Annotated in this window: 96 protein-coding genes, 5 pseudogenes and 3 riboswitches (1 of these 104 cut by a window edge); of the genes and pseudogenes, 57 read left to right on the forward strand and 44 right to left on the reverse strand. The window is 73.8% G+C overall.

Features of this window, described 5'->3' with window-relative positions:
* On the reverse strand, positions 1-708 hold the full coding sequence (locus B086_RS0104715) for an NUDIX domain-containing protein (RefSeq protein ID WP_018565253.1): 708 nt from the start codon (positions 706-708) through the stop codon (positions 1-3).
* 49 nt (positions 709-757) lie between these two features.
* Here B086_RS0104715 and B086_RS0104720 point away from each other — a divergent pair, with 49 nt between their 5' ends.
* The 5 genes from B086_RS0104720 (at position 758) to B086_RS0104740 (ending at position 7,939) form a co-directional block, all read left to right on the forward strand.
* Complete coding sequence (locus B086_RS0104720) at positions 758-1,516, forward strand: DeoR/GlpR family DNA-binding transcription regulator (protein ID WP_018565254.1); 759 nt, start codon at positions 758-760, stop codon at positions 1,514-1,516.
* Positions 1,517-1,555: 39 nt separating this feature from the next.
* Positions 1,556-1,870 (forward strand): DUF6368 family protein, encoded by a 315-nt coding sequence (locus tag B086_RS0104725; protein WP_158679292.1) that lies wholly within the window; start codon positions 1,556-1,558, stop codon positions 1,868-1,870.
* Between the two features lie 214 nt (positions 1,871-2,084).
* Positions 2,085-3,119: a helix-turn-helix domain-containing protein gene (locus B086_RS39140; protein WP_018565256.1), complete on the forward strand. Its 1,035-nt coding sequence runs from the start codon at positions 2,085-2,087 to the stop codon at positions 3,117-3,119.
* Positions 3,120-3,210: 91 nt separating this feature from the next.
* A complete protein-coding gene (locus B086_RS0104735; RefSeq protein ID WP_018565257.1) occupies positions 3,211-6,231 on the forward strand; it encodes a hypothetical protein in 3,021 nt (1,006 codons plus the stop codon).
* A 106-nt stretch (positions 6,232-6,337) separates the two neighbouring features.
* A complete protein-coding gene (locus tag B086_RS0104740; RefSeq protein WP_018565258.1) occupies positions 6,338-7,939 on the forward strand; it encodes a DUF5722 domain-containing protein in 1,602 nt (533 codons plus the stop codon).
* A 79-nt stretch (positions 7,940-8,018) separates the two neighbouring features.
* Here B086_RS0104740 and B086_RS0104745 read toward each other — a convergent pair whose 3' ends face one another.
* The 4 genes from B086_RS0104745 to B086_RS0104760 form a co-directional block, all read right to left on the reverse strand.
* A complete protein-coding gene (locus B086_RS0104745; protein ID WP_018565259.1) occupies positions 8,019-8,825 on the reverse strand; it encodes an SDR family oxidoreductase in 807 nt (268 codons plus the stop codon).
* Between the two features lie 70 nt (positions 8,826-8,895).
* Complete coding sequence (locus tag B086_RS0104750) at positions 8,896-9,651, reverse strand: SDR family NAD(P)-dependent oxidoreductase (protein ID WP_018565260.1); 756 nt, start codon at positions 9,649-9,651, stop codon at positions 8,896-8,898.
* A gap of 32 nt (positions 9,652-9,683) precedes the next feature.
* Positions 9,684-10,481 carry an SDR family NAD(P)-dependent oxidoreductase gene (locus B086_RS0104755; protein WP_018565261.1) on the reverse strand — a complete coding sequence of 266 codons (798 nt, stop codon included), beginning with the start codon at positions 10,479-10,481 and terminating at the stop codon, positions 9,684-9,686.
* 38 nt (positions 10,482-10,519) lie between these two features.
* The gene (locus tag B086_RS0104760) at positions 10,520-11,965 is read right to left on the reverse strand and encodes an MFS transporter (RefSeq protein ID WP_018565262.1); all 1,446 of its coding nucleotides are present in this window, start codon (positions 11,963-11,965) and stop codon (positions 10,520-10,522) included.
* 306 nt (positions 11,966-12,271) lie between these two features.
* On the opposite strand from B086_RS0104760, the gene B086_RS0104765 reads away from it, so the two are divergent.
* Positions 12,272-12,781, forward strand: coding sequence for a MarR family winged helix-turn-helix transcriptional regulator (locus B086_RS0104765; RefSeq protein ID WP_018565263.1), 510 nt, complete (start codon positions 12,272-12,274; stop codon positions 12,779-12,781).
* Positions 12,782-12,987: 206 nt separating this feature from the next.
* Here B086_RS0104765 and B086_RS39145 read toward each other — a convergent pair whose 3' ends face one another.
* A complete protein-coding gene (locus tag B086_RS39145; RefSeq protein ID WP_018565264.1) occupies positions 12,988-13,296 on the reverse strand; it encodes a hypothetical protein in 309 nt (102 codons plus the stop codon).
* 327 nt (positions 13,297-13,623) lie between these two features.
* Between B086_RS39145 and B086_RS0104775 the strand changes: the two genes are divergently transcribed.
* The 4 genes from B086_RS0104775 (at position 13,624) to B086_RS0104790 (ending at position 17,251) form a co-directional block, all read left to right on the forward strand.
* Entirely contained in the window at positions 13,624-14,715 is a 1,092-nt protein-coding gene (locus B086_RS0104775; protein ID WP_026252105.1) for a hypothetical protein, read from the forward strand.
* Between the two features lie 114 nt (positions 14,716-14,829).
* Positions 14,830-15,354: a hypothetical protein gene (locus B086_RS0104780; protein WP_018565265.1), complete on the forward strand. Its 525-nt coding sequence runs from the start codon at positions 14,830-14,832 to the stop codon at positions 15,352-15,354.
* Positions 15,355-15,482: 128 nt separating this feature from the next.
* Positions 15,483-16,589 (forward strand): sensor histidine kinase, encoded by a 1,107-nt coding sequence (locus B086_RS0104785; RefSeq protein WP_018565266.1) that lies wholly within the window; start codon positions 15,483-15,485, stop codon positions 16,587-16,589.
* Entirely contained in the window at positions 16,586-17,251 is a 666-nt protein-coding gene (locus B086_RS0104790) for a response regulator transcription factor (protein ID WP_026252107.1), read from the forward strand. Before B086_RS0104785 ends, B086_RS0104790 begins: the two co-directional genes overlap by 4 nt.
* A 48-nt stretch (positions 17,252-17,299) precedes the next feature.
* Here the strand turns inward: B086_RS0104790 and B086_RS0104795 are convergent, their stop codons facing one another.
* Entirely contained in the window at positions 17,300-18,202 is a 903-nt protein-coding gene (locus tag B086_RS0104795; protein WP_018565268.1) for an NADP-dependent oxidoreductase, read from the reverse strand.
* Positions 18,203-18,316: 114 nt separating this feature from the next.
* Here B086_RS0104795 and B086_RS39150 point away from each other — a divergent pair, with 114 nt between their 5' ends.
* From B086_RS39150 to B086_RS0104820, 5 genes are all read left to right on the forward strand, one after another.
* The gene (locus B086_RS39150) at positions 18,317-18,997 is read left to right on the forward strand and encodes a TetR/AcrR family transcriptional regulator (RefSeq protein ID WP_018565269.1); all 681 of its coding nucleotides are present in this window, start codon (positions 18,317-18,319) and stop codon (positions 18,995-18,997) included.
* Between the two features lie 99 nt (positions 18,998-19,096).
* Positions 19,097-20,401 carry an MFS transporter gene (locus B086_RS0104805; RefSeq protein WP_018565270.1) on the forward strand — a complete coding sequence of 435 codons (1,305 nt, stop codon included), beginning with the start codon at positions 19,097-19,099 and terminating at the stop codon, positions 20,399-20,401.
* Between the two features lie 172 nt (positions 20,402-20,573).
* On the forward strand, positions 20,574-21,164 hold the full coding sequence (locus tag B086_RS0104810) for a hypothetical protein (protein WP_234029245.1): 591 nt from the start codon (positions 20,574-20,576) through the stop codon (positions 21,162-21,164).
* A gap of 229 nt (positions 21,165-21,393) precedes the next feature.
* Positions 21,394-23,205: an FG-GAP repeat domain-containing protein gene (locus B086_RS0104815; protein ID WP_026252108.1), complete on the forward strand. Its 1,812-nt coding sequence runs from the start codon at positions 21,394-21,396 to the stop codon at positions 23,203-23,205.
* Between the two features lie 89 nt (positions 23,206-23,294).
* A complete protein-coding gene (locus B086_RS0104820; protein ID WP_018565272.1) occupies positions 23,295-23,879 on the forward strand; it encodes a hypothetical protein in 585 nt (194 codons plus the stop codon).
* 89 nt (positions 23,880-23,968) lie between these two features.
* On the opposite strand, the gene B086_RS0104825 is transcribed toward B086_RS0104820, so the two are convergent.
* Together B086_RS0104825 and B086_RS0104835 are read right to left on the reverse strand one after the other, a co-directional pair.
* Positions 23,969-25,183 (reverse strand): hypothetical protein, encoded by a 1,215-nt coding sequence (locus tag B086_RS0104825; RefSeq protein ID WP_037872817.1) that lies wholly within the window; start codon positions 25,181-25,183, stop codon positions 23,969-23,971.
* 238 nt (positions 25,184-25,421) lie between these two features.
* Positions 25,422-26,117 carry an alpha/beta hydrolase gene (locus tag B086_RS0104835; RefSeq protein WP_018565275.1) on the reverse strand — a complete coding sequence of 232 codons (696 nt, stop codon included), beginning with the start codon at positions 26,115-26,117 and terminating at the stop codon, positions 25,422-25,424.
* A gap of 274 nt (positions 26,118-26,391) precedes the next feature.
* Between B086_RS0104835 and B086_RS0104840 the strand changes: the two genes are divergently transcribed.
* The 3 genes from B086_RS0104840 to B086_RS0104850 all read left to right on the forward strand — a co-directional run bounded on the left by B086_RS0104840 (position 26,392) and on the right by B086_RS0104850 (position 32,164).
* Positions 26,392-28,563, forward strand: a complete 2,172-nt coding sequence (locus tag B086_RS0104840) for a discoidin domain-containing protein (RefSeq protein WP_018565276.1) — start codon at positions 26,392-26,394, stop codon at positions 28,561-28,563.
* A 177-nt stretch (positions 28,564-28,740) separates the two neighbouring features.
* Positions 28,741-30,921: a discoidin domain-containing protein gene (locus B086_RS0104845; RefSeq protein ID WP_234029247.1), complete on the forward strand. Its 2,181-nt coding sequence runs from the start codon at positions 28,741-28,743 to the stop codon at positions 30,919-30,921.
* Positions 30,922-31,066: 145 nt separating this feature from the next.
* Positions 31,067-32,164, forward strand: a complete 1,098-nt coding sequence (locus B086_RS0104850; protein ID WP_026252110.1) for a DUF1996 domain-containing protein — start codon at positions 31,067-31,069, stop codon at positions 32,162-32,164.
* A gap of 37 nt (positions 32,165-32,201) precedes the next feature.
* Here B086_RS0104850 and B086_RS0104855 read toward each other — a convergent pair whose 3' ends face one another.
* Complete coding sequence (locus B086_RS0104855; RefSeq protein ID WP_018565279.1) at positions 32,202-33,242, reverse strand: LacI family DNA-binding transcriptional regulator; 1,041 nt, start codon at positions 33,240-33,242, stop codon at positions 32,202-32,204.
* Positions 33,243-33,475: 233 nt separating this feature from the next.
* Between B086_RS0104855 and B086_RS0104860 the strand changes: the two genes are divergently transcribed.
* Positions 33,476-35,374: an arabinofuranosidase catalytic domain-containing protein gene (locus B086_RS0104860; protein ID WP_051115762.1), complete on the forward strand. Its 1,899-nt coding sequence runs from the start codon at positions 33,476-33,478 to the stop codon at positions 35,372-35,374.
* Positions 35,375-35,436: 62 nt separating this feature from the next.
* Here the strand turns inward: B086_RS0104860 and B086_RS0104865 are convergent, their stop codons facing one another.
* Entirely contained in the window at positions 35,437-36,300 is an 864-nt protein-coding gene (locus B086_RS0104865; protein WP_018565281.1) for a hypothetical protein, read from the reverse strand.
* A gap of 136 nt (positions 36,301-36,436) precedes the next feature.
* The gene (locus B086_RS0104870) at positions 36,437-37,045 is read right to left on the reverse strand and encodes a TetR/AcrR family transcriptional regulator (protein ID WP_018565282.1); all 609 of its coding nucleotides are present in this window, start codon (positions 37,043-37,045) and stop codon (positions 36,437-36,439) included.
* 72 nt (positions 37,046-37,117) lie between these two features.
* Here B086_RS0104870 and B086_RS0104875 point away from each other — a divergent pair, with 72 nt between their 5' ends.
* The gene (locus B086_RS0104875; RefSeq protein WP_018565283.1) at positions 37,118-37,939 is read left to right on the forward strand and encodes a class I SAM-dependent methyltransferase; all 822 of its coding nucleotides are present in this window, start codon (positions 37,118-37,120) and stop codon (positions 37,937-37,939) included.
* A gap of 73 nt (positions 37,940-38,012) precedes the next feature.
* Here B086_RS0104875 and B086_RS0104880 read toward each other — a convergent pair whose 3' ends face one another.
* Entirely contained in the window at positions 38,013-38,972 is a 960-nt protein-coding gene (locus tag B086_RS0104880; protein WP_018565284.1) for a LysR family transcriptional regulator, read from the reverse strand.
* A 232-nt stretch (positions 38,973-39,204) separates the two neighbouring features.
* Between B086_RS0104880 and B086_RS0104885 the strand changes: the two genes are divergently transcribed.
* Positions 39,205-40,218, forward strand: coding sequence for an ArsR/SmtB family transcription factor (locus B086_RS0104885; protein ID WP_018565285.1), 1,014 nt, complete (start codon positions 39,205-39,207; stop codon positions 40,216-40,218).
* A 138-nt stretch (positions 40,219-40,356) separates the two neighbouring features.
* Here the strand turns inward: B086_RS0104885 and B086_RS0104890 are convergent, their stop codons facing one another.
* Positions 40,357-41,274: a hypothetical protein gene (locus B086_RS0104890; RefSeq protein ID WP_026252113.1), complete on the reverse strand. Its 918-nt coding sequence runs from the start codon at positions 41,272-41,274 to the stop codon at positions 40,357-40,359.
* Between the two features lie 87 nt (positions 41,275-41,361).
* Positions 41,362-42,252, reverse strand: coding sequence for a 3-hydroxyacyl-CoA dehydrogenase NAD-binding domain-containing protein (locus B086_RS0104895; RefSeq protein WP_018565287.1), 891 nt, complete (start codon positions 42,250-42,252; stop codon positions 41,362-41,364).
* Between the two features lie 201 nt (positions 42,253-42,453).
* Here B086_RS0104895 and B086_RS0104900 point away from each other — a divergent pair, with 201 nt between their 5' ends.
* The 3 genes from B086_RS0104900 to B086_RS0104910 all read left to right on the forward strand — a co-directional run bounded on the left by B086_RS0104900 (position 42,454) and on the right by B086_RS0104910 (position 45,266).
* Entirely contained in the window at positions 42,454-43,407 is a 954-nt protein-coding gene (locus B086_RS0104900; protein ID WP_234029248.1) for a LysR substrate-binding domain-containing protein, read from the forward strand.
* Positions 43,408-43,435: 28 nt separating this feature from the next.
* A complete protein-coding gene (locus B086_RS0104905) occupies positions 43,436-44,494 on the forward strand; it encodes a YihY/virulence factor BrkB family protein (RefSeq protein ID WP_018565289.1) in 1,059 nt (352 codons plus the stop codon).
* A gap of 85 nt (positions 44,495-44,579) precedes the next feature.
* Positions 44,580-45,266, forward strand: a complete 687-nt coding sequence (locus B086_RS0104910; protein WP_018565290.1) for a DUF899 domain-containing protein — start codon at positions 44,580-44,582, stop codon at positions 45,264-45,266.
* 109 nt (positions 45,267-45,375) lie between these two features.
* Here B086_RS0104910 and B086_RS0104915 read toward each other — a convergent pair whose 3' ends face one another.
* On the reverse strand, positions 45,376-46,350 hold the full coding sequence (locus B086_RS0104915; RefSeq protein ID WP_018565291.1) for a zinc-binding dehydrogenase: 975 nt from the start codon (positions 46,348-46,350) through the stop codon (positions 45,376-45,378).
* A gap of 125 nt (positions 46,351-46,475) precedes the next feature.
* Between B086_RS0104915 and B086_RS0104920 the strand changes: the two genes are divergently transcribed.
* The 6 genes from B086_RS0104920 (at position 46,476) to B086_RS0104945 (ending at position 52,650) form a co-directional block, all read left to right on the forward strand.
* Positions 46,476-47,141, forward strand: coding sequence for a TetR/AcrR family transcriptional regulator (locus tag B086_RS0104920; protein WP_018565292.1), 666 nt, complete (start codon positions 46,476-46,478; stop codon positions 47,139-47,141).
* Between the two features lie 260 nt (positions 47,142-47,401).
* On the forward strand, positions 47,402-48,088 hold the full coding sequence (locus tag B086_RS0104925) for a response regulator (protein ID WP_018565293.1): 687 nt from the start codon (positions 47,402-47,404) through the stop codon (positions 48,086-48,088).
* 9 nt (positions 48,089-48,097) lie between these two features.
* On the forward strand, positions 48,098-49,846 hold the full coding sequence (locus B086_RS0104930; protein WP_018565294.1) for a GAF domain-containing sensor histidine kinase: 1,749 nt from the start codon (positions 48,098-48,100) through the stop codon (positions 49,844-49,846).
* Positions 49,847-50,023: 177 nt separating this feature from the next.
* Positions 50,024-50,902 carry a universal stress protein gene (locus B086_RS0104935; protein ID WP_018565295.1) on the forward strand — a complete coding sequence of 293 codons (879 nt, stop codon included), beginning with the start codon at positions 50,024-50,026 and terminating at the stop codon, positions 50,900-50,902.
* A 163-nt stretch (positions 50,903-51,065) separates the two neighbouring features.
* A complete protein-coding gene (locus tag B086_RS0104940; RefSeq protein WP_018565296.1) occupies positions 51,066-52,148 on the forward strand; it encodes a zinc-dependent alcohol dehydrogenase family protein in 1,083 nt (360 codons plus the stop codon).
* Between the two features lie 61 nt (positions 52,149-52,209).
* Entirely contained in the window at positions 52,210-52,650 is a 441-nt protein-coding gene (locus B086_RS0104945) for a pyridoxamine 5'-phosphate oxidase family protein (protein WP_018565297.1), read from the forward strand.
* Positions 52,651-52,694: 44 nt separating this feature from the next.
* Here B086_RS0104945 and B086_RS0104950 read toward each other — a convergent pair whose 3' ends face one another.
* Positions 52,695-53,354, reverse strand: a complete 660-nt coding sequence (locus B086_RS0104950; RefSeq protein WP_018565298.1) for a CBS domain-containing protein — start codon at positions 53,352-53,354, stop codon at positions 52,695-52,697.
* 43 nt (positions 53,355-53,397) lie between these two features.
* Positions 53,398-53,850 carry a Crp/Fnr family transcriptional regulator gene (locus B086_RS0104955; RefSeq protein ID WP_018565299.1) on the reverse strand — a complete coding sequence of 151 codons (453 nt, stop codon included), beginning with the start codon at positions 53,848-53,850 and terminating at the stop codon, positions 53,398-53,400.
* 222 nt (positions 53,851-54,072) lie between these two features.
* Here B086_RS0104955 and B086_RS0104960 point away from each other — a divergent pair, with 222 nt between their 5' ends.
* Entirely contained in the window at positions 54,073-54,963 is an 891-nt protein-coding gene (locus B086_RS0104960; RefSeq protein WP_037872864.1) for a universal stress protein, read from the forward strand.
* Between the two features lie 43 nt (positions 54,964-55,006).
* Here B086_RS0104960 and B086_RS0104965 read toward each other — a convergent pair whose 3' ends face one another.
* Genes B086_RS0104965 through B086_RS0104980 form a run of 4 tightly spaced genes read right to left on the reverse strand, consistent with a single transcriptional unit; the run spans position 55,007 to position 58,710 of the window.
* Complete coding sequence (locus B086_RS0104965; protein WP_018565301.1) at positions 55,007-56,272, reverse strand: ABC transporter permease; 1,266 nt, start codon at positions 56,270-56,272, stop codon at positions 55,007-55,009.
* The gene (locus tag B086_RS0104970) at positions 56,269-57,012 is read right to left on the reverse strand and encodes an ABC transporter ATP-binding protein (protein WP_018565302.1); all 744 of its coding nucleotides are present in this window, start codon (positions 57,010-57,012) and stop codon (positions 56,269-56,271) included. The genes B086_RS0104965 and B086_RS0104970 overlap by 4 nt, the downstream gene beginning before the upstream one ends.
* Positions 57,009-58,097, reverse strand: a complete 1,089-nt coding sequence (locus B086_RS44915; RefSeq protein ID WP_018565303.1) for a hypothetical protein — start codon at positions 58,095-58,097, stop codon at positions 57,009-57,011. Before B086_RS44915 ends, B086_RS0104970 begins: the two co-directional genes overlap by 4 nt.
* Complete coding sequence (locus tag B086_RS0104980; RefSeq protein ID WP_018565304.1) at positions 58,081-58,710, reverse strand: hypothetical protein; 630 nt, start codon at positions 58,708-58,710, stop codon at positions 58,081-58,083. Before B086_RS0104980 ends, B086_RS44915 begins: the two co-directional genes overlap by 17 nt.
* Positions 58,711-58,943: 233 nt before the next feature.
* Between B086_RS0104980 and B086_RS0104985 the strand changes: the two genes are divergently transcribed.
* Together B086_RS0104985 and B086_RS0104990 are read left to right on the forward strand one after the other, a co-directional pair.
* Complete coding sequence (locus B086_RS0104985) at positions 58,944-59,855, forward strand: M20/M25/M40 family metallo-hydrolase (protein WP_018565305.1); 912 nt, start codon at positions 58,944-58,946, stop codon at positions 59,853-59,855.
* Complete coding sequence (locus B086_RS0104990) at positions 59,852-61,279, forward strand: M1 family metallopeptidase (protein ID WP_018565306.1); 1,428 nt, start codon at positions 59,852-59,854, stop codon at positions 61,277-61,279. The genes B086_RS0104985 and B086_RS0104990 overlap by 4 nt, the downstream gene beginning before the upstream one ends.
* Here B086_RS0104990 and B086_RS0104995 read toward each other — a convergent pair whose 3' ends face one another.
* Both B086_RS0104995 and B086_RS0105000 read right to left on the reverse strand, forming a co-directional pair.
* The gene (locus B086_RS0104995) at positions 61,280-63,106 is read right to left on the reverse strand and encodes a sensor histidine kinase (RefSeq protein WP_018565307.1); all 1,827 of its coding nucleotides are present in this window, start codon (positions 63,104-63,106) and stop codon (positions 61,280-61,282) included.
* Positions 63,096-63,896, reverse strand: a complete 801-nt coding sequence (locus B086_RS0105000) for a response regulator transcription factor (protein ID WP_051115766.1) — start codon at positions 63,894-63,896, stop codon at positions 63,096-63,098. Before B086_RS0105000 ends, B086_RS0104995 begins: the two co-directional genes overlap by 11 nt.
* A gap of 163 nt (positions 63,897-64,059) precedes the next feature.
* On the opposite strand from B086_RS0105000, the gene B086_RS0105005 reads away from it, so the two are divergent.
* Positions 64,060-65,007 (forward strand): RNA polymerase sigma-70 factor, encoded by a 948-nt coding sequence (locus tag B086_RS0105005; RefSeq protein WP_018565309.1) that lies wholly within the window; start codon positions 64,060-64,062, stop codon positions 65,005-65,007.
* 20 nt (positions 65,008-65,027) lie between these two features.
* Here the strand turns inward: B086_RS0105005 and B086_RS0105010 are convergent, their stop codons facing one another.
* Both B086_RS0105010 and B086_RS0105015 read right to left on the reverse strand, forming a co-directional pair.
* Positions 65,028-66,206 (reverse strand): anhydro-N-acetylmuramic acid kinase, encoded by a 1,179-nt coding sequence (locus tag B086_RS0105010; RefSeq protein ID WP_018565310.1) that lies wholly within the window; start codon positions 66,204-66,206, stop codon positions 65,028-65,030.
* A gap of 261 nt (positions 66,207-66,467) precedes the next feature.
* Positions 66,468-68,039, reverse strand: a complete 1,572-nt coding sequence (locus tag B086_RS0105015; protein ID WP_018565311.1) for a sodium:solute symporter — start codon at positions 68,037-68,039, stop codon at positions 66,468-66,470.
* 502 nt (positions 68,040-68,541) lie between these two features.
* Between B086_RS0105015 and B086_RS0105020 the strand changes: the two genes are divergently transcribed.
* The 10 genes from B086_RS0105020 (at position 68,542) to B086_RS41835 (ending at position 81,038) form a co-directional block, all read left to right on the forward strand.
* A complete protein-coding gene (locus tag B086_RS0105020) occupies positions 68,542-69,729 on the forward strand; it encodes an ATP-binding protein (RefSeq protein WP_026252115.1) in 1,188 nt (395 codons plus the stop codon).
* The gene (locus B086_RS0105025; protein WP_018565313.1) at positions 69,726-70,127 is read left to right on the forward strand and encodes a roadblock/LC7 domain-containing protein; all 402 of its coding nucleotides are present in this window, start codon (positions 69,726-69,728) and stop codon (positions 70,125-70,127) included. The genes B086_RS0105020 and B086_RS0105025 overlap by 4 nt, the downstream gene beginning before the upstream one ends.
* Positions 70,124-70,498: a DUF742 domain-containing protein gene (locus B086_RS0105030; protein ID WP_018565314.1), complete on the forward strand. Its 375-nt coding sequence runs from the start codon at positions 70,124-70,126 to the stop codon at positions 70,496-70,498. The genes B086_RS0105025 and B086_RS0105030 overlap by 4 nt, the downstream gene beginning before the upstream one ends.
* Positions 70,473-71,087 carry a GTP-binding protein gene (locus tag B086_RS0105035; protein WP_026252116.1) on the forward strand — a complete coding sequence of 205 codons (615 nt, stop codon included), beginning with the start codon at positions 70,473-70,475 and terminating at the stop codon, positions 71,085-71,087. The genes B086_RS0105030 and B086_RS0105035 overlap by 26 nt, the downstream gene beginning before the upstream one ends.
* Before the next feature lie 97 nt (positions 71,088-71,184).
* Positions 71,185-72,495 carry a cytochrome P450 gene (locus tag B086_RS0105040; RefSeq protein ID WP_018565316.1) on the forward strand — a complete coding sequence of 437 codons (1,311 nt, stop codon included), beginning with the start codon at positions 71,185-71,187 and terminating at the stop codon, positions 72,493-72,495.
* A gap of 108 nt (positions 72,496-72,603) precedes the next feature.
* The gene (locus B086_RS0105045) at positions 72,604-73,866 is read left to right on the forward strand and encodes a cytochrome P450 (protein WP_037872821.1); all 1,263 of its coding nucleotides are present in this window, start codon (positions 72,604-72,606) and stop codon (positions 73,864-73,866) included.
* Entirely contained in the window at positions 73,863-74,684 is an 822-nt protein-coding gene (locus B086_RS0105050; RefSeq protein WP_018565318.1) for an enoyl-CoA hydratase/isomerase family protein, read from the forward strand. Before B086_RS0105045 ends, B086_RS0105050 begins: the two co-directional genes overlap by 4 nt.
* A 145-nt stretch (positions 74,685-74,829) precedes the next feature.
* Positions 74,830-76,980 (forward strand): eCIS core domain-containing protein, encoded by a 2,151-nt coding sequence (locus B086_RS45295; protein ID WP_420712530.1) that lies wholly within the window; start codon positions 74,830-74,832, stop codon positions 76,978-76,980.
* 148 nt (positions 76,981-77,128) lie between these two features.
* On the forward strand, positions 77,129-78,160 hold the full coding sequence (locus tag B086_RS0105060; protein ID WP_026252117.1) for a medium chain dehydrogenase/reductase family protein: 1,032 nt from the start codon (positions 77,129-77,131) through the stop codon (positions 78,158-78,160).
* Positions 78,161-78,263: 103 nt separating this feature from the next.
* The gene (locus B086_RS41835) at positions 78,264-81,038 is read left to right on the forward strand and encodes a protein kinase domain-containing protein (protein WP_018565320.1); all 2,775 of its coding nucleotides are present in this window, start codon (positions 78,264-78,266) and stop codon (positions 81,036-81,038) included.
* 129 nt (positions 81,039-81,167) lie between these two features.
* On the opposite strand, the gene B086_RS0105070 is transcribed toward B086_RS41835, so the two are convergent.
* Together B086_RS0105070 and B086_RS0105075 are read right to left on the reverse strand one after the other, a co-directional pair.
* The gene (locus B086_RS0105070) at positions 81,168-82,637 is read right to left on the reverse strand and encodes an APC family permease (protein WP_018565321.1); all 1,470 of its coding nucleotides are present in this window, start codon (positions 82,635-82,637) and stop codon (positions 81,168-81,170) included.
* Positions 82,630-84,321 carry an amidohydrolase gene (locus B086_RS0105075; protein ID WP_018565322.1) on the reverse strand — a complete coding sequence of 564 codons (1,692 nt, stop codon included), beginning with the start codon at positions 84,319-84,321 and terminating at the stop codon, positions 82,630-82,632. Before B086_RS0105075 ends, B086_RS0105070 begins: the two co-directional genes overlap by 8 nt.
* Before the next feature lie 156 nt (positions 84,322-84,477).
* Here B086_RS0105075 and B086_RS39165 point away from each other — a divergent pair, with 156 nt between their 5' ends.
* Positions 84,478-85,077: a TetR/AcrR family transcriptional regulator gene (locus B086_RS39165; RefSeq protein WP_018565323.1), complete on the forward strand. Its 600-nt coding sequence runs from the start codon at positions 84,478-84,480 to the stop codon at positions 85,075-85,077.
* A 48-nt stretch (positions 85,078-85,125) separates the two neighbouring features.
* Here the strand turns inward: B086_RS39165 and B086_RS39170 are convergent, their stop codons facing one another.
* A complete protein-coding gene (locus B086_RS39170) occupies positions 85,126-85,785 on the reverse strand; it encodes a TetR/AcrR family transcriptional regulator (RefSeq protein WP_018565324.1) in 660 nt (219 codons plus the stop codon).
* 46 nt (positions 85,786-85,831) lie between these two features.
* Here B086_RS39170 and B086_RS0105090 point away from each other — a divergent pair, with 46 nt between their 5' ends.
* Entirely contained in the window at positions 85,832-86,302 is a 471-nt protein-coding gene (locus B086_RS0105090; protein WP_018565325.1) for an SRPBCC family protein, read from the forward strand.
* A gap of 33 nt (positions 86,303-86,335) precedes the next feature.
* Here B086_RS0105090 and B086_RS0105095 read toward each other — a convergent pair whose 3' ends face one another.
* Positions 86,336-87,856: a SulP family inorganic anion transporter gene (locus tag B086_RS0105095; RefSeq protein ID WP_018565326.1), complete on the reverse strand. Its 1,521-nt coding sequence runs from the start codon at positions 87,854-87,856 to the stop codon at positions 86,336-86,338.
* Positions 87,857-87,966: 110 nt separating this feature from the next.
* Between B086_RS0105095 and B086_RS39175 the strand changes: the two are divergent.
* Positions 87,967-88,359, forward strand: a pseudogene (locus B086_RS39175) (MerR family transcriptional regulator); the annotation flags it as partial.
* A 102-nt stretch (positions 88,360-88,461) separates the two neighbouring features.
* Positions 88,462-88,746 (forward strand): annotated as a pseudogene (locus tag B086_RS42570) (VOC family protein); the annotation flags it as partial.
* Between the two features lie 9 nt (positions 88,747-88,755).
* Here the strand turns inward: B086_RS42570 and B086_RS0105105 are convergent.
* Both B086_RS0105105 and B086_RS0105110 read right to left on the reverse strand, forming a co-directional pair.
* The gene (locus B086_RS0105105) at positions 88,756-89,325 is read right to left on the reverse strand and encodes a DUF664 domain-containing protein (protein WP_018565328.1); all 570 of its coding nucleotides are present in this window, start codon (positions 89,323-89,325) and stop codon (positions 88,756-88,758) included.
* Positions 89,326-89,387: 62 nt separating this feature from the next.
* Positions 89,388-90,026 carry a TetR/AcrR family transcriptional regulator gene (locus tag B086_RS0105110; protein WP_018565329.1) on the reverse strand — a complete coding sequence of 213 codons (639 nt, stop codon included), beginning with the start codon at positions 90,024-90,026 and terminating at the stop codon, positions 89,388-89,390.
* A gap of 83 nt (positions 90,027-90,109) precedes the next feature.
* On the opposite strand from B086_RS0105110, the gene B086_RS0105115 reads away from it, so the two are divergent.
* Together B086_RS0105115 and B086_RS39180 are read left to right on the forward strand one after the other, a co-directional pair.
* Positions 90,110-91,051: an aldo/keto reductase gene (locus B086_RS0105115; RefSeq protein ID WP_018565330.1), complete on the forward strand. Its 942-nt coding sequence runs from the start codon at positions 90,110-90,112 to the stop codon at positions 91,049-91,051.
* Between the two features lie 31 nt (positions 91,052-91,082).
* A pseudogene (locus B086_RS39180) lies at positions 91,083-91,462 on the forward strand (transposase); the annotation flags it as partial.
* Positions 91,463-91,802: 340 nt separating this feature from the next.
* On the opposite strand, the gene B086_RS46180 reads toward B086_RS39180, so the two are convergent.
* Together B086_RS46180 and B086_RS46055 are read right to left on the reverse strand one after the other, a co-directional pair.
* Positions 91,803-92,132, reverse strand: a complete 330-nt coding sequence (locus B086_RS46180) for a hypothetical protein (protein WP_018565331.1) — start codon at positions 92,130-92,132, stop codon at positions 91,803-91,805.
* Positions 92,133-92,278: 146 nt separating this feature from the next.
* Positions 92,279-92,554, reverse strand: coding sequence for a recombinase family protein (locus tag B086_RS46055; protein WP_324604225.1), 276 nt, complete (start codon positions 92,552-92,554; stop codon positions 92,279-92,281).
* Positions 92,555-92,726: 172 nt separating this feature from the next.
* Here B086_RS46055 and B086_RS44510 point away from each other — a divergent pair, with 172 nt between their 5' ends.
* The 3 genes and pseudogenes from B086_RS44510 (at position 92,727) to B086_RS0105150 (ending at position 95,499) form a co-directional block, all read left to right on the forward strand.
* Positions 92,727-93,782: a Tox-REase-5 domain-containing protein gene (locus B086_RS44510; RefSeq protein ID WP_234029251.1), complete on the forward strand. Its 1,056-nt coding sequence runs from the start codon at positions 92,727-92,729 to the stop codon at positions 93,780-93,782.
* Between the two features lie 397 nt (positions 93,783-94,179).
* Positions 94,180-94,742, forward strand: a pseudogene (locus B086_RS39190) (transposase family protein); the annotation flags it as partial.
* 181 nt (positions 94,743-94,923) lie between these two features.
* Positions 94,924-95,499, forward strand: coding sequence for a GrpB family protein (locus tag B086_RS0105150; protein WP_037872823.1), 576 nt, complete (start codon positions 94,924-94,926; stop codon positions 95,497-95,499).
* Positions 95,500-95,886: 387 nt separating this feature from the next.
* Here B086_RS0105150 and B086_RS0105155 read toward each other — a convergent pair whose 3' ends face one another.
* Positions 95,887-96,723: an EamA family transporter gene (locus B086_RS0105155; protein WP_018565336.1), complete on the reverse strand. Its 837-nt coding sequence runs from the start codon at positions 96,721-96,723 to the stop codon at positions 95,887-95,889.
* Positions 96,724-96,859: 136 nt separating this feature from the next.
* Here B086_RS0105155 and B086_RS39195 point away from each other — a divergent pair, with 136 nt between their 5' ends.
* Positions 96,860-97,477, forward strand: coding sequence for a helix-turn-helix domain-containing protein (locus B086_RS39195; RefSeq protein ID WP_018565337.1), 618 nt, complete (start codon positions 96,860-96,862; stop codon positions 97,475-97,477).
* Positions 97,478-97,498: 21 nt separating this feature from the next.
* On the opposite strand, the gene B086_RS0105165 is transcribed toward B086_RS39195, so the two are convergent.
* Positions 97,499-98,677 carry an SGNH/GDSL hydrolase family protein gene (locus B086_RS0105165; RefSeq protein ID WP_018565338.1) on the reverse strand — a complete coding sequence of 393 codons (1,179 nt, stop codon included), beginning with the start codon at positions 98,675-98,677 and terminating at the stop codon, positions 97,499-97,501.
* Positions 98,678-98,891: 214 nt separating this feature from the next.
* A riboswitch (cobalamin riboswitch) is annotated at positions 98,892-99,137 on the forward strand.
* 152 nt (positions 99,138-99,289) lie between these two features.
* Here B086_RS0105165 and metE point away from each other — a divergent pair.
* Positions 99,290-101,602, forward strand: coding sequence for a 5-methyltetrahydropteroyltriglutamate--homocysteine S-methyltransferase (gene metE / locus B086_RS0105170; RefSeq protein WP_018565339.1), 2,313 nt, complete (start codon positions 99,290-99,292; stop codon positions 101,600-101,602).
* A gap of 176 nt (positions 101,603-101,778) precedes the next feature.
* On the opposite strand, the pseudogene B086_RS0105175 reads toward metE, so the two are convergent.
* The 5 genes and pseudogenes from B086_RS0105175 to B086_RS0105195 form a co-directional block, all read right to left on the reverse strand.
* Positions 101,779-102,576, reverse strand: a pseudogene (locus B086_RS0105175) (ECF transporter S component); the annotation flags it as partial.
* A complete protein-coding gene (locus B086_RS0105180) occupies positions 102,573-104,204 on the reverse strand; it encodes an ABC transporter ATP-binding protein (RefSeq protein ID WP_018565341.1) in 1,632 nt (543 codons plus the stop codon). The gene B086_RS0105180 and the pseudogene B086_RS0105175, both read right to left, overlap by 4 nt.
* The gene (locus tag B086_RS0105185) at positions 104,201-105,370 is read right to left on the reverse strand and encodes a CbiQ family ECF transporter T component (RefSeq protein ID WP_018565342.1); all 1,170 of its coding nucleotides are present in this window, start codon (positions 105,368-105,370) and stop codon (positions 104,201-104,203) included. Before B086_RS0105185 ends, B086_RS0105180 begins: the two co-directional genes overlap by 4 nt.
* Entirely contained in the window at positions 105,367-106,326 is a 960-nt protein-coding gene (locus B086_RS0105190; RefSeq protein WP_018565343.1) for a hypothetical protein, read from the reverse strand. The genes B086_RS0105185 and B086_RS0105190 overlap by 4 nt, the downstream gene beginning before the upstream one ends.
* Entirely contained in the window at positions 106,323-109,097 is a 2,775-nt protein-coding gene (locus B086_RS0105195) for a prenyltransferase/squalene oxidase repeat-containing protein (RefSeq protein WP_018565344.1), read from the reverse strand. The genes B086_RS0105190 and B086_RS0105195 overlap by 4 nt, the downstream gene beginning before the upstream one ends.
* Before the next feature lie 172 nt (positions 109,098-109,269).
* Positions 109,270-109,417: riboswitch (cobalamin riboswitch) on the reverse strand.
* Positions 109,418-109,502: 85 nt separating this feature from the next.
* A riboswitch (cobalamin riboswitch) is annotated at positions 109,503-109,578 on the forward strand.
* Positions 109,579-109,701: 123 nt separating this feature from the next.
* Between B086_RS0105195 and B086_RS0105200 the strand changes: the two genes are divergently transcribed.
* Positions 109,702-111,114, forward strand: a complete 1,413-nt coding sequence (locus B086_RS0105200; protein ID WP_018565345.1) for a hypothetical protein — start codon at positions 109,702-109,704, stop codon at positions 111,112-111,114.
* 79 nt (positions 111,115-111,193) lie between these two features.
* Here B086_RS0105200 and B086_RS0105205 read toward each other — a convergent pair whose 3' ends face one another.
* Positions 111,194-111,448: a hypothetical protein gene (locus B086_RS0105205; RefSeq protein ID WP_018565346.1), complete on the reverse strand. Its 255-nt coding sequence runs from the start codon at positions 111,446-111,448 to the stop codon at positions 111,194-111,196.
* 146 nt (positions 111,449-111,594) lie between these two features.
* Between B086_RS0105205 and B086_RS0105210 the strand changes: the two genes are divergently transcribed.
* On the forward strand, positions 111,595-112,380 hold the full coding sequence (locus B086_RS0105210; protein WP_026252121.1) for a hypothetical protein: 786 nt from the start codon (positions 111,595-111,597) through the stop codon (positions 112,378-112,380).
* On the opposite strand, the gene B086_RS39200 is transcribed toward B086_RS0105210, so the two are convergent.
* Positions 112,369-112,863 (reverse strand): MarR family winged helix-turn-helix transcriptional regulator, encoded by a 495-nt coding sequence (locus tag B086_RS39200; protein WP_018565348.1) that lies wholly within the window; start codon positions 112,861-112,863, stop codon positions 112,369-112,371. The genes B086_RS0105210 and B086_RS39200 overlap by 12 nt on opposite strands.
* Positions 112,863-114,037, reverse strand: partial view of an MFS transporter gene (locus tag B086_RS0105220; RefSeq protein ID WP_018565349.1) — the 3' portion only. 307 nt of this gene lie beyond the right edge of the window; 1,175 of the gene's 1,482 nt are visible here — the last part of the coding sequence; the start codon falls outside the window, past its right edge; it ends in the stop codon at positions 112,863-112,865. Before B086_RS0105220 ends, B086_RS39200 begins: the two co-directional genes overlap by 1 nt.

Here is a 114,037-nt window from a genome sequence, read left to right on the forward strand (position 1 = left end):
TCAGCCGGTGCCCGGTGCGGGGGCGAACGGCCCGTCCAGAGCCGCCCATTGCAGGAGCATGATGGTCTTGGCGTCGGCGATCCGCCCGTCGCGGGTCATGGCGAGCGCTTCGGTGAAGGGCAGTTCGAGGACTTCGATGTCCTCGCCCTCCGCCTCCACGCCGCCGCCCGTCCCGGTGCGGTCGGCCGGGGTGTAGGGAGCCGCGAAGAAGTGGAGGCGTTCGGTGACGGAGCCCGGACTCATGTAGGCGTCGAGGACATGGGTGAGCGGGCCGAGGGCGACGCCGAGTTCCTCGGCGGCCTCACGCCGTACGGCGGTGAGCGGATCGTCCGCGTCGAGCAGTCCCGCGGCCGCTTCGACGAGCACGCCGTCCGGATGGCCGTTGACGTAGGCCGGGTAGCGGAACTGGCGGACGAGCAGGACCCGGCCGCGTGCGGTGTCGTACGGCAGGACGACGGCGCCGTTGCCGCGGTCGTAGGTCTCGCGCGTCTGGGTCTCCCAACGCCCGTCGCGGCGGCGGTAGTCGAAGGTGGTGCGCCGTAGGACGTGCCAGCCCTGCGAGGTGAGTTCGACGTCGCGGACCACGACGCCGGGGTTGCGGTCCAGGTCGCGTCCGGCCCGGTCCAGACCGGTGCGGCCGCGGTGGTCGGGCATGTCGACGCCGGGGCGGGGCACGGGGAGCGGAAGGTGCGTCGCTTGGTCGGTCATGACGCGCTACAGTACATGCAGAAACGTGCATGAACAGGAGAGAACGCGAATGCTGGCTGCCGAACGACGCGACCATCTGCTCGGTCTGCTCGCCCGCGAGGGCAAGATCGTCGCCAAGGACGTCGCGGCGGGGCTGGGGATCTCCGAGGACAGCGTGCGGCGCGATCTGCGCGACCTCGCGGCCGAGGGGCTGTGCCAGCGGGTCTACGGCGGCGCGCTGCCGGTCTCCCCGGCGGTGGCCGACTACGCCGCCCGCCAGTCGGTGACCCCGGACGGCAAGCGGAAGGTGGCCTCGGTCGCCGCCGCCCTGGTGCCGCCGGGCGGCGCGCTGATCCTCGACGGCGGCACCACCGCTCTCGCCGTCGCCCGCGCGCTCCCCCGGGATCTCGCCTGCACCGTGATCACCCACAGTCCGACCATCGCCGCGGCTCTGCTCGACCATCCGCAGGCGGAGCTGTTCCTGCTCGGCGGGCGCGTCTTCAAGCACTCGGCGGTCGCCTGCGGCGCCGCCGCGGTCGAGGCCGCGCAGAACGTCTCCGCCGACCTCTGCCTGCTCGGCGTCACCGGCGTGCATCCCGAGGCGGGGCTGACCACCGGCGACGCCGAGGAGGCGGCGATGAAGCGCGCCCTCGCCGCACGGGCCGCCGAGACCTACGTCCTCGCGTCCTCCGAGAAGATCGGCACGGCCTCGCGGTTCCGCGTGCTGCCCTGGACCGCGATCACCGGCCTGATCACCGACGCCGACCCCCACGACACGGTCCTCTCCCGGCTCAGGACGCTCGGCGTGGACATCACGACGACCGGCTGACCCCGCGCACCGGACACACGACCGGCTACGCTCCGCCCCGTGAGCGGACCTGTGCTGGTGATCGAGTCGGCGGTACCCCTTTCCCGTACGACGCTCCGGCGCGTCCGCGAGCTGCTGGCACGCACCTCGGCCGCCTTCGAGGAGCAGCGGACCGGCGAGTACGCCGTGTCCGTACGCGCGCGGGATCTCGGGGCCCCGGACACCGGGGACGCCGACGGCGGCCGCCCCCTGCTGGTCTCCGCCCTCGGGCCCGGCATCGGCGACGAGGATCTCTTCGCGGCCGAACACGCCGACGAGGCGGAGCTGCCTCCTTCCTGCGAACCTGGGCCCGGCGGCCCGGTTTCCGGCTCCTGAAGTAGCCCGACCGGGACCCGGCCGCGCCGAACTCCGGTGGGGCGTCGGCCCGCCGCCCCCGGCCGTGCGACCGGGGGCGGCGGGACACCGGGCGGAGGCGGGTCAACCTTCCCCGGCTCCGCACCGTCGATCACTGTGGGACCCGGCGGGGCGGCCGACGGCAGGCTCGCCGGATCCGCACGCGTCGAACCACGCGTCGGACACGGGGGAACAAATGCTGCGGATACATTTCACGGAAGCCGACTACGCGGCCGTCCGGCTGCGTGAGGGCCCGGATGCCATGTGGGAGACCCTGCTGAGTCTCCATGCCCTGCAACAGCCTGACGAGGCCGTGGAGTTCGGGCGCTGGCGGGCGGAGGTGGCCAGGGAGCTGGATCCGGTGGCCGCCGACAGCCTCTTCCCGCTCGCGCCGCCGGTCGGCTACTCGCCGGACTTCCTCACCCCGGCCGGGGCAGAGGGCTTCGGACCCGGTCTGGAACGGGTGCTGGCGACACCGGTCCGGCGCATGGTGCGCGAACTCGGCCGGCTCCGTCCCGCGCGGGCGTCGGCATCGTACGTACGCGGTCTCGCCGCCGCCGAGTCCAAGCCGCTCCTGCGGCTGCGGGACGCGCTGCACCACTACCACACGACGGCTCTCGCCCCCTACTGGCCGCACATCCGGCAGAGCGTCGGGGCCGAGGCCGCGCTGCGGCTGCGGGTGCGCGAGGAGCGCGGGGTGCGGGAGCTGCTGCGGGGCGTCCACCCGGCCGTCCGGTTGCAGGGGGACGTCCTGCGGGTGCCGTATCCCGGCCCGGACCGCGAGGTCCGCCTCGGCGGCCGGGGGCTGCTGCTGGTCCCGTCCTTCTTCTGCCGCAACCGCCCCATCTGCCTGCGCGACCCGGAGCTGCCCCCGGTCCTCGTCCACCCCTTCGCCCGCGAGGCGGAGTGGCGTACGCCCACGCGCGGCGGCGGCGGCCTGCCCACCCGCGCCCAACTCGCCGCGCTCACCGCCCTGCTGGGGCGCACCCGTACTCGTGCCCTCGCGGAGATCGGCGCCGGGTGCACCACGGGCGAGCTGGCCCGGCGGCTGCGCATCTCCGCGGCGGCCGCCAGCGAGCAGGCCACCGCGCTGCGCCGGGCGGGCCTGGTGTCGACCGTGCGCAGCGGGCGCACCGCCCAGCACGCCCTGACGGTCCTCGGCGCGGATCTGCTGCACCAGCGGCACCGGCCGCCCCACCCGCACGACCCTTCGGCCACAGCCGAAACATAGGAAAGCCGGTTGAGCGTCCGCCGCCGTACCGGGACAGTGACCCCGGGGCTGCTCCTGACGAGACGGGACAGCGTGTCGTACGGGGGGTTCCATGCGCGCGAGCGTCATACGCGTCGGCCGGGTCTGGGCGGCGGTGCTCGCCGTGCTGGCCTCACTGTTCGTCGCCGGGGCGGGGCAGGCGGCGGCGGACGATCTGCCGCCGCTGCCGCTGGGCAGCGACTGCAACCTGGCCGGTGAGACCAAGACCGGTCCCGGCACCATGGACTTCAGACCGACCGCCCTGCAACCGACGCGTATCGAGGCGCCCGGCGGCACGGCCAAGACGAGCACGACGGGCACCCGCACCGAGAGCATGACGACCACGGCCACGATCAGCGTGAGCGCCAAGCTCTCGGTCGCGGAGGTCGAGGCGTCCGCCTCGACCGGGCACACGGCCCAGCAGAGCCTCACCTACGGGACCGAGGTCCAGCAGAACGTCTCCGTGCGGCCGGGGCAGTACGCCTTGGTCTCGTTCGGCGTCTACTCCTGGAAGACCACGTACGCACGGACGTACACGATCCCCGGGTGCAACAAGGACGCCAGTGCCCTCCCCTGGTTCGCGGACTACTCCTACATGTGGGTCCCGATGTACGCCGGCTGGAAGATCGAGTACTTCCCGCCGAACGGTTCGGGCAGCAGCGGCGGCAACCCGCCCGGTCCGGTCACCGTGCCGACCAAGCCCCAGCTGGTGACGTCGGTGTACGGGCTGCCCGACGGCACCGTGCTCAACACCAACGACACCCACCGCGTCTACAAGATGGCCGGCGGCGCCCCGATCTGGCAGTCCACCTGCGACGGCGGGCTGTGCCCCGACGCCAGGCCCACCACGCAGGCGGTCATCGACGCCGGTCCCGCGGCGCCGTCGGACGGTGCCACCGTGCAGGACCAGCAAGGGCAGATCTTCAGGTTCGTCGGCGGCGCACCCATCCACATGGCCACCTGCGACGGCAGCGGCTGCGGCACCCCCGTCAAGGTCTCCACCTGGAGCGTGGCCGCACTCGACCACATGCGGCCCGTACCGGCCGACGGCGCCACCGCCCAGGACCAGCAGGGACAGATCTTCAAGTTCGCCGGCGGCGCACCCATCCACATGGCCACCTGCGACGGCAGCGGCTGCGGCAGCCCGGTCAAGGTGTCCACCTGGAGCATCGCCACGCTGGAGCACATGCGGCCGTATCCCATGGACGGCGCCACCGTGCAGGACCAGCAGGGGCAGATCTTCAAGTTCGCCGGCGGCGCACCGATCCACATGGCCACGTGTGACGGCAGCGGCTGCGGCAGCCCGGTCAAGGTGTCCACCTGGAGTGTGGCGACGCTGGACCACATGAACCCGGCGCCGGTGGACGGTTCCACCGTGCAGGACCAGCAAGGACAGATCTTCAAGTTCGCCGGCGGCGCACCCATCCATATGGCTACGTGTGACGGCAGCGGCTGCGGCACCCCCGTGAAGGTGTCCACCTGGAGCATCGCCGCGCTGGAGCACATGCGGCCGTATCCCATGGACGGGACGACGATCCGGGACCAGCAGGGGCAGATCTTCAAGTTCGTCGGCGGCGCGCCGGTCCACATGGCCACCTGCGACCCGGGCTGCGGTGCTCCGGTCCCGGTGTCCACCTGGAGCGTCTCCCATCTGGACCACATGCTGGCGGTGCCGATGGACGGGTCGACCGTGTCCACCGAGAACGGGACCGTCTACAAGTTCGCCGCCGGGTACCCGTTCCGGCTGTCGGGCTGCTCCTCGGACTGCGGCTTCCCGGTGCCGGTCACCCAGTGGAGCGTGGACCACCGCGAGCACATGGCCGACAGGCCGGTGGACGGCATCAGCCTCGTCGCGGCGGACACCGGCACGCTCTACCGGACCAGCGGCGGGTTCACCGACCCGGTGGGACCGTGCCCGCAGACCAGCGGCTGCCAGTGGGCGCCGCGTGTCGACCAGTCCTCGGTGGAGTTCCTCACCGACCCCAGCGCCAACCACGGCCCGCTGTACGGCCAGCTCACCCGGTACGTCAACGGCAGCGGCGACCACTACAGCGCCACCGGTTCCGTACCGCCCGGCTACCGCGCGGAGGGTCCGCTCGGCCAGCTCGACCTGGTGCAGGAGCCGGGCACCCACCCGCTGTACGCCTGCCAGAACGGCGCGGAGGAGTTCAGCTCGGTCCGGGACGACTGCGAGGGCTCGCCCCGCATCGCCCTGCTCGGCCACCTCTACGACTCCCCCGCCCCCGACGGGCCGCCGATGCTCGCGGTGTACCGCTGCAAGGACGGCACCGCCGGGGAGCACTTCGACTCCACCGACCCGAAGTGCGAGGGCAAGGTCCAGGAGAGCCTGCTCGGCTACACCATCGGCTACGGGGCGCTGACCCGGTACGTGCACCAGGGCGCGCCCAGCGACCACTGGACCACCACCCGGGCGGCCGGGGCCGGTTACCGGCCCGAGATCGCCATGGGCATGGTGTCCCTGGTCGGCGGCCCCGGCACCCGCGCCCTGTACAGCTGCCGCAGCGGGAGCGACGAGTTCACCTCGCTCCAGGCCGACTGCGAGGGCGCGACGAAGCTCGCCGGGATCGGCTGGGCCTGGGAGGCGCCGGTCGCGGGTGTGCCGAGCCTGCCGCTGTACCGCTGCCGGATCGCGGGCGGCGAGCACTTCGTCTCGCACGACGCGAAGTGCGAGGGCATGCAGCAGGAGACACTGCTCGGCTACGTGGTGGCGCGGGCCGCCGTGACCCGCAGCATCCGGGGCACCGACCACGCCGAGGGCACGGCGGGCCTGTCCGCCGGATACCGGGCGGAGGCCGTGCACGGATACCTCTCCCTGGTCGCCGAGCCGGGCACCGAGGCGCTGTACCAGTGCCGAGCGGGCGGGGACGACTTCACCTCGCTGGACTCCGGGTGCGAGGGCCAGACCGTGCAGGGCACCCTGGGCTACGTCTGGAGCGAGCCGCCCGCCGGGCGGCCCAGCACACCGGTCTACCGCTGCAACACCGGCGGCGGGGACCACTTCGACTCGGTGCGCGAGGACTGCGAGGGACAGCACAGCGAAGGGCTCCAGGGCTATCTGCTGACCACGCCCTGACCCGGCCCTCCGTCGGCCCTCCGCCGGCCACTCCCCAGCCGGGGGATCCGCACCTTCACTGCACCTGTCCGACACCGACCGGCCGTCGTACGGCAAGGAGACCGCGATGAGACGTGGGGCACACGCCCGGTGGACCTGGCCGGCCGTCCTGTGCGCGCTCGTCCTGCTGCTCGCCCCGGGCAGCGGGACGGCCGCGGCCGAGCCGCACTCCCCTGTGGCGCCGCTCGCGTACCCCGAGCGCGGCGACTACCGGATCAAGGCCGTCCAGCCCGACGACTGGCCGGACAAGAGCGAGATCGCGGGCAACAAGACCGGCGGCGTCGCCATGAACCTGGTGTGGGCGCAGTGGCAGCCCACCGTGCAGTCCCCGCCGTGCTCCACCGGCCAACAGCAGTACGACGGCCAGTGCTTCACCGTGCCCGCGCGCCTGGACGACGACATCCGCGACTGGACCGAGCGCGGTCTCGTCGTCACCGGCGTCGTCTACGGGACACCGGCCTGGGCCCGGACCGGCAGGACGTGCGTGCCCTCCGCACCGGGCATGGAGATCTTCTGCGCCCCGGACCGCGCGAGCGACTACGCCCGTTTCGCGGGCATGCTCGCCCAGCGGTACGACGGCCTGCACGGTCACGGCCGGGTCGCCGACTTCGTCGTCGGCAACGAGGTCAACACCAACACCTGGTTCAACATCGGCTGCGGCCACGGCACTCCGTGCGACACCACCGCGTGGCTCGACGAGATCGCCGCCCTCTACGACACGGCCTACGACCGCATCGGCGCCGAACAGCCCACCGCCCGCGCCTATCTGTCGCTCGACCACTCCTTCGGCAGCGCGCTGGACGCCCCCGCTGCGGCGGAGCCCGTCCTGTCCGGCATGACCGTGCTGCGCGGCCTGGCCGCCCGCGCCGGAACCCGCCACTGGCGGGTGGCCATGCACCCCTACCCGCGTGACCTGCGCAGTCCCGTGTTCGGCCCCGATGACACGCCGTACGTGACCTATGGCACGCTCGGTCATCTCGTGGGCTGGCTGCGCCAGAACTTCCCGGCGGACACCGAGGCATGGTCGGACGTGCAGCTGACCGAGAGCGGCATCACCTCGGCGGGATCCTCCTCGCCGGAGCGGCAGGCGCAGGCCGTGTGCGACTCCTTCCGGGACGTGCTCGGCACGCCCGGCATCACCAACTACGTCTACCACCGCATGCTCGACAACCCCACCGAGACCGCGGCCGGGCTCGCCCTCGGGCTGCGCGCCCCCGACGGCAGCGCGAAGCCCGCGTGGCGGACCTGGGCCCTGGCCAACCGCGCCGACCTGACACCCGCCCAGTTGTCCTGCGGTTTCGAGGATCTGCCGTACACCCGCCTGGTCCGCGCCCACTCCCCGACCCGCGGCCACTGGGCCTCCACCCGCGGGCTGCCCGCCGGGTTCACCGCCGAGAACGCCTGGCGGCTGCTGCGCCACGAGGCGTCCGGCACCCGTCCGCTGTTCGAATGCCGGGTCGGCGGGCACAACATGGTCAGTACGGAGGCCGGCTGCGAGGGCCAGGAGCCGCTCGGCCCGCTCGGCTACGCGGGTACGGCGCCCGCGCCGGGCACCGTCGCCCTCTACCGGTGCCGGGTCCCGTCCACCGGCGACCACTTCGTCTCCGAACAGTCCACCTGTGAGGGCCAGTTGACCGAGGGCCTGCTCGGCTACGCCTGGCGGACCTGAGCCGGGAGCCGGGCGGGCCTGAGCCGGGCGGGCCGGACGCGGGCTGCCGCGCGCCGCTCCCCGGCTCGCTGACGTACCGTCAGGGCCGCGGGGTCAGCACCTTCGGCCAGTCCAGGCCGCGTACCTTGGCGTCGAGGCCGCCGTCGCAGTACATCAACGTGCCCACGCAGTAACCCGACTTGGCGGAGAGCAGGAAGAGCACCAGTTCGGCGACCTCTTCCGGGCGGCCCGCCCGGGCGGCCGGGACGGATGCGAGGAACGCCTCGATACCGGCGGCGATCCGCGGGTCCTTGCGGCCCGCCCGGGTCATGGGGGTGTCGATGAAGCCGGGTGCGATGGCGTTGAGGCGGATGCCGTCCGCGATGTGGTCGGCGGCGCGGGTGCGCGTGTAGTACGCGATGGCCGCCTTGGTGGCCGGGTAGGTGAGGACACCGCCGTCGTCGGGCAGCTCGTCGGCGAGGGTCCGGGCGGCGTCCTCGTCCCCCGCCAGGCAGGCCGCGGCGAGTTCGGGGCTCCAGCCGGGCTGCGTGGTCATGGAGTTGGAGGAGGCGAGCACCACGGAGGACTGGCCCGCGGCGGCCAGGGCCGGGCGCAGCCCCTCCAACAGGCCGATGGCACCGAAGTAGTTGACGGAGACCAGCAGGCTCGCGGGGCGCCCGGCGCCACCGGAGATCCCGGCGAACGGCACGAAGCCGTCGAGCCGTCCGTCCGCGAGGCGGGTGACCTCGGCCGCCGCGGCGGCCCGGCCCTCCGGGGTGCCGAGGTCTGCCTCCACATCGGTGCCGCGCAGGTCGACGCCGATGACCCGGTGCCCCTGCTCGGTGAGCCGGGCTGCGATGGAGGCGCCCATACCGGAGGCGGCTCCGGTGACGGCGATGGTTCCCATGAGGTCGTTCTCCAGGTGGTTCAGGTCGTTCAGGTCGTTGGACCGGGGCCGTGCTCAGGGGGCGTACGGCTCAGCGGAGTTTCACGGATCCGCCGTCGGCCATCACGGTCTGCCCGGTCATGTACCGGGAGTCGTCCCCGGCGAGGAAGCCGACGACGGGGGCGACGTCCCGGTCGGGATCGCCGAAGCGGCCCAGCGGCACCGCGGCGGCGGACCGGGCGTACTGCTCGGGGTGGGCCTCGGCCCACTGGGCCACCCCGGCCGTCAGCGCCATCGGGCAGACCACGTTGACCCGGATGCCGTACGGCGCCCATTCGTTGGCGGCCACCCGGCTCAGTCCGCGGATCGCCTCCTTGGCCGCCGCGTACGACGCCTGGTTGGGTTGGCCGTTGAGTCCGGCGCCGGAACCGAAGTTGACGACGGAGGCGTGGGCGGACTTCTTCAGCTCCGGCAGGGCGGCGAGCATGAAGTTGCGGGTGGCGTACAGGCCGGTGTCCATCGCGAGGTCCCAGTCGTCGTCCGTCTGCTCCTCGAAGGGCTTCTGGCGCGACACGCTCGCGTTGTTGACCAGGACGTCCAGCGCGCCGAAGCGTTCGACGGCGGTGGCCACGGCCGTGTCGGCGACCCTCCGGTCGGACACGTCGCCCCGCAGGAAGACCACGGCGTCGCCCAGTTCCTGCGCGACCGCCCGCCCGGCCTCCTCCTGGAGGTCGACGACTACGACCCGGGCGCCGCGCGCGGCGAGCAGTCGCGTGACGGCGCCGCCGATACCGGACGCGCCTCCGGTGACGATGGCCGACCTGCCCAGGAGAGCGGGAGAAGTCATGGTGCGGTTCCTTTCAGGGGTGCGGGCGGTGCTCAGCCGGGGAGCTGGGCCCGGCGGCCGGGGGCGGCGGACGACTGCATGGTCATCCCGCCGTCGACGACGAGGAGTTGGCCGGTGAGGTAGCGGGACTCGTCGGAGGCGAGGAACACCATGGTGTGGCCGATGTCCTCGGGGGATCCGAGGTAGGGCAGCGCGTTACCGTTCCTGAGGCTCTCGATGACGCTGTCGGGGAGGTTGTTCTCCAGGGCGGGGGTCATGACCGCGCCGGGGGCGATGGCGTTGCAGCGCACGTTCTGCGGGCCGTACTGCACGGCGATGGACTTGGTGATGCTGACCACGGCCGCCTTGACCGCACCGTAGGACGTCTGGAGGACGTCGCCGACCAGGGCGGCGACGGAGGCGGTGTTGATGACCGAGCCGCCGCCCGCGCGGATCATGTGCGGGATCGCGTACCGGGCGCCGAGCAGCGTGCTGGTCACGTTGCGGGCGACGGCCCGGTGGAACTCCTCCATGTCCATGCGCAGCAGGTCCAGATCGGTGCGCGGGTTGGTGCCGCCCACGTGGTTGCAGAGCACGTGGAGGGCGCCGAACTCCTTGACGGTCGCGGCGGTCATGTCCGCGATCGAGCCCTCTTCGGTGACGTCCACCGTGACGGGCAGCGCCCGGCCGCCGGCCTGCTCGACGAGCGCGGCGCTCTCCTCGGCGGCCGCGGTGTCGAAGTCGGCGACCACGACCCGTGCGCCCTCCCGGCCCATGAGCTGTGCGGCGGCACGGCCGATGCCGCTGCCCGCGCCGGTGATGACCGCGACCTTGTCCTGGAGACGTTCCATGGGGTTACTTCCTTTGCTGTGCGGGGAGTTGCAGCGGGTCAGCGGGGAGCGCCGACGGCCGGGGCCGGGGCGGTGTCCTGCCCTGCGGCGGGGCGGTGGGCCCGGGGGATGAGGAGGGTGAGACCGATGCCGGCGACCGCGGCGAGCATCGCCACGACGTACGTCATGCGGAAGCCGTGCTCGGACGGCACGGAGACCGGGCCGACGCGCGTGGTCATGGCGGCGAGCATCGCGGCCATCACCGCGCTCGACGAGGACGTGCCGACCGAGCGCATCAGGGAGTTGAGGCCGTTGGCGGACGCGGTCTCGGTCACGGGGACGGCGCCCATGATCAGCGCCGGGCTGGCCGCGTAGGCGATGCCCACGCCCGCGCTGACGATCATCGACATGACGACGATCTGCCAGACCTCCGCCATGAGGCCGAGGCCGACGCCGTAGCCGAGACCGATCACGCACAGGCCGGTCAGCAGCGTCACACGGGCGCCGTGGCGGGCGGTGATCCGGGCCGAGAGCGGGGCGAAGGCCATCATGACCAGGCCGCTGGGCGCCAGCGCCAGACCGGCCGCGAGCACGGACTGGCCCAGGCCGTAGCCGGTGGCGGAGGGCGACTGGAGCAGTTGCGGCAGGACCAGCGACGTCGCGTACATGGCGAAGCCGACCATGAGGGAGGCCAGGTTGGTGAAGAGCACCGGGCGGCGGGCGGCGACCCGCAGATCGACCAGCGGCTGCGCCACGCGCAGCTCGTAGACGCCCCAGAGCAGCAGGACCGCCGCACCGCCGGCCAGCAGGCCGAGGACGGATCCGCTGGTCCAGCCCCAGGTGCCGCCCTTGGTGGCGGCCAGCAGCAGGCACACCAGACCGGTGGCGAGTCCGATCGCGCCCGGGACGTCGAAGCGGCCCGGGGACTGGTTCGGCGACTCCCTCAGCAGCAGCGCCACGAGTGCGAGGCAGAGCACCCCGAGTGCGGCCGCGACCCAGAACAGGACGTGCCAGTCGGCGTACTGGACGATGGCGGCCGACACCGGCAGGCCGACGGCGCCGCCGACCCCGAGGGCGGCGCTGACCAGGGCGATCGAGCCGCCGACCCGGTCGGCGGGCAGGATGTCCCGCAGGAAGCTGATGCCGACCGGTATGACGCCGGTGGCCAGGCCCTGGAGCGCCCGTCCCGTGACCACCGGGACCAGGCTGTCGGACACGGCGCACAGCACGGATCCGACGACGACCAGGACCAGGCTCGCGATGATGATCCTGCGTTTGCCGTACATGTCGCCGAGGCGCCCGGCGATCGGGGTGACCACGGCCGCGGCCAGGAGCGTGGCGGTGACCGCCCAGGAGGCGTCGGAGGCGCCGGTGTGCAGCAGCTCGGGCAGCCTCGGGATGATCGGCACGATGAAGGTCTGCATCAGCGAGATCACGACGCAGCTCAGGGTGATCACGGCGGTGACCGCGCCTGCCCCCGCGGAGCGGACGGTGGTGATGGGCACGAGGCACTTCCTTGGCTGAGAAGGGGCTCACGGACGGTGTGGGCAGCGGCGCGGAACGCCATCACCTGAGGGATGCGGTGGTTCCGGGGCCCGCGCGACGCCCGCGGCACACCAGGAGCCCGCCGGGCCTTGTGTATGTTACATACACACCATGGCCGGTGCAATGACCGCACGGACCACGGGCCACGGGCCACAGACCGCAGGCCACAGACCACGAGCCAAGGGCCGGGGAAGGGACTGCCGCGGCGGGTGGACACGGCAGGGGACACTGGTGGGGCGGAACCAGAGAAAGGGAACACGGCACACATGACGGAGCCGAACGAGCAGGAGCGCCGCCTGGGCGACCTGGAACGGGAACTGACCCTGTTGTCCCGGCATTTCATCGCCTCGCGTGGCCCACGCATCGGCCAGAGCCTCGACCGCTCGGCCTACGTTCTGCTCACACGACTGGAGACGGGCGAACCGCTCACGCTCAAGGAGCTGGCACACACCTTCCAGGCCGATGTGTCCACCATCAACCGGCAGATGAGCGCCATGCTGCGGCACGGCCTCGTCGAGCGCATCGAGGCCACGGCCAAGGGGGGCGCGCGCACGTTCCGCCCGACCCCGCTCGGCCTGGAGCGGCTGGCGGCGGACCGGGCGATCAGCCGGGCCGGGGCCGCCCGGCTGATCGAGGCGGCGGGCTGGAGCCCCGAGCGCACCCAGCAGTTCCTCACCCTGATGATCGAGTTCAACCACGGGATCGAGCAGCTCGAAGGGCTCGCGTGGGACCACGGGGGCGGGACGGGCGGCTCCTCGTCCCGTACGGCCGGGTAGCGCGGGAGCGGTCCGATGCGGCGGGCCCCCTCGTGGGCCGGGGCCAGGGCCAGGGCCGGAGCCGGAGCCAGGGCCGGGGCCGGAGCCGGGGCCGCGCCCCGCATCGGACCGTACGGGCGGTACGGACGCCCCGGACGGTACAGGCGGTACGGACGCCCCGGACGGTACGGGCGGGCGCGCCGGTACCGTCCGGGCGGCCGCTCAGCTCACTTGTCCGCCAGCTGCCCGGCGAACTGCGCCAGCTGGTCCTTGACCCAGGGGTCGTACACCGCGAGCCGGTGGGCGGCCGCCGGATCGAACAGGCGCAGCTGGTCCAGGATCCACCGGTCGATGTGGCGGTGCGGGGCCGACCGCTGGGCGGCCGCCGCGTGGGCGGTCGTCACCGGTGCCGGGCCGGGGCATCCGGCGGGCTGCGAGGTGGCCGCCGTCGCGGAGCCCGCGCCGGCCATGAAGGCGCCTGAGGCCGCCACGGCGGCGATACCTGTGGTCACGAGGCGTCGCATCGGCTTGTTCACGGTCGCTCCTCCAGTTTCACTCGGCGGCGGTTCGAAAGCGGAATGAACCGATCCGGTTGGTGTCTCTACCCGTCCCGGCGCGCGCTACACGGATCCGGCCCCCACGGGTCCGGGCAGCCCGGTGTCTCGGCAGCTCAGCGGCCCGGCGGGCGATGGCCGGGGCGAGGGCCCGCGGCCCGGCCGGCTGCCGGAAAGGGCACGCGACGATGGCCCCGGAGTCCCGGTGCGCGGCCTCCGCGTCCCTTGTCCCGCGTCCCGGACGGGCCCCGACAATGGGTCCCTCCCGGACACGGGCGTACGACACGAGACCGAGGAGTGTGCGAGCGGATGCAGGCGCGGGACCAGAGGACGAGCACTCCCGGGACCAGGCAGCCGCAGCCGCTGCCCAGGGCCGCGCGGGCGGAGGAAGCGGCCCGCGCCGCCGCGCGGGCGCCGGGCGGACTGTCCCCGGCGGACGTCACGTCGTTGCAGCGTTCGGCGGGCAACGGCGCGGTGACGCGCGCCCTCGACGAGCAGCGGCACACCCATGGGCCCTCCTGCGGCCACGGGGAGTCCGGCGGCCGTGCGGGGTCCGAAGGCCGTGCGGGCGGCAGCGGTCCGGCCGTCGTGCAGCGCCGCAAGCCGTCGCAGGACGCGCCCAGGGAGCACTTCGCGGCCAAGGCCCAGGACCATCCCGAATGGCCGGTGTTCCGCGGACTGATGACGGCGGGCGGCTTCCCGCCGGACGTGGTGGAGAGCGCCTGGCAACTGCTGCTCGGCGGAGTCGCCGAGCAGGAACGGCTGAACACCGGCTCCGCCGACCCGTCCCTCGACCCGGCCGAACGGCGCGCGTACCGGGCGTCGAACACCTGGTACCGCGAACTCGTCGACCTCGTCGGCGACCATCTGCGGATCACCACGCCCACCATGGCGCTGTGGTCAGGCGGCTTCGACGTCAGCGTCTACGCGCAGTCGAAGGGGCATACGTCCCTGGAGTTCACCCGGCTCGGGAAAGTGGTGGACCAACTGGAGCTGCACGCCGACTGGAAGCTCCAGGCGCCGCTGTGGAACGTGCTCTCCCGCGCGTTCGTCGAGCGCGCGACGGGACCCGTCCACGTGTTCCTGCGGGCCTACTCCCCCGACAGCGTCCTGATCGCCCAAGAGATCCCGCAACTGCGCGTCATCCAGAAGGTCAATCCCGCCGTCACCGTGCTGTGGCACCCGCTGTACACCACGGCGGACGGCAAGATCAGGGAGATCTCCGAGGATCTGCGGCTCACCGACGACGCCTCGTACCGCAGCCGCGACAAGTGTGTGGCCCTGATGTACCAGTACCTGCTCCGTTTCCACGACGAGAAGAACACCAAGGCGTCCGTGGCGCACAAGGAGATGCACGAACTCCTGGAGAAGAACGTCAATCCGAAGGCGGACGCGGAGTAGCGGGCCGGACCGTGCCGCTCCCCCCGGGTGGAGAGGGAGGAGCGGTCGATCTCCACCCTCCTTTCCACCCGTGGGTCCAGGTGCGGCGGGCCTGTTCGCAGCAGTCTTGAGGGCATGACGACAACAGAGTGGATCACCGACATCGCCCTCATCCTCATCGTCTTCCGGCAGTTGCGGGAGGGCCGGCTCGACCACAAGACCTTCCTGATCCCGCTCGGGATCGTGGCCTTCGTCGCCTACTCGTATCTGGACACCCTGCCCACCGGGGGCAACGACCTGGTGCTGATCGGGGCCCTGATGGGGGCGGGCGCCGTGCTCGGCATCGCCGGCGGCATCTACACCCGGATACGGACGGTCGGCGAGCACGCCCTGATCAAGGCCGGTGCGGTGTCGGCGATCCTGTGGGTGGTGGGCATGGGGGCCCGGATGGGGTTCCAGCTGTGGGTCGAGCACGGCGGCGGCGCCGACGACGTCGCCCGCTTCAGCCTCGCCCACCACATCACGAGCCAGGACGCCTGGGTCACGGCGTTCGTGCTGATGGCCGTCACCGAAGTGGTCACCCGGGTCGCCACGATCTTCCTGCGCAGCCGCGCCGTGACCGCGTCCCGTGCCGTGCCCGCCTACGAGCACAGTGCCTGATCATGCGGCCCGCGAGCATACAGTATGTTCGGCCCGTGACCGCAGCAGCGCAGGGCGCCCCGCCTCCCGGAACGGCAGCGGACCGGGAGGCGGGCCGCCCCCGCTCGCTCCCCGGCCAGGACCCGTACATGCAGTGGCTGCTGACCCTCGCGGTCGTCGTCAGCGGGATCCTGACCGTGCGGCCCGTGGGCCTCGACGGCCGGGGACCGGCCGTCGCCGTGCTCCTCGTGCTCAACTGCGCGGCCCTGCTGGCCCGGCACCTGCCGGAGCACATGGTCCCCCCGCGGTTCGCCCTCCTCTGGCTGGGATCCGGCGTCGTCGCGGCGGTCGCCCTGCTCGGTGTCAGCCGCACCGGCACCGGTTATCTCTTCGCCTTCTTCCTCTGCGGTCACATCGGCTACCGGCTGGAGACCAGGGCGGCCCTCACGCTCGCCGGGGCGTGCAGTCTGCTCTGCGGTGCCGTCCTGTTCCTCCGTCTCGGCCCGGGGTCCGCCCCGGTGCCCTGGGCCCTCGGGCTCGCCACCGGCGCGCCGGTGCTGATCGGCATCATCAACCGCGGTCAGAACCGGTCCGTGCGGGCGGTGATCGAGGCGGCGGAGTCGGCCGAGCGCGCCGCACGGGCCGAGGCCCGCACCGCCGTCCTGACCGAGCGCGGCCGGATCGCCCGGGACGTGCACGACGTCCTGGCGCACTCGCTGGCCGCGATCAACATGCAGCTGGAGCTGGTCGACGCGCTGATCGAGACCGGTGACCTGGAGAAGGTCAGACAGGCCAACGACACGGCGCACGGCCTGGTCAAGGAGAGCCTGAAGCAGGCTCAATGGACCGTGCACGCGCTGCGCGAGGACGCGCTGCCGCTGCGGAAGACGCTGAGCGCGATGGTCGAGTCGTCGGGCCACCGCGACGCGCTCACGGTCACCGGCACCGTCCGTACGGTGCCGGCCCGGGTGACGCAGAATCTGCTGCGGATCGCCCAGGAGGCGCTGACCAACGCCGCCCGGCACGCTCCCGGGGGCGAGGTCGAGGTGGAGTTGGCGTTCGCCGCCTCCTCCACCACACTGAGGATCCGCAACCGCCCCGCCACCCGTCCGGTGAACGTGGGGGCCGGTAGCGGGATGGGACTGATCGGAATGCGCGAACGCGTCGCCCTGCTGGGCGGGACCGTCACCGCCGGGCCGGTCACCGAGGGACCGCACCAGGGCGGCTGGCAGGTGGAGGCAGTGATCCCGGGATGAGTGAAATGACCGACGTGGAGCGGCGGTTGAGAGTGATCGTCGCCGACGACCAGGCCGCCGTGCGGGAGCCGCTCGCCGCGGTGCTCGGACTGTCCGAGGACATCGACGTCGTCGCGGTCGCCGCGAACGGCCGCGAGGTGCTGACGGCCGCCGCCGCCGGACCCGTGGACGTGGTGCTGATGGACCTGAGGATGCCCGAGATGGACGGCATCGAGGCGACCCGGCGGCTGGGCGAGGAGCATCCGGAGGTGGCGGTGGTCGTGCTGACCACCTTCGCCGACGACGACTCGATCCTGGGCGCGCTGGGCGCGGGAGCCCGTGGCTATCTGACGAAGAACGCGGGGCGCCTGGACATCACCCGGGCGATCCGGGCCGCCGCCGCAGGTCAGTCCGTGCTCGACCGCGAGGTCCAGGACCGGCTGGTCGCCACCGTCCGGGTCAAGGCACCGGCGCCGGGACCGGCCCTCCCCGAGGATCTCACCCCCCGCGAGCGCGAGGTGCTCGCGCTGATCGGCCGGGGCCTGCCCAACCGGGGCATCGCCGAGAAGCTCTTCATCAGCGAGGCCACGGTCAAGACCCACATCAACAACCTGTTCGCCAAAGCGGGGATACGCGACCGGGCGGACGCCGTACGGCGCGCTCTGGACGCGGGCCTGGCCTGACCGGGTCCGCCCGCGGCGCCCGGCGCCGGACGCCCCGTCGCGGGCGGGTCAGCCGACCACCAGGACGATCTTCCCGCGGGTGCGGCCGGTCTCGCCGGAGCGGTGGGCCTGGGCGACCTCGTCGAGCGGGAAGGTCCGTACGGCGGGGAGCGCGAAGCGGCCGGTCCCGATCAGCTCGCCGATCCCGGCGAGCGCGTGCAGGGCGCGGCCGTCGTCCCCCCGGCTGAAGGTCACTCCGTGCGTCCGGGCTCCGGCGAAGTCGGCGAGCGTGACGACGCGCCGCGGGTCACCGGTGAGCCCGATGAGGTCGGGCAGCACCCCGCTCCCGGCCACGTCGAGCGCCAGGTCGACCCCGTCGGGCGCGAGCGCGCGCACCCGCTCGGCGAGGCCCTCGCCGTAGGAGACGGGTTCGGCGCCCAGCGCACGCACCTGGTCGTGGTGGGCCGGACCGGCCGTGCCGATCACCCGGGCGCCGCGCGCCACCGCCAGTTGGACGGCCGCGGCGCCGACGCTTCCCGAGGCACCGTTCACGAGCAGCAGCCGCCCGGCGGTCACACCGAGCCGGTCGAGCCCGCGCGTGGCCGTCTCGACGGCGGCCGGGAGCGCGGCGGCACCGGCGAAGCCGACCGACCGCGGGATCGGTGCCCAGTGCGCCAGGACCGCCAGTTCGGCCTGGGCGCCCGCCTCCGCGCAGAAGCCGAACACCCGGTCGCCGACGGCCACGCCCGTCACGCCCTCGCCGATCTCGTCCACCACGCCCGCCGCCTCGTACCCCAGTAGCTGCGGCAGCCCCTCGTCCATCAGGCCCGCGCGCTTCTTCCAGTCGCTCGCGTTGACCCCGGCCGCGCGCACGGCGATGCGGATCCGGCCGGGGCCCGGACGCGGATCGGGGAGTTCCACGATCTCCAGGACCTCCGGACCGCCGAACCGACTGAAACGGACTGCCTTCATCATGTGCTCCGATCTGACCGGCGGACCGGCGTAAGCTGCTTCACGAACAGCGTACGTCACGAACACCATTCTTCACGAACAGTGTTCGTACCACCCAGCGAAAGGTCCGTCCCGATGCCTCCCACCGGCCGCCGCCGCTCGACCCGTGACCGCCCGGCGAAAGCGCCCCTCAGCGAGCGGGCGGTCGTCGACGCGGCTCTGGAGATCCTGAGGTCGCAGGGGCTGTCCGCCGTGTCGATGCGGCGGGTCGCGGCCGCCCTGGACACCGGTCCCGCCTCGCTCTACGTCTATGTCCCGCACCGCGAGGGCCTGCTCCGGGCCATGCAGGACCGCGTCTTCGCGCAGGTCGGACTGGAGACGGCCGTGGACGCCGCGCGCTGGCGTGTGCAGCTGCACGCGCTGCTGGACCGGATGCGCGACACGCTGGCCGCACACCCCGGGATCGCCCTGACGGCCATCGCCGAACCGCCCACGTCCGAGGCGGCCCTGCGTCTGCTGGAGAACCTGCTGGGCATCCTGCTCGCGGGCGGACTCGCCCCGCAGGACGCCGCGTGGGCCGCCGACACCCTCGCGACGCTGGTGAACCACGCCGCCATCGAGGCCGACGCCCGCGACGGCGGCCACCCGGACCGGGCCGCCGGCCTCCGGCGGCACTTCGCCGCCCAGTCGCCCGACCGGTTCCCCCTGGTCACCGCCCATGCCGCACAGCTCGTATCCGGCGATCCCGACGAGCGCTTCCATGTCGCCGTGGACGCCGTCGTCGACGGCATGCTCGCCAGAACGGCACGGCGCTGAACCGGCCGGAGAACCGGAAGCGCGCGGCGTGCGTGTTGTGTGGGTGATCAGTGGTGCGGTCCGGACGGTGGGACGGGAACGGGGAGCGGAGCCGGTGCGATGAGCGAAGTGGCGGAGGAAGCACGGGACTCCGGGACCGGGAGCGCCGGTCCGGGGCTGTGGCGGCAGCGGGACTTCCTGCTGCTGTGGAGCGGGCAGACGGTCAGTGAGACGGGGTCGGCGGTCACCCAGGTCGCCCTGCCCCTGCTCGCGGTCGTGGCGCTGCGGGCGAGCACGTTCGAGGTCGGGCTGCTGACCGCGGCCACCACGCTGGCGTTCGCGGTGATCGCGCTGCCCGCGGGCGCGCTGGTGGACGGCGCCGCCAAGCGCACCGTCATGCTCGTCTGCAATGTCCTGCGCCTGGTGATCATCGGCACGGTTCCGGTGGCGGCGGCGTTCGGTGTGCTGACGATGGCGCAGCTGTACGTGGTCGCGGTGGCGGCGGGTGTGTGCTCGGTATTCTTCGACGTCGCGTACCAGAGCTATGTGCCCTCACTCGTCCCCGCCGCACGGCTGATGGACGCCAACGGCAAGCTCGGGACCACACAGGCGTTCGCGCAGCTCGGCGGGCCGGGGCTGGGCGGCGGGCTGGTCGGGCTGGTCGGCGCGGCGGGGGCGATGACGGCCGACGCGCTCTCCTACGCGGTCTCGGCGGCGTCGCTCCTCGGGATCAGGACCCGGGAGGAGCCGCCGCCCGCGCGTCCGGCGGACGAGACACTGCGGCGCCGGATCGCCGAAGGGCTGAAGTTCGTCCTCGGGCACGGCATCCTGCGCAAGGTCGTGGCGTGCACGGGCACCGCGAACCTGTTCTCCGGGATGAGCACGGCGCTGGCGATGGTCTTCCTCGTCCGGGTGCTGCACGTGCGTCCCGCGCTGACCGGGCTGGTGCTGGCGGGCGCGGCCGTCGGCGGGGTCGCCGGCGGCGTGTTCGCCGGACGGCTCGCCGAGCGGATCGGCTCGGCGCGGATCATCTGGGTGTCGATGCTGGTGTTCAGCGCGCCCCAGGTGGTCGCGGCGGCCGCCTGGCGCGGCTGGGGCGTGGTGCTGTTCGCGGCGGGCTGGGCGGTCACGGGATTCTCCGCGATGGTGTACAACATCGCGCAGCTCAGCTACCGGCAGTCGGTGACACCGCCGGAGCTGATGGGCCGGATGAACGCGGCCGTCCGCTGGGTCGTGTGGGGCACGCTGCCGGTCGGCGGCGTCCTCGGCGGGCTGCTCGGCACGCTGATCGGGGTGCGCCCGGCGCTCTGGGTGGCGTTCGCCGGGTCCTGGGCGGCCGGGTGGTTCGTGTTCTTCTCCCCGCTCCGCCGCCTGCGCGACGTCCCGCGGCCCGAGCCCGTATCCGCTCCGGCGGCGACGGGCTGAGGACGGCAGGCCGCCGCGTACTCCGGCGCACCTCTCGCGGCACGGCACGCCTCGCGCGCCGCGCACGCCCGGTGCGGGCCGTACGAGTGGGGCCGCCGGGCGTCCACGGCACGGTGCCCGGGGACGCGGTGCCGTGCGGCGCATGCTGGGGCCCCACCCCGCAGGAGAGGCCGTGAGTGACTCCAGCCGCCGTACGACCATGACGTCGAGGCCGGCCTCCGCCGCGGGCGAGGCCCTTCCCGCGCCCGGGGTCATCGGCATCGGGCTCGCCGCGGTGCTGACGTTCGCGCTGGCCCAGGGCTCGTGGCAGTGGTTCGCCACTTTCATCGGGGTGACGCTCCTCGCCGTGGTGCACGCCTTCCAGGTCCGGGGGGAGTGGCGACCGGGGTTCCGTTCGGCGTATCTGCGCGGTCTGGTCGCGTACGCCCTGGTCGTCGGCCTGTGCGTGGCGGTCGCCCTGGCACCGCTGCTGCAACGGGCGGCCTGGCTGTTCCCGATGCCGGGCACCCGCGCCGAGTGCGCTCTGATGGGGCGGTACGGGGCCCTCCAGGCGAAGGCCGCGCTGGGAGGGCTGGCCGGAGGTGACGGCGCCGCCCTGGCGTACGCACAGGGTGTCCAAGCCCGCACGGCGGTCGCCGAGTGCCTGTCGGCCACGACGACCCTGTGGCTGCCGGTGTACGGGGTGGGGGCGGCGGTGCTGGTGGGCGCCGCCGCGTGGTTCCGCGACCGGACACGGGCCCGGCGGGCTCCTGCGGGCCGCTGAAGTCGCCGTCCCCCGCCGCCGGTTCGGCGTCGGCGACGTGCGCGGCCGACCGCTCGGGCCCGCCCGGACACAGACCCTGCTGCCATCCGTTCCGCCGCTTCCGCGATCGCCGCAGGCAGTCGTGCACACCACCCGGCACGCTCGTACAACCAAAGTGCGCGGTCGGTGGTCGGACTGCCCGGGACGCACGGGGCGGCGTCCCGTTCCGTGCACACAGGAGGAGCGTCTCTTGCTCTCGCCACACACCGGCCGGCGCCGTCTCGGCGCCGCCATCGCCACTGTTCTCGCCGCCACGCTCGCCGCGGGCGCGCTGACCGCCGCCCCGGCGGCAGCGGCGGACTCCCCGGCCGCGGCGGCGGGGGCGGGTTCCCTGCTCCCGATGGTGCCCGTCACCAGACTGGTGGCCGCAGGTCCGCAGGGCTTCATGACGTATCTCCCGCACAGCGATCCCCTGGGAAGACTCCGCTGGGTCCGGTACGAGGACGGAGCCACGCGCGACACGCTCTACGACGCGATCGAGGGGGTGGCCCACGCCACCGGGGACACGATCGTCACCGCCAGCGAGATAGAGGGGACCAAGGTGCTGGACGTCTCCACCGGCACCTCGTTCGGCCTGCGTCAGGTCGACGACGGCCTCGACAGCCTCTACGGGGGCTACGCGGGCGGGGCGCTCTTCGTCCGCGGGGCCACCAGGCTGTGGCTGGAGACGAAGGACGGGACGGACCGTGCCGTGCGGGGCATGCCGGAGAAGGCCTCGTACACCCTGGTGGTGCCGGGCGACGCCACACACGGCCTGGTCACCGTCACCACCGCGGAGAGCGGACGGCGTACCGGTGTCATCGACCTGACCGACGCCACCCTCACCTTCCCCTACCCGTCCCAGGCACGGCACCCGGTGGTGCTCGGGAACCGGCTGGCCTGGCTGGAGGACGACCCCGCGACCCGTACGCTCCGGGTCGTCGTCCGCGACCGGACCACCGGCACCGACACGGTCGTCCCGGTACCCGGGGTCGCGGCGGGCACGGACCTGGACATCGGCCTGCTCGGCGACTGGGTGACCTACGGCACGGCGGCCCTGCGCATCGGGACCGGCGAGAAGGTCGCGCTCCTCGACCGCGCCGACGACGTGTCCGCCGTCCCGGACGGCTCGGCACAGATCGTGGAGGGCCGCAGATCGGCCGACGGCGACGGCTTCTTCCGCGTCTCGATCGGCGCGGAGGGGCGGCCGGTCGTGCGACTGCTCGCGCACGCGGGCACCCCCACCTCGGCCCTGCACGACTTCGACTTCGACGGCCGTCCCGACCTGCTGGGCCGCGACGCCTCGGGCGTGCTGTGGCGGGACAGTGCCGAGGACGGACTCCAGCGGGCGCGGATCGGCGGCGGCTGGCAGATCTACGACAAGATCGAGGCCGTCGGCGACATCGCGGGGAGCGAGAGCCCGCGTTTCCTGCCCGAGCTGGTCGCCCGGGACAAGGACGGGGTCCTCTGGTTGTACTCGGGCCAGGAGAGCGGCAACTTCGACAAGCGCGTGCGGGTCGGGCCGGGCTGGCAGACGTACACCCATCTCAGCGGCGGCAGCGACCTCGACGGCGACGGCCGTCCCGATGTCGTCGCCGTCGACAAGTCCGGCCTGCTCTGGCTCTACCGCAGCACCGGTGAGCCGTCCCGCCCCTTCGAGGCCCGCAAGCGCGTCGGGCACGGCTGGGACATCTACAACCAGCTCACCGCCGTGGGCGACCTCGCCGGTGGTCCCGCGGGCGACCTCGTCGCCCGCGACAAGGACGGCGTCCTGTGGCTCTACCTCGGCAAGGGCGACGGCACCTACGCGCAGCGCACACGGATCGGCGGCGGCTGGCAGGTCTACTCCCAGCTCATGGGCGCCGGTGACGTCGACCACGACGGCCATGCCGACCTGTTCGCCCACCTTCCCGGCACGAAGACCGTCTACCTCTACTCCGGCACCGGCGACTGGCGGCGCCCCTTCGAGGCCCGCGCCGTCTCCGACGCCCACACGGGCAACGCGTACAACCACATGAGCTGAGCCGGACCCCGCCCCCGGGCCGGGGCCGGGCCCGGGGCCGGAGGGCAGGAGACGCGGTCGGCCGGCCGGTCGCAGAGAAGGGAGACTCGTTGACACCGCATTCCCTCGCGTTCTACCTGGACGTGATCGCCTCCGGAACAGTCCTCGGCGCCCGGCCGACGGACAGTCCCGACCAGGTCACGTCGATCCTGGGAACCGACTTCGCCGAGAACACCCACGGCGGCGGGAGCATGTGGCGCGACTACGGCATGGTCGAGTTCTTCTGGCAGCGGGAGTCACGCCATCACCCGTGGCAGGGCCACCACTTCACCGTGCAGGTGCATCGGCTCTCCTGGGGCGGCAGCGGCGTCAACCGCGTGATCCGTGAACGGTACGGGCGCTTCGGCCGCCATCTCCCCTTCGCCAAGCTGGAGCGGCTCTCGGCTGCGCGCGGTGTGCGCCTGGAGGACGTCCCGAACCCCAACGCGCCCACCCACACCCTGCATTGGCAGCCCGCCTCCCAGGTGTCCGTCCTGACACACCGGTCGCCGGTGCCGGGAAACCGCGGACGCGGCGGCGCGCGGCGCGGCGACGTCCACACCGTCTCGTCGTCGATGACTGCCGGACAGGTGGCTCTGTACAGGTCGCTCCATGGCGGCCGGGACGCGTGGCGCGGGCGGCCGGTCGGCTCGTAGGCGTCGGACGGGTCCGGGTGCGCGGGCGCTGCCGCGTCCACGCCCCGCGGGCGCCTCGGTGTCCACCGCACCGCTCGCCGGAACGGCGGCTACGCAGGCCCGGCGGCCGTCTCGCCGTGCGCCGCGTCCCGCCGCTGTTCGAGCGCGTAGCGGCGGGCCAGGGCATGGAAGGCTTCCTTCGGTTCCCAGTGCCAGTCGGAGGCGGGGTCGAACGGGTGGTCCTGGATGGTCCTGGTGATCGAGTAGCTCGCCATGTCCAGGTCGTGCAGCGGGTCGCCGGGGCGGTGCGGGGCATCGGGGGTCACGAACTCGAACGCCATCGCCGCGTGGAGGCCCACCGACGAGAAGACGTCGAGGAGTTGCATGAGGTACGCGGCCTGGGTGCGCTCGCTGCGGACCAGGTGGCCCTTGATCTCCTCGGGCTGCTTGCCGTGGTCGACCACGTCCCAGCCCATGCCGGCGGTCTCGGGCGCGCCGACGTAGGCGCAGGTGCCGAACTCGGTGACGGCCAGCGGTTTGCCCCACCGCTGGTATCGCCTCAACTCCCGGACGTAGGCGGCCCGGTCGGGGAAGCAGGAGTAGTAGTCGATGCCGACGATGTCGAAGAGCCGCCAGTCGACCTCGTCGTCCTGGGCCGCCGCATAGCTCAGCGGGCCGTGGAACACGGAACGGCCCACCGCCGCGGCCCGCTCGGTGAACCGGTCCAGACGACGCTGCATCGCGACGGGGTCCACCGTGCCCTCCTGGAGATTGCGGATCCGTTCGAAGACGTCGGCACCCGGCACGATGCCCGGCACGAACAGCCAGAACTCGCAGCCCACGCTCAGCTCCACGCTCGCACCCTGCCGACGCAGTCCCTCCGCGAACCGGCCGGTCTCGGCGAGGTGGTCGAGGATGTCCCGCTCGGGCACGTCACCGAGGACCGGCTGGAGCCAGATCCGCAGACCGCGTTCCGCGGCCTCGGCGGCCGTGGCCGTGAGACGTTCGACGCCGTCGCCGGTGACATCCACGGTGTCGGCGTGCAGCCGGTCGCGGATCGCCCGTATGTCCCTCCGCATCCGGGCCGTGCTGAACGCCGTGGCCGGTGTCCCGCCCTCGCCGACGGTGTAGACGACGCCGCGATGGCACAGACCGGGCCGCGCCTCGGTCGCCCGCGACGGCCCGGCCGCCTTCCGCGCCTCGGCCGCCCGTGCAGCACCCGCCGGGAGCACGGCCGCGGCCAGCCCCGCGCAGGCCGCTCCGGCGAGAAACCGGGCCCGCGTGAGCCCCAGGTCCCTGTGCGTACGATCCTCTGGCTTCTGCATACGGCCACCCTGCCCGCACCCACCGGACGACGCTGTCCGGCAACGGTCCATGGCAGGGGTCCGAAGGTCTACGGCCCGGCCTCCGACGGACCACTCCCCGGGGTCCACAGGTCTAGCCGCAGGTCTATGGGGCAGGGCCCTTCGGTCCACGGCGCGGGGCTGTCGGTCCAGCGCACGTACCGGATCTCCGCCGACGACGGGACCGGGAGGCCGGGCGAGCCGCTCGGCGAGAGACAGGTCAGGCCGTGCGGCTGAGTTCGAGCAGGTGCCGCACCGTGCCGACAGGATCCACCAGTTGGTGGAGGTGCTCGCCGGGGAGGTGGGCCACCCGCCAGCCGCGGGCTCGTGCCTCGGCGGCCTGCTCCTCGTACGGGGGGCCGAAGAGCAGGTAGGAGCAGGGGTGGTCGTCCCAGCCGTCGGGGACCGGGATGTGCTGCTCGTAGTAGGACAGGGGCAGGGTGGGCTGCTCCTCGACGACCGTCCGCCGTACGGCCGGGTCGGGGAACATGGGCGCGACGTCCGCCTCGTCCCACCAGTCGGTCCAGCGCGGCAGCCTGCCGTCCACCGCCAGCGGGCGCAGGAAATCGAGGAGTTCGGGTGGGGCGACGGGGGTCGCGCCGGTCCGGGCCGGCAGTGCGGCGTCGACGAGGACCGAGGCGGTCACGGGGTGGTCGAGACCTGAGCGGACGGCCGGGAGGAACAGTCCCGCGTTGCTGTGCACCACGAGCACGACGGGACTGTCGGCCGGTACCTCCCGCAGGTCGTCGCGGACGGCATCCGCCACACGGGGCCAGAAGGGCGGGGCACCGGCGCCGATGTGGAGCAGGGACGGCACTCGCACCCGGTGTCCGGCCGCTTCGAGGTGTCCGGCCACGGGCCGCCAGGTCGAAGGGCCCACGGAAGGGCTGTGCACGAGGACGAAGGTCGGCTGCATGCCTTGATCCTGACGCCTGCTCCGGATCCGCGCACGGATCTCGGCTGACAGCAGAACAGCCCGTGCGCGGGACGGTGATCCGGGGGTCCGCCACCCCGTCCACGACAGTTCACATTCTTAAGTCAAGGTGAAAGAAAAGCCCTTCCGCCTCCTTGACCGTGACATGACCACGCGGCACGCTTTCGGGAGAGCGCTCTCCCTCCCGGCGTTCTCCTTCTTGTTCTCCCCACTCCCCTCTCCAAGGAGACTGCCCGTGCCCGCAGTTCCCACGGTCGTGGCCCGCGCGCCACGACGACACTCCCCACCGGCGCGCGGTCCCGTCGCCGCGGCGCTGGTCGCCGCGCTCGTCGGCGCCCTGCTCGTGCTGCTCCCGGCCACCGCGGCGCAGGCCGCTCCCGTACTGCTCTCGCAGGGCAGGACGGTGACGGCGTCCAGTCAGGAGAACTACGGGACCCCGACCTCCGCCGCCGTCGACGGCGACCTCACCACCCGCTGGTCGAGCGCCGCCGCTGACCCGCAGTGGATCCAGGTCGACCTCGGCGCCCCGGCCGCCGTCAGCCAGGTGGTGCTGCGCTGGGAGACCGCCTACGCCAAGGCGTACCGCATAGAGCTGTCGAGTGACGGCACCCACTGGAGCACGGCGTACTCCACCTCCGCCGGGACCGGCGGCACCGAGACGGCCGCCGTCTCGGGCACGGCCCGCTATGTGCGCGTCTACGGCACGACCCGGGCGACGCAGTACGGCTACTCGCTGTGGGAGTTCCAGGTGTACGGCGACACCGGCGGCAGCGGTCCGACCCTGCCCGGGGGCGGTGACCTCGGCCCGAACGTGCACATCATCGACCCCTCGACCCCGGACATCCAGGGCCAGTTGGACACGGTGTTCAAGCAGCAGGAGTCGGCGCAGTTCGGCAGCGGGCGGCACGCGTTCCTCTTCAAGCCCGGCACCTACAACAACATCAACGCCCAACTCGGCTTCTACACGCAGATCGCCGGACTGGGCCTGCGCCCCGACGACACGACCTTCAACGGGGACGTGACCGTCGACGCGGGCTGGTTCAACGGCAACGCCACGCAGAACTTCTGGCGTTCGGCGGAGAACCTGGCGCTCAACCCGGTCAACGGCACCGACCGCTGGGCGGTCGCCCAGGCGTCCTCCTTCCGCCGCATGCACGTCAGGGGCGGCCTCAACCTGGCGCCCGCGGGCTACGGTTGGGCCAGTGGCGGCTACATCGCGGACAGCAAGGTGGACGGGACCGTCGGGCCGTACTCCCAGCAGCAGTGGTACACCCGGGACAGCAGTGTCGGCGGCTGGACGAACGGCGTCTGGAACATGACGTTCTCCGGTGTGGAGGGCGCCCCCGCGACCAGCTTCCCGAACCCGCCGTACACGACACTCGACACCACCCCGGTCTCCCGTGAGAAGCCGTTCCTGTACCTGGACGGCAACGAGATGAAGGTGTTCGCGCCCGCGCGCCGCACCAACGCGCGCGGCACCACCTGGTCGAACGGCACCCCGCAGGGCGAGTCGATCCCGCTGAGCAGGTTCTACGTGGTCAAGCCGGGCGCCACCGCGGCCACCCTCAACGCCGCGCTCGCCCAGGGCCTGAACCTGCTGTTCACGCCCGGTGTCTACCACGTCGACCAGACGATCCAGGTGAACCGGCCGGACACCATCGTGCTCGGTCTCGGCCTCGCCACCATCATCCCGGACAACGGGGTGACGGCGCTGAAGGTCGCCGACGTCGACGGCGTACGGCTGGCCGGTTTCCTCGTCGACGCCGGACCGGTCAACTCCCCCACGCTGCTGGAGATCGGTCCCTCGGGCGCCTCGGCGGACCACTCCGCGAACCCGACGACGCTCCAGGACGTCTACTTCCGCATCGGCGGCGCGGGTCCGGGCAAGGCGACCACCAGCCTGGTCGTCAACAGCGACGACACGGTCATCGACCACACCTGGGTGTGGCGCGCCGACCACGGCGACGGGGTGGGCTGGGAGACCAACCGGGCGGACTACGGGGTGCGCGTCGACGGCGACGACGTGCTGGCCACCGGCCTGTTCGTCGAGCACTTCAACAAGTACGACGTCGAGTGGCGCGGCGAGCGCGGCCGGACGATCTTCTTCCAGAACGAGAAGGCGTACGACGCGCCGAACCAGGCCGCCGTGCAGAACGGCTCCGTCAAGGGGTACGCCGCCTACAAGGTCGACGACTCGGTCGGCACGCACGAGGCGTGGGGCGTGGGCAGTTACTGCAACTACACGGCGGATCCGGGCATCCGGCAGGACCACGGGTTCGAGGCGCCCGTGAAGCCGGGGGTGCGGTTCCATGACGCGCTCGTGGTCTCCCTGGGCGGCAACGGCCAGTACGAGCACGTCATCAACAACACGGGGGCGGCGACCTCGGGCACCTCGACCGTGCCGTCCACCGTCGTCTCCTATCCCTGATCCTTCCCAACCTTCCCTCCCGTCCCTTCCTGATCCGCCGTGATCCGCGGTCCCGGGCCGTACCGCCTCCGGTACGGCCCCGGGCCGCCCCCTGACCCTCCGGGCCGGTCACGACCGCCCCGCCGTCCGGCCCGGAGGGGCCATGCCGTGCCGCGCACCGACCCGCCGGGAGCCTCCGTGTCCAGACCACGCCGCTTCGCGCACATCCCGCCGTCCCGCCGCGCCGCCGTCCCCCTGCTCGCCCTCGGCGCCCTGCTGGCGTCCTCGCTCACCGTCGCGCTCGCGCCGGACGCCCGCGCGGCGGACACCCTGCTGTCCCAGGGGCGGCCCGCCACCGCCTCCTCGCAGGAGGGCGACGGCTACGCCGCCTCCGCCGCGGTGGACGGCGACCTCACCGGCACCCGGTGGGCCAGCGCCTGGAGCGACCCGCAGTGGCTCCAGGTCGACCTGGGCCGCCGGTCCGACCTCAGCCGGGCCGTCCTGACCTGGGAGAACGCCTACGGTAAGGACTACGAGATCCAGGCGTCCGACGACGGCACCGACTGGCGCACGCTGAAGAAGGTGACCGGCGGCGACGGCGGCACCGACGACCTCGCCCTGACCGGGTCCGGCCGCTATGTGCGGATGCAGGGGCTGGCCCGCTCCGGCGGCTACGGGTACTCACTGTGGGAGTTCCAGGTCTACGGCTCGGCCGGGGGCACCGTGCCGCCGCCCGCCACCGGTGCCGTGAAGGTGGAGGGCACCCGGGGCGACTGGCGGCTGACCGTGGGCGGCCGGCCGTTCACCGTCAAGGGGGTCACCTGGGGCCCGTCGGCCGCCGATGCGCCCAAGTACCTCCCGGACGTGAGGGAGATGGGCGCCAACACCATCCGCACCTGGGGCACCGACGGCTCCAGCAAGGTGCTCCTGGACGCCGCGGCGGCCCAGGGCCTCCATGTGATCAACGGCTTCTGGCTCCAGCCGGGCGGTGGTCCGGGCTCGGGCGGCTGTGTCGACTACGTGACCGACGCGGCGTACAAGGACAACGCGCTCGCCGAGTTCGCCCGGTGGGTGGACGCCTACAAGAGCCACCCGGCGACACTGATGTGGAACGTCGGCAACGAATCCGTCCTCGGCCTCCAGAACTGCTACAGCGGCGACCGGCTGGAGGCGGAGCGGAACGCGTACACCGGCTTCGTCGACGAGGTCGCGAAGAAGATCCACAGCATCGACCCGGACCACCCGGTCACCTCCACCGACGCGTGGACGGGCGCCTGGCCGTACTACGAGCGCAACGCGCCGGACCTCGACCTGTACGCGGTGAACGCCTACAGCGGCGTCTGCAAGGTGCGCCAGGACTGGACCGACGGCGGTTACAGCAAGCCGTACATCGTCACCGAGACCGGTCCGGCCGGAGAGTGGGAGGTGCCGGACGACGCCAACGGCGTCCCGGACGAGCCGACCGACGTACAGAAGGCGGACGGCTACACCCGCGCCTGGAACTGTGTGACGGGCCATCAGGGCGTGGCCCTGGGCGCCACCTTGTTCCACTACGGCACCGAACACGACTTCGGCGGCGTCTGGTTCAACCTGGTGCCGGACGGGCTGCGGCGGCTGTCGTACTACGCGGTGAAGCAGGCGTACACCGGCTCGACGGCCGGGGACGACACTCCCCCGGTGATCAGCGGCATGACCGTCTCCCCGGCCTCCTCGGCACCGGCCGGCGGCGAGTTCACCGTGCACGCCGACGTCCGCGACCCGGACGGCGACCCGGTCACGTACCGGATCTTCCTCAGCGGCGCCTACGCGAACGGCGACAAGCGGCTCGTGGCGGCGAAGTGGCGCTCCACCGGGAACGGGACCTTCGCGGTGACCGCTCCGCAGGGGCTCGGAGTGTGGAAGGTCTATGTACAGGCCGAGGACGGGCACGGCAACGCGGGCATCGAGACCCGGTCCGTCAGGGTCGTCGCCCCGCCGGTGAGCGGCACCGACCTGGCGCTGGACCGGCCGGTGACCGCCTCCTCCTTCCAGCCGTCCTACGGCGACTGCCCCTGCACGCCGGACCTGGCCGTGGACGGCCGCGCCGACACCCGCTGGGCCAGCGACTGGAGCGATCCGCAGTGGTTCCAGGTCGATCTGGGCGCGTCCCGGTCCTTCCGCACCCTCCAGTTCGTCTGGGACCCCGCCTACGCCCGCTCCTACGAGGTACGGGTCTCCGACGACGGCACCGCCTGGCGGACGGTGTACTCCACCACCGCCGGTGACGGCGACGTCGACACCCTCGACGTGCCGGCCACCGCCCGCTACGTGCGCCTGGAACTGACGGCACGCGGCACGGACTGGGGCTACTCCCTGCACGAACTGGGGATCTACGGCTGACGGCCCGGACCGTACCGCCGCACCACAGCCCCCTCGCCACCGCACACACGGGACACACGGGACACACCGACGCACCGAACGCACCACCCGCGCGGCACATGTGTGGGCGCGGGCCCTCTTCCCACCTCACGGGCAGGAGACTTCCATGAGATCGAGCCCGAAACGGCTTCCCGCGCTCCTTGTGGGGACCGCCCTCGTCGCCAGTGCCCTCGGGGCCGCCACCCTCGCCCACGCGGGCACCGGGGACGGCACGGACGGCCGCGGTGCGCCCGTCGTGGCGGCCGCCGCGCACAGCGGGCACACGACGGCCGTCTCGACCCGGGCGTCCGCCGACGACCCGGACGGCGACGGCTACATCCCGGCCGTGCCGCAGGTCACCGGGGTCACGCCGTCCTCGGCAGACCCGCCGCACCGCTACTTCCACGAGTTCCAGGCCAACTGCTCGGTCACGCACACCGCTCCGGACGACCCGATCGTCTTCCCGGGCCAGCCGGGCAAGTCCCACGACCACACGTTCATGGGCAACACCTCGACCGACGCGTACAGCACCACCGCCTCCCTGGACGGCGGCGCCACCACCTGCAAGGCGCCCGGTGACGCCTCGGGCTACTGGATGCCCTCGCTGTTCAAGGGCGACCAGAAGATCCTGCCGGTCGGACCGCAGACGATCTACTACAAGTCCGGGGTCACCGACTACACCAGTGTGCGTCCCTTCCCCAAGGGGCTGCGGTTCCTGGTGGGCGATCCGATGCAGAGCGCCGCCGACTTCCGCGGGCACCCCGGCTTCGTGGAGGGATGGGAGTGCGGTGACAGCTACTTCAACACCGACTTCCCCGCGAGCTGCCCGGACCGGGCCGACGTACAGCTCAACATCCGTTTCCAGGCGCCCAGTTGCTGGGACGGAAAGTATCTCGACACCCCGGACCACAAGAGCCACCTGGCCTATCCGGTAGTGAAGCCCGGCACCAACGACAACGTCTGCCCCGCCGATCACCCGGTGGCCGTGCCGATGATCGAGTTCAAGATGGCGTTCCCGGTCAACGGCGACATGAGCCAGGTGCGCCTGGCCAGTGGCCGCGGGTACTCCTTCCACTACGACTTCTTCAACGCCTGGGACGACGCCACGCTGCGGGCGCTGGTCACCCACTGCGTCGTGGGCGGCCTCCAGTGCGACGCCCGCGGCTACGACCAGACGCATCCGGAGGCGGGCGCGGCCCTCGGGGAGGACTACCGGCTGCCCTGACCGCCGCCGGGGCGCGCTCCCCGCAACGGGCCGGTGTTCAGGCGGACTCGCGCACGACCAGTTCGGGCGCGAGGACGACGGACACCGGCTCGGCGCGCTCCCCGCGCACCCGCTCGTCCAGCAGCCGGGCCATCTCGGCGGCCATCCGCTCGACGGGCTGGCGGACCGTGGTCAGCGGCGGGACGCAGGACAGGGCGATCGCGGAGTCGTCGAAGCCGATCACCGCGATGTCCTGGGGCACGCGCACGCCGCGCCCGGCGAGCAGCCGGCAGGCGCCCTGGGCCATGAGGTCGTTGGCCGCGAACACCCCGTCCGTCCCGGGGTGCCGGTCGAGCAGCCGGGCCGTCGCCGCGAAGCCGCTGTCGAGGGTGAAGCCGCCTTCGACGACGGGGACGCGCGGGTGTCCGGCGCGGGCCAGCGTCTCGCGGAACCCGGCGAGGCGCTCCCGGCTCGCCGGGACGTCGAGCGGCCCGGCCACGGTGGCGGGCCGGCGGCAGCCGCGCGCCAGGAGGTGCTGCGCGGCGAGCCGTCCGCCGTGCCGGTGGTCCAGGTCCACATGGCTGAGCGCGACCGGGCGCGCCGGGCGGGCGAACAGCACGGCGGGCAGGCCCGCTTCGGCCAGCAGCGCGGGCAGCGGGTCGTCGGGGTGGGTGGAGACGACGAGTGCGCCGTCCGCGCGGCCCTGGCGGAGGTAGGTGAGCACTTCCTGCCGGTCCTCGGCCGTCTCGGCGAACATCAGCACCGGGTGCATCGAGCGGGGGCGCAGAAAGCCGACGGCTCCCGCCACCACCCGTCCGAAGAAGGGATCGGTGAAGACCCGGGCGGCGAAGCCCTCCTGGGTGTCCTGCGGGGAGTCGCCCGCGCCGGAGACGACGAGCGCCACGGTCTCCGCCCGGCGGGTCACCAGGGCGCGGGCGGCCCGGTTGGGGGCGTAGCCGGTGCGCTCCACGGCCCGGTGCACCAGCTCCTGGATCGCGGGGTCCACGTTGCGGACGCCGTTGACGACCCGGGAGACCGTCGCCCGTGACACACCCGCCTCCCGGGCGACATCCTCCAAGGTCGGGGGCTGATTGCTCATGTCCGCACCTTAACGGCCCGGCGGCACCGGGCCCGAGGGAAGCCGCCCCGGCCCAACAGGAGGCAACAGAGCCGGACAGTTGAGCGCGGATCAAGGCGCGGAGAAGCAACAAATATTGACGCAATCGACCAGTGCGCGTACCTTCCCGCCAAGGCGGCGAGCGACGTGAACTCGGCCGCCGTCCGGGCAGGTTGAGCTCCATCCCCCCTCTCCCCACCCCACGGGAGCACACCATGCGCAGAGCACGTTCCCCTCATGTGCACGACGTTCCGCGCCCCACCGCGGGACCGGCGGCGGCCCTCCGCCCGCCGAGGCATCTGCTGTCCGCCCTGGCGGCCCTGGCCCTCGTCCTCGGTGCCCTGATCGGACTGCCCGCCGTGTCGCAGGCGGCCGGGTCGCTGCCGTGCGACATCTACGGCGCCGCGGGCACCCCGTGCGTCGCCGCGCACAGCACGACGCGCGCCCTGCTGTCGTCCTACGCGGGCCCGCTCTACCAGGTCACGCGGGCCTCGGACGGGGCCAGGACCGACGTGGGCCCGCTGGCGCCCGGCGGCTACGCCGACGCCTCCCGGCAGGACACGTTCTGCCGGAACACCACGTGTCGCATCACCAAGGTCTACGACCAGACCGCGCGGCACAACGACCTCACGCCCGGTCCGGCCGGGACCGCCGGCATGGGCGCCGACCGCGGGGCCGACGCCGGGGAGATCGCGGTGACGGCCGGCGGGCACAAGGTGTACGGCATCTGGATCTCCCCGGGCGTCGGCTACCGCTACACCGGGGTGGCCTCCGGGGTGGCGGTCGACGGCCGCCCCGAGGGCGCCTACATGGTGGCCAGCGGCACGCACGTCGGCTCCGACTGCTGCTTCGACTACGGCAACGCGGAGCGCACCCCGGCCGACACCGGCAACGGCCACATGGACGCCGTGTCGATCGCGACCACCTGCTACTTCGCGCCGTGCACCGGTTCGGGACCGTGGGTCGAGGCCGACCTGGAGAACGGCATGTTCCAGGGCGGCGACGGCTCCAACACGGCCAACCGCGGCAACAGCAGCGCCTTCGTCACCGCCGTGCTGAAGAACGACGGGCAGACCAAGTACGCGCTGAAGGGCGGCGATTCGCGGTCCGGGCCGCTGACCACGTGGTGGGACGGCGGACTGCCCACCCGCGGCGGCTACCGGCCCATGCAGCAGGAGGGCGGCATCATCCTGGGCACCGGCGGCGACAACAGCAACTGGAACCGGGGCACCTTCTTCGAGGGCGTCATGGTCGCCGGCTATCCCACCGACGCCGCCGAGAACGCCGTCCAGGCGAACATCGTCTCCGTCGGCTACAACGGCGCGACGGACGTGCCCAACGGCCCGCAGGGCACGATCACCGGGCCGGGCGGCACGTGCGTGGACGTCACCGCGGACGACACCGGAGGCAACGGCGCCGCCGTGGACCTGTGGGACTGCCAGCGGTGGGCCGAGGACCAGCACTGGCAGCACAACGCGGACGGTTCGCTGAGCACGATCGGCCGCTGCCTGGACATCGAGGGCAACGGCACGGCCGACGGCGCCAAGGTCGAGCTGTGGGACTGCAACGGCGTCGGCGGCCAGAAGTGGCAGCAGCGCGCGGACGGTTCGCTGTTCAACCCGCAGTCGGGCCGCTGCCTCGACTCGCCCAGCGGCGCGACCGCCAACGGCACCCGGTTGCAGATCTGGGACTGCAACGGCGCCCCCGCCCAGAAGTTCTCCGTCGACGGCGGCGCCCCGGTCGCCTCCCCCGGCGGCAAGTGCCTCGACGTGGCGTCGGACGACAGCGGCGGCAACGGCGCGGCCGTCCAGCTGTGGGACTGCCAGTCCTACGCCGTCGACCAGCACTGGTACCACGACGCGGGCGGCTCGCTGCGCACCCTCGGCCGCTGCCTGGACATCAACGGCAACGGCACGGCGAACGGCACCGAGGTCGAACTGTGGGACTGCAACGGCGTCGGCGGCCAGAACTGGCAGCAGCGCACGGACGGTTCGCTCTTCAACCCCCAGTCCGGCCGCTGCCTCGACACCCCGAACGGCACCACCGCCAACGGCACGCGCCTGCGCATCTGGGACTGCAACGGCTCCGCCGCGCAGCGGTTCACGACCGGCTGAGACGCTCCCCGTGCGGCGCGACGGGCCGATGTCTCCGCCGCGCCGCCACGGAACGTACGGCCTCAGTCCGTCGACGGCACCCGGTCCGCACGCGGCCGCGCCCGCAGGCCGGGCAGCCGGGCCTGCTCCTCGGGGCCGGACAGCCCCGCGTCCAGGGCCAGCAGGGAGAGCAGCCGCACCGGACGCCCGGCGGTCGCCGCCGCCTCCAGCCGGTGGTGGCCGTCGAGGAGGAAGTGCGTCAGGCCCCAGTGCCGGTAGTGGTCGGCGGGCGAGCCGGAGCCGGGTTCGCACACGTCCAGCGTCGAGACCGCCACGGCCGCCGGGACCGTGCCCCGGCCCATGCGTTCGACGTACTGCTCGACACGCTTCCGCTCGTTCCACGGCGGGGGCACCATCGGCACGACGAACTCGTAGAAATGGGCGGACGCGTCGACCGGCGTCTCGAAGGTCCGGTAGTACGGCGTGTGCGGGTACTCCGGGAGGCCCCAGAACTGGTCGACCCCCCACGTGGCCACCTGCTCGGCGCTGAAGTAGTCGCCCTCCCGGCCGGGCACGACGAGCCGGGGCTCCACGCTCAGCAGCACCGGCACGTACGTGCCCGCGGGCAGCAGCGCGCCGAAGCGATCGACGAGGCCCTCGTCGATCCGGTCCTCCGTGCCTGCCGGAGCGGCCGGAGCGGACGGAGCGCCGGTCGGCAACTCCCGCTCGCTCTCCATCGAGAACGTCTGCCGGGAGCCGTCCAGCCGACGGAACAGCAACGGGCAGGTCCCGCACCAGAAGCTGAGCTCGAAGGCGGGATCCCCGTCGACCGCCAGCACCCTGCGGCCGGGCCGGTTCGCGGCCTCCCGCCGCTCCTCCGTGAAGTTCAGCCGCGCCGTGGACTCCGGTACGCCGAGCCCGCGCGGCTCGCCCCACTCGATCAGCACGGGTACCGCACTCCGCGGCGCGGGTCGCAGAGTGGGGCGGAAGCGGTGCGTGGTGGACGCGGCAGGGTCACCGTTGTCTCCATGAGGTGAGGGGAGTTCGTACGAGAGCCGGGAGTCCCGGGGGGGCGGGTCCGGGTCAGCGGGGACGGCGGCGGACGACGTCGGCGAGGACCGTGATCACCAGTTTGCGGACGGTGTCCGCGGCCGGCGGGTCCGGGTCTCGGTCGCGGTCCGCGAAGAGGAGGTGGCCGCCGCCGACCAGGGAGAGGGTGAGCGAGTCGATGTCGGCGTCGGCCGCGATACGGCCCCGCGCGCGCTCGTCGGCGAGGTAGGCGGAGACCGCGGCGGTGATCTGGGCGAGGACGGCGAGGCCGCCTCCGGGTCTGGCCTGCCGCAGCCGCGCGCGCAACTCGTCCCGGAACGTGATGAGCGGGATGATCGCCACCGGGACCGGTCCGAAGAGCGTGGTCAGCGCGGCGGTGAGGTTGTCGGCCACGGTGCCGGTGCCGACGGCCTCGCGCAGGGTGCGGGACCGCGCCTCCAGTTGTGCGGCGCGGTCCAGGACCAGTTCGGTGAGGAAGCCGTCGAAGTCGCTGAAGTGCCGGTGCAGGACGCCTTTGGCGCAGTCCGCCTCGTCGGTGACGGCCCGGCTGGTCAGCCCGTTCGGGCCGTCCCGCAGCAGCACGCGTTCGGCGGCGTCGAACAACTGCTGTCGCGCGTCGCGCAGATGTACTCCGGTCGGCACCGGCGGATCCTCTCGTGGGCCGGATTCCCGGCACCGCTTGGCGAGTGGGCGCCTGCCCACTAAAGTGAACGCATGCCCACTCTACCGCGAGAACTCCCCGAGCCGGAGCAGTCGCACCAGGCCCGGCGCACGGCCGAGTCGTTCGGCGCGGACGCGTCGCGCTACGACCGGGCCCGCCCCGGCTACCCCGCCGACCTGGTGGCACGCATCGTCGCCGGGAGCCCGGGGCCCGAGGTGCTCGACGTCGGCTGCGGCACCGGCATCGCGGCCCGCCAGTTCCAGGCGGCCGGCTGCGCCGTGCTCGGCGTCGAGCCGGACGCCCGGATGGCCGCTCTCGCGCACTCCCGCGGCCTGCCGGTCGAGGTGGCGGGCTTCGAGGACTGGGAACCGGCCGGCCGGCGCTTCGACGCCGTGACCGCCGCCCAGTCGTGGCACTGGGTGGACCCGGTCGCCGGTGCCGCGAAGGCGGCCCGGGTGCTGCGCCCCGGCGGACTCCTGGCGGTCTTCGGGCATGTCTTCGAACCGCCCGCCGAGGTGGCCGAGCCGTACGCCGCGGCGCTGCGCCGGGTGGCGCCCGACTCCCCGTTCAGCGCTCAGCCGGCCCGGCGTCCGCTGGAGCTGTATCAGGCGGGGTACGCGCGGACCGCCGAACAGATCCGCGCGACCGGCCGGTTCGGCGACCCCGAACAGTGGCGCTTCGACTGGGAGCGGCCCTACACGCGCGACCAGTGGCTGGACCTGCTCCCCACCACCGGTGGCCTCACCCGGCTCGACCCCGGCCGACTGGCCGAGATCCTGGGCGCGGTGGGCCACGCCGTCGACGCCCTCGGCGGCGGCTTCACGATGCGGTACACCACCCTGGCGGCCACCGCCGTGCGCGCCGAAGGGACTTGACCCACCGGAGCCGCCCCCGGTCCGGCCCGGCCGCCGCACCCACCGCGACGGGAGTCCGGTCCGGTGGTGTCCGTCAGGTGTTCTCCGCCGCCGCGGCCGCCGCGGCGGCGCGCAGGGCGGTGAGGAGCGGGGTGCCCTGCCGGGCGGTGGGCCAGGCGAGGACGGCGATGCTCGGCGGGGCGTCGGAGATGTCCAGGTAGGTGAGGCCGGGGCGGGGGTAGAGGGTGCGCGCGGCGGCCGGGACAAAGGCGATGACGTGCTGGTGGGCGACGGCGAACAGCAGCGCCTCGATGTCGGAGACGGTGACGCCGTAGCGTACCCGGGTGCCGTCCGGGCGGGGGTTGACGGTCCAGTGGTCCCACCAGGCGCGCGGCACCTGCGGGGGCACGTCGGCGACGGTGTGCTGGGCGAGGTCGGCCAGGGTCACGGCGGAGCGGGCCGCCAGCGGGTCGTCGGCGGACAGGCACACGACGCGGGGCTCGCGGGCCAGGACGACCCAGTCCAGCTCGGCCGGGAGCGGGAGCCGCAGGAAGGCGGCGTCCAGGGTGCCGTCCCGGAGCGCCTCGATCTGCTCGACGAAGTCGACACCGCGCACCTCGGCCTCCAGCGCGGGGTGCCGTGCGCGCAGCACCCGCAGCACGGACTGCGCGTAGGGCATCGCGGCCTCGCCCCCGATGGCGCCCAGCCGGATCCGCTGCGGAAGGTCCTGGCCGCGCAGCGCCCCCATGCGTGCGCGGGCCTCAAGTGCCGCTTCGGCGCAGGGGATCAGGCCGCGGCCGGCGGCGGTGAGCCGGAACCGCCCCGAGCCGCCGCGCTCGGCGAGGACGGCGCCCAGACGGCTCTCCAGCGCCCGGATCTGCTTGCTGAACGCCGGCTGGGTCAGGTACGCCCGCGCGGCGGCCCGTCCGAAGTGCCGTTCCTGCACCAGCAGCAGGAACAGCCGCAGTTGATGGAAGGTGGGATCCCGGCCCGGCGCCGGGTCGGCGGGCTGCCACCGCCCGGCACGCCGCTCTCCCCCGTGAGCTGGCGTCATGGACAACAGGTTATGGCCTGTGTCCCGGATTTTCATGGCCGCCGCCCTCCTCAGCGGGCGCCACGGAGGTGCAGGATCGGCGGCGTGCGCCCGGCGGCGCCGGGAGGAACCGACCGTTCCTCGGCAGGTGTGCGGCGCCGGCGACCGCGCGTCGCAGCGTGAGGCCGTGGGGCCGGGGACCCGTGGCGCGGCGGCGCCGTCGACGGGGGGCGCCGGACTCGGGGGACGGAACATGCTGCGTATTCACTTCACCGACGCGGATCTGGCGATGTTACGGGTGGCCGGACGGCCCGACCCGCTCTGGGAGACGGTCCTGGGCATGCAACAGCTCATGGGCGGCACCGGCACGCCGGTGGCCTTCGCGGCGTGGCGGCGCCGGGCCGCACGGGAGATCGCCGAGCGGCGTCTCGGGCCCGCGGCGCGGCTGGTGTGCCGACTCGCCCCGCCCAGGGGGTACTTCCCCGACTTCCTGACCCCGCCGGAGTCGGGCGGCGGTCTCGCCGAGGGGCTCGACGCCCTGCGGGGCACGCCGCCGGCCAGGCTGCGCGCGGAGGTGATCCGGACGGGCCTGCTGCCGGAGCGGGGACCGCGCCGCCTGTCCTGGCTGCCCGGGTTGGTGGCGGGCGACCGGGAGCGGCTGGAGGAACTGGCGCAGGCGCTCCGGCTGTTGCACGACGCGCTGGTGGCACCGGCCTGGTCGGGCGTGGCACGCGGTGTGCACGCGGACCGGGCGGTCCGGGGCCGTGCGGTGCTGGACGGCGGCGCGCACCGGCTGCTCGGCTCGCTGCGCCCGTTCGCCGCCTGGGACCCGCCGGTGCTGCGTGTGACGTACCCGGTCGACATGGACCTCCGGCTGGGCGGGCGGGGGCTGCGGCTGGTGCCGTCCTGGTTCTGCTGGCGGATGCCGGTGGGCATGGCCGACCCGGACCTGCCGCCCGTCCTCGTCCACCCCGTGGAGCATCCGCTGACGGCCGCCGTCGGCCAGTGCCGCCGTCCCGCGGCACTGGCGGCGCTGCTGGGGCGTACGCGCTGGCAGGTCCTCGGTGCGCTGCGCGGCCCGGCCACCACCGGGGAACTGGCCCGGCTGCTGGGTGTCTCCCCGGCCTCCGCGAGCACGCACGCGAAGACGCTGCGGGAGGCGCGGCTGGTGGTCAGCCACCGTGTCGGGGGTTCGACCCTGCACCGCCTCACGCCGCTGGGCGCGGCCCTCCTGGAGGGCGATGTGCCGAGCACTCCCCCGGACTGACCCGGTCTGGACCGGACTGGACCGGACTGGACCGGACTGGACCGACCCGGACGGGCCGGGGCGTCTCGCGCGGGGCGGGTGCGTCCGCCGGTCGGTCAGGATCCGCCGGGGCCGTCAGGAGCCGTCGGCAGCGGACGGTCAGGAGCCGTCGGGCAGCAGGCACAGGCCCGTCAGCGGGTGGCGCCCGGCGAGGATCTCGCGGGGCGGACGTCCGGCGGCGGGTCCGTCCGGCAGGGGTACGGCGCGCAGTCGGCCGCCGAGGTCGGAGACGTAGGCGATGCCCTCCTGGGCGTCGACGGCGAGGCCGATCGCCTCGGCGAAGCCGTCGGCGAGGATCTCGGGGCGCTGTCCCGGCTCGCCCGGTGCCGGGAGGGGCGCGCGGTTGAGCGTGTTGCCCGCGGGCGCCGCGCCGCGGTCGGTCCAGTACAGGAGATCGCCGTCGAGGTGCAGGTCGATCGGTTCGGGCAGGCCGTCCCAGAGCACCTCGATGTCGGAGCGGTGCCCGGCGCTCTGCCCGGCCGGGATCTCCAGCCCGGCCCGCAGGATCCGGCCCCTGCCGCCCTTGGCCGGTCCCTTCTGGGTCCAGTACAGGTGCCCGCGGGCGGGGTCGACGGCGACGCCGACGCACTCGCCCACGACGCCGTCCGCCGCGGGGTTGACGACGAGGTCGGTCAGCCCGCCGCCGTCCACCCGGACGCTGCTGATCCGGTGGCCCTCGCGGTCGCCCCAGTAGAGCCTGCCCGCGCCGTCGCAGGCCAGCTGCTTGCCGGTCGTCATCGCCCCGGCCGGGACCAGGTCGCGCGGGGTGCCGCCGTCCAGGCTCAGCGCGTGGACGCCGCCGTTGCGGCGGGAGAAGTCCTGGCCGGCCTCGCCGGGCGCGGCGGGGTCGGTCAGCGGGGCGCCCATGGTGGTCCAGTAGACGACGCCGTCGTGCACCACGATGCCGTCCGGGGCGGCGCCCGCGTCGTCGAGGAGGGGGTGCACCCGGCCGTCCGGAATGCTGATCCGCAGCACCTTTCCGGGCATCACCTGGAGCGCCAGTAGTTCTTGCGGCACGGTGGTCGTCCTTGTTCTCGGGGTTCTCGGGTCCCGCTGTCCTGCGGTCGTGCTCGTACGGTCCTGCTCGTACGGTCCTGCTGCTGCTCAGTGCGCGGGGGCGCCCTCCGAGCCGGGGGCGGTCCAGCCCAGCGGTTCCAGGACGGCGCGGGTGCGGCCGTCGCGCAGGGCGGCGAGGCGTTCGTAGGCCGCCTCGCCGGTGCCGTACGCCTCTTCCACGGCGTCGAGGACCTCGCCCTGCCGGGCCGGGTCGGCGCTGCCGGTCTCGAAGGTCAGCTGGGAGCCGACGTGCGCGGCGAGATGGCGCATGCCGCCGGGGCCGCCGCCCAGGACACCGCTCTCGAACGGGCCGACGGTGGCCCAGCGCAGCCCGAGCGAGGCCCGGACCAGGTCGTCGAGGTCGCGGACGTCGATGACGCCCTGCTGCACCAGGTAGACGGCCTGGTCGTTGAAGACCTTCTGGAGGCGGTTGCCGACGAACCCGGGGATCTCCTTCTTCAGCCGTACGGGCAGCTTGCCCAACAGGCGGTAGACCTCGCTCGCCCGGTCCACCGCGGCCTCGGACGTCCGCGGCCCCGGCACCACCTCGACGAGCGGCATCAGCTCCGGCGGGTTGAAGGGGTGGCCGACGACGATCCGGTGGGCCGCCGGGTTGCCCCGGGCGATCGCCGAGGGCAGCAGTGAGGAGGAGGACGAGGCGAGCACCACGTCGTCGCGCGTGTGCGCGGCCAGCGTGGCGAACATCTGCTCCTTGATCTCGATGCGCTCGGGACCGGCCTCCTGCACGAAGTCGGCGCCGGTCGCCGCGGCGGCCAGGTCGGCGGTGGCCGTCACCGGCAGGTCCGCCAGCTCGCGCGCCACCAGGTCCGCCAGGTCGGGGCGCGGATCGCTGACGCGGACCTCCCAGCCGGCCGCGCCGAACAGACGGGCCCAGGAGACGCCGATGACACCGGCGCCGACGATCGTCACGACTGCCATGCAGATCACCCCAGGGGAGGGAGAGCGGGACCGGCTCGGGGCGCGGTGCGGCGGCGGCCCCGTCTCTCAGGGAAGGCGACGGGGTGGGGGGCGGCAATCCGGTCGGGCCGAACGGGTCCGGCCGGCCTCCGCGCTCCGGCGGTCGGGTCGGGATCCAGTCGACACCCGAAAGGTCAGGTCTGTCCAATATATGATCGGATAGTGAACGATAGGGCAGACGATATGGAGTTCGCTCCGGCGGACCGGACGAACCTCTCGCGCCGAATGCTGGAGCAGTTCCTGGCGGTGGCACGGGAGAAGCACTTCGGCCGGGCGGCCGAACTGCTCGGTATGAGCCAGCCGCCGCTCAGCCAGTCGGTCCAGCGGCTGGAGCGGACGGTGGGGGTGCGCCTGCTGGACCGCGGCTCGGGCGGGGTGCGGCTGACCGCGGCCGGTACGGTGTTCGCCGCCGACGCCCGACGGCTGCTCGATCTCCAGACCGCGGTGGTCGAGCGGGCCCGCCGGGTCGCGAGCGGTCTGGAGGGGGACGTGCGGGTCGGCTACGTCAGCCTCCTCAGCCACCTCTACCTGCCCACGATGCTGCGGACGGCGGCCGAACGCCTGCCCGGACTGCGGATCCAGCTCCAGCACGGCTCCTCGCAGGGGGTGGCCGAGCGGGTCCGCAGCGGATCGCTCGACCTCGGGTTCCTGCGTGACCCGGCGCGGCTCGCCGACGACCTCGTCAGCCGGGTGATCGCCACCGAACGGCTCGCCGCCGCGGTGCCGTACGACCACCGGCTGGCCGGCGGCGACGGCGTCGCCCTGGCCCGGCTGCGCGAGGAGGACTTCGTGCTGCCCGACCCGGCCGCGCTGCCCGTCCTCGCCGAACAGCTCCGACTCGCCTGCCAGCAGGCCGGGTTCACCCCGCGCGCGGTGGCGGTCGCCGACGACCTCAGCGGTCTGTTCAGCTATGTCGCCGCCGGTCTGTGCGTGAGTCTGCTCCCGGAGGACCTGCGCCGTCTCACCGTGCCGGGCGTGAGCTTCGTCCCGCTGCGGGAGCCCGCCGTCCGCCTGGACACCACCGTGTACGCGGTGCACCGCTCCGACGCCGATCCGGCGGTACTGCGCCTGCTGGACATGATCACCGGACTGCCCCTCGCCGCGGAGGGGGCGTGAGTCCGGGCCGCCGGGAAACACGCGCCGTATGGCGAAACTTCCCCTTCCCGGCCGGGAGCACGAGCACGGCGAGCACGACGAAGGCAAACACGGCGAAGGCGAGCACGGCGAACCGGAACCGGGCCCCGGCCCGGAGGTGGAGCGGGCCGCTCCGGACACGCCGACGCGCCTGCCGAGGCGGGCCTGGACCGCCGCGCTCAGAGGCAGCGCGAGGGAGTTCAGGGACGACGAACTGGCCGACCGCGCGGCGGCGTTGACGTACTACGGGGTGCTGTCGCTCTTTCCCGCCCTGCTCGTCCTGGTCTCGCTGCTGGGGGTGACCGGACGGACGACGGTCGACCGGCTGCTGGACGAGCTGCGGCAGCTCACCCCGGGGCCCGCCCGGGACACCGTCATCCGGGCCGTGGAGCAGTTGCAGGGGCAGGCCGGCACCGGTTCCCTCGTGGCCGTGGCCGGTCTGGTGCTCGCCGTGTGGTCCGCGTCCGGCTATGTGGCCGCGTTCATCCGGGCGGCCAACGCCGTCTACGACATGCCCGAGGGACGGCCGCTGTGGAAGATCCTGCCGCTCCGGCTCGGTCTGACGGTGGTGCTCATGACGCTCGCCGCGGCCAGTGCCGTGATCGTGGTGTTCACCGGCGGTCTCGCCCGCCGGGTCGGTGCCGTGATCGGGGCGGGCGACACCGCGCTGACGCTGTGGTCCGTGGCCAAGTGGCCCGTCCTCGTCCTGCTGGTCGTCCTCATGCTCGCGCTGCTGTACTGGGCCGCCCCGAACGCCGAGGTGAAGGGCTTCCGCTGGGTCTCCCCCGGCAGCTTCCTCGCCCTGCTGATCTGGGCGGGCGCCTCGGCGGGCTTCGCGTGCTACGTCTCCGGCTTCGCCTCGTACAACCGGACGTACGGCGCCATGGGCGGTGTCATCGTCTTCCTGGTCTGGCTGTGGATCGGCAACCTCGCCGTCCTGCTCGGCCTGGAGTTCGACGCCGAGACCGTGCGGCAGCGGGCCATCGCGGGCGGGCTGCCGCCCGAGACCGAGCCGTACACCCAGCCGCGCGACACCAGCACCTGGGACGAGGACGACCTCCCGGCCTGAGCCGCGCCGGCGGCCGATGAGTTCCGGGCCCCGCCGGAGTCTGCCCCGTACGGGCAGACCACGCACACCGGCTTGTGAGGGGATCATGACCAGCACCGACGCACTACCACCCGTCGTCGACGCCGCGGCCTGGCGAGAGCGGCTGGAGGCGCTCCGCGCGAGGGAGAAGGCCGCGACACGGGAACTGGACGCCATCGCGGCCGAGCGCCGCCGCCTGCCGATGGTGGCGCTGCCCGAGTACACCCTGCGGGGCGCGGACGGTCCCGTGCGGCTGGCGGACGTCTTCGAGGGCCGCAGGCAGCTGATCGTGTACCACCACATGTGGTTCCCCGGCGAGGAGTGGCAGTGCCCGGGGTGCACGGGGTTCACCTCGCAGTACACCCGGCTGGACTTCCTGGACGCCTACGACGCGCGCTTCGTCGTCGTCACCCAGGGCCCCATCGGCGAGGCGCTGGCGTACAAGCGGCGCGTCGGCAACCGGATGACCTGGTACTCCAGCGCGGACAGCCCCTTCGGCGCCGATATGGGCGCGCCGCCCGGGGGCGGGTTCGCGGTCAATGTGTTCCTCCGCGACGGGGACACCGTCCACCGCACCTGGCACACCGACGGCCGGGGCACCGAACAGCTCAGCCACACCTTCCCGCTCATCGACCTCCTCCCCTACGGGCGGCAGGAGGAGTGGCAGGACTCGCCCCCCGGCTGGCCCCGGTCGCCCGCCTACAGCCGGTGGATGCGCTCCGAACAGATCGCCGCGCTCTACGGCCCGCGGTGAGCGCGCCGCGCACGGCCGCAGACGGCTGTGCGCGTGCCGCGGCCGCAGGAAGAGGCCGAAGCGACCGCAGCGGCCGGGTGCGGTGTCCGAGCCGGTTCGGCTCCCCGGCTCACGGTGTCAGGACGGACCTGCCGAACACCTCGCCCGCGTCCAGCATCCGGTGGGCCGATGCCGCCCGGTCCAGCGGCAGCACCTCGTGGACGACCGTGCGCAGCGCCCCGTGCGCGGCCTCGGCGAACTGCGCCGCGCGCACGGCCTGCCGGTCGGGTCCCGGCACGCTGTCGGAGCTGAGGGTGGCGAAGGTCAGCGATCTGCGGAAGGCGGCCATCAGCCGCGTCCCGAAGTCCGCGGGCGGCGGCCCGCCGACGACGCCCACCGCCACGAACCGCCCGTTCTCGCCCAACCGGTCCAGGAACAGCGGGAGTCGCGGTCCGCCGACGATGTCGACGATCACGTCGAAGGACGGCGGGGCGGCGTCCGGAGCACCGGGCAGGGCCCGGCCCCGGCGGTCGAGGACATGGGTCGCGCCCAGCTCCCGCAGCCGGGCTCCGCGGCCGGCGGAGGAGGTGGTGACCGCCACCGCGCCCGCGCCGGCCCGCGCCGCGAGCTGGACCGCCGTGATGCCGATGCTGCCCGCAGCGCCCCGGACGAGGACCGATTCGCCGGGCGCGAGCCGGGCGCGGTCGAGGGCGAAGTGCGCGGCCACCCCGGAGCCGCCGAGTGTCACCGCGTCGACGCAGGTCAGACCGTCGGGCAGCGGAAGGATGTCGTCGACGGCGGCGACCGCCCGCTCGGCGTACCCACCGGACAGGCCGGTGAACGCCCACACCCGCCGGCCGGTCCACGAGGCGTCGACGCCCTCTCCCACATCGGTGACCGTGCCCGCCACCTCGCTGCCGAGGTGGTGGCCCTCCCGGAAGCCGTACCCGGCGAGCGCCCCGCGGCGGATCACGGCGTCCACGCCGCCCACCCCGATCGCCTCCGTGGCGATCCGCACCTGCCCGGCGGCGGGGGCGGGTTCGGGCAGGTCGACGACCTCCAGACCGTCCGGGTCGCCGAACGTCCTGATCACAACGGCCTTCATCACGGGCTCCTCTGGCATCGAACGGAACGGAAGGGGGGCGGCGGGCAGTGGCCGCGCTGCCGGAAAGTGCGGGAACGTACGGAACGTAACGGGCGCGCCCGTCCGGCTGGTTAAAGTGAGAGACGATGACCGCTCCTCTGCCTCACCTCGCGCGCTCCGACGCCCGCGACAACCGGGCCCGCATCCTGGAGGCCGCCCGCGCGGTGTTCGGCGAGGAGGGCCTGAGCGCGCCCGTGCGCGCGGTCGCCCGGCGGGCGGGCGTCGGCCCCGCCACGCTGTACCGGCACTTCCCCACCAAGCGGGACCTGGTCACGGCGGCCTTCGCCGACCAGCGGCGGGCCTGCCGCACGGTGGTCCGTGACGCCCTCGCGGACGCGGACCCGTGGCGCGGCTTCCGGGACCTGGTCGAGCGGATCTGCGAACTCCACGCGCACAGCCGGGGGTTCGCCGACGCCTTCATGACGGCCTACCCCGGGACCATGGACTTCGCCGCCGACCGCGAGCGGACACTGCGCGCGGTCGCCGAGCTGGCCCGCCGCGCCCAGGAGACGGGGCGGCTGCGGCCCGGTTTCGTCGTCGACGACCTGGTGCTGATGCTCATGGCCCACCGGGGCGTCCAGGACGTCCCGCGGGCCGCCCGCCCGGCCGCCTCCCGCCGCTTCGCCGCGTATGTGATCGAGGCGTTCCGTGCCGTACCGGAGCCGGAGCCGGGGACGGGGGCGGTGCCGGAGGAGCACACGCCCCTGCCGCCGGCCCCGCGCCTGCGGTCCCCCGAGGGCTCGGGCACCTGAGCCCGTCGTACGCCGGACGGGCGGCGGCCGGGGGCGGGCGGCGGCCGGGGGCGGGCGAGAGCCGGGGGCAGGCGAGAGCCGGGGCGCCGGGTGGCGTCGTTTGCGCGATGCTGGAGGTGGGAGGCGCCCGCCGCGCCCCGGCGGCCCGGCCCGGGGCGCCGTGCCTCGGGGCGCCCGCCCGCACACGTGGCACACGCGTGTCCGCACACGTGTGCGCGGCGCCGCCCCCGCGCAGCCGAGCCCGTCGAAGGGAGTGAGCGATGGCGGACCCCGAGCAGGCCGCCCGTGCGGCTCCGATCCGGGTCTTCCTGCTGGACGACCACGAGGTGGTACGGCGCGGGGTGCGCGACCTGCTGAACGACGAGCCGGACGTCGAGGTGACCGGCGAGGCCGCCACTGCGGCGCAGGCCCTGGCGCGGGTGCCCGCGCTGCGCCCGGACGTGGCGGTGCTGGACGTGCGGCTGCCGGACGGGGACGGGGTGCGGGTCTGCCGCGAGCTGCGGTCCCGGATGCCGGAGCTGGCCTGTCTGATGCTGACCTCGTTCGACGACGAGGAGGCGCTGCTCGACTCGATCATGGCGGGTGCCTCCGGCTATGTGCTCAAGCAGATCCGGGGCGCCGACCTGGTCTCGGCGGTGCGCACGGTGGCGCGCGGCCAGTCGCTGCTGGACCCCAGTGCCACCGCGCGCCTGATGGCCCGGCTGCGCGGCGGTCCGCGGGAGGAGCCGGACGCGCTGCCCGGCCTCACCGACCGGGAGCGGGAGATCCTGGCGCTGATCGGCGAGGGGCTCACCAACCGGCAGATCGGCCGGCGGCTGTATCTGGCGGAGAAGACGGTCAAGAACCACATCTCCCGGCTGCTGGCCAAGCTCGGTGTGGAACGGCGGGTCCAGGCCGCGGTCATCGCCACCCGGGCCGGGGACCGGGCCCACGGGGACGACCGCTGAGGACCGGCGGTGGGACGCTCCGAGGAGTACGCGCACACGTCCGGGGACGAGGACGCCCGGCTGCGGCTGCCGCAGCTGCGGCTGGACGAGCTGCTGGGGGAGCTCCAGGCCCGTCTGGACGCGGCGCGCGGCACCCTCGACCGGGTGCACAGCCTGCTGGAGGCGGTCCTCTCCGTCGGCCGTGAGCTGGACCTCGGGCAGGTGCTGCGCGGTGTGGTGGAGGCGGCCGCGGCGCTGGTCGACGCCGAGTACGCCGCGCTGGGCGTGATCGGGCCGGACGGACGCTCCCTCTCGGCGTTCCACACGGTCGGGGTGGACGAGGAGCTGATCGCCCAAATCGGCCCGTTCCCGCAGGGCAAGGGGATCCTCGGGGAGCTGATCCGCGAGCCGCGGCCGCTGCGGCTGGCGAAGCTCTCCGAGCACCCGTCGTCGTACGGCTTCCCGGCGCACCATCCGCCGATGGACACCTTCCTCGGCGTCCCGGTCCGGGTGCGCGACCGGGTCTACGGGAATCTGTATCTGACGCAGAAGCGCGGCGGGGTGCCGTTCGACGCGGAGGACGAGTCGGTCCTGTCGACGCTGGCGGTGGCGGCCGGGGTGGCCATCGACAACGCGCGGCTGTACGAGGAGTCCCGGCTGCGCGAGCGCTGGCTGCGGGCGAACGCCGAGATCACCCGGGCGCTGCTGTCCGGGGCCGCGCAGGTGGAGGTGTTGCGGCTGATCGCGGAGCGGGCGCGGGAGATCACCGGTTCGGTGCTCGCCGCGATGTCCGTGCCGGTGCGGGACACCGAGGCGCTCACCGTGGAGCTGGCCATCGGGCGGCACGCCGGGGCGCACCGCGGTCTGGTGCTGCCGGTGCGGGGCACCCTCACCGGGGCGGCCTTCGCGAGCGGCGCGGTGGTGAGCAGCCCGGACGCCGCCCAGGACGCGCGGGTCACCGCCGGGCCGCCGCGGTTCGGCGGGCTCGGGCCCGCCGTCGCCGTGCCGGTCGGGGGCGGCGGCCATGTGCGGGGCGTGGTGCTGCTCGCCCGGGAGGCGGGGGCCGAGGTCTTCTCGCCTCCGGAGCTGGAGACCCTGAAGGGGTTCGCCGGGCAGGCGGCGCTGGCGATGGAGCTGGCCGAGCACCGGCGGGACGCGGAGCAGATCGCCCTGCTGGAGGACCGCGACCGGATCGGGCGGGACCTGCACGATCTGGCGATCCAGCGGCTCTTCGCGACCGGGATGACCCTCCAGAGCGCGGAGCGGTTCATCGAGCACGAGGGGGCCCGGGAGCGGGTGGCGCGGGCCGTGGACGACCTGGACGAGACGATCAAGATCATCCGGTCGTCGATCTTCGGGCTGCGCAGGCACGACGAGGAGGCGGCGCCGGGGCTGCGGGCGCGCGCCGTCCGGGTGGTCGACGACGCCGCCCGGGTGCTGGGCTTCGCGCCCAGTGTGCGGATGGAGGGGCTGCTCGACACCCATGTGCCGGACGAGACCGCCGAGCAGGTGGTCGCCGTGCTGTCCGAGGCGCTGACCAACGTCGCCCGGCACGCCCGCGCCCACCGGGCCGAGGTCGCTCTGGAGACGGACGGCAGCACCGTACGGATCACCGTCACCGACGACGGTGTGGGCATCCCGCCGGACGCCCCCCGCAGCGGCCTGGACAACCTCCGCGCACGTGCCCGGCGGCTGGGCGGCACCCTCCGCCTGACCGCTCCGCGCACCGGCGGCACCACGCTGGTCTGGCAGGCACCGGTGAGCCGCCGCCGGGAGTAGGCCGCACGGCAGCCGAACAGGCGGGCGGACGGCCGGTCGGCGCCGCGCGCCGGGACGTGTGGCCCCTGCCCGCCGGGGCGCGGGCCGGGCATGCTCGGAGGTGGACCTGCCGGGCTGCCGCCGGTCCCGCGCGGACGGCGAGGCGGCGGCCGGACCGCGTACGGGAGTGTGAGCGCGATGGACCTTCCCCTGGTCGTCGGGGTGGACGGCTCCGAGCCCGCGCTGCGGGCGGTGGACTGGGCGGCCGACGAGGCCGTGCTGCGCGGGCTGCCGCTGCGCGTGGTGTACGCCTCGCTCTGGGAGCGCTACGAGGGCTCGGCGCTCGCCCGGGATCTCGGCAAGCCGGACGCGCGGGTGGCGGCCGAGGACGTCGTCCGGGCCGGGGCGCACCGCGCGCGGGCGCGGCAGCCGGACCTGGCGGTCGGCCTGGCCGCCCTGCCCGAGGCACCGGAGTACGCGCTGCTGCGGGAGGCCCGCAACGCCTCCGCCCTGGTCGTGGGCAGCCGGGGCCGGGGCGGTGTGAGCGGGCTGCTGCTCGGCTCGGTCGGCCTCTATGTGGCCGCGCACGCCGACTGCCCCGTCGTCGTGGTCCGCCCCGGCGGCGACAACCAGGCCCGTACGGCGGTGTCCGGCCGTGTCGTCGTCGGGATCGGCGACGAACCCGCCGCCGAGGTGCCGTTCGCCGCCCGGGAGGCCGCTCTGCGCGGGGCCGTGCTGGAGGCCGTACGGGCCTGGCGGTGCCCCGCGCCCGAGCCGGCCGGTCATCCGCTGCTCACCGGCGGGCCGGAGCGCGGGTACGGGGAGGCGGAGGAAGAGGCGGCGCCGGAGGTCCTGGAGGAGGCGCTGCGGGAGGTGCCCGCGCAGGTGGAGGTGCGGCGCCGCACGGTGGAGGGGCCCGCGCACAAGGTGCTGCTCGGGGCGTCGCGGACGGCCGGCCTGCTGGTGGTCGGCGCCCGGCGCCGGCCGGGCCGCCTCGGACTCCAGCTCGGCCGCGTCGCGCACGCCCTGCTGCACCACGCGCTGTGCCCGGTGGCCGTCGTACCGCACCGCGCCTGAACACCTGAACGCCTACGCGCGGCCCGCACCGGTCGGCGCCGGGATGGGGCCGTTGGGCCCAAGCGCCCAGCGCGGCGCGGTGGAGACGCTGGTCGTGCCGGACGGTCCCGGCGGACGGGACCCGGCGGCGTCGACCCCTGACGGAGAGAGGGTGAGGGCCGGTATGAAGGGCTATGTCTTCCACGGTCCCGGGCAGGCCGCCTGGGAGGAGGTTCCCGACCCCGGTGTCCGGGAGCCCACGGACGCCGTGGTGCGGGTGGACACGGTCACGATCTGCGGGACGGACCTGCACATCCTGGGGGGTGATGTGCCCGAGGTGCGCCCGGGGACCGTGCTGGGGCACGAAGCCGTCGGGGAGGTCGTGGAGGCCGGGCCCGAGGCGCGCACCGTACGGCCGGGCGAGCGGGTGCTGGTCTCCTGCGTCACCGCCTGCGGGCGCTGCCGCTACTGCCGCGAGGGCGTCTACGGCCAGTGCCTGGGCGGCGGCGGCTGGATCCTCGGCCATCTGATCGACGGCACCCAGGCGCAGTACGTGCGGGTGCCCTTCGCCGATCTGTCCCTGCACCCGCTGCCCGCCGCGGTGACCGACACCGAGGCGGTGCTGCTGGCGGACATCTTCCCCACCGCCTACGAGGTGGGTGTGCTGAACGGGCGGGTGCGGCCCGGGGACACGGTGGTCGTGGTCGGCGCCGGGCCCATCGGCCTGGCCGTCGTCGCCACCGCGCGCCTGTTCGCGCCCGAACGCGTCATCGCGGTCGACCTGGCCCCCGCCCGTCTGGAGGCGGCCCGGAAGCTGGGCGCCGAGGCGGTCGCGGACGCCCGCGAGGACCCGGGGCAACTGGTCGCCGACCTCACGGGAGGACTCGGCGCCGACGTGGCCGTGGAGGCGGTGGGCGTCCCGGAGACCTTCGAGATGTGCACCCGCATGGTGCGCCCCGGCGGCCATGTGGCCAATGTCGGGGTGCACGGCAGGCCGGCGACCCTGCACCTCGAAGAGCTGTGGATCAAGGACGTGACCATCACCACCGGTCTGGTCGACACCAGTTCCACGCCCACGCTGCTCCGGATGACCGCCGCCGGGCGGCTGCCCGCCGCGCAGTTCGTCACGCACACGTTCCCGCTGGACCGGATGGAGGAGGCGTACGACGTCTTCGCCCACGCCGCCGAGACCGGCGCCCTCAAGGTCGTCCTCGGCGGGCCGCCGCCGCGCGAGGTCGTGCCCGTGCCTCCGACGGCGGCGGACTGAACCGGGCACCGGGACGACCGGACACCGGGACACGGACACGGACACGGCGGCGGACCGCGCCATGGAACCGAACGACGGCTTCCGCGAACTCGGCCGGCAGGAGTGCCTGCGGCTGCTGGCCACGGCCCCGGTGGGCCGGGTCGTGCACACCCGGCACGCCCTGCCCGCCGTGCTGCCGGTGAACTTCCGCCTGGACGACGAGGGCGCGGTGCTGCTGTGCACGTCCGCCGCCTCGGAGCTGGCCCGCGCGGTCGACGGCGCGGTGGTCGCCTTCGAGGCCGACGAGGTGGACCCGGTGGCGCGCTCCGGCTGGAGCGTCGTCGTCACCGGGCCCGCCGCCGTGGTGAGCGACTTCGACCGGTTCCGGCGCCTGGTCCGGGACGGGCCGCTGTCCTGGGCCCCGTCGCCGCGCGAGGTGTTCATCCGGATCGCGCCGGAACTGGTCACGGGCCGCGAACTGATCGGCGGGCGCAGCCTCTACGGCCTGGACCCGTTCTTCTGACCCCGCCCCTGCCCGGCCCGGTCGGGCACCCGGTTCGGCCCGCTCTAGCCGTCCGCCCGGCCGGTGAGGTCGTACTCCACGTCGACCACGCCCTCCACCGCGCGCACCAGCCGGGCCGCGACGGGGACCATGGAGGTGTCGCGGACGCGTCCCGTCAGGGTCACCACGCCGTCCTCGACCCGGACGCCGATCGCCTCGCCCGTGGGCGCGGGCGGGAAGAGGGACGGCAGGACGTCCAGGCGCACCTCCTCGGCGATGTCGTCGTCCGGGCGGAGGAACACCTTCAGCAGGTCGGCCCGGCTCACCACGCCTTCGAGCAGGCCCTCGGCGTCGACGACGGGCAGCCGTTTGACCCCGCGCCGGGCCATGATGCGGGCCGCCTCGGCGAGCGTGGCGTCGGCGTGCACGGTGACGGCCGGGGCGCTCATCAGCTCCCCGGCGGTCAGCGCCCCGGCCTTGGCCAGGTCGGGCAGGCGGCGCAGCTGGGTGAACCGGTCCGGGTCGCTGTCGCGGAACTCCTCCTTGGGCAGCAGATCGGCCTCGGAGACGACGCCGATGACCCGGCCCTCGCCCGCCAGCACCGGGAGCGCGCTCACCTTCCACTGCCCCATGAGGCCGACGATGTCCTTGAACGGGGCGTCACGCCCCACGGCCACGACGGTGTGCGTCATGACCTCGCTGACGGTACGGGGTCCGCGCCGCATGGTCTCCTCCTCGCTCGGTGAACCGCCCGCGTGTGGGTGGGCGTCACCGTTCTCCGCTGCCGTACGGGGCGTACAGGTCCAGGAGCCGGACGCGGGCGGCGTGCAGCCGCCGGGCGGCCACCTGGCCCACCCAGCAGGCGACGGCCCGGCCGAACTCCGGGTCCCGCTCGCACAGGGACCGCACGGCGGCCGCGTCGAACTCCGAGGCCCGCACCGGGCTCGCGGCCTCGGCGCCCAGGTGCCAGACGTACGGCGGGAAGTGCCAGGACCAGCCGACCAGTTCGCCGTGGCCCAGGGTCTCGACGACGGCGGCGCGGCGGCCCGGGACGTGCAGGTCGAGGGCGACGGTCCCGGTCCGCACGATCCAGAACCGGTCGGCGTGCTGCCCCTCCTCGAAGAGCCGGCTGCCCGTCGCGAACGAGACGTCGCGGGCCAGGGACATCAGCCGCGCGCGGTGGCCGGCCGGCAGCGCCGCGGTGAGTGTGGTGGAGGTCATCGGTCACGCTCCTGCCTCGGGTGCCGCCGTCCGGGGGGCGGCCTGTCTTCAGGGTGCTCCCGTGCCGGGCGGGGCGCCACGGGCCGCCCGGTCCCCGTGGTGGGCCCAACGTCCCGCGGCAGGGCCGAACCGCCCTCGCGCGGGGGCGGGGCCGGGTGCGACGGTGACAAGGGAACCCCCTTGCCGCAGCGGGCGGCATACCGGCGGGAGACGGTGGTGACGATGGAATTGCCTCTGGTCGTGGGCGTGGACGGTTCGGGTCCGAGCCTGGCGGCGGTCGACTGGGCGGTGGACGAGGCGGCCCGGCACGGTCTGCCGCTGCGGCTGGTGCACGCCTCGCTATGGGAGCGCTACGAGGGCGCCGTGCCCTCCGGGAGCACCGAGCGGCCCTCCGAGCAGGTGCTCGCCGAGTACGTGGTCGGCTCCGCCGCGGAGCGGGCCCGGCTACGCGGCCCGGAGGTGAAGGTGTCCGGCGACATCCTTCCCGAGGACGCGGCCACCGCCCTGCTGGAGGCGGGCGACGACGCGGCGGCCGTGGTGATCGGCTCCCGGGGGCGCGGCGAGCTGAAGGGGCTGCTGCTCGGGTCGGTGGGGCTCGCGGTGGCCGGGCGGGCGCGCTGCCCGGTGATCGTGGTCCGCGGTGACACGGCCGGCCTGTCCGGCGCCCACGGGCGGATCCTGCTCGGCGCGGGCGGGCCCGGCACCGGCGGCGAGGCGGCGCGGTTCGCCGTGCGCGAGGCACGGGTCCGCGGCTGCGTCCTGGACGTCGTACGGGCCTGGCGCAGCCCCGCGCGCGGACCGGCCGAGGTCCGGGACGGCGCCGGGGACGAGGAGGAGCGGGCCGCCGCCGTGCTCGAAGCGGCGCTGGCCGCGGGAGAGCCGGAGACGTCCCCGGAGCTGCTGGTGCGCCGGGCGACGGCCGAGGGTCCCGCGCACCGGGTGCTGGTGGACCGTTCGGCCGCCGCGGACCTGGTGGTCGTGGGCGCGCGGCGCAGGAGCGGCCGCTTCGGGCTCCAACTGGGCCGTACGGCGCACGCGTTGCTGCACCACGCGCGGTGCCCGGTGGCGGTGGTGCCGCAGCGGGCGGCCGCGACGGAGTACGGAGAGGAGTGACTCTCCGCCTCCGTCCCGGGGGCGCGCGCCCCCGGCCGTCGCCTCAGACCGCGGCCAGCGCCTCGGTGGGCGGCAGCCCGGAGGCGCGTACGGCCGGGTAGAGCCCGGCGGCCGCGCCGACGACGACCGCGCCGAGCACCCCGCCGGTCAGGGCGAGCGGCGGGAACACCACGGGCCAGGACTGGTACAGGGCGTACCCGCCCGCGCCCAGCGCGCCGAGCAGCGTCCCGGCGCAGCCGCCCAGTGCGGACAGGGCGACCGACTCGGCGAGGAACTGCCCTCTGATCTGACGGCGGCTGGCGCCCAGGGCGCGGCGCAGCCCGATCTCGCGGCGCCGCTCCAGCACCGAGACGACCATGGTGTTGGCCACGCCGACCCCGCCGACGAGGAGGGCGACGCCCGCGAGTCCGAGCAGCAGCACGGAGAGCGTCCGCTCGGTGGCCCGCTTGGCGGCCAGGACGTCCGAGGGGCGGCTGACCTGGACGAGGCCGGGCAACTGCGGGTGGACGGTGGCGGGCAGCACGGCGCGTACGTTCTCGATCTGCGACTCGACGGCCGTGACGTAGACGACGGTGGGGTGGCCGTCGAAGCCGAACTGCTCGCGGGCCGCCTCCCAGCCGATCAGGACGGTGCTGTCCAGGTCGGGGGCGAGCGACAGCGGTGCGAGGATGCCGACGACGGTGAACCAGCGCCCGCCGATGTAGACCTGCCCGGCCTCCTTGCCGGGGCGCACCCGGTCGTAGCCGAGGCGCGAGGCGGCGCGCGCGCCCAGGACCACGGTCGGGAAGCGGGCCGTGGTCGCGGTGAGGAACGCTCCCGAGCCGACCTTCCCGTGGACCGCCGCGAGCAGACCGGTGCGGGCGGCCAGGACGCTGATGCCGGGTGCGTCGGCCGGGTCGGCGCGGTCGGAGCGCAGCACCGTCTCGTGCAGGTTGGCCACGGCGCTGGCGTGGGTGACCGGGCCGATGCGGGCGGCCATGGCGTCGGCGCTCTCGGGGAGGACCACGGGCGGATCGGCGTTCGTCTGCGGGGCGACGCGGAGCATGTTCGTGCCGAGCGCGGACAGCTGGTTGGACAGGGCCCGGCTGCTGGAGGCGGGCACGGCGGTGACGACGACGAGCGTCGCGATGCCCAGGGAGATGCCGAGCGCGGACAGCGCCGCCCGGGGGCCGCGGGTGCGGATGCCGAGCAGGCCGAGCCGGAGGATGTCGGTGAACGCCAGCCGGACCGGGCGCGGTCCGCGGTTCCGCGCGGTGCGGTTCCGCGGTGTGCGGGGCCGCGGTGTGCGGGTCTTCGCTCTGCGGCTCATGCGGTGCTCACCTCGCGGGTGTCGGCCGTGACGCGTCCGTCGCGCAGTTCCACCCTGCGGGGCAGCCGGGCGGCGATGTCGCGGTCGTGGGTGATGACGGCGATGGTCGTGCCCTGGGCGTTGAGCTCGGTGAGCAGGTCGAGGACGGCTTCGCCGTTGGCCGCGTCCAGGGCGCCGGTGGGTTCGTCGGCGAGCACCAGCGCGGGCCGGTTGACCAGCGCGCGGGCGATGGCGACGCGTTGCCGCTCGCCGCCGGAGAGCTGCTGCGGCAGATGGGAGCCGCGGTGTGCCAGGCCGACCCGGGCCAGGGCCTCCCGGGCGAGCGGGCGGCGGCTGCGGCGCGGGACACCCGCGTAGAGCAGTCCGGTGGCGACGTTCTCGGTGGCGTCCAGTCCGTCGGTGAGGTGGAAGTGCTGGAAGACGAAGCCCAGCAGGCGGGCGCGGAGCGCGGACAGGCGGCGGTCGCCCAGGGTGCGGACGTCGTGTCCGGCGACCCGGACGGTGCCGGTCGTCGGCCGGTCCAGGGTGCCCATGATGTGCAGCAGCGTCGACTTGCCGGACCCGGACGGGCCGACGATGGCGAGGAGTTCGCCCTCGTCCACGCGGAGCGAGACGTGGTCGAGCGCGGTGACGTCGCCGGGGTGGTGTCTGGTGACGTCGTCGACGAGGAGGACCGGACAGCCGGTGCGGAGGACCCCGGGCGTGCGGGGGCCGGTGGCGGGCGTGGCGGGCGTGCTCATGAGGCCGTCACCACCTTGCTGCCCTCGGTCACTCCCTTGCCGCTCACCTCGACCTGCCCGCCCGCGAACATGCCGGTGGTCACCGCGATCAGGGTGCCGTCCGGGCGCTGCACCGCGTATCCGCCCTCCTTCAGGGCGACCAGCGCGCTCACGGGGACGGCGAGGACGCCCTTGCGGGTGACGGTGTCGAACCTGACCTGTACGGCCGCCGCGTCGAGGCTCTGCACGTCCTTCGCGTGGTCCGGGACCACGGTCACATCGAGGGTGGCCGGTCCGGTCTGCGCCTGCGCGCCGTCCGTGCCGCCCTGGACGGTCCGGCCGAGCGCGGTGACCCTGCCGCGGACCGTCCTGCCGTCGGGCAGGGTGATCCCCGCCCGGGTGCCGGCCTTGACGGTGGCCACGTCGGTGGCGGCGACCGGCACGGTCACGGACTTGGCAGCGGCCGTGTAGGCGAACAGCGGGGAGTCGGCCGGGTCGCCGGGCTGTGCCTGGACCGTGTCGACGCGCACCGCCCCGGGCAGGACGACGGCGCGGCCGGGGACGAGGGTGCCCGTGGCCTGCTGTCCGGTGTCGTGCTGCCACCGCTTGAGGGCGGCGGCGAGGGCCGGGGTGAACAGCGCGCCCTCGTCACCGGCGCCGCTCGGCGCGGTCGCCGCGGACCCGATGTCGTAGCCGAGCGCGACGAGGTTGTCGGCGAGCACGCTCACGTCGTGGCCGCGCACGCCCGTCTTGTCCAGGGTGCGGAAGAAGGGGGTGTCGCCGAAGAAGACCGGTACGGGCCGGTCGTCGATCCGGTACAGCGCCTTGCCCCTGGCCGCGCGGGCACCCGGCTTCGGCACCGCCGTGACGGTGCCCTGGCCGGTGCCCTTGAGCACCTGCGGCTTGCCGTGGCCGAGGGTGCCCGGCAGGGTGCGGCTGTCGGAGAGGTCGGTCCTGGTGACCGTGGCGGTGTGCGGCGGCGCGGGCGCCGCGGCCGCGGTGTCCCGGCCCGCGTGGGTGTTGCTCCAGGCCACCGCGCCGGTACCGGCGGCCCCGGCGACCAGCAGGGCGCTCAGGGTGACGGCGACCTTAGTCCTTCTTGCCACCGAATTCCTCCATCGTGCATTTCTTGTCGACCGTGTCCTGCTCGGTCTGGCTCAGCGTGGAATCGCCGTCGTAGGTCCAGCCGGAGTTGTCGGGCAGCGCGGTGACCTTGAGGCCGTGCCGGTTCAGGCACTTGACGTAGGCCCGGTACTGGTCGTCGAAGTGCGGATTCGTCTCGCGTTCCAACTCGGGCGGCTGGAGGGGAAGTTTGTTCTTGCACGCCCGCTCGGCCGCTTTCGCGGTGGGGCTGTTGTCCGTGTCGTCGATGGAGTCCGGGCCGCGTGCGGTGATCATCTTGTGGCCGTGGTCCTTGAGGCACGCGGCGTAGTAGTGCCAGTAGCGGTCCCGCTCCTCGTCCGTGCTGTCCAGGCGCAGTTGGGGGCGGCCGGCGTCCGGGTCGGACGGTGTGGCGCCCGCGCCGGAACCCGCCTTCGGCGTACCGGCCGGGGCACCGCTCTCCAGGGACGCCACGCCCTGGTGGGCCGGGCCGCCCTGGTCGTCGGAGCCGCCCGGACCGCCCCCGCCGCCGCAGCCGGTGAGCAGCAGGAAGCCCGCGAGGAGGACGGCGGCGCCGGGCAGGCAACGGCGGCGGCCGCGAAGGTCGAGGTGGGTCATGGGGCCCATGCTCGGCGCGATGTGTCGGGAAGCCGTCAGGAACCCTTGCCGGTGCCGTGCGCCCCCCCGGTGGCGCTCCGCACCGCCGCACCGGCCGCCCGGCCACCGGCCGGACACACCGCCCGGACGCCGACCGGATGCCGACAACTCCCCCACCGGAACAGGACGGTCGCGGCACATCCGCGCCCTACCGTCCTGGCCGTCAAGCCCCCTATCGACAGGAGAGCGATCTCATGGCATCGCGCCCTCTGCTGCGCGCCGTCGCCGTCGCCGCGCTGTGCACCGGCCTGCTCGGCACCGCTCCCGCCGGTGCGGCCCCGGCCCCTCGTACCGCCCCGGACCCGCCGGTCGTCACCGCGCGTGCCGTCATGCCGTATCTGGAGGAGTTCCAGGCCATCGCCGACCGCAACGGCGGCAACCGGGCGCACGGCACCCCGGGTTACCGGGAGTCCGTGGCGTATGTGCGGCGGGTGCTGGAGCGGGCGGGCTACCGGACCGTCCTCCAGCCGTTCACGCACGACGGTGCCACCGGCTACAACCTGATCGCCGACCTGCCGGGCGGCGACACCCGCGACACCCTCATGCTGGGCGCGCACCTGGACAGCGTCACGGCCGGTCCCGGCATCAACGACAACGGGTCCGGCTCGGCCGCCGTCCTCGCCACCGCGGTCGCCGTGGCCCGCACCCACCCGCGCACCGAACGGCACCTCCGGTTCGCCTGGTGGGGCGCGGAGGAGGGCGGCCTGTTCGGCTCGGCGCACTATGTGAACAGCCTCTCCCCCGCCCAGCGTTCCGCCATCGGCAGCTATCTCAACTTCGACCAGGCCGGTTCCCGGCACGTCACGACCTGGCTGGTCACCCATGATCCGGCCGGGTCCGCCGGGGCGGTGGAGGCCACCGACGCGTTCGAGGCGTACTTCGCGGCCCGCTCGGTCCCGACCTTCGACATCGGGAACACCGGCTCGGACGACCAGTCGTTCGCCGCCGCCGGCATCCCCATGGCCGGTTTCACCACCGGCGTCTCCGACTGCATCCACAGCGCCTGCGACGACATCCACAACGTGGACCCGGACGTGCTGGCGCTCAGCACGAACGCCGTGCTCGACGTGGCCTGGCACCTCGCCCTCACCAAGGACCGCCGATGAAGCGCCGTCTCGTCCCCCCGCTCGCCGCGCTCGCCCTGTGCGTGCTCACCTCCCTGGCGCCCGCCTCCGCGGCCGACGGCGGGTCCGGTGTGGGTGACCCCTACTACCCCGACGACGGCAACTCCGGGTACGACGTGGCCCAGTACGACGTGCGTGTCGTCTACGACCCGGCCCGCCCCGACCACCTGGACGGCGACACCACGGTCACCGCGCGCGCCCTGGAGGACCTGGACCGCTTCCATCTGGACCTGACCGGTTTCGAGGTCTCCTCGGTGACCGTCGACGGGGTGGCGGCCCGCGCGGTGGCGCGCGAGGGCGCGCACGAACTCGTCGTCACCCCGGCCCGGCGGCTGCGCAAGGGCGCCCCCTTCTCCGTGCGCGTACGGTACGCGGGCAAGCCGGTCGGGGAGGGCTGGATCCCGCTGACCGACGGCGGGGTGTCGGTCGTCGGTGAACCGCACGCCGCCTCGGCCTGGTACCCGGCGAACGACCATCCGTCCGACAAGGCGACCTTCCGGCTGACGGCGACCGTCCCGGACGGCTGGACCGCCGTCGGCAACGGGCGGCCGGGACCGGTGACCTCGGACGGCGCGGGGCACCGCACCTTCCGCTGGTACGAGGACCGGCCGCTGGTCACCTACGCCAGCACCCTGGCCGTCGACCGGTTCACGGTGCACACCGACCAGCTGGCCGACGGCACGCCGGTGATCAACGCGATCGGGCCCGGCACGATCGTGGACGCGGAGTCCGAGGCGCTCCAGAAGAAGATCCTGGACCTCTTCTCCGCCCGGTTCGGCCCGTACCCGTTCTCCTCGGCCGGAGCCATCGTCACCTCGCAACGGGCCGCGAACGCACCCGAGCTGGAGACGCAGAGCCGTCCGACGTACGACGTGGGCCTGTTCGACGTGGCGATGGCGCACGAGCTGGCCCACCAGTGGTTCGGCGACAGCGTGTCGTTCGAGGACTGGCGGGACGGCTGCCTCGCCGAGTGCTTCGCCTCGTACGCCCAGTGGCTCTGGTACGAGCACCAGGAGGGCGACGACATCGACCACGACTACTACGGCCCGCAGGTCGAGGAGCACCGCGCCGACCCGGAGTTCTGGCGCGTCCCGCTGTACGACCCCGGTGCCGGGCGGGAGCTGGACGCCGCCCTGTACGAACGGGGGCCGCTGATGCTGCACGCCCTGCGGCGCACGGTGGGTGACGACGTGTTCTTCCGGATCCTGCGGCAGTGGCAGTCCGCGCACCGCTACGGCAACGCGTCCTGGCCGCAGTTCGAGGCCCTGGCGGGCCAGGTGTCCCGCCAGGACCTGCGCGGCTTCTTCGCGGCGTGGGCGCACAGCACCGTGATCCCGCCGGACCGGTACCTGTATCCGGGCGGCCTGTCCCCGGCGCCGGGGTCCGCCGCGCACCCGCACACCTGATCAGCCGTCCCGGCCCCCGGCCTCCCGGGGGCCGGCCGGCAGCCGCAGCGAGAAGACGGATCCGGCGCCGGGCACGCTGGACGCGTGCGCGGTGCCGCCGTGCGCCTCGGCGAGTTTGCGGACGATGGACAGGCCGAGGCCGCTGCCGCCGCTCTGTCTGCTGCGGGACTTGTCCGCGCGCCAGAACCGGTCGAAGACCTTGGGCAGATCCTCGGCGCCGATACCGGACCCGGTGTCCTCGACGGCGAACACCGCCTCGGCGCCGTCCACGTGGAAGGACAGCGTGACCGTGCCCCCGGCGGGTGTGTGCCGTACGGCGTTGGAGACCAGGTTCCCGACCGCCTGGCGCAGCCGCACGGGATCGGCGCGCAGGGTGTGTCCCTGCCCGGTCCGCACCCGCAGCTCCACACCGGCGGCAGCGGCTCCGGCCCGGTGGGCGCGGGCGACCTGGGCGAGCAGCGCGGCCGTGTCGACGTCCTCCGGGTGCAGCCGGAGCGCGCCCGCGTCGGCCGCGGCGAGGTCGCGCAGGTCGTCGATGATGTGCTGGAGGAGCATCGCCTCCTCCAGCAGGGAGGAGACGACGCCCTCGTCGGCGGGGACCACCCCGTCCTCGACGGCCTCAAGCCAGCCCCGGACGTTGCCGAGCGGTCCGCGCAGTTCATGGGCCACATCACTGACCAACGCCCGCCGCATCTCCTCCAGTTGCTGCCGTCTGCTCGACATCAGGTTGAACGCGGCGGCCAGTCGGCCGAACTCGTCGCCGCCGCTCACCTCGACGCGTGCGCTCCGGTCGCCCTCCGCCATCCGCTGGGCGGCGCCGGTCAGCGCGCGCAGCGGCTTCACCATGCGGGTGCCGACGAGGAACGTGACGGTCACGGTGACCAGCAGCACCGCGACGGCGGCACCGGCGATCCGGGTGCGGTTGGCGCCGGAGAGGTCGAAGAAGGTGGCGATCTTCTGGTCGGGCGCGGTCGCGAAGAGCAGCGCGGGCGAGGCCACATAGGGGGCGAGCTGTTCGCGGCGCGCGGTGGTGAGGCAGGTCGTCACCGCCCGGCTGTCGGGGGCGCCGCGGGCGCTGGAGGCCGTCCAGGTGAGGTCGGCGGCGAGCCGGACGCGCGCGGCGTGACGGCCGGTGAGGCAGTCGTTGACGAGCCGGCTGAGCTGGGCGAGCGCCGTGGCCTCGGTGGGTGTGAGCCGGTTCAGGCTGTTCGCCGCACAGCGGTCGCCCGTGCCGAGGGCCTGGCCGTCGAACGCGACCTCGGGCCGTCCGTTCGGCTGCCGGGTGACCTCGATGCCGGACAGCCGTCCGGTGGAGCGTACGCAGGCGGCCACGCGGCCCGCGACGGCGTCCAGTCCGGCCTTCTCCGCGCGGGGCAGCCGGAAGGGGCCGACGGCGCGCGGATCGATGCCGTCGGACCGGGTGCCGTCGCGGCGCGCGGCGAGCGCGCTGTCCACGGCCAGCGGGTCCACGGTCGCCGAGGCCGTCGCGGGCAGCGCTCCGGCCGCCCTGCGGGTGCCGTCACCGGAGTCCGCCAGCACCCGGCGGTTCTGGTCGGTGAGGGTGATCCGGCGGCCGGTCTGCCGCGCCAGGGTGTGGACCGCGGGCCCGGCCCCGTTCCAGTCGGTGTGGGTGGCCGCGTAGCCGACGAGCGCGTCGTAGATGCGGGCGTCGTCGGCGAGGACCTGGCCGTGTTCGCGGCCGATGGCGACGGCGGTGAGGCTGGCGACCAGCCAGGCCGTCGCGGCGATCGAGCACAGCGAGACCAGCGCGGAGAGCACCAGCAGCCGCGCCCGCAGGCTGCGGCGCAGCGGTATGTCACCGCGCACGGGAGCCTGTTCCGCGGTCGGCGGAGGGCGCGGAGCGGGCGGCGCGGGGGTCGGCCGGGGTCTCGGCGCGGATGTCGGCGATCTTGTAGCCGACGCCGTAGACCGTGAGCAGCCGCTCGGGACGGGCGGGGTCGCGCTCTATCTTGCGCCGCAGGTTCATGACGTGCCCGTCGACCGTCCGTGTGGTGACATACCGGTCGATGCCGTGCAGGCGTTCCAGGACCTGTTTCCTGGTGAACACCCGGCCGGGCGCCGACACCAGCATCTCCAGCACCCGGAACTCGCCGGGTGTGCAGACGATCGCGCGGCCGTCCACCCGGACCTCGAAGCGGGCCGGGTCGACCACCAGCGAGCCGACCACGAACACGGGCGCGGGCGCGGTGGCACCGGCAGCCGCGGCGGGGGCGCTGCCGGGGGCGGCCGTCCGGCCGGTCCGCCTGAGCAGGGTGCGGACGCGGGCGACCAGTTCGCGCGGGCTGCACGGCTTGGTCATGTAGTCGTCCGCGCCGAGGTCGAGGGCGAGCAGCAGGTCGTCCTCCTCCGCGCGGGCGGTGAGCATCAGGACCGGGACGTCGGACTCGGCGCGCAGCACCCGGCACACGTCCAGGCCGTCCGTGCGGGGCATCATCCAGTCCAGCACCAGGAGGTCGGGCATCCGCCGCCGGGCCTCCTCCAGAGCGGCCCGCCCGTCGTGGACGACACCGACCGTGTGGCCCTCCCTCTCCAGGTAGCGCCGGATGAGATCGGTCTGCTTGGGGTCGTCGTCGGCGAGCAGCACATACGCACACATGTGGCCATCGTAGGAAGGGCGCGGCGGCGCGGACCCGCCGTCGCGGCGGAACGCGGCCCGCGGCACCGGACCAGGACAGGAACCCGACGACTTCCTGACATTCGGGCGCGGGCCCGGCGGGAGGCGCGGCTTGTAGCATGGGCGCGGAGCGGAGGGAACAGCGATGCAGGCCGACGACGACGGGTCCGCTCCGGACTCCCCCGGTTCCGCTCCGGACTCGTCCGGCTCCTCCCTCGACCGGGCCGCCAGGGACTTCGTCGCGGCCCGGCGGCAGCTCTTCGGCATCGCCTACCGGGTGCTGGGCAGCGCGGCGGAGGCCGAGGACGTCGTCCAGGAGGCGTGGGTGCGGTGGCAGAACACCGACCGTTCCGGCGTCCGCGAGCCGTTGGCGTTCCTGACCACGGTGACCACCCGGCTCGCCGTCGACGTCGCCCGGTCGGCCCGGGTACGGCGTGAGTCCTACGTCGGCCCCTGGCTCCCCGAGCCGGTCGACACCCGCTCCGATCCGCAGCTGGGCGCGGAGCGCGCCGAGGCCGTGGAACTGGCGGTGCTGCTCCTGCTGGAGAAGCTCAACCCGGTGGAACGGGCCGCCTATGTGCTGCGGGAGGCGTTCGACTATCCGTACCGGCGGATCGCGGACATCCTGGAGACCAGCGAGCCCCACACCCGCCAGCTGGTGAGCCGGGCCCGCGGACGTCTGACCGACGGCCGCCGGGAGCCCGCCGGACCGGCCGCGCACCGGCGGCTGCTGGAGGTGTTCCTCGGCGCGGCGCGGACGGGCGACCTGGCGGTCCTGGAGGACGTGCTCGCCGCGGACGTCGTCAGCTATTCGGACGGCGGCGGGATGCGCGGGGCCTCCCGGATCCCGGTCGTGGGGCGCACACGTGTCGCCAGGTACCTCGCGGCCTTCGCGCCGCGCTTCTGGCCCGCGGCGCGGGTCCGCTGGACGGAGGCCAACGCCCGCCCGGCCGTACTGGTCTCGTTCGACGGCGAGCCCGCGGCACTGCTGTCCGTGGACGTGTCGGAGCGGGGCATCGAGCGGATCATGTGGGTGATGAACCCGGCCAAGCTGCTGCCGTACGCGGCGTCCCTCGGCGGCGGCGAGGACTGACGTGCCGGGCCGCCGGGGTGTCAGGGGCCGGGGCGTTCGATCCGCAGCAGGCGGGGTGCCCGCGCCGCGGGTTCGGGCAGGCGCAGCGGCAGCCGCCCGGGGGTGATGCTGCCGAGCAGGGTGGCGTGGCGGGCGCCGGTGGCCGAAGGGACGGTCCCGGGCAGGCCGTTGACCGTGAGGTAGCCGAGGACCGCGAAGGCCAGGGCCTCCTTCGCCGCGGAGGGCAGGCCGAGGGCGTCGCTGGGGCGCAGCGGTACGCCGGGCAGTTCCTCGGCGATCAGGCTCAGCAGGACCGGGTTGCGGGTGCCGCCGCCGGAGACGTGGAGGCTGGTGACACCGTGGGCGCGGCAGGCGTCGGCGACGGTGACGGCGGTCAGCCGGGTCAGGGTGGCCAGGACGTCGTCGGCCCCCGGGGTGGGCGCCGCCGCCAGCGCCCGCCGCAGGTACGGCAGATGGAAGTGCTCCTTGCCGGTGCTCTTCGGGGCGGGCCTGCGGTAGTAGGGGTCGTCCAGGAGGACGCGCAGCAGACCGGCGCTGGTGCGTCCGGCGGCGGCGCGGCGCCCGTCCTCGTCGTACGCGGCGGCGCCGCCGGTGAAGTGGCGTACGGCGGCGTCGAGCAGGGCGTTGGCCGGGCCGGTGTCGAAGGCGAGCGGATCGGCGCCGGGCGCGACGACGGTGATGTTGGCGATGCCGCCCAGGTTCAGGGCGGCGGGGGTGCCGGGCAGGGCGCGCAGCAGCAGCGTGTCGGTCAGGCCGACCAGGGGCGCGCCCTGCCCGCCCGCGGCGACGTCCCTGCTCCGCAGCCCGGAGACGACGGGCAGGCCGCTGGCCTCGGCGATCCAGGCGGCCTCGCCGAGTTGGAGGGTGCCGCGCACGGTGCCGTCCTCGACCCAGTGGTGGAGGGTCTGGCCGTGCGAGACGACGAGGTCGGCGCGGCCGTCGCACAGCTCGCGCAGGGCGCGTACGGCGGCCCCGGCGAACGCCTGGCCGATGCCGGTGTCCAGGGCGCAGATCGCCCGGGTGGTCGTGGCGGCGGGCGGCAGGGTGGCGGCGATCAGGTCCCGCAGCGGTTCGGGGTAGGGGACGGCGAACTGGCCGAGGGGCCGCAGGACCAGGGTGTCGCCGTCCAGGGCGAGGTCCGCGGCGGCGGCGTCCACGGCGTCGTGGGAGGTGCCGGACATCAGGCCGATCACCCGCACGGCGCCTCCCGGTGGGTCCCTGGGCGGGCGGGCCGCGGGGCGAGTGCGGGTGGGGGGACGGGCGCGGGTGCGGGTGGGGATCCGGGTGGGGATCCGGGTCGGGATCCGGGTCGGGATCCGGGTGCGGGTGCGGGCTGTGGCACGGCTTCTCCTCGGGTGGCGGGCGCGTCTCCCGGACCTCGGCCGAGAGGCCCGGATTCGCGGCCGGTCTCGGACGGCCCTGACCGGTGACCGGTCGCGGCCGGTCGCGGCCGGTCGCGTTCAGTCGCGGTCGGCGGCGGTCGTGAAGCGGTCGGTGCCGGGCCCCGGTCCGCCGGTCCCGGCGGTGCGGTCGGGGGCCCGGGGTGCGCGGTGGAGCAGGCTCAGCGCACCGCCGACGGCCAGGGTGACCGCCACCCCGAGCGGCACCAGCCACTGCGCGGCGAGCGCGGTGGGCACGGTGGTGGTGCCGCTGGTGACATCGATCCGCACCTCGCGCACGACGTACGTCATCACGCCGACCGTCACCAGGAACGCCACGACGGAGTCGGTCTCGCCCGCGCGCCGGACGAGCCGGCCGAGCAGGAAGGCGCCGAGCAGGGCGCCGTAGGTGTACCCGGCGATGGTGAGCCCGGTGAGGTACACATTGCCGGTCCCGGTGCTGAAGGCGCAGGCGAAGACGGCCATGAGCGCCGCCCACAGGAGCGTCGCCGCGCGGGCCAGCCGGAGCAGGGCCGCCTCGGAGGGGGTGCGGCGGCAGAAGTTGTGCAGGAGGTCGGCGACCGTCGAGTCGGCCATGGAGTTCAGCGCCGAGGACAGCGAGCCCATCGCGGCGCCGAGGATGCCGGCCACCAGCAGTCCGGAGATCACCACGGGCAGCCCGTGCAGGATGAAGTCGGGGTAGAGGTCGTCGGTGCCGCCCAGTCCCAGTTGCCGGGCGCTGCGGCCCTGGTGGTAGGACCACAGCAGCGCGCCGACCAGGGAGAAGGCCGCGAACTGGATCGTGACGAAGATCCCGGAGGCGATCATGGCCCGGCGGCCGTCGCTCAGGGAGCGGGTGGCCAGGACGCGCTGCACGATGAGCTGGTCGCAGCCGTGGCTGGCCATGGCGAACAGGGCGCCGCCGACGATGGCCGTGGGCAGGGCGAAGGGGCTGGTGAGGATGTGCGCCGGGCCGAAGTCGGTGTCGAAGAGCCGGAACCGGCCCGCGTGCAGGGCACCGGCGAAGCCCGCGCCGCCGACCCGGGCGGACAGCACCGCGACGGCGAGGAGCGCGCCGCCCAGGTAGAGGGTCATCTGGAGGGCGTCGGTCCAGATGACCGCCTTGATGCCGCCGAGGTAGGTGTAGACGACGGTGATCGCGGTGAGGACGACGATGATCGTGCGGTAGCCCGGGTGCACGCCGAACTCGTCGAGCAGCAGCCTGATCGGGATGGCGGAGGCGAACAGCCGTACGCCCTCGGCGAGCAGCCGGGTGCCGATGAAGGTCACCGAGGCGAGCCCCTGGAGCCGCCGGCCGAATCTGCTCCCGAGGTACTGGTAGGCGCTGACGAAGCCGCCGCGCTGGTAGAGGGGGATCAGCACGGCGGCCACGACGACGCGTCCGACGACGTAGCCGAGTGCGAGTTCGACGTTGCCGAAGTCCTGTCCGCCGTAGGCGCCGCCGGGCACGCTGATCACGGTGAGCACGCTGGTCTCGGTGGCCACGACCGAGAAGGAGACGGTCCACCAGGGCAGCCGGCCCGCGCCGACGAAGTAGTCCTTCGCGGACGTCTGACGGCCGGCCAGCCGCAGTCCGGTCACCGCGACGGCGATCAGGTAGAGGACGACGACCACGAGGTCGAGTCGGCGCACGCCCCCTCCTCCGGCATCCGGTGCTGCGCTGGTCCCCCACTCATACCGCCGCCGTCAGCGCTTGTCAGCGCACGACGTGCGCACGGCCGGAATCCGCCCTGCCGGGCGGCCGTCATTCCTTGTCCATCTCCTCCACGGAACCTCCTGGATCTTGGTGTGGAATTCACCGTCCACACCGCACCGAGAAGGCTCTGACCTGTTCGAACACCCAGAAAGCGGGTCGTCGGCGCCCTGAAGTGGACAGAGGGGGAACCGAAACTGTCCGATCGTCAAGTGGGCTCGCCCGAAAGGATATTGATAGTGACCGGACTGCTAAGATCATCGGACTTATCAGTAGGCTGGACGCGAAGTCATGCACGCGTCACTGGGGACAGTCCTGCGACTCATGGAGGAGAAGCCGTTGGCCTGCGAGTGAGGCCCGCAGCGCGGCGCGAGGCCCGCGACCGTGGCCACCGCCGCACGGCCCACACGACCCCCCGCGATGCGACTTGAAGAGAGTCTCATGACGTCTTGGATGACGGATCCGCTGTTGTGGATCCTGGTAGTAGTACTGATCGCCGCGGTCTCCGCGGTGATGCGCGCCCGGAGAACCAACATGGCGCTCCGCAGGCAGAACGCCGAGCTGCGCTCGGACAAGATCCAGCTCGAAGCCGAACGGCACAGCCTGCACGCCCACAACGCGACCCTGCGCTCCGAACAGGAACGTGCCCTCGCGGAGGTGCGCAGCGACGCCGAGTCGGAGACGAAGGACGTACTCCGGGCATGGATGCGGACCTTGCAGGTGCTCGCGGACGAACAGCAGCGCTCCATCAGCGACCTGGCCCGTCTGAAGTACGGCGACGACCCGCAGATCCTCGCCGACTTCATGACGATCGACCACACCAACTCGCAGTTCGGCCGCCGGGCCCAGGGCATCGCGGCCCTGTGCGGCGGCTGGCTCGGCCGCCGTGAGAGCGCCGCAGGCGTCTACGACGTGGCCCGCAGCGCCCAGGGCCGGATCAAGCACTTCGACCGGGTGCAGATCCACAGCCAGGTGAACGTCGCGGTCGCCAGCACCGCCGTGGAGCCCGTCGCGGTCGTCCTGGCGGAGCTGCTGGACAACGCGACCAACTACTCCGCCCCCGGCACCCCCGTCGAGGTCAACATCCAGGCCGTGCCGACCGGTGTGTGCCTGATCGTCGACGACGCCGGTCTCGGCATCAGCCAGGAGGAGAAGGACCGCGCCGCCGCGCTCCTGAACGCGCAGGGGCCCGTGTCGATCACCAGCCTCGGCAGCCCGCCGAGGGTCGGCTTCGCCGTCGCCGGTGTGCTCGCGGCCCGGTACGGCTTCCGGGTCTCCGTCGATTCCGTCTCGCCGTACGGCGGCGTCCGCGCGGTCGTCCTCCTCCCGGAGAGTCTGTTGACCCACGACGCGCCCGCGCCCCAGGAAGAGCCTGCCGCCGCCCCGCAGGAGGCGCCGCAGCACATCGACCGCGGACCGGCACCGGTCCCGATCATCGGGAAGACGGCGGGCGGGCTGCCCAAGCGCCGGCGCGCGGTCTCGGTGCTGCCGCAGCCGGCCTCCTCGGACCAGGAGGGCAGGCCGCAGGAGCAGAGCAGCCAGGCGACCGCGGCGCGCATCGGCGCTTTCGCACGCGGGACCCTCATCGGGCGGGACACCACCACCACGGAAGGACCTGAAGACCAGTGATCCCCGATCTGTCCTGGGTACTGAACGACGTCCTGAGTGTGACGGGCGCACGTCACGCGATCCTCGTCTCCGCCGACGGCCTCCTCATGGAGCGCTCCAGTGAGATCGGCCGCGACGAGGCCGAGCGGCACGCGGCCGCCATGAGTTCGATGCAGTCGCTCAGCCGGGCCGTCGCCGGGTTCGTGGAGGGCGGCCGCGGGGTCTGGAAGGAGACCCTGATGGGCTACGACGGCGGCTGGATCTTCCTCAGCGCGGCCGGCAACGGCGCGTACCTGGCCGTCTCCACGGCGCTGGACGTCGACATGGAGCTGATGTCCATCCGGATGCAGCAGCAGGTGCAGGCCATGGGCAGGGCGCTGAGCACACAGCCGCGTCAGAACGCCGGTGCCGAGGCATGACGGCGCACGGCGAGGAAGCTCCGGTCTCCAGCGAACTCGTCCGCTCCTATGTCATCACCGGCGGCCGGCAACTGCCCTCCGCGGACGCCCTCTCGCTGCACACACTCGTCACGCTGGCGCCCGACCGGCAACTGCCCCTGAACGCCAAGCCGGAGGTCCGCGCCATCTGGGAGCTGTGCGCGGGCGGCTATCTGTCCGTGGCCGAGGTGGCGGCGTACCTGAGTCTGCCGGTGGGCGTCACCCGGCTCCTGCTGACGGATTTAGCCGATCAAGGGCACTTGCTCCGCCGTGCCGCTCCACCCCCCGCCCAGGCCGCCGACAGAGCGCTCATCGAAAAGGTGCTGCATGGACTCCAAACACGCCTCGCCTGAGCCCAGTTACGTCTCAGGCGCGGTGACGACCACCGCGAAGATCCTCGTGGTGGGCCACTTCGCCGTGGGCAAGACGACGTTCATCGGCTCGCTCTCCGAGATCAGCCCGCTGCGCACCGAGGAGCGGATGACCCAGGCGTCCGCCCATGTGGACGATCTGCGCGGCGCCCCGGACAAGGTGACGACCACCGTCGCCCTGGACTTCGGCCGGCTCACCCTCGACGAGGTCGTGCTGTATCTGTTCGGCACGCCCGGCCAGCAGCGGTTCATGCAGCTGTGGGAGGACATGGCCCGGGGCGCGCTCGGGGCGCTGATCCTGGTGGACCCGGTGCGCCTGGTCGACTCGTTCCCGGTCATCGAACTGGTCGAGCAGTACGGCCTGGAGTACGCGGTCGCGGTCAACTCGTTCACGCCGGACGACCAGTACCCGGAGGAGGAGATCCGCGAGGCGCTCGATCTGCTGCCGGACACGCCCGTCTCGTACTGCGACGCCCGCAGCCGGGAGTCCGCGGGCCGTGCGCTGATCACCCTCGTGCAGCACCTCCTCTCCCGTGCGGCCTGCTCTCCGGCCTACTCGTCCGCGCGGTAGGCCCCGTCCCGCACGGCCGTCCGGAACACAAAGGATCCGAAGAACCATGGAATTTCAACCGTCCTCCGCCGCGCCGGGCACCCCACCGCGCTGCCCCATGCACGGCCACGACTTCGCCGCCGACCCGCACAGCGCCTACGACGCGATGCGCGCCGCCGGGCCCGCGGCTCCGGTCGAACTCGCCCCGGGCGTGGAGGCCACGCTCGTCGTCGACTACCAGGCGGCCCGCACCGTCCTCCAGAACACCACGAGCTTCAGCCGGGACCCGCGCCGCTGGAAGGCCCTCAACGAGGGCCGTATCGCGCTGGACAACCCGGTGCTGCCGATGATGGCGTACCGGCCCAACTGCCTGTTCACCGACGGCTCGTTCCACCTGAGGCTGCGCAAGGCCGTCACCGACAGCCTGGACCGGCTCAACATCGGCCGGATCCGGCGCGACGTCGAGCCCATCGCGGCCTTCCTGATCGACCGGTTCAGCGAGCGGGGCCGCGCCGACCTGCTCAACGACTACGCGAAGCTGCTGCCGCTGCTGCTGTTCAACCGGCTCTTCGGCTGCCCGGCCGGGATCGGCGACCGGCTCACCAGCTCGATGTCGGCGATCTTCGACGGCCGGGACGCGCTCAAGGCCAACGAGGAACTCACCTCCTGCCTCATGGAGCTGATCGCGCTCAAGCGGCGCGAGCCCGGCGACGACGTCACCTCCTGGCTCATCCAGCACCCCGCCGGTCTGACCGACGAGGAGCTCAAGGACCAGCTCGTCATGCTGATGGGCGCCGGGGTCGAGCCGGAGCGCAACCTGATCGGCAACGCCCTGCTCCTGCTGCTGACCCGCGGCTCCTCCACCCGGGGCGCCGGGATGCTGATCGAGGAGGCGCTGGACCACGTCCTGTGGAACAACCCGCCCATCGCCAACTACGCCACCCACTACCCGGTGCACGACGTCGACCTCGGCGGGGTGCACGTCGAGGCCGGCACCCCGCTGGTGATCAGCTTCGGCGGCGCCAACAACGACCCCTCGCTGCGCACGGCCCGGCAGTCGCTGAGCAAGGGCGGCCACCTCGCCTGGGGCACCGGCCCGCACGCCTGCCCGGCGAAGTCCCCGGCGACCGTGATCGCGCTGGCCGCGATCGAGGCGGTCCTCAACGCGCTGCCCGACCTGGCGCTCGACGTCCCGGCGGAGCAACTCCACTGGCGTCCGGGGCCGTTCCACCGCGCCCTGGCCGAACTGCCGGTCCGCTTCACCCCCACCCCCGGCACCCGGGTGGCCGCGCTCCAGCCGGCCGCCGGTCCGGCCGCCCGGCCCCTGCCGGAACCGCCCCGCGCACCCGCGGCCCCGGCGGCCCGGGACACGGGCCGGGCCACGAAGAAGGGATTTTGGTCCACTTTCCTGGACATCTTCCGGGTCTAGGACAACGACATGTGACAGGAACAACACACTGGGGCGCATGAGTACGGGTGGGGCAGGGGTAGTTTCCGGCCGTATCCGTAACGCTCAGCCCGGCCGAAGGAGCTATGTGTGACTGCTGTCGAGGGCATAGACGGCAGAACCGTCGACCGTCGCGCCGTCATCTCGGTCCTCCGGCGTCTGCGCTCTCCCCAGGGGCAGACCGACCCGCTCCCCCTCTGGGCGGAGCTGCGCGCCATGGGCGACGTCGTGCCCGCCCCGTGGGGCGGGTACCTCGTCACCGGCTTCGAGGCGTGCAGCCAGGTCCTGCGCGGCAGGACCTGGCTGGTGCCCGACCTCGCCTGGCAGGACCGGCTGCCCGATCCCGGCCGGTGGCAGGCCCCCGCCACCCGCGAGATGAGCCACGCCCTGTCCCGGCTCAACGCACCGGCCCACACCTGCCGGCGGCGCAGCCTCGGCAACCTCTTCGACCGCCAGACCCTCGCCGCGATGCAGCCGGACATCGAGGGACATGTCGCCGCGCTCCTCGACGTCCTGGCGGAGCGGCTGCGCACCCACGGCGAGGCCGACCTGGTCACCTGCGCCGCCGAGCTGTTGCCCGTACGGACCGTCGGGCACTGGCTGGGCATCCCGGCCGAGCACCATGCGCGCATCCTGGACTTCACCCACCGGCAGGTGCACGCCCAGGAGTTGCTGCCCACCGCGAAGCAACTGGCGGTCTCCGCCGAGGCCACGGCCGAGATGCGGGTCTTCTTCACCGACCTGATCAGGCAGCGCCGGGCCCGCCCCGGCAACGATGTCCTGTCCGGCTGGATCCGCCACTGGGACGCCCAACTGCCCGACGACCGGGCCGAGGCGGACCGCGTCCTCTACTACCTGGTCATGTTCATCACCATCGCGTCCCTGGAGACCACCGCGACCCTGCTCTCCGTCGCCGTCCGGCTGCTGCTGGCGGAACCCGGCCGGTGGGAGTGGCTGCGCGAGCGGCCCGAGCACATCGACGACGCCATCGACGAGGCGCTGCGCTACGACCCGCCGATCCACATCAACTCGCGGGTGGCCGGCGAGGACACGGTGCTGGCGGGGGTGCCCGTCGCCCGGGACACGATGGTCCACGTGCTGTACGGCGCCGCGAACCACGACCCCCGCCGCAACCCGGACCCCTCGGTCTTCGACATCCTCCGCGGGGGCCAGCACCTCACCTTCGGCGGCGGCGCCCACTACTGCCTCGGCGCGGCCCTCGCCCGCCTGGAGGCCCGTACCTTCCTGCGCGGGCTGCTGAACCGATTCCCCACCCTGAAACTCGCCGACGGCCCCGTCTACGCCCCCCGGATGGTGTTCCGCCGCGTGACCTCCCTGAAAGTGACGACATGAGCGCCCTGCCCATACCCGTTCAGGCCCTCGGACCCGGCTGGGGCCCCAGGACGCTGCGGACGGACCGGCAGGGCGCCGTCCTGTCGGTGGAGCTGGCCGACCCGGACCGGGGCAACGCGGTCACCGAGGCCCTGCTCGACGAGCTGCTGGCCGTCCTCGACACCCGGGACCCGGAGGTCCGGGTGATCGTGCTGTCCGGGGCCGGTGCCGACTTCTGCCTGGGCGGCGACCGCACCGAGTACGCCGGGCAACTGGCCCAGGACCCCACCGGGGGCGGCGTCCGCGGTTCCGGTGCGAAGGCCCGCCGGGTCTGCGAGGCGCTCGCGCAGCATCCCGCCGTCACCATCGCCCGGGTCCAGGGCAAGGCCGTCGGCGCGGGCCTGGCGCTGGCCCTCGCCTGCGATCTGCGGGTCGGCGCCGAGGACGCGACGTTCCGGCTGCCCGAGCTGGCCCTCGGCCTGCCCACCGCCTGGGGCGGGCTGCTGCCCCGTCTGATCAGCGAGGTCGGCGCCGCGCGCGTGCGCGAACTCGTCCTCACCTGCCGGACCTTCGGCGCCCACGAGGCCCGGGACCTCTCGATCCTCCAGAAGGTCGTCCCGGAGGCGGACCTGGACGCGGCGGTACACTCCTGGGCCGCCCCGGTCAGCCGCCGCCCGGCCGCCGCGCTGCGCGTCACCAAGCAGTTGTTCAACGCCTACGCCGGTGCGTCACGCCTGGCCGACATCACCGCCCTGGACGCGGAACTGATGGCCTCGGTGCTGGCCGAGCGGGCGTACACGGCCGCGCGGGGCGCGGCGGACGGCACCCACCGTTCCTGAGGGCCGCGCCGCACCGGCCGCCGCCCTGCCTCTCCGGTCGGCCGGCTCTGCCCCCGCGCACCTGGCCGCTCCGGGAGATCTCGGCTAAGAAGAATCACCGGTTGCCGCCGCCGGGCGGAGCCGACCGGCGAACGGGAGGGGATCCGTGCAGCAACGGGAAGAGGCCAGGGCCGAAGGACACGGGACGCGGCCCCGGGGACGGAACCTGCCCCGGCCCGACAGGCCGCCCGCGGGGGTCCTCGCGCTCCAGGCGAAGGCCGGGAACGGCGCCGTGGCGCAGTTGCTCCGGCAGGCGGGACACGGCGGCGCGGCGCCGGAGCAGCATGTGCACGGCGCCGGATGCGGCCATGAGCGGGCGGAGCGGCCCGCGGTACAGCGGTCGGCCGTGCACGACGTGCTGCGCGGCGCGGGCCGCCCGCTGGACGACTCGGTCCGCACCGACATGGAGACCCGGCTCGGGGCCGACTTCTCCGACGTACGGATCCACGACGACACGTCGGCCAGGGCGTCCGCCGCGGAACTCGGCGCCCGCGCCTACACCTCGGGCAGCCATATCGTCATCGGCGCGGACGGCACCGACCGGCACACACTGGCGCACGAGCTGACCCATGTGGTCCAGCAGCGCCGGGGCCCGGTCGCCGGTACCGACCACGGCGACGGGGTGAGCGTCTCCGATCCGTCCGACCGCTTCGAGCGGGAGGCCGAGGCGACGGCGGCCCGTGTCATGAGCCGCCCCGCCGGGCAGCCGGTGGCCGCCGGGCCGGAGTCCGCCGCACCGCGGACCACGGCGCCGGGCGGGCGGGCAGCGGGCCGGACGGCGGAGGAGGCGTCCGGTGCGGCCGTCCCCGCGCAGCGTCTGACCCGCGGCTCGCGCGGTGCGCGGCGCGGCCCCAGCGATCTCGAACTGGCCGAGGACCAGATCGAGGACCTGGCGAATCTGCCCGCCCTGTACGTACCGGCGGAGACGTTCGGCCGGGACGGCAGCCTGCCGCCCACGCCGACCGCCGCGTACGCGGTCCCGCGCCGCGGCGACGTGGAGGTCCTGCGGACGCGGGACTCCGCGCTGCCCTCCGTCCGCCACCGCGATCCCGGACCGCGGGAGAGCTGGCCGATGAAGTACCAGTCGGGCCAGTTCGTCTACGAGATCGAGATGATCAACCGGCCGGACCGGCGGGGCACGACCCTCATCGACCCCGAGCGCTCCTTCCAGGTCGTCAAGCGCAAGCTGAAGATGCGCGACAGCGGCCACTCGGCGGGACGCACCTACCGGTTCGACGAGCGCTGGTCGCCCAACCCGGAGTACTGGGGTCCCGTACCCGGGCCACAGGCCGAGGTCGCCGCGCACGAGATGGGGCTGAGTTCCCGCAGCCGTCTCACGCAGGACGACGTGCGGTTCTTCCGGCCCCTGCCGGCGCCGCGCAGCCAGCCGTTCGTGTTCCACGTCGCCGACGACCGCGTCGACCCGCACTTCCTGCACCCGGACGGCGCGCAGAAGGACCGCCGCAGGGACGTCACCGCGGCGGCCTTCGACCACACGGCCGCCAACGCCCACCCCGAGGACTACCGGCGCAAGTCCGTCTCGATGCTCTCGGCGCCTCCCCAGGTGGGCCGCGGCGACGCGGGCCGCAGCCCGCACCGCACCATGGGCGGCGTCCAGGCCCACGAGCTGATGGGGGCCGAAGGGCGCAAGGGCTCCTCCGGTCAGCGGCTGGCCTCGCACGAGTGGTGCCATCTGATCGGCGACGGCGACGGCGGCCCCGACATGCCGGAGAACCTGGTGATCGGCACCAACGCGGTCAACACCGAGCAGCTCGCCATGGAGACCGCGCTGCGCCCGCTGGTGCCGCGGCTGGCGGCCCTCGGCTATTCGATCCAGCTGGACGCGGAGGCCCTGGTCACCCCGTCGCCCGTCGAGGTGCCCGGTGTCCCCGGCGGCAGGTGGAACTCCGCCGAGTTCATCAGCTACCGCATCTCGCTCGTCCCGGTGGGCCGGATCAACTCCAGCCGCAAGCGGGAGATCCACCGGCAGGTCATGGACGGGCGGCGCGGCACCATCACCGAGCTGGAGTTCACCTACCTGCACAACACGGTGCGCTCGAAGCTGCGCCAGGCCGTCGCCGAGATCCACGCGGCCCAGCAGGAGCGCGAGGCGCGGGAGCAGGCGGCGGCGTACGGCGGTCCGGGGCGCTACGACCGCGACGACCGGTACGGCGGTTCCGACCGGTACGGCTCGGACCGGTATGGCCGGTCCGGAGGGTACGACCGCGGGGACCGATACGACGACGTGTACCAGTAGTGACACCGTGCGGCGTCCTCCTGGGCGCCGCACGAGGAGACTCTAGTTACAGCCTCTAACACTTGCTGTTGCACCTCACCCTCTAGATGACCTATAACGGTAGGGAGGAGCCAGCCGCCGCCGGGCGGCACGGTCGATGGAGGTCGTCATGCATGCCGAGAAGCTGGTCGAGGTCGTTCTGCCGGGCGTCGTGGAACCCGAGGGGCTGGAGATCCGGCGGGGCGAGGTGCCGGCCGCCGCTCCGGGCCGGGTCGTGATCCGCATGGAGGCCACCGGGGTCTCCTTCGCCGAGCAGCAGATGCGCCGGGGCCGCTACTACGACCAGCCGCCGTTCCCGTTCGTCCCCGGCTACGACCTGGTCGGCACGGTGGTGGCGGCCGGTGACGGCGTACCGTCCGCCCTGGTCGGGACCCGGGTGGCCGCGCTGCTCAAGGTCGGCGGCTGGGCCAGCCATGTGGCCGTCGACGCCGCCGACGTGGTGCCGGTGCCCGCGGGGCTCGACCCGGCGGAGGCGGAGACCGTGGTGATCAACGGCATCACCGCCTGGCAGATGCTGCACCGCAAGGCCCGGGTGCGCGCGGGCCGGACCGTGCTGGTGCACGGCGCCAACGGCGGCGTCGGCTCGGTCCTGGTCCAGCTCGCCGCCGCCGCGGGCGCGAAGGTGATCGGCACCGCCTCCGCCCGCCACCACGACGCGCTGCGGGCGAAGGGCGTCGTCCCCGTCGACTACCGCACCGAGGACGTCCCGGCCCGCGTCCGCGCCCTCGCCCCGGGCGGTGTGGACGCCGTCTTCGACCACGTGGGCGGCCCCGGCATCGTCGACTCCTGGCGGCTGCTCGCCCCCGGCGGCACCCTCGTCTCCTACGGCACCGCCTCGACCCGGGACGACGAGGGCTCCAAGCAGCTGCCCGTGCTGAAGCTGCTCGGCCGGGTGTGGCTGTGGAACGCGCTGCCCAACCGGCGGCACGCGTACTTCTACAACGTCTGGGCCGGCCGGTCCCTCGGCCGCGACCGCTTCCGCGCCCGGCTGCGCGCCGACCTCACCTCGGTGTTCAGGGCGCTGGAGCAGGGCGAGATCACCGCGCAGGTGGCCGCCCGGCTGCCGCTCGACCGGATCGCCGACGCGGTGCGGCTGGCGGAGTCCGGCACCGTCGCCGGAAAGGTCGTCCTCAACCCGTAGCCCCCGGGCGGGAGTTCCCGCGCGAGACCCCTGACCACGGCCGCCCGCCGGGTAGATTGACGGCGAAGACGGCACGGCAGGCGGCGCTTGGGGGAGCACGGAGATGGACAACGGCGCGGTCCTCGGGGGGCGTTACACCCTGCGCGAACGGATCGGCGCCGGAGGCATGGGCGTCGTGTGGCGGGCCACGGACACACGGCTCGACCGGCAGGTCGCCGTGAAGCTGCTGAGCGTACCGGCGGGCCTGAGCGAGGGGGAACGGGCCCGGTTCCTCGGCATGTTCGTCCGCGAGGCGCGCGCCGCCGCGGCACTGGAGAGCTCGTACGTCGTCCCCGTCTTCGACCACAGCGCGGACGGCGACACGCCGTATCTGGTGATGCCGCTGCTGTCGGGGCGCACCCTGCGCGAACTCCTCGACACCTACGGCCCGATGGAGCCCGCGCGGGCGGCGGAGACCGCGGCCCAGGTGTGCCGGGCCCTCGTGGCGGCCCACCGTGCGGGCATCGTGCACCGCGACATCAAACCGCCCAACGTGATGGTCACCGCCGAAGGGACCGTCAAGGTACTGGACTTCGGCGTCGCGAAGTTCATCGACGCCAGGACCGGTGCCGGACATCTGACCGCGACCACGGACGCGCCCGTGGGCACCCTGCACTACATGGCGCCCGAGCGGTTCACCGGCGGCGGGGACACGGGTGCGGGCGACCTGTACTCGCTGGGCTGCACGCTGTACGAGACGCTGACCGGGACCACGCCGTTCACGGGCGCCTCCGCGGCGGCCGTCCTGATGTACAGCCATGTGCACGAGGAGGTACGGCGCCCCTCCGAGCTGCGGCCCGGACTCGGCGCCGCCTGGGACGAGTTGCTGCTGCGGCTGCTGGCCAAGGGCCCGGCGGACCGGCCGGACGCGACGGCCGCCGCGACGGCGCTCGACGCACTGGCCCGCCGCGCCCCCGAGGCGGCACGGCCCCCGGTGCCCGCGCCCGCGGCGCCCCTGGGTGCCGAGGCCCCGGATGCCGAGGACCCGCCCGCCGAGGCGAGGCCCGCATCCGCCACCTCCTACGTCCTCGCGCCGCCCCGGCGCACCGGCCCCGCACCGGTCCGGCCCGCGCGCCGCCGCCTGTGGGCGGCGGCCGCCGCGGCCGTCGCCGCGGGTGCCCTCGCCGCCGCGCTCGCCGTCGTCCAGCCGTGGCGGGACACGGGCGGCGGCGGTGCGGCGGGCGGCGGCGGCTTCGACGGCACGGCCGGCACCGTGGCGCCCGCCGCGCACCCCGAGACCCTCACCGAGGGCACGGCCGCGGACTCCAGGGGCCCGGCCCCGGCGGTGAACGGCGCCCGGCGCGGCGGGCGGATCGCGGTCGTGGAGTCCTCCCTCACCACGGTCGACCCGGGCGACGCGCAGGCCGCGGGCGACGTCAAGCTGAGCCAGCTCGCCTATCGGAGCCTCACCGGTCTCAAGACGCTGCCGGACGGCACCGTACGCCTCGTCGGCGACCTCGCCGACGGTCCGGGCGCGGTGAGCGACGGCGGCCGCACCTGGACGTTCCGCCTGAAGCCGGGGCTGCGCTACGACACCGGCGAGCCGGTGCGCGCCGGGGACTTCGCGCACGCGGTGGAACGCACCCTCGACCCGGCGTTCAGCACCAACGACGACCTGATGCGCCGCCGCCTGCTCGGCCTGTCGGGCGCCGAGCGGATGAGCGGCGCCGAGCTGCCCTCCGGGGCGGTCGGCACCCCGGACGACCGCACGGTCGTCTTCCGCCTGGCCGCGCCCTGCGCCGACTTCGGCGTCGCCCTCTCCGGCCCCTCCGGGGTGCCGGTGCCCCGCTCCTGGACCGGGAAGCCGCCGTCGGCGCAGGCACCGCCCACCACCGGGCCGTACCGGATCACGAAGGCGGACCTGTCGGGCGGCAAGGGCACGGTCGAGCTGGCGCGCAACCCGCGCTGGCAGCCGGACAGCGACCCGCTGCGCACGGCGTACCCCGACCGGTTCACCGTCGAGAGCACCGGCGACGCCTCGACCGCCGGGAAGACCCTGCTGTCGCTGGCGGAGTCGGGCGTGCCGGTGATGACCTTCACCGGCGGTCCGCTCGGCCGGGACAGCGTCCCGGCGGACGCGCGGCTGCGGACCCTCACGGCCCCGGCGTGGTACGCGCGGAGCTACTTCGTCAACACCCGGCGCCTGACCGACCCGGCGGTCCGCAGGGCGGTCGCCACCGCGATCCCCGCCGGGCAGGTGCTGCGCGCCTCGGGGGTGTCGGGCACGGTCACCCATCATCTGCTGCCGCCCGGTGTCGCGGGCTCCCGGGGCTTCGACGTGTTCGGGGCCGGGGACGACGGCGACCCGGCCGCGGCCCGCGCCCTGCTCGACCGGGCGGGCAGGACCGGCCAGAAGCTGACGGTGGCCTACCGCTCGGACCAGTTCCACGGCGCCGCCCAGGCGGAGACCGTGCGGCAGGCCCTCGAGGAGGCCGGGTTCGCGGTCACCCTGCTGGCCGTGGCGCCCGAGAAGTTCTACCAGGAGACGGCCTCGTACGACGTGTTCGGCTCCGAGGCCCTCACCGCCTCCCTTCCCGTCGGCTCGTCCCTGCTGCCGGACTACTTCAGCGCGCACAGCGCCCAGGGCCTCGGGCACGTCAACTGGTCCCGGCTCGCGGACGCGGGCGTCGACGGGGCCGTCGACCACGCCGACGCCGCCCCGGACCTCCGTACCGCCGGGGCCCGTTGGGCGGCCGTGGACCGCCGGGTGATGGAGCAGGCCGCGGCGGTCCCGGTGTACGTCCCGACGCTCGCCTTCACCGTGTCGAAGTCCCTGCGCGGGCTCCAGACGGACGGCTACGGGGTGTCGGCCCTGCGCGCCTCTGTGCAGGGCGGGTAGCGGGGCGGCCGCCGGGCGTCCGGCCGGGTGCTCCACGACCGCGCCCGGCGGGGACGGCGGCGGGCGCAGGGCCGCTCCCGCGCCCCGAGCGTCCCCGCGCCGGTCCCCCGCCCTCACTCCGCCCCGCCCTCACTCCGCCAGGTCGGGTGCCCGCACCGGGCGGCGGAATCCGCCGGTGCGCAGCGCGAGGATGCCCACGCCCACCAGCGCCCAGACGGCGCCCACCACCTTGGCCGGGGTGTCCAGGCTGACCCAGAGGGCCACGTTGACGGCGAACCCGAGGACGGGCAGCAGCAGTTGCAGGACGGCGGCGCCGAGTCCGCGGGCCTCGGGCCGTCCCGCGCGCCGGTCGCGCACCCAGAACCCGATGACCGCGAGGTTCACCGCGGCGAACGCCACATAGGCACCGAAGTTGATCAGTGAGGCGGCGCTGCCGAGGTCCAGGAAGACGGCGGAGGCGGCGACCGCTCCCACGACGAGGACGTTCACGGCGGGCACACCGGTGCGCGCGTCGAGCCGTCCGAAGACGCCGCGCGGCAGCATGCCGTCGCGGCCCATGGCGTACAGCAGCCGTGCCGCGCTCATCTGCTGGGTGAGGCCGCAGCCGAGGACCGCGGTGAGATAGCCGCCCACGAACACGGCCTGGAAGGCGGCCCCGCCGATGTACTTCGCGATCTCCGGCGAGGCGCCCACGATGTCCCCGACCGCGGAGACGTCCGGGAAGAGCGTCTGCATGGCGTAGGTGACGGCCAGGAAGAACACCCCGGCGGCGGCCACGATGAGCAGGATGGCGCGCGGGATGTCCCGGTGCGGGCGCTCGGCCTCCTCGGAGAGCGTGGAGACGGCGTCGAAGCCCAGGAAGGACAGGGCCAGCAGGGAGGCGCCGCCGAGCAGGTCGGTCACCGGCACCGTGGTCAGGTCGAACCCGGCGGTGCCGAAGGAGCGTCCGTGGGTGGTGATGGCGCGCACCGCGAACACCAGGAACGCCACGGCCACGCCCGCCTGGACGATCACGAGCGCCACATTGACCTTGGCGGCCATCCGCACGCCCACCAGGTTGAGCGCCGTGCAGACCACCACGGTGGACAGCACCCACACCCAGGCCGGGACGGCGGGCAGCACGGCGCCCATGTAGATCGCGGCGAGCAGGGCGTTGAGCATGGGCAGCAGGACGTAGTCCAGGGTGGCGGACCAGCCGACCAGAAAGCCCACGGGGGCGCCGAGCGCCTTGCCCGCGTAGGTGTAGACGGACCCGGCGGAGGTGATGCGGCGGGCCATCCGGGCGTAGCTGAGCGCGGTGAGCCCGACCGCGACGAGGACCGCCAGATAGGCGAGCGGCACATGGCCGCCGGTCTGCTCGGAGACCAGGCCGAAGGTGTCGAACACGGCCAGCGGCGCCATGAAGGCGAGGCCGAGGAAGACGATGTGGCGCAGCTTGAGGGTGCGGCGCAGTCCGGCGCCGCCCTCGGTGTCCGGGGCGTCCGGGGCGTCCGCGGTGTCCGGGCCGTCCGGGGCCGGTTCCCGGTCCGGGGCGGTGTGCCGGGTGCGGCCGGTGGTGCCGGTGGTGCCGGTGGCGGCACCGGGTGTGCTGTCAGGCATGGGCGTGTCCTCCGTCGGCGTGGGCGGAGCAGGAGGTGAGCGCGCCGTGGTGGGCGGGGGCGGGGCGTGCGGTGGCGGCCTCGTGGACGATCTCGCCGCCCACCCAGGTGATCTCGGCCCGCTGCTGGAGCAGGGCCGCGGGATCGGATTCGAGGGCGTAGAGGTCGGCGGACCAGGCGACGAGGTCGGCGTGGGCGCCCTCGCGGATGACACCGTACTCGTGCTCGCGGTGCCAGGCCCAGGCGCCCTCGGCCGTGTAGCCGCGCAGCGTCTCGTCGAGGCCCAGGCGCTCCGCCGGGGTCCAGGCGTCCCGGCCGTCGAGCCCGGCCCGGGTGAGGGCCGAGTAGACGCCGATCAGCGGGTCCATCTCGCCGACCTGCCAGTCACTGGAGAGGGCGACATGGGCGCCGGAGGCCATGAGCGAGCGCAGCCGCCAGGCGCGGTCCCAGCGGGCCTCGCCGATGTTCTCCATCCAGGTGCCGGCCACCAGGTCCGGGGAGCAGTGGCGCGGCTGCATGGCGGCGGTGACCCCGAGCCGGGCGAAGCGCGGCAGGTCCTCGGGGGCGAGGCACTCGACGTGCACGATGCCGTGGCGGCGGTCGCGGGTGCCGTTGGCGCGGGTGGCGTGCTCGATGGCGTCCAGGGCCAGGCGGATGCCGCCGTCGCCGGTGGCGTGGGTGTGGGTCTGGAAGCCCAGGCGGTCGAGTTCGGTGACGGCCTCGGTGAGTTCGCCGAGCGGCGCGGAGGGGTGGCCGCGGTGGCCGGGGCGGTTGGCGTAGTCGTCCAGCAGCCAGGCGTTGTGGGGTTCGACGACGTCGTCGGCATAGAGCTTGACGGGGCCGAAGGCGAGGCGGTCGCCGCCGGGCGCGGCGTCGGCCGCCTCGCGCAGCCGCTGCCGGAACGCGCCGTCGGAGCCCATGGGGTGGAAGAGCGCGGCGATCACGCGGGAGCTGAGACGGCCCTCGTCCCGGGCCCGCCGGAACAGGTCGATCTCGGCGAGCGGGACCTGCGGTTCCACCACAGTGGTGATGCCGGCGGCGGTGGCCATCTCCAGGGAGCCCAGCAGTTTGCGGTAGCGGCGCTCGGGCGCGTACATGGGGATGTCGCGCTGGAGTCCGGCCAGGCCCGCCGTGGTCATGGCGCTGGTGTAGAAGTCGGTGACCCAGCCGGTGGCGCGACCCGCGGCGTCGCGTTCGGGCCGACCCCAGGGGATGTCGCCGCCCTCGTCCAGGCGCAGGGCGGTGACGGCGGCGTCGTTGAGCCACACCGAGTGCTGGTCGTAGGTGGTGACGAAGACGGGGCGGGAGGTGAGTCCGGCCAGGTCGCGGGCGGCGGGGCGGCGGCCGGGGACCACCGAGTACACGGCGTTCTCGGCGCAGATCCAGGTCAGGTCGGGGCGGGCGGCGGCGAGTGCGGCGATGCGGGCGCGCACCTCGTCGAGGGTGTCGGCGCCCTCCAGACTGACGGCGTCCGGGTCGAAGCCGAGCAGCAGGTGGTTGTGGCTGTCGATGATGCCGGGGGTGATCAGGCCGCCGTCCAGGCGGCGGTGCTCGCGGGCCGCGGGGGCGTCCGCCGCGTCGCCCACGTACGAGATCCGGCCGCCGGTGACGCCGACGGCGCCGGCCCAGGGGCGGGCGGCGTCGAAGGTGCGTACACGGGCGCCGGTGATCAGGGTGTCGAGCATGGTGGTCCTCGGTTCTGGTGCCTGCCACGGACGGGGGGGTCCGGTGCGTGGCCGCGGACGGGCGGCGCGGGGGTGCCGAGACGGTACGCGCTTTATTTGTCATCGGCGTCAAAGAATGGGTCGAGTGTCATGACGTTCTGGGCTACTGTCAAGGGCATGCCGCGCCCGAAGAACCAGGAAGAACGCCGCGCCCACCTCATCCAGGCGGTCATCGACACGACCGCGCGGACCGGACTGCGCTCCCTCTCGCTCGCGGACGTGGCACGCCGGGCGGGGCTGACCCGGGGGGCCGTCCTGTACTACTACGACGACCTCGACGCCCTGCTCAGCGAGGCGTACCGGGCGGGCATGGAGCGCCTGTGCGACCGGCGGGACGCGCTGCGGGACACGATCGGCGACCCGGCGCTGCTGCTCGGGGAGACGATCCGCGCCGGGCTGCCGACCGGCCCGGACGACGCGCTGATGCGTCTGCTGTACGAGTTCGACGTGGTCGCGGGGAGCTCACCGCTGCACACCACGCTGGTGGAGTCGATGTACGAACGGCAACTGGCCACGTACCGGGCCGTGCTGGAGCGCGGCGCGGACGCCGGGGTGTTCCGGCTGACCCTGGACCCGGCGACGGCGGCCCTGAACCTGGTCGCGCTGGAGGACGCCTACGGGCTGCACATCGTGGCGGGCAACGGCCAGATCAGCGTGGAGCGGGCCGCCGGGGCGATGTTCGAGGCGGCGCGGGCGTTCGGCGCACCGGCCGCCTGAGGCCGGGGTCCGGGCGCGGGGGAAGCGAGCGAGCGGGCCCCCAGCGGGTCACTCGGGGCCGTAGTAGAGCCGCAGGAACTCCTCCATCGCGGCGTCGACGGCGGCGCGGTCGCCGGTGACGAGCAGGTCGAGCAGCAGGCCGCGGACGGTGGCGAGCCCGAGCCGGGCGCGGGCGCGGGCCGTGGCCGGGTCGGCTCCCGCGGCCGTCTCGGCGGCCGCCAGCGGCTCCAGCCAGTCCGCCACGAACCCCTCGGCGAAGGCGGCGGCCTCGGCGCGGCCCCGCAGCGCGTGCCCGCACAGTTCGAAGAAGAGCCGTTCCTGACCGGCCGCCGAGGGGTCCGCCAGCCGCCGCCACAGCCGCCGCGCGACCTCGGCGGGCGGCAGGCCGGGCGCCGGGCGGGAGCGCGCCAGCAGGGCGCGCTGACGCTGCTCCGAGGTCCGTACGATCTCGGCGAACAGCCGCTCCTTGGAACCGAAGTAGTGGATCAGCATGCGGTGGCTGACCCCGATCGCGGCGCCCAGGCCGCGCAGGCTCAGCTCCGCGATGCCGTGCACCGCGACATGGTCGGCGGCGGCGTCCACCAGCCTCGCGCGCCGGTCCTCGTCCGTGCCGTGTCCGGCCCGGCTCCCCCGGCGCGGGTCCGCCGCGCCCCGGCCGTCCGCGCCGCCCGCCGCCTCGGCCGCTTCCCCTGCCGCACCATCCGTCACGCCGCGAGTGTACCCATCGGCGCGCGGCGCATGTACCGTGTGGTACATGCAGTCTGTCACCGTGTCGACCGACGTACCGCAGACGCCCGAGCAGGTCTACGACTTCCTCGATGTCATGGCGCACCACGAGCGCTTCACCGACCACTACCTGACGCACTGGCGCTACGACGGCCCGGACCGCGGCATCGGGTCGCGCGCCACGGTCACCGCGGCGCTGGCCGGTTCGCGGGCCGACGTCGCCATCGAGGTCGTCGAGGCCGACCGGCCGCGGCGCATCGTCGAACGCAACGTCAGCGCGGGCGGCCGGCGGCTGGCCCGCGGCACCTACACCGTCGAGCCGCTGGGCACCGGCGGCAGCCGCGTCGCCTTCACCTACGCCTGGTCGCGCGCCCCGCTCGCCGACCGCCTGCTGGCCCCGCTCGTCCGGGCCGTCATGCGGCGCGCCAACCGCACGGCCCTGCGCCGGATGGCCGCCGAGCTGGACCGGCGGGGGCAGGGCTCGGCCGCCGCGTCCTGACTCCGGCGCGGGGCGGCGGTCCCGGCCCTTCGTTCAGTGCTGGGCGGCGAACGCGCCGCTGAGCCGTCCGCGCAGGGCGCTGCCGGCGTCGTTCAGGCCGATGACCTCGACACTCTTGCCCCGCTGGGCGTACTTGGTCTCGACGGCGTCCAGGGCCGCGACGGAGGACGCGTCCCAGATGTGGGTGCCGCTGAGGTCGATGACCACCTTGTCCGGGTCGCCCGCGTAGTCGAAGCGGCCCACCAGTTCGTCGGCGGAGGCGAAGAAGAGCTGGCCGCTCACCGTGTGGACGACCCGGGTGCCGTCCGGGTCGGTGACCGAGGTGACCTCGGTGAGGCGGGCGACGCGCCGGGCGAAGACGGCCATGGCGGTGAGCGAGCCGACCACGACGCCGATGGACAGATTGCCGGTGGCGACGACCACGACGACGGTGACGACCATGACGGCGCTCTCGCCCAGGGGCATGCGCCGCAGGGTGGCGGGCCGGACCGAGTGCCAGTCGAAGGTGCCGACGGCGACCAGGATCATGACGGCGACGAGGGCCGCCATGGGGATCGTGGAGACCACCGGGCCGAGCGCGATGCACAGGACGAGCAGGAAGAACCCGGCGAGGAAGGTGGAGAGCCGGGTCCGGGCGCCGCTCTTCACATTGATCATGGTCTGGCCGATCATGCCGCAGCCGCCCATGCCGCCGAAGAAGCCGGTCACGATGTTGGCGATGCCCTGGCCGACCGCCTCGCGGGTCTTGTCCGAGGGGGTGTCGGTGAGGTCGTCGACCAGCTTCGCGGTCATCATCGACTCCATGAGCCCCACCAGCGCCATGGCGAAGGCGTACGGGGCGATCACGGTGAGGGTGTGCCAGGTGAACGGCACGTCGGGCAGGCCGGGGACCGGGAGCGAGGAGGGCAGGGTGCCCTGGTCGCCGACGGTCGGCACGGCGATCCCGGCGGCGACGGTGATCACCGTGAGGACCGCGATGGCCACCAGCGGCGCGGGCACCGCCCGGGTCAGCCCCGGGAACAGCACCATCAGGGCGAGACCGGCGGCGACCAGCGGATACACCGCCCAGGGCACATCCCTGAGGTGGGGGATCTGCGCGGTGAACAGCAGGATGCCCAGCGCGTTGACGAAGCCCACCATCACGCTGCGCGGCACGAACCGCATCAGCCTGGCCACCCCGAGCCCGCCGAGGATCATCTGGAGGACACCGGCCAGGATGACGGTGGCGATCAGGTACCCGAGGCCGTGGGCGCGGACCACGGGTGCGACGACGAGCGCGACCGCGCCGGTGGCGGCGGAGATCATCGCGGGCCGGCCGCCGACGAAGGCGATCACCATGGCCATGATGCACGCCGCGTAGAGGCCGACCTTCGGGTCGACACCGGCGATCACGGAGAAGGAGATCGCCTCCGGGATCAGCGCCAGACCGACGACGAGGCCCGCCAGCGTCTCGGTGCGCAGCACCGCCGGGGCCGGCCAGGAGGGCCTGCCGGGCCCGCGCAGCAGGGCTGCGGGCGAGCGGCGGGACGAGGGCGCGGGCGCGGGGGAGGACAAAGGCGTACTACCTGTCGTGTTCGGGGAGAGGGGACGGGACTCTACCCTAACGTTAGGGTAGAGATCGCAGAGCCGGGGAGCCGGAGAGGCAGAGAGGCGAAGAGACGCACGTGGACGGCACCTATATGCAGATCGGCGAGGTCGCCGCGCGCACCGAGCTGTCCCTGCGCACGATCCGCCACTACGAGGAGAGCGGACTCGTCGTCCCCTCGGCCCGCTCCCAGGGCGGTTTCCGGCTGTACACCGAGACGGACGTCGCCCGGCTGATGGTGATCCGCCGGATGAAGCCGCTCGGTTTCACCCTGGAGCAGATGCGCGACCTGCTCGACGCCACCGACCGCCTCGACGCCGTCCCCGCCCCGCGGGGCGAGGAGCGCGCGGCCCTGCTGGCGCGGGTGCGCGGCTACGAGCGGAGCGCCGCCGAGCAGGTCGGCACCCTGCGCACCCAGCTCTCCCGCGCCGAGGACTTCGCCCGCACCCTCCGCTCCCGCCTCGGTCCGGCCCCGGACACGGCGGACGCGCCGCTGCGGATGACGTGGGACACGGTCACTCTCGACTGCCCGGACCCCCTGGCCCTGGCGGAGTTCTACCGCGCGGCCACCGGTGCGGCGCTGCATCCGGCGTCGAACGCCGACTACGCCGCTCTCGACCGGGCGGGCGCGGTGGCCCTCGGCTTCCAGCGGGTCGCCGGGCACCGGCCCCCGACCTGGCCCGAAGCGGCCGTACCGCAGCAGCTCCACCTCTGTTTCACGGCCGAGGGCGACCTGGACGAGGCGGAGGCCCGGCTGCTGGCGCTGGGTGCGGGCAGGCCAGAGCATCAGCCGCGCCCCGACCGGTGGCGGGTCCTCACCGACCCGGCCGGCCACCCCTTCTGCGTCCGGGCGGCCTGAGAGCCGCCGTCACTGGCCCACCCGCCCGTCCACGCGCTCGCGCAGCAGATCGGCGTGGCCGCAGTGGTGGGCGTACTCCTCGATCCGGTGGACCATCAGTTCCCGTACCGCGATCCGGTCCGCGCCCACGCGCTCGCCGAGGTCCGGATGGGCCGCCAAGGCGGCGTCGGCCGCGGCCTGTTCGCGCGCCAGATCGGCGAACGCGGCCTCCACGGCGCCCGGTTCGCCGACGGCTCCGTCGAAGTCCGCGTCGCGCACGCCGTACAGCTTCGGGAGCGGGTCGCCCGCGCGGATCCAGTTGTGCCAGTCCCGCTCCACCTCGGCGAGGTGCCGTACGAGACCGAGCAGCGACATCGACGAGGGCGGCACCGACCGGCGGGCCAGCTGCTCGGCGTCCAGGCCCTCGCACTTCATCCGCAGCGTCGCGCGGTAGTGCGCCAGGAAGTCCAGCAGGGTGGCGCGTTCGCCCTCCGGGCCGGAGCCGCCGCTGCCGCGCGGGTCGTCGTCGGGATCGGCCCACATGTCGGGGTGGACGGTCGCCTGCGTCCATCGCTCGGGTTCGTCGCTCATGTGCGGCATGGTCGTCCGCGACGGACCGGCGGGGCCACCGAGTTCTCGCCGGTCCGGTGTGCGGGTGCCTCCTACGGGCGGAGCGCGTCGACGATCAGATCGAGCAGGCGGCCGGTGCGCTCGGGTGTGTTCTCGACGGGCGCGGCGAAGAAGACGCCGAGCAGCATGGTGAGGACGTCGTCGGGTTCGACGTCCGCGCGCAGCGAGCCCGCCTCGGCCCCGGCCGCGAGGACGGACGCGATCGAGGCGGTGAGGCGCTCCCGGGTGGCCGGCGTGGCGATGGTCCCCGCGGCCCAGCCGGCGCGGAGGGTGCCGATGACCCCGCGCTTGGCGGCGACGAACGCCGCGTAGCGGTCCATCCAGGCCCGCAGCGCCGCCGGGGCCGCGAGAGCGGCGAGCAGGGTGTCCGCGCTCGCGGTGACCTCGTCGAGTTCGGCGGCGTAGACGGCCTCGACCAGCGCCTCGCGGGTGGGGAAATGCCGGTAGAGCGTGCCGATGCCCACGCCCGCCGCGCGGGCGACGGCCTCCAGCGGGACGGTGCCGTCCTCGGCGGCGGCGAACGCGGTGCGGGCGGCGGCCAGCAGCCGTTCGCGGTTGCGCCGCGCGTCGGCGCGGGCGGGACGGCCGGGGACGGGCGGGTGCTCGGGGCCCTGGGCGGCGGACGTGGGCGGATGCGCGCGGTCGGGGGACGGCGGCTCGGTCGCGGTCAAAACGGAGGCTCCTCCGGTAGTGCTACAGTCGCAGAGCGGAGGCTCCTCCGCTTGTCTCATCGTCGCACGAGAACGGCACCCCCATGACGTCCTCCACCCCGCACTCCGAGACCACGGCCACCGGCGCGCCCCGCGCGGGCGGGGCCGCTCCGCTCGCCGGCCGCACCGTCTCCCGCGTCGGCTACGGAGCCATGCAGCTCGAACGCCTGCGCACCGACCGCGCCGCCGCCGTCGCCCTGCTCCGCCGCGCGGTCGAACTCGGCGTCGACCACATCGACACCGCCGGGTTCTACGGCGAGGGCTTCGTCAACGACGTCGTCCGCGAGGCGATCCGCCCCGAGGACGGCGTCCTCGTCGTCAGCAAGGTCGGCGCCGCCCCCGACCCCGGCGGCCGCTTCCCGCTCCGGCTCGCCCAGCGCCCCGAGGAACTGCGCGCGGGCGTCGAGGCCGACCTCGCGGGCCTCGGCCTCGAACAGCTCCCGCTGGTCAACCTGCGCCGCGCCGCCACCGGCCCCGGACTGCGGGCCGAGGGCGACCAGGTGGTCGGCCTCGACGACCAGCTCGCCGAGATGACCGCCCTGCGCGACGAGGGCAAGATCGGCAGCATCGGGATCAGCAACGTCGGCGCCGACGAGCTGCGCCGGGCGCTCCCGGTCGGCCTGGCCTGCGTACAGAACGCCTACAGCCTCGTGGCGCGCGGCGACGAGGACATGCTGCGGCTCTGCCTGTCCGAGGACATCGCCTGGGTGCCGTACTTCCCGCTCGGCGGCGCCTTCCCGGGCCTGCCGAAGGTGACCGACGAGCCCGCCGTCCTCACCGCCGCCCGCACCCTGGACCGCACCCCCTCGCAGATCGGCCTCGCCTGGCTCCTCCGGCACGCCCCGAACATCCTCCTCATCCCCGGCACCGCGGACCCCGCACACCTGGAGGCGAACATCGCCGCGGGCACGATCGACCTGGACACCGAGACCCTCGCGACGCTCGACGCGGTGCCGTCCCGGCCGATGGAACTGTCCATGGACTAGGTCATGTCCGCGACGCGGTTGGTCAGTTGGCCTGTTCGTGGTGCGTCGTCATGAGCTGACCGATGAGTCGTGGGCGGTGATCGGACCATGCCGGCTCCGTCGAGGATGGGCAGACCGGTACAGGACCGTCGTCAGGTGGTCAACGGCATCTTGTGGAAGGTGTCCACGGTGGCGGACTGGCGGGACCTGCCGGAGCGGTACGGGCCGTGGAAGACGGTCTACGAACGCTTCCGCCGCTGGTCGGCCGACGGAATCCGGTACCGGCTCCCGGCCCATGCCCCACAGCACTGCGATGCCACCGGCACAGTCGAGGGACCATCGTGTGCGTCGGCTCCACGACCGTGCGGGCCCATCAGCATGCGGCCGCGGCCCGAAAAGGGGGGGCAGGAGCGGCCGGGCGAGGCGACCGGCCCTGCGGCGGACCGGCCACGAAGCCTCGCGGCAATCACCGAGGCCGCCGGTGCCTCGACCCAACTTGCTCAGGCCGTCAACAACTGGCACCACATGGCGGGCCACCTCTTCTAGCGCCAGCGGGCCGTCCAGCCACGTTCTTGGCGATCTTGAGGCCAGTAGAACTGCTGGGAACGGGCCGGCCTGGGTGCAGGCGGTGCTGCACCCAGGCCGGGAGGGAGCTGCTAGGGGGGTACGCGGCAGAGCGCGCAGGGAGCCTCGGGCGGCGACTCCCGGCGGGACACGGGCCCGGCTGCGGGATCCCTCTCGACTGTGGCGCGCGCGTCAGCGTCCGGGCCGGTCACGCGAGCGATCTCCGCCCCGGCGGGTGCGGTCGAAGATGGCCCAGACGTCCGTGAACGACGGCCCAGGCGTCCGTGAACTCGGCGAGGGGCATCGCCGGGAGAACGGCGAGCGGGCCCAGCTCGTCGAGCGCGACCCGGATCATCTGGCTGTTGAGCTGGCCGCTGATCGCGTCGACTGTGCCGTCCTGGTTGGGCCCGGAATTCACGATGACGACGTCCCGGGAGCCGTCGGGCAGCTCGTACACGGCCACCGCGTCGACCGGGTACCGCTCGCCGAGCTCAGCCGTGTACTCGACCGGCGCAACCAGCTCGGCGGCGCGCGCCATCTTCGCGGCCGTCAGGCCATGGCCGGTGAGCCGGAAGTGCGTGATCCCGCCTTAGTTGAGCGTGCTGTCGGCGCGGCGCCCGCCGTACGTGTACTCGGCTCCGAAGTCCTGGCTCAGACACCAGGGAACAAGTGACCCGTCGGTAGCTAACTGGGCTTCGCGGTGGTGGTCTTCTTCGGTTGCCGCGGAAGGGGCTTCTCTCGTTCGTCGCAGAGCCGTTGGGCGGGCGCGGCCTGGTCCTTGGTGAGCTTGGGCCGACGTCCGCCAATCCGGCCGCGGGCCCGTGCGGAGGCGAGCCCGTCGTTCGTGTTCGCCACGATCAGCTCCCGCTGGAGCTCGGCGAGAACGGACAGCATCCCGAACATCGTGCGACCCTCCCGGCATCGGTCAACCCGCCACCCTGTGCGTGTCTCACAGTCCAGGGCTACCGGCGCGGACCAGCCGCCGCCAGGCGAACGGCTCCGACATCACCCGATCAAGTTCAGCACTGGCGGTGAGAACGGCAGTTGGGGCGGATGCGCCTGGGCAGCCGTGGACGTTGCGTCTCTCTTCGCGGGCAGAGTCATCAGACCCATCGCGGACGCAGTCAAGGCATTGGACGCAGCCGCAAGGACCGGGATCGATTGTGAAGACGCATGGATCGCTCTGCGCACTCTCGGGCTGCCTGAAGAGGTTCTGGCCAGTATCGGCACGAAGGCGCTGGATGCACTGCGTGGGGCGTGCAAGGCAGTCAGCCTCATACGCATCACCATCGCCCGGAAGCGCTGTTGGGTCGAGACGGGAGGCTCTGGAGTCTGGCAGTGGGTGAAGGACGAAGCAAAGGACAAGCCCGCAGCTGTCGCCTACGAAGAGCAGATCACAGGCATTCCGGTAGGCTTCGGCTATGTGATTCATGGAACGCCGAACGAACGCGGGTTCGTCAAATTTGATGGATACAAGGACGGCGTTCTTTTGGATGCAAAGGGGGAGAACTACGCTTGGGCTGTCAAGAACGGAAGATTCAGACCGGACTTCAAGGGTGCTCAGAGTATGGTCGATCAAGCAAACCGTCAGCTTGCTGCGGTAAAGGCCGTAGGCGCCAAAACCGCCATCACGCGGCACGTTGCCGAAGAAGAGACCTCGGTGGCCATCAGGAATCTGTTCGCCGATAATGGCATTGCCGGCATCCAAGTCACACACACGCCGAAGCAGCAGGGAACGCACTTGAGCGACGACGTACTGTCGGTTTTTCCGACGGACCCACAGTGGCAGCCCTCTCAAGAGGCCGCGAACAGAGCAGTGAAGACGCTGGAGCTACTGGCGCCGGGACATGACGGAGTCAAAGCAACATGGCATGACAAGATCATGTTCATCGATTGCGGCAGTCGATTTGACCAGGTGTCCTGCCCGCGGTGCAGCTCGGTCCTCGACAGAACGTGGCTGGGCGACCAGATAAGTCAAATCCGCGAAACGGATTTGCTGGACGTCATCATTCCATGCTGTGGCGTCGAACTCTCCTTGAACGACCTCATCTACCGTGACCCGTGCGGTCTCGCCCGGTTTGACATCTCAGTGTGGAACCCGGGCCGCTCGTGGTTGACGGACGGCGAACTCAAAGCCGTTGGTGAGGCACTAGGGCATCCCCAGAAACAGGTCATGGCTCACTACTGATCACCCTTCCAAGTAAAAATTTATGCCATATGGGCGCCATTTCCATCTTGGCATTAGACACCTGAATAATACCCGCTTAGAACAAGATGTCGCCTGCGGCAGGGCTCACTCGGTCTCCGGGTGGATATAGGTGGGAATGCAACTCGGAAGGGCAGACCGACAGGTTGCGCAGGGACACTGTGACCGGTAAGCAGCAGGACCGGCCACAGTGAGCTTCTTCGAACCGGGCCCCGATCAGGCGACGCCCGTCAAGCGCAACGAGCGAGGCCCCAGGGCAGTCGATCGAGATGTCTGACGTCTCAACCACACTGCTCAGGGGCCTCGTTAGCCATCGATCCTGCCGCACTCGATCTGCCGCATGCACGCGTGGAGTGGGTCACCGTGCTCATCGCCCATGCGCGAGTACACAACCCTGGCAAAGATCGCTGCCGGGTTCGGGATCAGCGAGTCCACCACCCACGCCTACGCCAGCACAGTCGCTTACCTGCTCGCCCGTCGCGCGCCAGGTCCACCGAAAGTCGTGCGCGAGGCCGACCCCGACTTCGTCCTGCTGGACGGCACCCTCGCCGAGTACGGCCGGGTCGGCGACTCACGCGCGGACCACTCTCACAAACGTCGTCGACACGGAGTGAACGCACAGGTGGTCACCGATCCGGGCGGCCGACTGCTGTGGCTTCACCTGTCCCGGCGGGCCGCGCCCACGGCCTGACCGCCCTCGTACCCACCGGATCATCCGCATCTGCGAGCGCCAAGGCGTTCCCCTCCTGGCCGATCTCGCCTACCAGGGAGGCGATCCGTAGCTGACCACGGGCATCAAGCGCAGGCCCCCCGCAGGAACTCACCCCTGCCGAGAAGACCGTCAACCGGGCCTTGGCGGCGGCACGGGGCACCAGGTCCCACTGCCGTCCGTACCGCATGACGTACATCGCCAAAGCCGTCCTCACCCTGGAGCGTTATTGAGCCGAAACGGTTTGGGTTCTGGGTCGCCGGTGGGGTGTGAGCGATTTGGTGGTGGACGCGCGGCATCTGTCGCCGCTTCTTCCGCAGACGCCAGCGACAGCCGCACATCGTCCGCAGCTACTCAATAGGACCTGTGACCCAGTCGTCGAAGGGGCGAGTCCCCCTCCGGCATGATGGAGGCATGCCCTTTCCCGATGAGACGGCTCCCGTGGCGGTGCTGGACTACCGGCCGCAATGGCCCGTGGATTTCGAGCGGTTGGCCGGGGTCCTGCGCGAGGCGCTGGGAGGGCATGCCCTGGCGGTGGACCATGTCGGCTCCACCTCGGTGCCGGGTCTGGCCGCCAAGGACTGCGTGGACGTCCAGGTCCGCGTGGGAGCCGTCGACGCGGACCGGCAGACCGCGCTGCTCGCGGCGATCGGCTTCCGTCGCCGCCCCGAGCCCTGGAACCGCACCGAGGTCTCGGGCGGCCAGGAGTGCCGCAAGCTGGTGTTCGCGCCGCCGGTCGGCGCCCGGCGGTGCAATGTGCACCTGCGGGAGGCGGGCGGCCCGAACGTCCGCTTCGCCCTGCTCTTCCGGGACTACCTGCGAGCCGACGACACCGCCCGGCGCTCCTGGGGAGCGTTCAAGAGGCGTCTGGCCCAGAGCGTTCCGGACCTCGCGGACTACGGGCAGATCAAGGCGCCGGCCACGGAGGTGCTGATGGGGGCGGCCGAACTCTGGGCGGCCGAGACCGGCTGGCGGGTGCCGGAGGCGTAGGGCGGCGCCGACGCAACGGCCCGCGGGCGACGGCGTCGGCCCCGCCCGGAGACGGTCACCGGCCCCGGAATCGTGAAATGAAGGACTTCATTGCCCGGTTCGGGCTGATCCGCTCGGATTCGAGCAGATTCGGGCGGACCTGGAGCCCGGCGCGGGCCGGAGAGGTCGTCGGTTCGGACGGCGGCGGGGCCGCTGCCGCGGCGGGAGTACGAGCAGGCGAGTGCGGAGGAGGCGCCGCCGCTGATGACCGTACGCACACCTGGAGTCGGCGGACGGCGAGCACGAGCGGGCGGCCTATTCGGCGGCCGGCGTCGACTGCTCCCCCGCCGAGACCGAACTCTCCGGCGCCCTGCTCGCCCGGTTCACGCAGGGCGCCGCGGCGGCGGGTCAGGCCAGGGCGAGCAGGCTGACCGCGACGGCGGCGGCGCCCAGCCCGACGAGCTGGGTGCGGTGGACCCGTTCGGCGAGGACGCCCCGGGCGAGCAGGACGGTGCCCGCCGGATAGAGGGCGGTGATCACGGCGACGACGCTCAGGTCACCGCTGCGGGCGGCGCACAGGAACAGCAGGTTCGCCACGGAGTCCAGCGCGCCCGCCGCCGCCGACAGCGCGTACGCGGGCCGCTGCGGGCCGAGCCTGCGGCGCAGGATCCCGGCCGCGGCCAGGACGACGGCCGAGGAGACCGCCCGCCCGGTGATCAGCGGGGCCACACCGCTGCCGGACGGCGTCTGGTGCAGGCAGACCAGTTGGACGGCGATGGCGGCGCCCGCGCCGAGGGCCAGCAGCAGTGCCGTACGGGAAGGGCGCGCGGGCCCGGCACCGGGCCCGGCGCTGACCAGGACGACCGCGACGAGCGCGAGGGGAAGTCCGATCAGTCCGGCCGCGGCCAGGTGCTCGCCCTGGAGCAGGCCCACGGTCACCGGCAGCGCGGCGGACACCAGCGCGGTCACCGGGGACAGTACGTTCATCGGACCGATCGCCAGGGTCCGGTAGAGCAGGGCGAACGCCAGGGCCGAGGCGACACCGGAGGCGGCGCCCCAGCCCAGGGCGGCCGGGCTGAACGAGGCGCCGAGCACCGGCCACAGCAGCAGCTCGACCGCGAGCGAGGCCGGGGCCGCGACCAGCACGGTGCGCAGCACATGGGCCTTGCGGGCGCCGAGGCCGCCGAGGAAGTCGGCGCAGCCGTAGGCGAGAGAACTGCCCAGGGCCAGCAGCAGAGCGATCACGGTCCATCCCTTACCATCAGTGGAACGACCAGACCGTACAACGGACCGACCGGGATATGTCAACCGAATGACCGTACGGTCCGATGTACCGACCGGCAGTGGCCGGTCGTAGAGACAGTCGCAGAGAGGTGATCGGATGGCCGAGACAGAGGCGGCCCTGCGGACGCTCGCGCACAACGTGCGCACGGCCCGCACCCGCGCCGGGCTGTCCCTGGACGAACTCGGCCGCCGCGCCCAGGTCAGCAAGGGAGCCCTGGTCGGCCTGGAGAAGGCCCAGGGCAATCCGAACTTCGCCACCCTGGTCCGGCTGGCCGACACCCTCGGTGTCCCGGTCTCCGCGCTGGTGGAGGGGCCGGGCGAGGAGCGGGTGCGCGTCGTGGCCGCCGAGGACGTCGCTCCGCTGTGGTCCGGCGAGCACGGCGGCGAGGCCCGGCTGATGCTCACCACCCCGGGGGCGGCGCCGGTCGAGGTCTGGCGCTGGCGGCTCGAACCCGGCGAGGAGTACCCGAGCCATCCGCACCAGGCCGGGGTCATGGAGACCGTCAGTGTGACCCACGGCCGGATGGTCCTCGTCGTCGACGGCACCGAACACCCCGTCGCCGCCGGGCAGACGGCCGCCTTCCGCGGCGACCTCCCGCACACCTACCGCGGGTCCGGCACCGGGAGCTGCCATCTGGTCATGACGGTCCAGCTCCCGCCGGGGGCGGGGGCGGGGGCGGAGACGACTGCGGGTACGGGTACGGGCATCGGCTGATCGCCTAGCCCGGTCACCCGGTCACGCGGTCACGGCCGCGAACGGGCCGCCCGCGCCGAAGGCGAGCCGGGTGAAGTGGTGGGCGATGCGGTGGTGGGCCTCCGGGCCGGGGTGGATCCCGTCCGGCAGCGGGAACTCGGCGTGGTCCCGCTCGCCGTACAGCTCACGGCCGTCGAGGTGGTACAGGTGCGGGTCGTCGGCCTGCCGCTCGGCGACGATCCGGGCCAGCTCGGCGCGGATCACGGTGAGCGTGAGGCGTCCGGCGGCGCGTTCGGCCGGGTCGCCGGTGGCCCGGAAGCGCAGGGTGCCGTCCGTGAAGTCGGACATCAGGGGGCCGGGCGTGTCCTCTTGGACCGGGCACAGCAGGGGCGAGACGACCAGCAGCGGAGCGGTCGGATGGCCCTCGCGGACCGTGTCGAGGAAGCCGTGCACCGCGGGACCGAAGGCACGCAGCCGCATCACGTCGCCGTTGACGATGTTGATGCCGATCTTGACGCTGATCAGGTCGGCCGGGGTGTCGCGCATCGCGCGGGCGGTGAACGGGTCGAGCAGCGCGCCGCCGCCGAAACCCAGGTTGACCAGGTCCACATCGCCCCCGGCGGCGGCCAGGGCGGTCCAGGTGCCCGTCGGATGGGTGGCGTTCGAGCCGTGGCTGATGGAGCTGCCGTGGTGCAGCCACACCCGGCGCCCCCGGTCCGGCGCCGGCTCCACGGGGGCGTCGGTGCGCAGGGCGATCAGCTCGGTGGTCTCCGTGTGCGGGAGCCAGATCTCGATGTCCTTGTCGCCCTCGGGCAGGCCGGTGAAGCGGGCGGTGCCCATGGGCCCCTCCCGCAGTTCGGCCGCCTGGGTGACCATGTCGGTGATGACACGGACGTTGCCGCCGGGCACCGTCGCCTGGGCGGTGAGCCGGCCGTCGGCCAGCAGGTCGTACACGCCGTCCGCGGGCGGCGGGACACCGGCGTAGACGCGCTTGGTGGGGAGCGTGTCCAGCTCGATGTCCGTGGCGCGGGTGCGGAAGACCAGCCGTACGCCGGAGGGCTGGGACTCGGCCATGGCGAGCTGCGCGTCGGGGATCTGGCGGCGGGCGCGGGCGGGCAGCCGGTGGGGCAGCAGTCCGTGCGCGGTCTCCTCCAGATCGAGGAAGCCGCGCAGGAGGTCCGCGGTGACGGGGGTGGTGATCCGGTCGTACGGGGGGTTCATGGGGGCCGCTCCGGTTCTGTACTGCCTGACTGCCTGAGGTACTGCTTGTTGCCTGCTGCCTGAGAGTCGTGGAGTTTTCCCTAAGACTTTTAGGCAATTACTTAAATACTGTAGCCCAAAGCCATGAGAGGTACGGCCCGCCGGGGTGGTGCACGCGTCTCAGCGCGACATCCGCATGGTGGACGTGATCCCCCGCCGCCGGGAACCGACCCGTAGGGTGTGCCGTGCAGCTGGTTCGCCCCGTCCGCCAGGCGGGATGCGTCGCAAGAGGGAACCCGGTGGGAATCCGGGACTGCCCCGCAGCGGTGAGCGGGAACGACCGCCGTCATACGCACTGGGCCCCGGACGGGGCCTGGGAAGCGACGGCCAGTAGGTGTCCCCCTCGTACGGATCCGGTCGGATCGGTACGGCGAGGACGGGCCCGCGAGTCCGAAGACCTGCCAACTGCCCGCGCGTGAACCACTCGCGCGCGGACATCCCGGTGACCTCGAGGGCGGGTCGGCGCACACATCGGACGGACGGCCGCACGCCGTGACCCTCCGGTGCCGTGACCCTTCGCGCTCTCGTCCCGTCCCCGGGATCTCAGGGATTCATCTCGCGAAGGAGATCTCCGTGACCACCACGTCCCCAGCCGCGGCAGCACGGGCCACCGTGTACGGCCACCCCCGCCAGGGACCGGACCGGGAACTGAAGAAGGCCGTCGAGGGCTACTGGAAGGGCCGTGTCGACGCCGACGCCCTCCGGGCCACCGCCGCCGAACTGCGCCGCGCCACCTGGCAGTCGCTGGCCGAGGCCGGTGTCGGCGAGGTCCCGACCGGCGACTTCTCGTACTACGACCACGTGCTGGACACCACCGTCATGGTGGGCGCGATCCCGGCCCGGCACCGGGACGCCGTGGCCGCCGACGCGCTGGACGGCTACTTCGCGATGGCGCGCGGCACCCAGGACGTCGCTCCGCTGGAGATGACCAAGTGGTTCGACACCAACTACCACTATCTGGTGCCGGAGTTGGGCCCGGACACGGTGTTCACGGCGGACTCCGCCAAGCAGGTCGCCGAGCTGAAGGAGGCCCTCGCGCTCGGCCTGACGGCCCGTCCGGTCCTCGTCGGCCCCGTCACCTACCTGCTGCTGGCCAAGCCCGCGCCGGGCGTGGCCGCCGACTTCGACCCGATCACGCTGCTGGACCGGCTGCTGCCGGTGTACGCCGAGGTGCTGGCCGACCTGCGCGCGGCGGGCGCCGAATGGGTGCAGCTCGACGAGCCCGCGCTGGTGCAGGACCGGACCCCGGCCGAGCTGAACGCCGCCGGGCGCGCCTACCGCGACCTCGGCGCCCTCACCGACCGGCCCCGGCTGCTGGTCGCGTCCTACTTCGACCGCCTCGGCGACGCCCTGCCGGTGCTGGCCAAGGCCCCCGTCGACGGACTCGCGCTGGACTTCACCGGGCCCGCAGCGGCCAACCTGGACGCGCTCGCCGCGGCCGGCGGGCTGCCCGGCAAGCGGCTGGTCGCCGGTGTCGTGGACGGCCGCAACATCTGGGTCAACGACCTCGCGCACTCGCTGTCCGTGCTCGGCACCCTGCTGGGCCTGGCCGACCGCGTCGACGTCTCCGCGTCCTGCTCCCTGCTCCATGTGCCCCTGGACACCGCGCCGGAGCGGGACATCGACCCGCAGATCCTGCGCTGGCTGGCCTTCGCGCGGCAGAAGACGGCCGAGGTCGTCACCCTCGCCAAGGGCCTCGCCCGGGGCACCGACACCATCGCCGCCGAACTCGCCGCCAACCGTGCCGACCTGGCCTCCCGCGAGCAGTCCCCGCTCACCCACGACCCGGCCGTGCGCGCCCGCGCCGCCGCCGTCACCGAGACGGACGCCCGCCGCGGGCAGCCGTACGCCGAGCGGGTCACCGCCCAGCGCGCCCGGCTCGGACTGCCGCTGCTGCCCACCACCACCGTCGGCTCCTTCCCGCAGACCCCCCAGCTGCGCACCGCCCGCGCCGACCTGCGGGCCGGACGGACCGGCACGGCCGAGTACGAGGAGCGCATCAGGGCCGAGATCCAGGAGGTGATCTCCTTCCAGGAGAAGACCGGCCTGGACGTCCTGGTGCACGGCGAGGCCGAACGCAACGACATGGTGCAGTACTTCGCCGAGCAGCTCACCGGCTACCTCGCCACCCAGCACGGCTGGGTCCAGTCGTACGGCACCCGCTATGTCCGCCCGCCGATCCTGGCCGGTGACATCTCCCGCCCCGAGCCGATGACGGTGCGCTGGACGACGTACGCTCAGTCGCTCTCCGACCGGCCGGTCAAGGGCATGCTCACCGGACCGGTGACCATGCTCGCCTGGTCCTTCGTGCGCGACGACCAGCCGCTGGGCGACACCGCGCGGCAGGTCGCCCTCGCCCTGCGCGACGAGGTGAACGACCTGGAGGCGGCGGGCACTTCGGTCATCCAGGTGGACGAGCCCGCGCTGCGCGAGACGCTGCCGCTGCGCGCCGCCGACCGGCCCGCCTATCTGGCGTGGGCCACGGAGGCGTTCCGGCTCACCACGTCCGGGGTCCGTCCGGACACCCAGGTCCACACCCACATGTGCTACGCCGAGTTCGGGGACATCGTCGCCGCCATCGACGACCTCGACGCCGATGTCATCAGCCTCGAAGCGGCCCGCTCGCACATGCAGGTGGCCCGGGAACTCGCCGCGCACGGCTATCCGCGCGAGGCCGGTCCCGGTGTCTACGACATCCACTCGCCGCGGGTGCCGAGCGTGGAGGAGGCGGCCGAACTGCTGCGCGCCGGTCTCGGGGCCATCCCCGCGGAGCGGCTGTGGGTCAACCCGGACTGCGGTCTGAAGACCCGCGCCTGGCCGGAGACCCGCGCCTCCCTGGAGAACCTGGTCGCCGCGGCCCGCCGGGTGCGCGCCGAACTGGGCTAACCGGCGGCGGGGAGTCCCGGGCCGTCCCGGTCCCCGGCCTCCCCCGTCTTCGACGGTACGCGCGCCCGCTCCGGCTCACCGGCCGGGGCGGGCGCGTCGGCGTCCGGGGCTCCGGCCGCGGCGGGGTCGGGGGCAGGGTCGGGGGCGGCTGCGATCGGGGCCGGGGCAGGCGCGGATCCGGCCTGCCGGGGCCCGGCGAAGCGGACCGGGGCGCGGAACCTGGCCCGGCGGGCGGCCCGCCGGAAGGTGGTCAGCACGGCGGGTCCCGCCAGCAGGACGCACACGAAGTTGGTGACCGCCCGGCCGGTGTCCCAGCCCAGCGAGGTGGCCAGGTCGAAGGCGAGGTAGCGGTGCCACTGCTCGGTGAAGGGCAGGCCGGGCAGATAGGCGATGGAGCTGTTGGGGTCCAGGGAGAAGGGCCAGAAGGACAGGTTGAGCAGGAACCCGAAGAGATACCCGGACAGGGAGCCGTAGACGGCGAGCAGCAGCACCTCGCGGCGGCCGGTGGCCCGGGGCAGGAATCCGGCGAGCATTCCGACGAAGGCGCAGCCGAACATCTGGTACGGCATCCACGGTCCGACCCCGCCGGTGATCAGCGCGGAGGTGAACAGCGAGGTGCAGCCGAGGACGAAGCCGAACCCGGGGCCGTAGACCCGCCCGGCCAGGACGAGGACGAAGAAGACCGTCTCGATCCCGGCGGTGCCCGCGCCCAGCGGACGCAGGGCCGCGTTCACGGCGGAGAGCACGCCCAGCATGGCGAGCGCCTTGGAGTCGATGCCGCCCTCGGCGATCTCTGAGAGGACCACGCACAGGATGAGCACCAGCAGCACGCCGAAGATGAGCACGGGCGCGTAGTTGGAGCCGAAGCGGCCGGGCGCGACGACGAACGGCCAGAAGAAGGCGACAAGGCCGAGCAGCGCGGCCAGCGTCACCACGGCACCGACCCGCGGGGTCAGCCGGATCGCGGACTTCATCCCGCCGCCTCCTCGGCCAGGGCCTGTTCGACCTGATCGACCGTCAGGTAGGCGAGCGGCGCGAGGACTTTGGCGGTCTGCGGGGCGAACACGGGCGAGGAGACGATGACTTCGGCCGTGGGACCGTCCGCGACGATGTCTCCCTCCGCCATGACGACGACCCGGTCGGCGGCGCGGGCGGCGAACTCCACGTCATGCGTGGAGATGACGACCGCCCGCCCTTCGGCCGCCAACGCGTCGACGACGGCGATGAGTTCGCTCTTCGCCCGGTAGTCGAGGCCACGGGTCGGCTCGTCCAGCAGGAGGTTCCGGGGCGCGGCGGAGAGCTGGATGGCGAGGACCAGCGCCAGCTTCTGTCCCTCGGAGAGGTCGCGCGGGTGGGTGGCGTCGTCGATGCCGGGGGCGAGCCGGTCGAGGATCCGGCGGGCCTCGCCGCGGGTGCCCGACTCGGCGTCCGCCTGGTCGAGTTCCTGGCGCACGCTCTCCAGGTAGAGCAGGTCGGCGGGGGTCTGCGGGACCAGGCCGACCAGGCGGCGGGCCTCGGCGGCGGGCACGGTGTGCGGGTCGGCGGTGCCGTTGGCGCGGGTCACGGCGACGGTGCCCGCGCGGCGCGGCCCGGAGCCCTGCAACGCCCACAGCAGGGAGGACTTCCCGGAGCCGTTGCGGCCCATGAGGGCGGTCACCTCGCCGGACCGCAGGTCGAGGTCGACCGCCCGGACGGCGGGCACCCCCCGGTAGACGACGGTGACCCCGCGCGCGGTCAGCAGGCGCGGCCGCGCACCGGCGGCGGGCGGCCGCACCGGGCCCGGGGCGCGGTCGGCGAGCCGGGCCCGCAGGGGCGCGGCGGCCCGGCGGGCGTCGCGGACGGACAGCGGCAGCGGGGACCAGCCCACCGCGCGGCCCAGTTCGACGACGGGCGGCGCGACGGCCGAGGTCCGCAGGACGTCGGCGGGCGCCCCGGCGCGGGCGGTGCCGTCGCCGGGCAGGTGGATGACGCGGTCGGCGTACTGCACGACGCGTTCGAGGCGGTGCTCGGCCATGAGCACGGTGACGCCGAGGTCGTGCACCAGCCGGGTGACGGCGGCCAGCACCTCCTCGGCGGCCGTGGGATCGAGCGCGGAGGTCGGTTCGTCCAGGACCAGGACGCGGGGGTGGGCGGTGAGCACGGAGCCGATGGCGACGCGCTGCTGCTGGCCGCCGGAGAGTTCGTGCAGGGCGCGGTGGCGCAGGTCGGCGAGGCCGAGCAGATCGAGGGTCTCCTCGACGCGTTTGCGCATGGTGGCCGGGGGGATCGCCAACTGCTCCATGGCGTAGGCGAGTTCCTCCTCGACGGTGTCGGTGACGAAGCCGTCGGCGGGGTCCTGGCCCACCACACCGACCACGTCGGCCAGTTCGCGCGGCGGGTGCGCGGCGGTGTCGCGGCCGTCGACGGTGACCCGTCCGTACAGGGTGCCGCCGGTGAAGTGCGGCACAAGGCCGTTGACGGCGCCCAGCAGCGTGGACTTGCCGACGCCGGTGTGACCGACGACGAGGCAGAGTTCGCCCTCCTCGACGGTGAGGTCGAGGTCGCGCAGGGCGGGGGCGGGCGCGTCGTCGTACTGGACGGTGACCTGGTCGAAGGTGATCACGGTGTGTCGGTTCTCCGGACGGGGGCTGCGGGCTCGGGGGCGAGGAATCCGGCCGTGCCGGCGAGCAGGACCGCTGCGGCGGGCACCACCGGGAGTCCGGGCCAGGTCAGCGGATAGAAGGTCGGGTTGAGCTGGGCCGGGTCGTAGCCGAGGTCGCTGAACAGCAGGATCGCGGAGAGCACCCCGCTGCCGGCGACGGCCCACTCGGGCAGCAGCCAGGGGTCGGGGCGGTAGGTGGTACGGGTGATCCGCCGGCCGCCGAGGCTGAGGCCCGCCACGCACAGCGCGGCGCCGCACGCCATCGCGGGCAGCCCGAGGAAGGCGGGCGCGGTGGCGTCCAGGAGCCCGTAGGCGCCCGTGCACAGGCCGCACATGCCGAGCAGCATCAGCGCGCCGGTCAGACGGCGCGAGGCGCGGGTGGCGGTGCCCGCCCGGCCGTAGCCCCGGGAGTCCATGGCGGCGGCCAGGCGCAGCGAGCGTTCGAGGGCGTCCTCCAGGACGGGGACCACGATGCCGCGCAGCGCCTTCATGCCCTTGGTGCGGCCCGCCCGCAGCTTGCGGGCGCGGGCGACGCGCTGCACGCTCTGCACCAGCTGGGGTGCCACGCTGATCGCGACGGTGACGGCCACGCCGAGTTCGTACAGGGCACCGGGCAGGGCGCGCAGGGCGCGTTTGGGGTTGGCGAGGGTGTTGGCGGCACCGATGCAGCACAGCATGCAGGCCAGCCGCAGTCCGTCGGTGGCCGACGACAGCAGCGCCTCCAGGGAGACCGGGCCGCCGATGCGGATGCCCGCGTACCAGTCGGGGGTGGGGAGGTGCGGCAGCGAGAACAGGAAGTGGTCGTGCGGGGTGATGCCGGTGGCGAACACCGCCCGGAACACGACCCGTACGGCCACGACGGACACCGCGAGGTACAGGTAGTACTTGAAGCCGCGCGCCCAGGGGGCCTCGGTGCGGCGCGCGGTGACGACGTAGCCGAGGACGGCGAGGACGAGCAGGAGCAGCAGCGGGTTGTCGGTGCGGCTGACGGCGGTGGCCAGGGCGAGCGCCCAGATCCACCAGGCCATCGGGTGCAGGGTGCGCGGCAGCCGCCGCCCGCCCCGGTCCGGGGCGGGACCGGCGGGTGCGGCGGACGCCTCGACGGTCGTGGGGGCCACCGCGCTCACGCGCCGTCGGCGCGGCGGCGGCGCGCGACGTACACGGCCGCGCCGCCGATGAGCGCGACGAGCGAGACGCCGGTGACGACGGGCACGATCGATCCGGTGTCGTGCTGGGCGTCGGCGGCGGGGGCGGCGTCGACGACCCGGGTACCGGTGCCGGTGCCCGCTGCGGCCGTGGCGGACGCGGTCGGTGCCGGGCTCGGTGTGGCGGTCGGGCTGGGTGTGGCGGTCGGCGTCGGGCTCGGGCTCGCGGTGGTCGCCTTCGCGGGTGCCGTCGGGGTCCGCGCGGGCGGCGGGGCCGCCTTCGGCGGTGCGGCGGGCGGCTGTTCGGGCGCGGGTCCGGTGTCGACGCCGGGCGGCAGCGCGGGCGCCTTGGCGGTGGAGGCGGGCTTGCCGCTGTCGCCCTGGGGCCGGGTGTTGTGGGCGCGCAGCTGGTCGGGGCGGATCTTCGGGCGGCCCTCGGTGCCGCCGATGTCGGTGCCGCCGAAGATCCACAGGTCGACGCTGCCGGGCTTGGGCCGGTAGAGCATGGCGCCGAGCTGGCTGTACTCCCAGTCGTCGCGGCCCGGGTCGGCGTGCCAGTAGGACCAGTACGCGGAGGCGGGCGGGGTCAGGACGCAGTCGTCGTCCTTCGCGGTGGGGTACTGCCTGCCGCCCTGGTAACCGCTGTAGCCGATGCGGCAGATGAAGGCCGGTCCGTCGTGTCCGGTGCCGGTGGTGCGCCAGCCGCCCTGGTTGAGCAGTTCGTAGCCGGTGGTCGGGGTGGTGCCGCAGGCCCGGTAGACGGGCCCGCCCCAGTGGCTGAAGTCGACGGCGAGCACCACGCCCGAGGTGGTGGTGCACCGGCCCATCGGCTGCGGGTCGGCGGCGGCCGGGGAGGATGTCGCGCCGAGCGCGGCGGCGGCCAGGGCGAGCGCCGCCGCGGTCCGGGCGAGGGCGGCGGCGAGGCGGGGCCGCGTCATCGCTCGCTCCCGGTGTGCGCGTCCGCGCGGCGGCGGGCGGCGACCGCGGTGCGCCAGCCCGCGAGGACCAGCAGGGCGGCGACCGCGGCGAGGGCTGTGGCCTGCACACCGGTGGAGGCCAGCGCGCCGCCACCGCCACCGCCGCCCGCAGCGGAGGCGCCGCCGGTGTCTCCGGTGCCTCCCGCTTCTCCGGCGGTGATGATGTCGGGGGTGCCGCCGCCCTGGTCCGATGTCGGGCCGGGCTGCGGCGAGGTGCCGGTCAGGTCGGCCTTCAGGGTGCCGAAGGAGATGCCGGTCGCGCCGCCCACGGCCTGGGCGGAGGCCCGTACGTCGGAGCCGCGCTGGCCCTCCTTGGCCACGTTGAAGCCGCCGTCCGCGTTCTGCTGCGCGGCGAGGAAGGCGAGGGCCCGGGTGATCTGCGGGGCGTAGGCGTCCTTGTCCAGGGACAGCCCCTGGACGGCGAGCCCGGTGGAGTTGACGGAGTCGCCGGAGGCGCCGGGGAAGCCGCCGTCCGGGAGCTGCTGGGAGGCGAGCCAGGCGAGCGCCTTGCGCACGGCCTGCCGCGCCGTGTCGCCGCCGGCCAGGTCGAGGGTCATCGCGGCCATGGCGGTGGAGTCGACCTCGGAGTCGCCGGTGGAGGGGATGAGGCTCGGCCAGGCGCCGCTCGGGTGCTGGAGGCTCTCCAGGTAGGCGATCGGCTGCTGGGCCGCCGTCTTCTCGCCCGCGCGCAGTTGCGCGAGGACGCCCAGGGACTGGGAGAAGACGGAGGGCGCGTAGGTGTAGGCGCCCTTGGCCGGGCAGGAGCGGTCGGGGGCCTTGCTCGGGGCGGTGCAGACGGCCTTGGCGAGGGTGGCGATGAGGTCGTGCCCGGTGAAGTTCCGCGGGTCGCGTCCCACGGCCTCGGCGAGCACCGCCGCCTTGCCGACGGAGCCGCCCAGCACGTGCCCGGTGCCGAAACCGGTCCAGGTGTCGATGGTGCTGCCGGTGGCGTCCTTGCCGCGCTGGTCGAGGAAGTCGACGATGCCGCGCAGCCTGGCGTTGTCCAGGCCGGTGGCGGCCAGCGCGTAGGCGCCGTCGATGGTGAGGCCGAACGACGCGGTGCCCGAGCCGGGCGCGTCGGTGTAGTACCGGCCCTGCTGGAGCTGGGCCGGGGCGGTGAGGTAGGCGACGCCCTTCTTCAGGTCGGGTCCGGTGCCGCCGCCCGGGGCGGGGCCGCTGGGGCTGCTGGCGGGCCCGGTCGGGGAGCCGCTGGGCGTGCCGCCGGGCTCGGTCGGCGGGCCGCTGGTGGGGGGCACGGACGGCTTCGTGGTGACGGTGACGAGGCTGGTGCCCGCCCCGGCGAGGACGGCGGGCGACGTGGGGTGGACGACGGGGTCGGTGTCGGTCTCCTCGAAGCCGAAGCCGCCGCCGTCGAGCTGGTGCCGGGAGAGCCAGCCCACGGCCGCGTCCGCCCGCCGGGTGTCGCCGAGGGCGCGCAGGGCCTGGGCGGCGTACGCGGTGGCGGTGACGCTGCCGGTGGTGGAGCCGGTGTAGCCGGGGAAGGCGCCGTCCGCCGACTGGGACTCGGTGAGATACGTACGGGCGGCGTCCACCGTGTCGTCGTGGCCGCCCGCCCGTTGCAGGACCAGGGCGACCAGGCCGGTGGTGGCGGGGTCGCCGTCGCAGTACTCGCCGGGGCGGATGAGGATGCTGGTGATGCCGCCGTCCTTGCACTGGAGCCGGGCGAGGCGGTCGACGGACGCGGCCGGGGGTATCTGCCCGGCGCGCAGCAGGGCGAGGACGGACAGGGCCTGGCCCTCGGTCTGGAAGGCGGTGCGGAAGTCACCGGCGGCGGTGCAGCCGGGGGCCGGTCCGGACTCGGGGCCCGCCGTGCACACGTGTGAGGCGAGGGCGTCGATCAGGTCGTGGCCGCCGAAGGCGTGCGGGTCGCGTTCGGTGGTCTCGGCGAGGAGGGCGAGGCGGGCGGCGGCGGTGGCGTCGGGGGCCTGGCCGGCGCCGTTCGGGTAGGCGTAGTCGGCGACATGGGCGGCGAGGAAGCCGGTGACCTTGTCGAGGGTGGCGTTCCTGCCGTTCGCGGCGGCGAGCGCGTAGGCGGTGTCGGCGGTCAGTTCGTAGTTCGCGGTGGTCGCGCCGTCGTCGACGATGCGTTCGTCGTCGGTGAGGCGGCCGGCGAGCCAGGCCGCCGCGGCGGCGGTGTCGATCTGGCCGGGCGCGCCGGTGGGGGTGCCGCTGCCGCCGGGGTCGGGTGTGTGGCCACCCGGGACGCGTACATCGTCGGGGCTGAAGGCGGGCTTGCCCTTGGTGCCGCCGATGTCGGTGCCGCCGAAGACCCAGGCGTCGACGTCGCCGTCCTTGACGGTGCGTGTCATCGCACCGCGCGAGCTGTAGGTCCAGTCCTTGTCGCCGGGCGCGGCCACCCAGTACGACCAGTAGGCCGTGGCGGGCGGGGTCAGTACGCAGTCCTCGGCGGCCGGGGTCGGGTACTCCGTACCGGAGTCGAAGGCGCCGTAGCCGATGCGGCAGAGGAAGCCGGGACCGTCGTGCTGGGTGCCGGTGGTGGTGAACCCGGCCTGGTGCAGCAGGTTGTAGCCGGTGGTGGGGGCGGGGTCGCAGCCGCGCTCGACCTTGCCGCCGAACGGTCCGAAGTCGACGGCCACCACGGCGCCATGGGTGGCGGTGCAGCCGTCGGCGCCGTCCGCGGCGGCGGGCGCGGTCGTGAGGAACGCCACACAGGAGGCGAGGACGACGAGCAGAGCCGAGCCGAGCGACACCGCCCGCCGTGTGCTCGCGGTCGTCGGCCCGCTTCTTCGCTTCCCCGTGTCCACCCCGGTCCCCTCGCGCCTGTCCGGCGCGGACGCGGACGTGGCAGAGGGGCCCTCACCGGCCGGGGTGGTCCCCGGGCGGCCGGAAGGCCGGTCGCACCACGCCGTAGTCCACGACGGCGTCTGTTGCTGTTGAGCACGCTCCAGGCATTCCGGCTCGCCCGGCGGACCGGGCCCACGGTTGCGGGTCAGCGCCGGACTTCGACCGGCTTCCCCTGGAACTCGTTGCGTATCACCGAGATTTGAGCACGCGCCACGAGGGCCGTCAAGGAGCTCCGGACGGGCTCGACCGCCCTCCGAGGCGGACACTGGCGGCCGGTTGGCCGGTCGGGTACCGTCCCGGACTGCCGAGTGGGGGAACCCGGTGGGAGTCCGGGGCTGACGCGCAGCGGTGTGGGGCGGCGGGAGGCCGCCCCGAGCCCGAATGCCCAGGCGGTGCACCATCTCTGGAAGCCGGTCCACGCGTCCGGACGGCGGCCACGCCCGCTGCTCCGCAGGCCCGCCGGGGCCCGGCAACGGGCCGGGTCGGCGTCCTTCATCCAAGGAGCAGGCCATGTCCCGTCCGCTGTCCCTCAGCCGCGTCGCGCTCACCGCGGCGGCCGCCGTCGGCGCCCTCACGCTCACCGCGCTGCCCGCCGCGGCCACCTCCACCCCGGCGCAGATCGCCACGTCCAAGGCGAACGGCGTCACCTATCTCAAGTCGCTCCAGGCGGCGGACGGTTCGTACGCGGGGCCGGGGCTGTCCAACGAGTGGGCGTTCAGCGCCCTCGCCGCGGCCGGTACCGCGGCCGTGGACGTCACTCCGGACGGCGATCCCGCCAAGAACGCCAGATCGGTCTACCGCACCCTGCTCTCCACCGCGAGCTGGCCGTCCGCCACCCCGGTCGTCACGGACTACGAGCGGGCCACCCTGAACGCCTACGCCGCCGGTGTCGACCCCGCCCGGGTCTCCGCCTCCCGCAATCTGATCGCCGACATCTACGGCTACTGGCAGACGTCCCAGCCCGGTTACTTCGGCCCGCCCGCCAACTTCAACGGCACCGTCTTCGCGGCGCTCGCCCTGGGCGGCGCCCGCACCCAGTCGGGCCAGGTGCGTGTCCCGCAGGCGCTGCGCGACGCGCTGGTCACCCGGATCCGGGCCAACCAGCACGACGACGGCGGCTGGAACTACAGCAAGGCCGAGGGCGATCCCGGGCAGCTCGCCACCGCCGGTGACATCGACATGACCGGGGCGGCGATGGCCGCGCTGTGTGTGTCGGGGGTGCCGAACACCGACACGGACATCGTGCAGGCCAAGGCGTTCCTGAAGAGCAAGCTGGTCGCCAACAGCGGTGCGTTCAACGCCATGTTCGGGGTCAACAGCGACTCCAACGGCTGGGCGGTGTCCGGTCTCAACGCGTGCGGCATCAACCCGCAGACCGGGGACTTCCTCACCTCCCTGGGCAGGACTCCGGTCGACTTCCTGCTCGCGCAGCAGTTCAACCCGGGCGGCGGCTTCAAGTACCAGCCCGCCGACACGGTCCCCTCGGCGTACGCGTCGGCCGACGCGCTGCGCGCGGTGGCCGGCGGCGGCTTCACCGCGGCCCCGCCCGCACCGGTGACCGCGGGCGCCCCGCAGTGGGTGGCCCAGGGCTCACTGGTCTCCGGTACGGCCACGAAGCTGGCGCTCAGCGTCGACGACGGCACCGGCAGCCCGAAGGTGTGCTCCGTCGCGCTCACCCCGACCGGCACGACGACCACGCTGGGCGCCGTCCTGGACGCCGCCACCGGCGCCGCCACCCCGGCGGGCTGCGTCACCGCCGTCACCCCGTCCTCCGGCACCGGCACGGTCACCGCCCTCAACGGCAAGGCCAACAGCGGCACCGGCACCTGGAAGGTGAGCATCGACGGCGGCGCCTTCACCACCGCCTCCCGGGGCACGACGGTGGGCGTCGGCGACACGGTCGCGGTGCGCTGGGGGGCCTGACCACCGGGCGGACGGCGGACGGGGCGGCCCCGTCCAGCGAGGCGAGGCGGTCCCGTCCAGCAGGACGGGGCGGTCCCGTTCAGCCGTGGAGGACCTCCCGCAGCCGTCCGCACACCGCCTCCACCTCCGCCGCCGACGCGAAGCACCCGGCCCCGCCCATGGCCGCCTGAAGGGCGGGGCCGACGGCACCGAACCGCGTCCGGTCCGCCTTCCCGACGGGCTGCACCACGAAGTGGAGGTGGCCGCCCGAGCAGGCGTACGTGTGCCTCTGGTCGCACGCGGGTGGGGCCGGTTCACCGGACTCCCCTGCCGCCGGCTCGGCGACATGCAGCACACTGCTGCTCCTTCCGGGCCCTCCGCCCGTTCCCCTCGTCGCGTGGCACCTGAGTATGCCTACTCATGCCGAGCGGCGGCGGGACCGGGACGATGGGTGTGCGGGTGTGGATGTGAGTGGGTGTGAGCGGGCGCGGAGGCGGCGGCATGGGCAGGGCTGTGGGTGCGGTGGCGGGTGTCGTGGCGGCGGGGGCGGCGCTGGTGTGCGCGTATGTGGCGGGGGCTCCGGCCGCGGTGGTGTTCGCGGTCGGGGCGGGGGTGCTGAGCCTGGGGTGGCTGCTGCTTCTGCTGACGCTGCCCTGGAACCTGTACTTCCGTGCGCACGCGGTGCTCGCCGAGATCGCGGTGAGCCGGGAGAAGGGCCTCGACGTCTCCCCCGCCCGGGACGCCGAGGCGGCGCGTATCGCCCGGACGATGCTGCGGGCGGCCGTCGCCGGGCATGTGCTGACGGCGGCGCTGGTGCTCGCGGTCGCCTGGACGACGGGTGAGTCCGCGGGGTACTGGTGCGCCGGGTTCTTCCTGCCGAGCACGTTCTTCCGGCCGGCCGGGGCGTACTTCGGCCAGCTCAGGCGGCGCCTGGGCACCCTGCTCAAGGACGTCACGTATCCGCGTGACGACGTGGTCGAGCTGAACCGCCGGCTGGACCGCGCCGAGGCGGGGACCCGGGTGCTGGAGGAGAAGGCGGAGGAGCAGTACCGGTCCCTGGCCGAACTGCGCCGCGCGCTGGACGCGCTGGCCCTGGGCACGCACGAGCGGGCCGAGGTGACGGACCGTCAGTTCGCCGCGCTCGGGCGGGAGTTCGAGTCCACGGTGAACCGGCTCACCGACAACCAGGAGATCATCGCGGGGGTGAAGGCATTCCTGCGGCTGCTGCGCTCCACGGACGCGGCCGGGCTGGGCGCCGCGGGCGGGGTCGCGGGCTCAGTCCAGTAGTCTCGCCACGATGCGGTCCAGCGCCCGGATGTCCTCCAGGGGCAGGGCGAGCAGTTCGTCGGGCGGGGTGGTGAGGATCTCGGCCGCGCGAGCGGCCTTCGCCCGGCCCTCCTCGGTGAGATGGACCAGTTTGGAGCGGCGGTCGGCGGGGTTGGTGATGCGCTCGGCGAGACCGCGCCGTACGAGGTCGTCGACGATGACAGTGGTGTAGGGCGGGTCGCTGCCCATCCGCTCGGCCAGTTCCCGCAGGGTGATCGGACCGGCGGCGAGCCGCCGCAGCGCCCTGATGCGGCTGAAGCTCATGCCGAGGGCCTCGGCGACGGCCTTGCGGCGGTTGTGCCGCTCCATCAGCAGGGTGTTCATCCCCTGCCAGGCGCGGGCCGCCGTACGGGCGGTGACGTCGTCGTCGCCCGCGTCGGCCGCCCGGCGGTCCTCGCCCCGGCCCGCGTCATCGCCCTCGTTCTCGCGGTTCTCGCGCTCCATCAGGTGTTCACTGGCTCCTTCGTCTCCGCGGCCGTCTCCTCGGCGGCGAACCGCCGTGCCGTCCGCGCGGCCGTCGCACGGGCCCAGCGGCCGGAAGTGAGCGTACCCGTGACCAGCACGGCGGCACCGCACCCGGCGATGATCCACCAGGCGGTGCGGGCCGCGCCGGTGAACGCGGCCGGGTCGGTGTGTGTCCCGCCGGCCAGCAGCGCGCCGAGGACCGCCACGCCGAGGACCTGGCCGGTCTGCCGGCTGGTGGAGGCCACCGCCGCCGCGACCCCCGCCTGGGCGCGGGGCATCCCGGAGACGGCGGTGTTGGTGATGGGCGCGTTGACCAGGCCGAAGCCGGTGCCGAAGAGCAGGTAGGCGACGACCAGCACAGCGGTCGGCAGCCGCTCGGAGAAGGTGAGCGCCTGGAGCACGGCGCTCGCGCACAGCGCCGACCCGGCCAGCAGCAGGGGCACCCGCGGTCCCCGTGCGGCCACCATGCGGCCGGAGAGCGGCGCGGTCAGCAGCGCCATGACCGCCATCGGCAGCAGGAACACCCCGGTGTGCAGCGGGTCGAGTCCCCGTACGTCCTGGAGGTACAGGGAGCTGACGAACAGGAAGCCGCCCAGCGCGGCGAAGGCGGCGACCGCGATCACCGTGGCGCCCGAGAACGGCGCCGAGCGGAAGAACCGCAGGTCGAGCAGGGGTTCGGTGCGCCTCGACTCGTAGCGCAGCAGGGCCGGCAGCGCGCACCCGGCGACGGCGGCGCAGCCGAGGACGAGGGGCGAGGTCCAGCCGCGGTGCGGCGACTCGATGATCGCGCAGGTCAGGGCGGCGAGCAGTACCGCGACGAGCACCTGGCCGACCGGGTCCGCGCGGCGGGGGCGCGGCGCCCGGGACTCCGGTACGTATCTGCGGGTCAGGAGCAGCGCGGCCAGGCCGATCGGCACGTTGAGCCAGAAGATGGCCCGCCAGCCGGCGGACTCCACCAGCGCTCCGCCGATGATCGGACCGGCGGCCATGCTGATGCCGACGACACCGCTCCACACGCCGATGGCGCGGGCGCGCTGCCGGGCGTCGGTGAAGGTGTTGCTGATGATGGACATGGCGACGGGGTTGAGCATCGAGCCGCCGACCGCCTGGAGCACCCGCGCGGCGACGAGCCAGCCGAGCCCGGGGGCCAGGC

The organism is Streptomyces sp. PsTaAH-124, assembly GCF_000373685.1.
GTDB classification, from domain to species: Bacteria; Actinomycetota; Actinomycetes; order Streptomycetales; family Streptomycetaceae; genus Streptomyces; species Streptomyces andamanensis.

What these genes read in the sequence shown, in the direction of transcription:
- B086_RS0105070 (WP_018565321.1), bottom strand. Translation starts at nt 82,637, where the DNA reads ATGCCTGACAGCACACCCGGTGCCGCCACCGGCACCACCGGCACCACC.
- B086_RS0104875 (WP_018565283.1), top strand. Translation starts at nt 37,118, where the DNA reads ATGCCCACTCTACCGCGAGAACTCCCCGAGCCGGAGCAGTCGCACCAG.
- B086_RS0104915 (WP_018565291.1), bottom strand. Translation starts at nt 46,350, where the DNA reads ATGAAGGCCGTTGTGATCAGGACGTTCGGCGACCCGGACGGTCTGGAG.
- B086_RS0104795 (WP_018565268.1), bottom strand. Translation starts at nt 18,202, where the DNA reads ATGAAGGCAGTCCGTTTCAGTCGGTTCGGCGGTCCGGAGGTCCTGGAG.
- B086_RS0104745 (WP_018565259.1), bottom strand. Translation starts at nt 8,825, where the DNA reads ATGGGAACCATCGCCGTCACCGGAGCCGCCTCCGGTATGGGCGCCTCC.
- B086_RS0104925 (WP_018565293.1), top strand. Translation starts at nt 47,402, where the DNA reads ATGGCGGACCCCGAGCAGGCCGCCCGTGCGGCTCCGATCCGGGTCTTC.
- B086_RS0105005 (WP_018565309.1), top strand. Translation starts at nt 64,060, where the DNA reads ATGCAGGCCGACGACGACGGGTCCGCTCCGGACTCCCCCGGTTCCGCT.
- B086_RS39140 (WP_018565256.1), top strand. Translation starts at nt 2,085, where the DNA reads ATGCTGCGGATACATTTCACGGAAGCCGACTACGCGGCCGTCCGGCTG.
- B086_RS0105060 (WP_026252117.1), top strand. Translation starts at nt 77,129, where the DNA reads ATGCATGCCGAGAAGCTGGTCGAGGTCGTTCTGCCGGGCGTCGTGGAA.
- B086_RS0104970 (WP_018565302.1), bottom strand. Translation starts at nt 57,012, where the DNA reads ATGAGCACGCCCGCCACGCCCGCCACCGGCCCCCGCACGCCCGGGGTC.
- B086_RS0104880 (WP_018565284.1), bottom strand. Translation starts at nt 38,972, where the DNA reads ATGACGCCAGCTCACGGGGGAGAGCGGCGTGCCGGGCGGTGGCAGCCC.
- B086_RS41835 (WP_018565320.1), top strand. Translation starts at nt 78,264, where the DNA reads ATGGACAACGGCGCGGTCCTCGGGGGGCGTTACACCCTGCGCGAACGG.
- B086_RS0105210 (WP_026252121.1), top strand. Translation starts at nt 111,595, where the DNA reads ATGGGCAGGGCTGTGGGTGCGGTGGCGGGTGTCGTGGCGGCGGGGGCG.
- B086_RS0104855 (WP_018565279.1), bottom strand. Translation starts at nt 33,242, where the DNA reads ATGAGCAATCAGCCCCCGACCTTGGAGGATGTCGCCCGGGAGGCGGGT.
- B086_RS39165 (WP_018565323.1), top strand. Translation starts at nt 84,478, where the DNA reads ATGCCGCGCCCGAAGAACCAGGAAGAACGCCGCGCCCACCTCATCCAG.
- B086_RS0104950 (WP_018565298.1), bottom strand. Translation starts at nt 53,354, where the DNA reads ATGCGGCGCGGACCCCGTACCGTCAGCGAGGTCATGACGCACACCGTC.
- B086_RS0105020 (WP_026252115.1), top strand. Translation starts at nt 68,542, where the DNA reads ATGACGTCTTGGATGACGGATCCGCTGTTGTGGATCCTGGTAGTAGTA.
- B086_RS0105030 (WP_018565314.1), top strand. Translation starts at nt 70,124, where the DNA reads ATGACGGCGCACGGCGAGGAAGCTCCGGTCTCCAGCGAACTCGTCCGC.
- B086_RS0105035 (WP_026252116.1), top strand. Translation starts at nt 70,473, where the DNA reads ATGGACTCCAAACACGCCTCGCCTGAGCCCAGTTACGTCTCAGGCGCG.
- B086_RS0104860 (WP_051115762.1), top strand. Translation starts at nt 33,476, where the DNA reads ATGCGCAGAGCACGTTCCCCTCATGTGCACGACGTTCCGCGCCCCACC.
- B086_RS0104960 (WP_037872864.1), top strand. Translation starts at nt 54,073, where the DNA reads ATGGAATTGCCTCTGGTCGTGGGCGTGGACGGTTCGGGTCCGAGCCTG.
- B086_RS46180 (WP_018565331.1), bottom strand. Translation starts at nt 92,132, where the DNA reads ATGGCGCGCGCCGCCGAGCTGGTTGCGCCGGTCGAGTACACGGCTGAG.
- B086_RS0104920 (WP_018565292.1), top strand. Translation starts at nt 46,476, where the DNA reads ATGACCGCTCCTCTGCCTCACCTCGCGCGCTCCGACGCCCGCGACAAC.
- B086_RS39195 (WP_018565337.1), top strand. Translation starts at nt 96,860, where the DNA reads ATGGCCGAGACAGAGGCGGCCCTGCGGACGCTCGCGCACAACGTGCGC.
- B086_RS39200 (WP_018565348.1), bottom strand. Translation starts at nt 112,863, where the DNA reads ATGGAGCGCGAGAACCGCGAGAACGAGGGCGATGACGCGGGCCGGGGC.
- B086_RS0104765 (WP_018565263.1), top strand. Translation starts at nt 12,272, where the DNA reads ATGACGGAGCCGAACGAGCAGGAGCGCCGCCTGGGCGACCTGGAACGG.
- B086_RS0104955 (WP_018565299.1), bottom strand. Translation starts at nt 53,850, where the DNA reads ATGACCTCCACCACACTCACCGCGGCGCTGCCGGCCGGCCACCGCGCG.
- B086_RS0104940 (WP_018565296.1), top strand. Translation starts at nt 51,066, where the DNA reads ATGAAGGGCTATGTCTTCCACGGTCCCGGGCAGGCCGCCTGGGAGGAG.
- B086_RS0104825 (WP_037872817.1), bottom strand. Translation starts at nt 25,183, where the DNA reads ATGCAGAAGCCAGAGGATCGTACGCACAGGGACCTGGGGCTCACGCGG.
- B086_RS0104965 (WP_018565301.1), bottom strand. Translation starts at nt 56,272, where the DNA reads ATGAGCCGCAGAGCGAAGACCCGCACACCGCGGCCCCGCACACCGCGG.
- B086_RS0105040 (WP_018565316.1), top strand. Translation starts at nt 71,185, where the DNA reads ATGCACGGCCACGACTTCGCCGCCGACCCGCACAGCGCCTACGACGCG.
- B086_RS0104805 (WP_018565270.1), top strand. Translation starts at nt 19,097, where the DNA reads ATGAGCGAAGTGGCGGAGGAAGCACGGGACTCCGGGACCGGGAGCGCC.
- B086_RS0104990 (WP_018565306.1), top strand. Translation starts at nt 59,852, where the DNA reads ATGAAGCGCCGTCTCGTCCCCCCGCTCGCCGCGCTCGCCCTGTGCGTG.
- B086_RS0104895 (WP_018565287.1), bottom strand. Translation starts at nt 42,252, where the DNA reads ATGGCAGTCGTGACGATCGTCGGCGCCGGTGTCATCGGCGTCTCCTGG.
- B086_RS0105090 (WP_018565325.1), top strand. Translation starts at nt 85,832, where the DNA reads ATGCAGTCTGTCACCGTGTCGACCGACGTACCGCAGACGCCCGAGCAG.
- B086_RS0104755 (WP_018565261.1), bottom strand. Translation starts at nt 10,481, where the DNA reads ATGGAACGTCTCCAGGACAAGGTCGCGGTCATCACCGGCGCGGGCAGC.
- B086_RS0105105 (WP_018565328.1), bottom strand. Translation starts at nt 89,325, where the DNA reads ATGCCGCACATGAGCGACGAACCCGAGCGATGGACGCAGGCGACCGTC.
- B086_RS0105050 (WP_018565318.1), top strand. Translation starts at nt 73,863, where the DNA reads ATGAGCGCCCTGCCCATACCCGTTCAGGCCCTCGGACCCGGCTGGGGC.
- B086_RS0104935 (WP_018565295.1), top strand. Translation starts at nt 50,024, where the DNA reads ATGGACCTTCCCCTGGTCGTCGGGGTGGACGGCTCCGAGCCCGCGCTG.
- B086_RS0104850 (WP_026252110.1), top strand. Translation starts at nt 31,067, where the DNA reads ATGAGATCGAGCCCGAAACGGCTTCCCGCGCTCCTTGTGGGGACCGCC.
- B086_RS0104945 (WP_018565297.1), top strand. Translation starts at nt 52,210, where the DNA reads ATGGAACCGAACGACGGCTTCCGCGAACTCGGCCGGCAGGAGTGCCTG.
- B086_RS0104775 (WP_026252105.1), top strand. Translation starts at nt 13,624, where the DNA reads ATGCAGGCGCGGGACCAGAGGACGAGCACTCCCGGGACCAGGCAGCCG.
- B086_RS0104985 (WP_018565305.1), top strand. Translation starts at nt 58,944, where the DNA reads ATGGCATCGCGCCCTCTGCTGCGCGCCGTCGCCGTCGCCGCGCTGTGC.
- B086_RS0104910 (WP_018565290.1), top strand. Translation starts at nt 44,580, where the DNA reads ATGACCAGCACCGACGCACTACCACCCGTCGTCGACGCCGCGGCCTGG.
- B086_RS0104735 (WP_018565257.1), top strand. Translation starts at nt 3,211, where the DNA reads ATGCGCGCGAGCGTCATACGCGTCGGCCGGGTCTGGGCGGCGGTGCTC.
- B086_RS0105200 (WP_018565345.1), top strand. Translation starts at nt 109,702, where the DNA reads ATGTCCCGTCCGCTGTCCCTCAGCCGCGTCGCGCTCACCGCGGCGGCC.
- B086_RS0104720 (WP_018565254.1), top strand. Translation starts at nt 758, where the DNA reads ATGCTGGCTGCCGAACGACGCGACCATCTGCTCGGTCTGCTCGCCCGC.
- B086_RS0104790 (WP_026252107.1), top strand. Translation starts at nt 16,586, where the DNA reads ATGAGTGAAATGACCGACGTGGAGCGGCGGTTGAGAGTGATCGTCGCC.
- B086_RS0105190 (WP_018565343.1), bottom strand. Translation starts at nt 106,326, where the DNA reads ATGACGCGGCCCCGCCTCGCCGCCGCCCTCGCCCGGACCGCGGCGGCG.
- B086_RS0105150 (WP_037872823.1), top strand. Translation starts at nt 94,924, where the DNA reads ATGCCCTTTCCCGATGAGACGGCTCCCGTGGCGGTGCTGGACTACCGG.
- B086_RS0104715 (WP_018565253.1), bottom strand. Translation starts at nt 708, where the DNA reads ATGACCGACCAAGCGACGCACCTTCCGCTCCCCGTGCCCCGCCCCGGC.
- B086_RS0105075 (WP_018565322.1), bottom strand. Translation starts at nt 84,321, where the DNA reads ATGCTCGACACCCTGATCACCGGCGCCCGTGTACGCACCTTCGACGCC.
- B086_RS0104785 (WP_018565266.1), top strand. Translation starts at nt 15,483, where the DNA reads ATGCAGTGGCTGCTGACCCTCGCGGTCGTCGTCAGCGGGATCCTGACC.
- B086_RS0104780 (WP_018565265.1), top strand. Translation starts at nt 14,830, where the DNA reads ATGACGACAACAGAGTGGATCACCGACATCGCCCTCATCCTCATCGTC.
- B086_RS0105115 (WP_018565330.1), top strand. Translation starts at nt 90,110, where the DNA reads ATGACGTCCTCCACCCCGCACTCCGAGACCACGGCCACCGGCGCGCCC.
- B086_RS0104740 (WP_018565258.1), top strand. Translation starts at nt 6,338, where the DNA reads ATGAGACGTGGGGCACACGCCCGGTGGACCTGGCCGGCCGTCCTGTGC.
- B086_RS0104835 (WP_018565275.1), bottom strand. Translation starts at nt 26,117, where the DNA reads ATGCAGCCGACCTTCGTCCTCGTGCACAGCCCTTCCGTGGGCCCTTCG.
- B086_RS0104980 (WP_018565304.1), bottom strand. Translation starts at nt 58,710, where the DNA reads ATGACCCACCTCGACCTTCGCGGCCGCCGCCGTTGCCTGCCCGGCGCC.
- B086_RS0105165 (WP_018565338.1), bottom strand. Translation starts at nt 98,677, where the DNA reads ATGAACCCCCCGTACGACCGGATCACCACCCCCGTCACCGCGGACCTC.
- B086_RS0104885 (WP_018565285.1), top strand. Translation starts at nt 39,205, where the DNA reads ATGCTGCGTATTCACTTCACCGACGCGGATCTGGCGATGTTACGGGTG.
- B086_RS0104750 (WP_018565260.1), bottom strand. Translation starts at nt 9,651, where the DNA reads ATGACTTCTCCCGCTCTCCTGGGCAGGTCGGCCATCGTCACCGGAGGC.
- B086_RS0105000 (WP_051115766.1), bottom strand. Translation starts at nt 63,896, where the DNA reads ATGTGTGCGTATGTGCTGCTCGCCGACGACGACCCCAAGCAGACCGAT.
- B086_RS0104905 (WP_018565289.1), top strand. Translation starts at nt 43,436, where the DNA reads ATGGCGAAACTTCCCCTTCCCGGCCGGGAGCACGAGCACGGCGAGCAC.
- B086_RS39150 (WP_018565269.1), top strand. Translation starts at nt 18,317, where the DNA reads ATGCCTCCCACCGGCCGCCGCCGCTCGACCCGTGACCGCCCGGCGAAA.